Source organism: Sulfurovum sp. (genome assembly GCA_026990595.1).
In the GTDB taxonomy this organism is placed as follows: Bacteria; Campylobacterota; Campylobacteria; order Campylobacterales; family Sulfurovaceae; genus Sulfurovum.
In genome coordinates this window covers 1-90733 of sequence record JALXCZ010000001.1, presented here as the reverse complement: position 1 = coordinate 90733, position 90733 = coordinate 1, and the positions used below count along the sequence as shown (strand labels likewise).

The 90733-nt window shown below is 39.5% G+C and carries 116 protein-coding genes, 1 tRNA gene, 1 pseudogene and 1 riboswitch; of the genes and pseudogenes, 47 read left to right on the top strand and 71 right to left on the bottom strand.

What is annotated here, in order from left to right:
• Together MVE01_RS00590 and MVE01_RS00585 are read left to right on the top strand one after the other, a co-directional pair.
• Positions 1-417: RsmE family RNA methyltransferase (locus MVE01_RS00590; protein WP_472560215.1), on the top strand; the 417-nt coding region annotated here is incomplete at its 5' end.
• Between the two features lie 251 nt (positions 418-668).
• Entirely contained in the window at positions 669-887 is a 219-nt protein-coding gene (locus tag MVE01_RS00585) for a cold-shock protein (RefSeq protein WP_472560214.1), read from the top strand.
• A 63-nt stretch (positions 888-950) separates the two neighbouring features.
• On the opposite strand, the gene MVE01_RS00580 is transcribed toward MVE01_RS00585, so the two are convergent.
• Entirely contained in the window at positions 951-1100 is a 150-nt protein-coding gene (locus MVE01_RS00580; RefSeq protein WP_472560213.1) for a hypothetical protein, read from the bottom strand.
• A gap of 172 nt (positions 1101-1272) precedes the next feature.
• Between MVE01_RS00580 and arfB the strand changes: the two genes are divergently transcribed.
• A complete protein-coding gene (gene arfB / locus MVE01_RS00575) occupies positions 1273-1689 on the top strand; it encodes an alternative ribosome rescue aminoacyl-tRNA hydrolase ArfB (RefSeq protein WP_472560212.1) in 417 nt (138 codons plus the stop codon).
• Positions 1690-1701: 12 nt separating this feature from the next.
• Here arfB and MVE01_RS00570 read toward each other — a convergent pair whose 3' ends face one another.
• Entirely contained in the window at positions 1702-2268 is a 567-nt protein-coding gene (locus MVE01_RS00570; protein ID WP_472560211.1) for a pseudouridine synthase, read from the bottom strand.
• Positions 2269-2346: 78 nt separating this feature from the next.
• Here MVE01_RS00570 and MVE01_RS00565 point away from each other — a divergent pair, with 78 nt between their 5' ends.
• Positions 2347-3273, top strand: a complete 927-nt coding sequence (locus MVE01_RS00565) for a DUF234 domain-containing protein (RefSeq protein WP_472560210.1) — start codon at positions 2347-2349, stop codon at positions 3271-3273.
• A 3-nt stretch (positions 3274-3276) separates the two neighbouring features.
• On the top strand, positions 3277-3852 hold the full coding sequence (locus tag MVE01_RS00560; RefSeq protein WP_472560209.1) for a class I SAM-dependent methyltransferase: 576 nt from the start codon (positions 3277-3279) through the stop codon (positions 3850-3852).
• A gap of 37 nt (positions 3853-3889) precedes the next feature.
• On the opposite strand, the gene MVE01_RS00555 is transcribed toward MVE01_RS00560, so the two are convergent.
• Positions 3890-4237: a NifB/NifX family molybdenum-iron cluster-binding protein gene (locus MVE01_RS00555; protein ID WP_472560208.1), complete on the bottom strand. Its 348-nt coding sequence runs from the start codon at positions 4235-4237 to the stop codon at positions 3890-3892.
• A gap of 209 nt (positions 4238-4446) precedes the next feature.
• On the opposite strand from MVE01_RS00555, the gene MVE01_RS00550 reads away from it, so the two are divergent.
• Positions 4447-4749 carry a hypothetical protein gene (locus tag MVE01_RS00550; protein WP_472560207.1) on the top strand — a complete coding sequence of 101 codons (303 nt, stop codon included), beginning with the start codon at positions 4447-4449 and terminating at the stop codon, positions 4747-4749.
• 21 nt (positions 4750-4770) lie between these two features.
• Here the strand turns inward: MVE01_RS00550 and MVE01_RS00545 are convergent, their stop codons facing one another.
• Complete coding sequence (locus tag MVE01_RS00545) at positions 4771-5085, bottom strand: DUF3144 domain-containing protein (RefSeq protein ID WP_472560206.1); 315 nt, start codon at positions 5083-5085, stop codon at positions 4771-4773.
• 133 nt (positions 5086-5218) lie between these two features.
• Between MVE01_RS00545 and MVE01_RS00540 the strand changes: the two genes are divergently transcribed.
• Entirely contained in the window at positions 5219-5614 is a 396-nt protein-coding gene (locus MVE01_RS00540; protein ID WP_472560205.1) for a rhodanese-like domain-containing protein, read from the top strand.
• Positions 5615-5680: 66 nt separating this feature from the next.
• Here the strand turns inward: MVE01_RS00540 and MVE01_RS00535 are convergent, their stop codons facing one another.
• Positions 5681-6154 carry a DUF2231 domain-containing protein gene (locus MVE01_RS00535; RefSeq protein WP_472560204.1) on the bottom strand — a complete coding sequence of 158 codons (474 nt, stop codon included), beginning with the start codon at positions 6152-6154 and terminating at the stop codon, positions 5681-5683.
• 182 nt (positions 6155-6336) lie between these two features.
• On the opposite strand from MVE01_RS00535, the gene MVE01_RS00530 reads away from it, so the two are divergent.
• The 3 genes from MVE01_RS00530 to MVE01_RS00520 are packed head-to-tail and all read left to right on the top strand — an operon-like array spanning position 6337 to position 7883.
• Positions 6337-6651 (top strand): YbjQ family protein, encoded by a 315-nt coding sequence (locus tag MVE01_RS00530; protein WP_472560203.1) that lies wholly within the window; start codon positions 6337-6339, stop codon positions 6649-6651.
• The gene (locus MVE01_RS00525; RefSeq protein WP_472560202.1) at positions 6652-7089 is read left to right on the top strand and encodes a YbjQ family protein; all 438 of its coding nucleotides are present in this window, start codon (positions 6652-6654) and stop codon (positions 7087-7089) included.
• The gene (locus MVE01_RS00520) at positions 7086-7883 is read left to right on the top strand and encodes a M48 family metallopeptidase (protein ID WP_472560201.1); all 798 of its coding nucleotides are present in this window, start codon (positions 7086-7088) and stop codon (positions 7881-7883) included. The genes MVE01_RS00525 and MVE01_RS00520 overlap by 4 nt, the downstream gene beginning before the upstream one ends.
• Positions 7884-7923: 40 nt before the next feature.
• Here MVE01_RS00520 and MVE01_RS00515 read toward each other — a convergent pair whose 3' ends face one another.
• Positions 7924-9069 carry an RsiV family protein gene (locus MVE01_RS00515; RefSeq protein WP_472560200.1) on the bottom strand — a complete coding sequence of 382 codons (1146 nt, stop codon included), beginning with the start codon at positions 9067-9069 and terminating at the stop codon, positions 7924-7926.
• A gap of 257 nt (positions 9070-9326) precedes the next feature.
• Here MVE01_RS00515 and MVE01_RS00510 point away from each other — a divergent pair, with 257 nt between their 5' ends.
• Positions 9327-9509: a hypothetical protein gene (locus tag MVE01_RS00510; RefSeq protein ID WP_472560199.1), complete on the top strand. Its 183-nt coding sequence runs from the start codon at positions 9327-9329 to the stop codon at positions 9507-9509.
• A 152-nt stretch (positions 9510-9661) separates the two neighbouring features.
• On the top strand, positions 9662-10927 hold the full coding sequence (locus tag MVE01_RS00505; RefSeq protein WP_472560198.1) for a CAP domain-containing protein: 1266 nt from the start codon (positions 9662-9664) through the stop codon (positions 10925-10927).
• A gap of 13 nt (positions 10928-10940) precedes the next feature.
• On the opposite strand, the gene MVE01_RS00500 is transcribed toward MVE01_RS00505, so the two are convergent.
• From MVE01_RS00500 to MVE01_RS00485, 4 genes are all read right to left on the bottom strand, one after another.
• Complete coding sequence (locus MVE01_RS00500; protein ID WP_472560197.1) at positions 10941-12203, bottom strand: arsenic transporter; 1263 nt, start codon at positions 12201-12203, stop codon at positions 10941-10943.
• Positions 12194-12463, bottom strand: a complete 270-nt coding sequence (locus MVE01_RS00495; protein WP_472560196.1) for a hypothetical protein — start codon at positions 12461-12463, stop codon at positions 12194-12196. Before MVE01_RS00495 ends, MVE01_RS00500 begins: the two co-directional genes overlap by 10 nt.
• A gap of 56 nt (positions 12464-12519) precedes the next feature.
• A complete protein-coding gene (locus MVE01_RS00490; RefSeq protein ID WP_472560195.1) occupies positions 12520-12942 on the bottom strand; it encodes an arsenate reductase ArsC in 423 nt (140 codons plus the stop codon).
• A gap of 72 nt (positions 12943-13014) precedes the next feature.
• Entirely contained in the window at positions 13015-13323 is a 309-nt protein-coding gene (locus tag MVE01_RS00485) for an ArsR/SmtB family transcription factor (RefSeq protein WP_472560194.1), read from the bottom strand.
• A 117-nt stretch (positions 13324-13440) separates the two neighbouring features.
• Between MVE01_RS00485 and MVE01_RS00480 the strand changes: the two genes are divergently transcribed.
• Genes MVE01_RS00480 through MVE01_RS00465 form a run of 4 tightly spaced genes read left to right on the top strand, consistent with a single transcriptional unit; the run spans position 13441 to position 15347 of the window.
• A complete protein-coding gene (locus tag MVE01_RS00480; protein WP_472560193.1) occupies positions 13441-13932 on the top strand; it encodes a putative iron-sulfur cluster-binding metallochaperone in 492 nt (163 codons plus the stop codon).
• A complete protein-coding gene (locus MVE01_RS00475) occupies positions 13932-14321 on the top strand; it encodes a hypothetical protein (RefSeq protein ID WP_472560192.1) in 390 nt (129 codons plus the stop codon). The genes MVE01_RS00480 and MVE01_RS00475 overlap by 1 nt, the downstream gene beginning before the upstream one ends.
• A gap of 11 nt (positions 14322-14332) precedes the next feature.
• A complete protein-coding gene (locus tag MVE01_RS00470; protein WP_472560191.1) occupies positions 14333-14644 on the top strand; it encodes a heavy-metal-associated domain-containing protein in 312 nt (103 codons plus the stop codon).
• Positions 14625-15347, top strand: coding sequence for a hypothetical protein (locus MVE01_RS00465; RefSeq protein WP_472560190.1), 723 nt, complete (start codon positions 14625-14627; stop codon positions 15345-15347). The genes MVE01_RS00470 and MVE01_RS00465 overlap by 20 nt, the downstream gene beginning before the upstream one ends.
• Before the next feature lie 104 nt (positions 15348-15451).
• On the opposite strand, the gene MVE01_RS00460 is transcribed toward MVE01_RS00465, so the two are convergent.
• From MVE01_RS00460 to MVE01_RS00445, 4 genes are read right to left on the bottom strand one after another with little or no spacing between them, the layout of a single operon-like run.
• Positions 15452-15634 (bottom strand): hypothetical protein, encoded by a 183-nt coding sequence (locus tag MVE01_RS00460; RefSeq protein ID WP_472560189.1) that lies wholly within the window; start codon positions 15632-15634, stop codon positions 15452-15454.
• 11 nt (positions 15635-15645) lie between these two features.
• Positions 15646-16446 (bottom strand): metal ABC transporter permease, encoded by an 801-nt coding sequence (locus MVE01_RS00455; RefSeq protein ID WP_472560188.1) that lies wholly within the window; start codon positions 16444-16446, stop codon positions 15646-15648.
• On the bottom strand, positions 16443-17291 hold the full coding sequence (locus MVE01_RS00450) for a metal ABC transporter ATP-binding protein (protein ID WP_472560187.1): 849 nt from the start codon (positions 17289-17291) through the stop codon (positions 16443-16445). The genes MVE01_RS00455 and MVE01_RS00450 overlap by 4 nt, the downstream gene beginning before the upstream one ends.
• A 1-nt stretch (position 17292) precedes the next feature.
• The gene (locus tag MVE01_RS00445; protein WP_472560186.1) at positions 17293-18150 is read right to left on the bottom strand and encodes a metal ABC transporter solute-binding protein, Zn/Mn family; all 858 of its coding nucleotides are present in this window, start codon (positions 18148-18150) and stop codon (positions 17293-17295) included.
• A 102-nt stretch (positions 18151-18252) separates the two neighbouring features.
• On the opposite strand from MVE01_RS00445, the gene MVE01_RS00440 reads away from it, so the two are divergent.
• The 6 genes from MVE01_RS00440 (at position 18253) to MVE01_RS00415 (ending at position 22116) form a co-directional block, all read left to right on the top strand.
• Positions 18253-18768, top strand: coding sequence for a hypothetical protein (locus MVE01_RS00440; RefSeq protein ID WP_472560185.1), 516 nt, complete (start codon positions 18253-18255; stop codon positions 18766-18768).
• Between the two features lie 42 nt (positions 18769-18810).
• Positions 18811-19014, top strand: a complete 204-nt coding sequence (locus MVE01_RS00435; RefSeq protein ID WP_472560184.1) for a DUF2905 domain-containing protein — start codon at positions 18811-18813, stop codon at positions 19012-19014.
• Entirely contained in the window at positions 19014-19592 is a 579-nt protein-coding gene (locus MVE01_RS00430; protein WP_472560183.1) for a ComF family protein, read from the top strand. The genes MVE01_RS00435 and MVE01_RS00430 overlap by 1 nt, the downstream gene beginning before the upstream one ends.
• A 12-nt stretch (positions 19593-19604) precedes the next feature.
• A complete protein-coding gene (locus MVE01_RS00425) occupies positions 19605-20309 on the top strand; it encodes an ABC transporter permease (RefSeq protein WP_472560182.1) in 705 nt (234 codons plus the stop codon).
• Between the two features lie 67 nt (positions 20310-20376).
• Positions 20377-21081, top strand: coding sequence for a DUF445 domain-containing protein (locus MVE01_RS00420; protein ID WP_472560181.1), 705 nt, complete (start codon positions 20377-20379; stop codon positions 21079-21081).
• A 102-nt stretch (positions 21082-21183) separates the two neighbouring features.
• On the top strand, positions 21184-22116 hold the full coding sequence (locus MVE01_RS00415) for a L,D-transpeptidase family protein (protein ID WP_472560180.1): 933 nt from the start codon (positions 21184-21186) through the stop codon (positions 22114-22116).
• A 46-nt stretch (positions 22117-22162) separates the two neighbouring features.
• On the opposite strand, the gene MVE01_RS00410 is transcribed toward MVE01_RS00415, so the two are convergent.
• The gene (locus tag MVE01_RS00410) at positions 22163-22720 is read right to left on the bottom strand and encodes a class I SAM-dependent methyltransferase (protein ID WP_472560179.1); all 558 of its coding nucleotides are present in this window, start codon (positions 22718-22720) and stop codon (positions 22163-22165) included.
• A gap of 44 nt (positions 22721-22764) precedes the next feature.
• Here MVE01_RS00410 and MVE01_RS00405 point away from each other — a divergent pair, with 44 nt between their 5' ends.
• On the top strand, positions 22765-23553 hold the full coding sequence (locus tag MVE01_RS00405; protein ID WP_472560178.1) for an exodeoxyribonuclease III: 789 nt from the start codon (positions 22765-22767) through the stop codon (positions 23551-23553).
• Here MVE01_RS00405 and MVE01_RS00400 read toward each other — a convergent pair.
• The 20 genes from MVE01_RS00400 to MVE01_RS00305 form a co-directional block, all read right to left on the bottom strand.
• Positions 23550-24023, bottom strand: coding sequence for a YehS family protein (locus MVE01_RS00400; protein ID WP_472560177.1), 474 nt, complete (start codon positions 24021-24023; stop codon positions 23550-23552). The two genes, MVE01_RS00405 and MVE01_RS00400, sit on opposite strands and share 4 nt — an antisense overlap.
• Positions 24020-24649: a YceI family protein gene (locus tag MVE01_RS00395; protein ID WP_472560176.1), complete on the bottom strand. Its 630-nt coding sequence runs from the start codon at positions 24647-24649 to the stop codon at positions 24020-24022. The genes MVE01_RS00400 and MVE01_RS00395 overlap by 4 nt, the downstream gene beginning before the upstream one ends.
• A gap of 77 nt (positions 24650-24726) precedes the next feature.
• Positions 24727-25188 carry a DUF302 domain-containing protein gene (locus tag MVE01_RS00390; RefSeq protein ID WP_472560175.1) on the bottom strand — a complete coding sequence of 154 codons (462 nt, stop codon included), beginning with the start codon at positions 25186-25188 and terminating at the stop codon, positions 24727-24729.
• Positions 25189-25204: 16 nt separating this feature from the next.
• Positions 25205-26308, bottom strand: a complete 1104-nt coding sequence (gene ychF / locus MVE01_RS00385; protein ID WP_472560174.1) for a redox-regulated ATPase YchF — start codon at positions 26306-26308, stop codon at positions 25205-25207.
• A 76-nt stretch (positions 26309-26384) separates the two neighbouring features.
• A complete protein-coding gene (locus MVE01_RS00380; RefSeq protein ID WP_472560173.1) occupies positions 26385-27029 on the bottom strand; it encodes a hypothetical protein in 645 nt (214 codons plus the stop codon).
• A gap of 3 nt (positions 27030-27032) precedes the next feature.
• Complete coding sequence (locus MVE01_RS00375) at positions 27033-28508, bottom strand: leucyl aminopeptidase (protein ID WP_472560172.1); 1476 nt, start codon at positions 28506-28508, stop codon at positions 27033-27035.
• Positions 28509-28525: 17 nt separating this feature from the next.
• The gene (gene trpB / locus MVE01_RS00370; protein WP_472560171.1) at positions 28526-29752 is read right to left on the bottom strand and encodes a tryptophan synthase subunit beta; all 1227 of its coding nucleotides are present in this window, start codon (positions 29750-29752) and stop codon (positions 28526-28528) included.
• 62 nt (positions 29753-29814) lie between these two features.
• Entirely contained in the window at positions 29815-30345 is a 531-nt protein-coding gene (locus MVE01_RS00365) for a hypothetical protein (RefSeq protein WP_472560170.1), read from the bottom strand.
• A complete protein-coding gene (locus MVE01_RS00360) occupies positions 30346-30810 on the bottom strand; it encodes a DUF302 domain-containing protein (RefSeq protein ID WP_472560169.1) in 465 nt (154 codons plus the stop codon).
• 63 nt (positions 30811-30873) lie between these two features.
• The gene (locus tag MVE01_RS00355) at positions 30874-31434 is read right to left on the bottom strand and encodes an adenine phosphoribosyltransferase (protein ID WP_472560168.1); all 561 of its coding nucleotides are present in this window, start codon (positions 31432-31434) and stop codon (positions 30874-30876) included.
• 243 nt (positions 31435-31677) lie between these two features.
• Complete coding sequence (locus MVE01_RS00350; protein WP_472560167.1) at positions 31678-31926, bottom strand: hypothetical protein; 249 nt, start codon at positions 31924-31926, stop codon at positions 31678-31680.
• The gene (locus MVE01_RS00345; RefSeq protein ID WP_472560166.1) at positions 31923-32447 is read right to left on the bottom strand and encodes a hypothetical protein; all 525 of its coding nucleotides are present in this window, start codon (positions 32445-32447) and stop codon (positions 31923-31925) included. The genes MVE01_RS00350 and MVE01_RS00345 overlap by 4 nt, the downstream gene beginning before the upstream one ends.
• A gap of 68 nt (positions 32448-32515) precedes the next feature.
• Positions 32516-32767: a type II toxin-antitoxin system RelE family toxin gene (locus MVE01_RS00340; protein ID WP_472560165.1), complete on the bottom strand. Its 252-nt coding sequence runs from the start codon at positions 32765-32767 to the stop codon at positions 32516-32518.
• Complete coding sequence (locus tag MVE01_RS00335; RefSeq protein ID WP_472560164.1) at positions 32767-32994, bottom strand: CopG family transcriptional regulator; 228 nt, start codon at positions 32992-32994, stop codon at positions 32767-32769. Before MVE01_RS00335 ends, MVE01_RS00340 begins: the two co-directional genes overlap by 1 nt.
• A gap of 95 nt (positions 32995-33089) precedes the next feature.
• On the bottom strand, positions 33090-33410 hold the full coding sequence (locus MVE01_RS00330) for a type II toxin-antitoxin system RelE/ParE family toxin (protein WP_472560163.1): 321 nt from the start codon (positions 33408-33410) through the stop codon (positions 33090-33092).
• Positions 33395-33583: a hypothetical protein gene (locus tag MVE01_RS00325; RefSeq protein WP_472560162.1), complete on the bottom strand. Its 189-nt coding sequence runs from the start codon at positions 33581-33583 to the stop codon at positions 33395-33397. Before MVE01_RS00325 ends, MVE01_RS00330 begins: the two co-directional genes overlap by 16 nt.
• A 105-nt stretch (positions 33584-33688) precedes the next feature.
• Positions 33689-33934, bottom strand: coding sequence for a type II toxin-antitoxin system BrnA family antitoxin (gene brnA / locus MVE01_RS00320; RefSeq protein WP_472560161.1), 246 nt, complete (start codon positions 33932-33934; stop codon positions 33689-33691).
• Positions 33924-34187 carry a BrnT family toxin gene (locus MVE01_RS00315; RefSeq protein WP_472560160.1) on the bottom strand — a complete coding sequence of 88 codons (264 nt, stop codon included), beginning with the start codon at positions 34185-34187 and terminating at the stop codon, positions 33924-33926. Before MVE01_RS00315 ends, brnA begins: the two co-directional genes overlap by 11 nt.
• Before the next feature lie 129 nt (positions 34188-34316).
• Positions 34317-34739, bottom strand: a complete 423-nt coding sequence (locus MVE01_RS00310; RefSeq protein WP_472560159.1) for a hypothetical protein — start codon at positions 34737-34739, stop codon at positions 34317-34319.
• A gap of 2 nt (positions 34740-34741) precedes the next feature.
• Positions 34742-35983: an AAA family ATPase gene (locus MVE01_RS00305; RefSeq protein WP_472560158.1), complete on the bottom strand. Its 1242-nt coding sequence runs from the start codon at positions 35981-35983 to the stop codon at positions 34742-34744.
• 317 nt (positions 35984-36300) lie between these two features.
• On the opposite strand from MVE01_RS00305, the gene MVE01_RS00300 reads away from it, so the two are divergent.
• Positions 36301-37269: an integron integrase gene (locus MVE01_RS00300; protein WP_472560157.1), complete on the top strand. Its 969-nt coding sequence runs from the start codon at positions 36301-36303 to the stop codon at positions 37267-37269.
• 8 nt (positions 37270-37277) lie between these two features.
• On the opposite strand, the gene rpiB is transcribed toward MVE01_RS00300, so the two are convergent.
• The 4 genes and pseudogenes from rpiB to folD all read right to left on the bottom strand — a co-directional run bounded on the left by rpiB (position 37278) and on the right by folD (position 40244).
• The gene (rpiB, locus tag MVE01_RS00295) at positions 37278-37745 is read right to left on the bottom strand and encodes a ribose 5-phosphate isomerase B (protein ID WP_472560156.1); all 468 of its coding nucleotides are present in this window, start codon (positions 37743-37745) and stop codon (positions 37278-37280) included.
• Positions 37746-37775: 30 nt separating this feature from the next.
• Positions 37776-38420, bottom strand: a complete 645-nt coding sequence (locus MVE01_RS00290) for a site-2 protease family protein (RefSeq protein WP_472560155.1) — start codon at positions 38418-38420, stop codon at positions 37776-37778.
• A 206-nt stretch (positions 38421-38626) separates the two neighbouring features.
• A pseudogene (lepB, locus tag MVE01_RS00285) lies at positions 38627-39397 on the bottom strand (signal peptidase I); the annotation flags it as partial.
• A 1-nt stretch (position 39398) separates the two neighbouring features.
• Positions 39399-40244 (bottom strand): bifunctional methylenetetrahydrofolate dehydrogenase/methenyltetrahydrofolate cyclohydrolase FolD, encoded by an 846-nt coding sequence (gene folD / locus MVE01_RS00280; RefSeq protein WP_472560154.1) that lies wholly within the window; start codon positions 40242-40244, stop codon positions 39399-39401.
• Positions 40245-40308: 64 nt separating this feature from the next.
• Here folD and MVE01_RS00275 point away from each other — a divergent pair, with 64 nt between their 5' ends.
• Both MVE01_RS00275 and MVE01_RS00270 read left to right on the top strand, forming a co-directional pair.
• Positions 40309-40689, top strand: coding sequence for a c-type cytochrome (locus tag MVE01_RS00275; protein WP_472560153.1), 381 nt, complete (start codon positions 40309-40311; stop codon positions 40687-40689).
• 61 nt (positions 40690-40750) lie between these two features.
• On the top strand, positions 40751-42184 hold the full coding sequence (locus MVE01_RS00270; RefSeq protein WP_472560152.1) for a DUF4139 domain-containing protein: 1434 nt from the start codon (positions 40751-40753) through the stop codon (positions 42182-42184).
• 47 nt (positions 42185-42231) lie between these two features.
• Here MVE01_RS00270 and MVE01_RS00265 read toward each other — a convergent pair whose 3' ends face one another.
• The 11 genes from MVE01_RS00265 to MVE01_RS00215 form a co-directional block, all read right to left on the bottom strand.
• Positions 42232-42450 carry a cold-shock protein gene (locus MVE01_RS00265; RefSeq protein ID WP_472560151.1) on the bottom strand — a complete coding sequence of 73 codons (219 nt, stop codon included), beginning with the start codon at positions 42448-42450 and terminating at the stop codon, positions 42232-42234.
• A 169-nt stretch (positions 42451-42619) separates the two neighbouring features.
• On the bottom strand, positions 42620-42766 hold the full coding sequence (locus MVE01_RS00260; protein ID WP_472560150.1) for a hypothetical protein: 147 nt from the start codon (positions 42764-42766) through the stop codon (positions 42620-42622).
• Positions 42767-42857: 91 nt separating this feature from the next.
• On the bottom strand, positions 42858-43454 hold the full coding sequence (locus tag MVE01_RS00255; protein WP_472560149.1) for a porin family protein: 597 nt from the start codon (positions 43452-43454) through the stop codon (positions 42858-42860).
• Between the two features lie 93 nt (positions 43455-43547).
• Positions 43548-44048, bottom strand: a complete 501-nt coding sequence (locus tag MVE01_RS00250; RefSeq protein ID WP_472560148.1) for a hypothetical protein — start codon at positions 44046-44048, stop codon at positions 43548-43550.
• Positions 44049-44097: 49 nt separating this feature from the next.
• On the bottom strand, positions 44098-44703 hold the full coding sequence (locus tag MVE01_RS00245) for a hypothetical protein (protein ID WP_472560147.1): 606 nt from the start codon (positions 44701-44703) through the stop codon (positions 44098-44100).
• Positions 44703-45179, bottom strand: a complete 477-nt coding sequence (locus MVE01_RS00240; protein WP_472560146.1) for a hypothetical protein — start codon at positions 45177-45179, stop codon at positions 44703-44705. The genes MVE01_RS00245 and MVE01_RS00240 overlap by 1 nt, the downstream gene beginning before the upstream one ends.
• A 71-nt stretch (positions 45180-45250) precedes the next feature.
• Complete coding sequence (locus MVE01_RS00235) at positions 45251-45910, bottom strand: DUF502 domain-containing protein (RefSeq protein ID WP_472560145.1); 660 nt, start codon at positions 45908-45910, stop codon at positions 45251-45253.
• A gap of 66 nt (positions 45911-45976) precedes the next feature.
• On the bottom strand, positions 45977-46609 hold the full coding sequence (locus MVE01_RS00230) for a LysR substrate-binding domain-containing protein (protein ID WP_472560144.1): 633 nt from the start codon (positions 46607-46609) through the stop codon (positions 45977-45979).
• A gap of 375 nt (positions 46610-46984) precedes the next feature.
• Positions 46985-47278 (bottom strand): hypothetical protein, encoded by a 294-nt coding sequence (locus tag MVE01_RS00225; protein WP_472560143.1) that lies wholly within the window; start codon positions 47276-47278, stop codon positions 46985-46987.
• Entirely contained in the window at positions 47275-49170 is a 1896-nt protein-coding gene (locus MVE01_RS00220) for an NAD(+) synthase (RefSeq protein ID WP_472560142.1), read from the bottom strand. Before MVE01_RS00220 ends, MVE01_RS00225 begins: the two co-directional genes overlap by 4 nt.
• Positions 49171-49328: 158 nt before the next feature.
• Complete coding sequence (locus MVE01_RS00215; protein ID WP_472560141.1) at positions 49329-49853, bottom strand: peptidylprolyl isomerase; 525 nt, start codon at positions 49851-49853, stop codon at positions 49329-49331.
• Between the two features lie 156 nt (positions 49854-50009).
• On the opposite strand from MVE01_RS00215, the gene pyrF reads away from it, so the two are divergent.
• Entirely contained in the window at positions 50010-50702 is a 693-nt protein-coding gene (gene pyrF / locus MVE01_RS00210; RefSeq protein ID WP_472560140.1) for an orotidine-5'-phosphate decarboxylase, read from the top strand.
• Here pyrF and MVE01_RS00205 read toward each other — a convergent pair.
• Positions 50692-50814 carry a hypothetical protein gene (locus tag MVE01_RS00205; protein ID WP_472560139.1) on the bottom strand — a complete coding sequence of 41 codons (123 nt, stop codon included), beginning with the start codon at positions 50812-50814 and terminating at the stop codon, positions 50692-50694. The two genes, pyrF and MVE01_RS00205, sit on opposite strands and share 11 nt — an antisense overlap.
• 149 nt (positions 50815-50963) lie before the next feature.
• Positions 50964-51050, top strand: a riboswitch (cyclic di-GMP riboswitch).
• 102 nt (positions 51051-51152) lie between these two features.
• Between MVE01_RS00205 and MVE01_RS00200 the strand changes: the two genes are divergently transcribed.
• The 7 genes from MVE01_RS00200 to MVE01_RS00170 all read left to right on the top strand — a co-directional run bounded on the left by MVE01_RS00200 (position 51153) and on the right by MVE01_RS00170 (position 59169).
• Positions 51153-51701 carry a hypothetical protein gene (locus MVE01_RS00200; RefSeq protein ID WP_472560138.1) on the top strand — a complete coding sequence of 183 codons (549 nt, stop codon included), beginning with the start codon at positions 51153-51155 and terminating at the stop codon, positions 51699-51701.
• A gap of 85 nt (positions 51702-51786) precedes the next feature.
• Positions 51787-53619: an OmpA family protein gene (locus MVE01_RS00195; RefSeq protein WP_472560137.1), complete on the top strand. Its 1833-nt coding sequence runs from the start codon at positions 51787-51789 to the stop codon at positions 53617-53619.
• Positions 53612-54091, top strand: a complete 480-nt coding sequence (locus tag MVE01_RS00190) for a Rab family GTPase (RefSeq protein WP_472560136.1) — start codon at positions 53612-53614, stop codon at positions 54089-54091. Before MVE01_RS00195 ends, MVE01_RS00190 begins: the two co-directional genes overlap by 8 nt.
• On the top strand, positions 54084-55304 hold the full coding sequence (locus MVE01_RS00185; protein ID WP_472560135.1) for a GGDEF domain-containing protein: 1221 nt from the start codon (positions 54084-54086) through the stop codon (positions 55302-55304). Before MVE01_RS00190 ends, MVE01_RS00185 begins: the two co-directional genes overlap by 8 nt.
• A 49-nt stretch (positions 55305-55353) precedes the next feature.
• Positions 55354-55444 (top strand) — tRNA-Ser (locus MVE01_RS00180).
• 112 nt (positions 55445-55556) lie between these two features.
• Positions 55557-56825, top strand: coding sequence for a Y-family DNA polymerase (locus MVE01_RS00175; RefSeq protein ID WP_472560134.1), 1269 nt, complete (start codon positions 55557-55559; stop codon positions 56823-56825).
• A gap of 31 nt (positions 56826-56856) precedes the next feature.
• Positions 56857-59169 carry a putative bifunctional diguanylate cyclase/phosphodiesterase gene (locus tag MVE01_RS00170; protein ID WP_472560133.1) on the top strand — a complete coding sequence of 771 codons (2313 nt, stop codon included), beginning with the start codon at positions 56857-56859 and terminating at the stop codon, positions 59167-59169.
• On the opposite strand, the gene MVE01_RS00165 is transcribed toward MVE01_RS00170, so the two are convergent.
• The 3 genes from MVE01_RS00165 to nhaA all read right to left on the bottom strand — a co-directional run bounded on the left by MVE01_RS00165 (position 59166) and on the right by nhaA (position 63704).
• Positions 59166-59750: a tetratricopeptide repeat protein gene (locus MVE01_RS00165; RefSeq protein WP_472560132.1), complete on the bottom strand. Its 585-nt coding sequence runs from the start codon at positions 59748-59750 to the stop codon at positions 59166-59168. The two genes, MVE01_RS00170 and MVE01_RS00165, sit on opposite strands and share 4 nt — an antisense overlap.
• On the bottom strand, positions 59750-62416 hold the full coding sequence (locus MVE01_RS00160) for a valine--tRNA ligase (RefSeq protein ID WP_472560131.1): 2667 nt from the start codon (positions 62414-62416) through the stop codon (positions 59750-59752). The genes MVE01_RS00165 and MVE01_RS00160 overlap by 1 nt, the downstream gene beginning before the upstream one ends.
• A 115-nt stretch (positions 62417-62531) precedes the next feature.
• Complete coding sequence (gene nhaA, locus MVE01_RS00155; protein WP_472560130.1) at positions 62532-63704, bottom strand: Na+/H+ antiporter NhaA; 1173 nt, start codon at positions 63702-63704, stop codon at positions 62532-62534.
• A gap of 63 nt (positions 63705-63767) precedes the next feature.
• Here nhaA and MVE01_RS00150 point away from each other — a divergent pair, with 63 nt between their 5' ends.
• Positions 63768-63962: a hypothetical protein gene (locus tag MVE01_RS00150; RefSeq protein ID WP_472560129.1), complete on the top strand. Its 195-nt coding sequence runs from the start codon at positions 63768-63770 to the stop codon at positions 63960-63962.
• A gap of 4 nt (positions 63963-63966) precedes the next feature.
• Entirely contained in the window at positions 63967-64170 is a 204-nt protein-coding gene (locus MVE01_RS00145; RefSeq protein ID WP_472560128.1) for a hypothetical protein, read from the top strand.
• Positions 64171-64188: 18 nt separating this feature from the next.
• On the opposite strand, the gene MVE01_RS00140 is transcribed toward MVE01_RS00145, so the two are convergent.
• Complete coding sequence (locus MVE01_RS00140) at positions 64189-65076, bottom strand: MBL fold metallo-hydrolase (RefSeq protein ID WP_472560127.1); 888 nt, start codon at positions 65074-65076, stop codon at positions 64189-64191.
• A gap of 80 nt (positions 65077-65156) precedes the next feature.
• Between MVE01_RS00140 and MVE01_RS00135 the strand changes: the two genes are divergently transcribed.
• The 3 genes from MVE01_RS00135 to MVE01_RS00125 are packed head-to-tail and all read left to right on the top strand — an operon-like array spanning position 65157 to position 68055.
• Positions 65157-65597, top strand: a complete 441-nt coding sequence (locus tag MVE01_RS00135; protein ID WP_472560126.1) for a DoxX family protein — start codon at positions 65157-65159, stop codon at positions 65595-65597.
• The gene (locus tag MVE01_RS00130) at positions 65590-67275 is read left to right on the top strand and encodes a glutamate synthase-related protein (protein ID WP_472560125.1); all 1686 of its coding nucleotides are present in this window, start codon (positions 65590-65592) and stop codon (positions 67273-67275) included. Before MVE01_RS00135 ends, MVE01_RS00130 begins: the two co-directional genes overlap by 8 nt.
• Positions 67276-67332: 57 nt before the next feature.
• The gene (locus MVE01_RS00125; RefSeq protein WP_472560124.1) at positions 67333-68055 is read left to right on the top strand and encodes an Hsp20/alpha crystallin family protein; all 723 of its coding nucleotides are present in this window, start codon (positions 67333-67335) and stop codon (positions 68053-68055) included.
• Positions 68056-68068: 13 nt separating this feature from the next.
• On the opposite strand, the gene MVE01_RS00120 is transcribed toward MVE01_RS00125, so the two are convergent.
• The 6 genes from MVE01_RS00120 to MVE01_RS00095 all read right to left on the bottom strand — a co-directional run bounded on the left by MVE01_RS00120 (position 68069) and on the right by MVE01_RS00095 (position 74819).
• A complete protein-coding gene (locus tag MVE01_RS00120; RefSeq protein WP_472560123.1) occupies positions 68069-69208 on the bottom strand; it encodes an SO_0444 family Cu/Zn efflux transporter in 1140 nt (379 codons plus the stop codon).
• Positions 69209-69266: 58 nt separating this feature from the next.
• Entirely contained in the window at positions 69267-70184 is a 918-nt protein-coding gene (locus MVE01_RS00115) for an LOG family protein (RefSeq protein ID WP_472560122.1), read from the bottom strand.
• A 65-nt stretch (positions 70185-70249) separates the two neighbouring features.
• Positions 70250-71566 (bottom strand): dihydrolipoyl dehydrogenase family protein, encoded by a 1317-nt coding sequence (locus MVE01_RS00110; RefSeq protein ID WP_472560121.1) that lies wholly within the window; start codon positions 71564-71566, stop codon positions 70250-70252.
• A complete protein-coding gene (locus tag MVE01_RS00105) occupies positions 71566-72894 on the bottom strand; it encodes a 2-oxo acid dehydrogenase subunit E2 (protein WP_472560120.1) in 1329 nt (442 codons plus the stop codon). Before MVE01_RS00105 ends, MVE01_RS00110 begins: the two co-directional genes overlap by 1 nt.
• Positions 72884-73861 carry an alpha-ketoacid dehydrogenase subunit beta gene (locus MVE01_RS00100; RefSeq protein WP_472560119.1) on the bottom strand — a complete coding sequence of 326 codons (978 nt, stop codon included), beginning with the start codon at positions 73859-73861 and terminating at the stop codon, positions 72884-72886. The genes MVE01_RS00105 and MVE01_RS00100 overlap by 11 nt, the downstream gene beginning before the upstream one ends.
• Positions 73848-74819 (bottom strand): thiamine pyrophosphate-dependent dehydrogenase E1 component subunit alpha, encoded by a 972-nt coding sequence (locus MVE01_RS00095; RefSeq protein WP_472560118.1) that lies wholly within the window; start codon positions 74817-74819, stop codon positions 73848-73850. Before MVE01_RS00095 ends, MVE01_RS00100 begins: the two co-directional genes overlap by 14 nt.
• A gap of 143 nt (positions 74820-74962) precedes the next feature.
• Here MVE01_RS00095 and MVE01_RS00090 point away from each other — a divergent pair, with 143 nt between their 5' ends.
• Entirely contained in the window at positions 74963-75757 is a 795-nt protein-coding gene (locus MVE01_RS00090) for a lipoate--protein ligase family protein (protein WP_472560117.1), read from the top strand.
• On the top strand, positions 75723-76583 hold the full coding sequence (gene lipA / locus MVE01_RS00085; RefSeq protein ID WP_472560116.1) for a lipoyl synthase: 861 nt from the start codon (positions 75723-75725) through the stop codon (positions 76581-76583). The genes MVE01_RS00090 and lipA overlap by 35 nt, the downstream gene beginning before the upstream one ends.
• A 25-nt stretch (positions 76584-76608) precedes the next feature.
• Here lipA and MVE01_RS00080 read toward each other — a convergent pair whose 3' ends face one another.
• Positions 76609-76950 (bottom strand): carboxymuconolactone decarboxylase family protein, encoded by a 342-nt coding sequence (locus MVE01_RS00080; protein WP_472560115.1) that lies wholly within the window; start codon positions 76948-76950, stop codon positions 76609-76611.
• 163 nt (positions 76951-77113) lie between these two features.
• Here MVE01_RS00080 and MVE01_RS00075 point away from each other — a divergent pair, with 163 nt between their 5' ends.
• Both MVE01_RS00075 and MVE01_RS00070 read left to right on the top strand, forming a co-directional pair.
• Entirely contained in the window at positions 77114-78106 is a 993-nt protein-coding gene (locus MVE01_RS00075) for a 6-phosphofructokinase (protein WP_472560114.1), read from the top strand.
• Positions 78103-79053, top strand: coding sequence for an MBL fold metallo-hydrolase (locus tag MVE01_RS00070; protein WP_472560113.1), 951 nt, complete (start codon positions 78103-78105; stop codon positions 79051-79053). The genes MVE01_RS00075 and MVE01_RS00070 overlap by 4 nt, the downstream gene beginning before the upstream one ends.
• Before the next feature lie 17 nt (positions 79054-79070).
• On the opposite strand, the gene MVE01_RS00065 is transcribed toward MVE01_RS00070, so the two are convergent.
• From MVE01_RS00065 to MVE01_RS00025, 9 genes are all read right to left on the bottom strand, one after another.
• Entirely contained in the window at positions 79071-79331 is a 261-nt protein-coding gene (locus MVE01_RS00065; RefSeq protein WP_472560112.1) for a hypothetical protein, read from the bottom strand.
• Positions 79332-79349: 18 nt separating this feature from the next.
• Positions 79350-80060 carry a lysophospholipid acyltransferase family protein gene (locus tag MVE01_RS00060; protein ID WP_472560111.1) on the bottom strand — a complete coding sequence of 237 codons (711 nt, stop codon included), beginning with the start codon at positions 80058-80060 and terminating at the stop codon, positions 79350-79352.
• Complete coding sequence (locus tag MVE01_RS00055; RefSeq protein WP_472560110.1) at positions 80038-81081, bottom strand: hypothetical protein; 1044 nt, start codon at positions 81079-81081, stop codon at positions 80038-80040. The genes MVE01_RS00060 and MVE01_RS00055 overlap by 23 nt, the downstream gene beginning before the upstream one ends.
• Entirely contained in the window at positions 81081-81752 is a 672-nt protein-coding gene (gene purQ / locus MVE01_RS00050; RefSeq protein WP_472560109.1) for a phosphoribosylformylglycinamidine synthase subunit PurQ, read from the bottom strand. The genes MVE01_RS00055 and purQ overlap by 1 nt, the downstream gene beginning before the upstream one ends.
• Before the next feature lies 1 nt (position 81753).
• A complete protein-coding gene (gene purS / locus MVE01_RS00045) occupies positions 81754-81993 on the bottom strand; it encodes a phosphoribosylformylglycinamidine synthase subunit PurS (protein WP_472560108.1) in 240 nt (79 codons plus the stop codon).
• On the bottom strand, positions 81993-82715 hold the full coding sequence (purC, locus tag MVE01_RS00040; protein ID WP_472560107.1) for a phosphoribosylaminoimidazolesuccinocarboxamide synthase: 723 nt from the start codon (positions 82713-82715) through the stop codon (positions 81993-81995). The genes purS and purC overlap by 1 nt, the downstream gene beginning before the upstream one ends.
• Positions 82715-84085, bottom strand: a complete 1371-nt coding sequence (locus MVE01_RS00035; protein WP_472560216.1) for a S41 family peptidase — start codon at positions 84083-84085, stop codon at positions 82715-82717. Before MVE01_RS00035 ends, purC begins: the two co-directional genes overlap by 1 nt.
• A 183-nt stretch (positions 84086-84268) precedes the next feature.
• Positions 84269-85093 (bottom strand): hypothetical protein, encoded by an 825-nt coding sequence (locus tag MVE01_RS00030; RefSeq protein ID WP_472560106.1) that lies wholly within the window; start codon positions 85091-85093, stop codon positions 84269-84271.
• 49 nt (positions 85094-85142) lie between these two features.
• A complete protein-coding gene (locus MVE01_RS00025) occupies positions 85143-85844 on the bottom strand; it encodes a Bax inhibitor-1/YccA family protein (protein WP_472560105.1) in 702 nt (233 codons plus the stop codon).
• A 145-nt stretch (positions 85845-85989) separates the two neighbouring features.
• Here MVE01_RS00025 and MVE01_RS00020 point away from each other — a divergent pair, with 145 nt between their 5' ends.
• The 4 genes from MVE01_RS00020 to MVE01_RS00005 all read left to right on the top strand — a co-directional run.
• Complete coding sequence (locus MVE01_RS00020) at positions 85990-86568, top strand: DedA family protein (RefSeq protein WP_472560104.1); 579 nt, start codon at positions 85990-85992, stop codon at positions 86566-86568.
• 102 nt (positions 86569-86670) lie between these two features.
• On the top strand, positions 86671-89085 hold the full coding sequence (ppsA, locus tag MVE01_RS00015; protein ID WP_472560103.1) for a phosphoenolpyruvate synthase: 2415 nt from the start codon (positions 86671-86673) through the stop codon (positions 89083-89085).
• A 26-nt stretch (positions 89086-89111) separates the two neighbouring features.
• On the top strand, positions 89112-90389 hold the full coding sequence (eno, locus tag MVE01_RS00010; RefSeq protein ID WP_472560102.1) for a phosphopyruvate hydratase: 1278 nt from the start codon (positions 89112-89114) through the stop codon (positions 90387-90389).
• Positions 90390-90404: 15 nt separating this feature from the next.
• The coding region (locus MVE01_RS00005; RefSeq protein ID WP_472560101.1) for a glyceraldehyde 3-phosphate dehydrogenase NAD-binding domain-containing protein at positions 90405-90733 on the top strand (329 nt) is incomplete at its 3' end.

The window sequence follows — 90733 nt, the reverse complement described above, 5'->3', positions numbered from 1 at the left end:
CAAAAAAGTTACTGGCAAAGCCCACTGCTAGAGCGCATAGATGAGTTTGTTTTTGAAGGCTTACAACAAGCCATAGATACAGTGCCACCAGTAATTGAGTTTAAAAAACGTTTTAAGCCATTTGTTGAAGATGAATTTCCTGCTTTATTGGCAGCTAATAAAGGGGATAAAGAGCAAAGTGATGCGGTGATTGCTCATCCGTATGCTTCACAGCCTTGGAAAGCATATATTGATGCTCTAAAGCACGATAAAGAGACTATGCCAAAGATACTATGTGTCGGAGCAGAAGGCGGTTGGATAGACTATGAAGTTGACCTGCTTTGCAAACACGGTTGTACAGCTGTTAGTTTAGGAGAGAGGATCTTACGAACTGAGACTGTGGTTAGCGTGCTACTTGCTCATTGGTTAGAGGTATAACAGTAAAGAAGATACTAAAAATAGGGATGAAAAAGTTGAGTTGTGGGTGTTAGCAACCAAATAAAATAAATACTTTGCTAAAGTTTCATTGTTATGCTATACTACCGCATTGAAAGATGATTTAGAGTTCATCTTCGGCTAGATTTTTATTGGTAACCTTTGTTTGCAGTATTATCCTTTCCAAGAACACTCCACTTTATATTTTGAGCATATCAGCAATGACATGTATATACACAACCAAAGGAATTACAATGGCAGAATTAGTAAACGGATCAGTAAAATGGTTTAACAGTGAAAAAGGTTTCGGTTTTATCGAACAAGAAAATGGTGGAGATGATGTATTTGTACACTACCGTAATATCAATAACAATGGTTACGACCGTGTTTCTCTTAATGATGGACAAAAAGTAACTTTAGAAGTAACAAAAGGTGACAAAGGCTTACAAGCTGAAAACGTTACTGGTCTTTAAGACTCATTGTCTTAAGACAATTTAAGGGTAGAATAATCTGCCCTTTTATAAATTTCTATTCCTCTAATCGTCTTCAGATGATTTAACCTCAGACACTCCCTCTTTTTTATCTTCATTCTTTTTATCAAGTTTTTTTTGACGTTTTTCTTCTTGTTTTTTTTGTTTTTCAATTTCTCGACCGCGTTTTTCATATGAGTAGTTTGTTTTTGCCATGTTCTGTAATCTCCGTAGTATATGTTGATAGTTCTATAGGTATGATACTATAAATTTATGGTCAGGAACTAAAGGGAACCTCTAAATCTAAAATAAGATACTAAAATATTGTAGGTAAAATAGAAGATAATACTGTGTATACTGAAATAGCGAAGAAGATGGAGAAGTAATCATGCTAAAAATATCAAACACTGTCACTCTAGATGAAAATGAAGTAGAGATCTCTGCCATACGGGCAAGTGGTTCTGGTGGGCAGAAGGTCAACAAGGTTTCTGCAGCGATACACCTGCGGTTTGATATAGAGGCTTCTTCTTTACCTGACTACTACAAAGAGAAGCTACTAGACCTCAAAGACAAACGCATTACCAAAGAGGGCATCATAGTCATAAAGTCTCAACAGCACCGAAGTCAAGAACAAAATAGAGATGAAGCACTGGAACGTCTGGTAGAGCTCATCAAAAGTGTGAATGTGGTACAAAAAAAGCGTGTGCCTACCAAGCCAACCAAAGGCTCTGTTAATAGACGATTGAATTCAAAGAAGAAGCAGGGGAGTAAGAAGAAACTACGTGGGAAAGTGGAGAGGGAATAGTCATATACATGACTATTCCAAACCATTAAGCAACATTCTCTCTTCTTCACTTGAAAGAAAACGCCATTTACCATTTTCTATGTCAAGACCAAAACTACCGATGCTCACACGTTTTAACTCCAAGACTTTTAGAGGTGTCCCAAATTTTGGGTCTTTGAGTGCTCCAAAGAGTCGGCGAATGTGACGGTTTTTGCCTTCGTCTATGACTATGCGTAATTTGGTTTTTGCTCCACCCATACCCAGCTTCTCAACAACAAGGGCTTTGAGTAGTCCGTGTTTACTCTCTACACCTCTTTTGGCTTGGGTGATGTGTGCATCTGTGACGTGACCTCTGACCCAGATTTCGTATACTTTTATACAGCCTCCAGGCTTGGTCAACTTGTTGCCTATTTGTCCATCAGTGGTGAAGAGCAGAAGCCCTTTGGACTCTAGGTCAAGGCGTCCTATAGGCATCCATCCGTCATTAAAAGCCCAGTCGGGTAGAAGGTCGTAGACTGTTTTACGTCCACGTTCGTCAGAGCGTGTGACGACATAGCCTTTGGGCTTATGAAGTGCTAGGAGTTTGTGAGAGGTGTACATAGGCAGCAGTATAGCTAAATAGTGATAATGCTATGGCTAAATTTTGCTATAATGACACATCTAAAACAAGGCTAGCTTATGGCAAAACATCCAACCCTTCTGCAACATTTTCGTTCTTTTGCGTATCAGAACAACATAAAAGATTTTGATACAGCTTTGGAGTATTTTACTGTGTTTGGTGGTACCGGATGGGATGTAGATGTCTCTAAGAGTTTTGATGGGCTGATAGAAGAGAAGATACTGGGTAACTATGAGCCGATACACAACAGTATCACACGCTACACGCACGGGAATGCCTTGTACCATATGTTGTTGTCTATCATTGCTTTGGGTGAAGAGTATGAAGACGGGGTCTTTAAAAAGGCGAGAGTAGGCAGGGATAAGGGTGAAGAAGCCATTGACTATCTGGCTATGAAAAGTCTTTTAAAGTTTGACCTCTCGGTAGAAAAACCTTTGCATGAAAGCGATGGGAAATCTGACAGGATTTTGTTTGATTTGCCTTTTATGCGTTTTTGGTTTGCGATGGTTTCACCTAACTATAAGAGCATTTCAAGTGGTGACTTTTCTGAATTTTCGCAAAAGTGGCAGCAACTCAAAGGGAACTTCTCTATCTTGCTTTCCAATCTTTTTGTGCGAGAACTCGTAACACAAAGTTTTGCCCAGAAGTTTGCAGATGACCCCATAGTCTCCATAGGTTCCTACTATGACAAACATACACACATAGAACTGCTGGCTAAAAGGAAGTCTGGTAAGCTGTTGGCAGGTGCATGTAAATACTCCCAAAAACCTGCGAAGCCTAACATGCTGGAAACACTGAAGCAGAAGTGCAAAAAAGCAGAACTTGATATCTCAGACTATGTACTTTTCTCTAAAAATGGATTTGACCCTGAATGTGAGGAGATAAAGGAGGGTAATGTTACACTTTTGTCTGCTACGCATCTCTCTTCTCTCTTGGATGATTTATCTAAAGATGACTTGTTAGCCTATAAAAATAAGAAGTATTAGCCTGTGGCACGTATCAATCAAAAAGCGTTTTATCAAAACAATTATGAGACCTATGGTGTCTCAGCTGAGGGAGTAGCGTGGGATTCTCCGCAGACACAGAAACGTCGTTTTTCTGCCATCATCTCTTGTTTGGGTGATATAAAGAATAATACGCTTGTAGATGCAGGCTGTGGGTTTGGTGATTTTTATCTTTATTTGAAAGAGAAGAACAACTTGCCCAAAACCTACATAGGCTTAGACCTCTGTGACCCCATGGTCAAAGAAGCCAAGATTCGTACGGGCTGTAAAATAGTCCAGCGTAACATTTTAAAACAGACTATCCCTCTGGCAGACTGGTATGTGGCAAGTGGTTCAATGAACCTTTTAACGCGTATGGAAACACGCATCTTCATACAGCGATGTTTTGAAAAAAGTCGTAAGGGTTTTGTCTTTAATCTGCTATGCGGGAAAGAGCAAGAGGGTGAGTTTAGCTATTGGGTGCCTCATGATATCTTGGAGCTTTGTAGACCATTGGGTGTAAAAGTGCAGATAAAAGAGGGCTATATGGAGGGTGATTTTACGGTAGTGTTGCGTGTATGATCACACTGCAGCATTGTGAGATGTTGCAGTGTTGTCTTTAGCGAAACTGTTGAAAATTCTCAGCAGTGATCTGAGGGTATTTACCCTCCTGAAACTCTTTGACTGCTTCTAAAAGCACTTTTCGCTCATCGCCGCAGTAGAACATAGGAATACCGAATTGGGCAGCTCCATTGACTGCTCCTGGCCCTGCATGAGGGGTGAGAAGTACATCTACATGATGTTTTTTCAGTTCTGTAAAAAATGCTGGACCGCCTGTTTCCATATTCTCTATTACTTCAATCTGATTGGTTTCATCATTATAGATACCGAAATATTTGGCTTTCCCAAGCACTTTGGTAATGGCACTGTCCTCTTTATTCATTTTCAAAGGTGAAGCGTATTTCATGATTAATTTTCCTTATGCTTTATATTTAAAGTAATTATAGAGTGATTTTTTTAATAGATGTTTAGTTTTAAAATATTTATGCGTTAAAATATTACCGGACTAAGTAAATACCTTAACTTTTGAAAGAGTGAGAAAAGGTGAGATGTAAGTAGAGAAATGTGAAGGACTACCCGTAGGTAATTCAAGGTTATATGATAAAAGGATAGTAAATGCTCATACGAAGCGGTAAAATACAGTTTTTATTTTGGACAGCTTTCTTTTCTGTCTTTTTATATATCTGGCTGGTTGCCATAGGGCTGCAAACCTTTGTATTTCCCGATGAAAAAATGATGGAAATTCCGCAAAATACCATTGTATTGATGTCTATTCTGTACGGCTTTATGGTCTTAGCTATTCTGGCGGGAACCATTGTCTCTGTGATGATCAATAACCGTTTTTATACGAAATTTTTCAGTGCGGCTCTCATCGTGGCACTTGTGACATTGCTACTGACTAAAGGAATGTTCGGATAAAACAAATAAGGAAAGAGACAGTTACTTCTCTTCCTTAGATATTCCCAGATAAAGGTCATAGTTGTCAATATAATTATCGAGATTCTCTTCAAGCATAGAAGTATACTGCTCTACAAAATAACGAATAAGATCTGCTCGCTTTGCCTTCATCGCTTCAGCATCTTTCAAACCTGCTGCACTGATCCACGCATTGAACCTTGCGGCTGCATATAAAAATGAATTGTTGACCATTTCGGCATTTTCCTGCTGATTCATATACTCATTTGCCAGTTTAATGTGCGCATCGGCTCTTTCAAAAAACTTTTCATCCAGATCTTGTTCTTGTGTATAGGACATGTTTTACTCTCTTTTTGTTGACATTGTACAAATTATAACTTATACAATTGCTTTAAATGCAACTTTAGTTGCATAATGCTATATTGGAATTTAGATAGAGTATATCTACACAATATATAGAAAGGATCAACCAATGGAAAATAAAACAAAAGAAAGAGTCGAGACGATCATTCAGATCAATAAAGAAAAAGAGAATCTGGGTATGGTTAATTTGCATCAGACCAGAGAACTGTTGATGGATGCCGGAGCCATTTTACTGGATGTCAGACCACCGGCGAAAGTGAGTGGTGACAATGCGCAGGAAGCAGATATTGCCAATGCATACTACATGCCCTATACGGATTTCAGTTCCTATTTGGATGAACTGCCTTCGGATCATACCGAACCGATAGTTGTTGCCTGTCTAAAAGGATGGTTTGCCAACCGTGTGATGGGGTATCTTGAAATGTTAGGATATGAAAATGTCTATGTTCTTGATACAAATATTGAAGAACTGATAGAAGTGCATCATGCACATAGCGGAAAATAAGAGAATCAAAGAGTAGTTAAGCATATCACACAATAAGGTGTATGGACGGACATAAAGTCGTCCGTTCTATTTGCCCTTTTCCTCCAAAACTCTGTTCTGAACAATCTTGTTATCAATACCTGCGGCATATTTGTATACAAGAGATCCACCGTGATTTCCCTGGTAGAGAGATGCAGCAATAGAGAGAATGATCAGCAGTATAGAGAGTTTTTCCATACTCATAGAATCTTTGGAAATAGCAAACCATTTTACCAATGTTGTCACAAGCAATATGGCAACTACCACAAAGCCGAATATTTTATGGTTACTTAAAACCAGCAGACCATTTTTAAGAATGGCATGGTTCTTCGTGATCTCCCCTGCATCAATGATCCCGCTGAATACTGCAAAGAATGATACAAGTAATGCAAAAGCGATGATACGAATGGCTGCTTTTGAGTAGGTTTTGTCTCCGGTTGCCACATAAGTGAGTTGAGAAAAGAGGGCTGCAAGCGGCAGAGCTATGACAAAATGTACAAAGGGAGGATGCAAAACATTCATTGTATTTTCCTGATATTATAATTTTAATTCTAATATTTATTATATTATTTTATAAATTAATTTAATGTTAAGTCGAAAAACACAAGATCATCTTTTGAGTGCTTGGAGTGATGGTAAATTATCTTTCTATGTCTGTCGTAAAATAAAGATATCTATCTTATAATATCCTACAAGGAGCAAAAATGATCATTACAAATATAGAATATATTCCAGGTAAAGAGATCGTGGAGCATTACGGTGTGGTCTCCGGTTCTACGGTACGGGCAAAACATGCGGGCAGGGATATTGCCGCTTCCATCAAGAATATCTTCGGAGGAGAGCTAAAAGGCTATACAGAGCTTTTAAGTGAATCAAGAGATGAGGCAATGAAGAGGATGAAAGCACAGGCGGCATCTCTTGGTGCCAATGCCATTCTTAATGTACGTTTTTCCACTTCATCAGTGGCTGCCGGAGCAGCAGAACTCTACGTATACGGGACGGCAGTAAAGGCAGTATAGATGGAAAATCTTATACTTTTTGCTGTACTGATGACAGTTGGGTACATCAGTGGTACTATTCTTGAAAAGCATCATCTCACCTCTATCAGAGAAAGAGAGGAGCAGATGGTGAGTTTACCTACGATCATGCTTAAAAAACCGTTGCATGAAGAGGGGATCAAAGAGGTTAAGCTTGTAGGCGGTTCGGTGGTGATCTCTATTGATTATTTCAAAAAGATCGTTGCCTCTTTGGCAAATCTTTTCGGTGGGAACATAGCCACGTATGAGACGCTGGTCGACCGTGCCAGAAGAGAAGCCATATTGCGTATGAAAGAGGATGCAAAAGATGCCAGTGAGATCATCAATATCCGCATAGAGACCTCTTCCATTTCAAAGAATGCCAACCGAAATGTAGGTGCGGTTGAAGTATTGGCATACGGGACTGCGGTCTGGCGATGAAATATACATCCAAACTGCCTGATGAGAAGGTGAACCGTCCCAAAGAGTACCTTTTTCTTTTTGCATTGAAACTGTTGAGCGGTCTATTGGTTTTTGTAGTGCTCTTCTATCTGATCGTGACCGCCTCGGTCAACATCATCGCAGAAAATCTCTCACCCGAGCATGAAGCAAAGATCATGAAGTATGTACAGATGGATATTGACATGAATCAGACCCAAAAAAGTACACAGCTTCAGCATATGGTGGATAAACTTGCAGTCTGTGCCAAACTTCCCTACAAGGTAGATGCCTATGTCATGGATGACTTCCATGTCAATGCCATGGCAGTGCCGGGAGCAAAAATGCTTGTGACCAAGGGGCTTTTGCATAAAGTTAAGACGGAGAATGAACTGGCCATGGTACTAGGGCATGAACTGGGACATTTTAAACATAAAGACAACATTAAGTCGATGGGCAAAGGGCTCATTTTTGCCGTAGCAGGCATGCTGCTCTCTTCAGACAACTACGGTTCACTCTTCAGCACCACACTTGAAATGACCAATAACCGCTATTCCCAGGAACAGGAAATGGCTGCGGATCTTTTCGGTGTAGATATGTTGAACTGTGCTTATGGAACAGCAAATGGAGCAACGGCACTTTTCGAAAAAATGAAAAAAGAGGGAGAAGGGTGGAAGTATCTGCTTGCCGATCATCCTGATTTTATCAAACGCATCAAGAAGATGAAAGCCTATATCCGTGAGAGAGAATATGATACCTCCAAAAAGCTGATCCCTTTGGGAAGGATATATAAATAGAATCCTCTGAATAATCCAAGCATTTAGAGGCTTTTCTAGATCATATACCTACAAAGACCCTGTAGTTTGTAAAATTCTGTTGCCCCTTCACACCTTCATATTCCTCCGGCAGTGTAATGTTTTTCCCTTCAGCCTTTAATGAACCTCTGATGTCAATGATACATTCACTGCTGTTTGCAGGCAGAGAGATGGTCAGTGTGAGTGTACAGGCATCGTTATAGTGCCATTTTTTCTTTTCGGCCTCTACCAAAAGATAGTTTGCAGGCAGGGCTTTTTTCTGCTTGATATTATAGATACTGCTGCCTTTGGGATAGGCTTGCAGATGTGTAAATCCTTTTTTTTGCATCTTGAGTATGGCTTTTTTATATTGCATCTGTGGAAAGGACAAAGAGAGCCATCCTCGGGCATTACTGTAGGTGAGGTTCGTCATTTTCGCCGTGACGGTAAGTGTTTTGTCTGCATTGACCTTTGCATCGAATATGATGGAGAGCTTTTCTGCTTCATAAAAGGATGCATGGATCTTTCGATTTTTTCCAAGAGCAAAGCCAAGTGCTCCTTTTGGATCTATGAGTGAGCGTATCTTACTGTAGGGGAGCATGAAGGTTGTAATACCGTCTGCATAGGATTTGACCTCATACTGATTGTAAAGAAAATAGAGCCCTCTGTCTGTAACAGCGAAATTCTCCGCCAATTCAAACTTATTATTGAACCATCCGTCATCTAAAAGTGTCTGTGTTGGTTTGAGACCACGTGCTTCTTTGTAATGCGTGAATGCAATATGTTGCAGGGTCTGGTTATAGTCTGGAAGAAGCAGATCATCAAGTGTCAGTTTTTTTTGTGTCCGAGTATCATAATTACTGAAGGTTATACCGTAATAGCCGTGTGCACCACCGGTATAGCCGCTTGAAGTCTCAGAGAGTGTATAGGTGGCAGATGTCTTTGAAAAGAGATCTACAGAGAGTGCATTGTACCATTCTCCACTCACATCTCCTTCAAAGTCTTTGATATTGGAGAGTACGGATCTTTTCATTTTTTGCTTGTTATACTTTGAAAGTATGGGGGTAATATGTTCGCCAACTTTAGCTAAAAATGCAGGAAGATCATCGCTCTTGTAATCCAGAAAACGCAATTTTTTCTTTTCACAAAGCTGTTTTTCTGCTTTAATACTTTTGCAATACTCTTCCATAAACGTTTTGTGTCCTAAATGAAAAGTATGGGGATCTGTAAATAATTCCTCAGCATGTATTGTAAAGCTCAGTATGAATAATAGTGTAATAATATGCCACATCAGCAAACACCTCCCCTGTAATTGTAAATAGAATCCTCTGAATAATCATTATATCAAAAACAGGTAATGATGCAGTAATACTATAAGATTATAATTTGCCTGTTCAGATATCAATGATATTTCGTTCACACACATAATATATTAAAGGATATACAATGAAAAAGTTTTTAATGATGATCGCAGCGTTGGCGATGACTACAATGTTCGTACAGGCAAATGATGAAGCACCGGCACAAGATGCAGCAGTACAGGCAGTTCAGGGAGCAGCAACAGATGCTACACCGGCACCTGAAGATGACAAAAATGCTACAGAAGAAGCAACTCCGGAAGAAAAATAGATCTTCTGACTTCCTCTGTTTGTGTTACCGCAGTGACTGCGGTAACTGATTCTCCCCTCTTTCCCCTTAACTTTTCATACATTTCTTGCTCAGGTTTCCCTTAAGATGAATCATATATAATGGTTATCATAAAATCACTATAAAGAGCCAATATGTTAATGAAATTGTTTGTAGCACTTCTGTTAATATTGGTATTTTTGAAAGTAGTGAATCCTGATCTGAGTATTTTGCCTAAAGAGACCATAGAGAGAAAAGCACTGCCTATGGATGTGAGTTATGAAACGATAGAGGCAGAGTCATATCTTAATATGATCCGTACAGGAGCGGGAATGATGAGGCTTTCTTCCAATACCCAGTTGCAATCAGCTGCTAAAGCCCATGCCTACTACCTGGTATCGAATAATGAATCAGACCATTTTGAGATCAAAGGACATAAAAACTTTACAGGAGAAAAACCTGTAGACAGAACCATGAATGCAGGCTACCTCTCAAGGGTGGTCAGTGAAAATATTTCAACAGACAATCACAATGCACACCAATCGGTAGATGGACTTTTTTCTGCGATCTACCACCGTTTTGCATTTTTGAGTCCTGCCATTAATGAAGTAGGTGTCGGAGTGATGCAGCGTGAATCTGACAGTGATAAAAGTGCATTTGTCTATGTGATGGGGAACAGTGACATGAATGCACTCTGTTCAGGCAAAAGTTTTAATGGTACCGGACGGTATTGGAAAAGCTGTAAAGATCTTTCTCATCGTGTACGGGACAAAGCATATATGAAAGCATTGAACTATAACAAACAGAATAATCCCGATATGATCCTCTTCCCCTATGACGGACAGAAAGAGGTGCCACCTGCATTCTATGCTGAAATACCTGACCCTTTGCCCGATCATGATGTAAGCGGTTTTCCTGTCAGTGTAGCTTTCAATGATTATTATTTCAAGCATGTGACACTGATTTCATTTGATCTTTTTGATCAAAAAGATAATGTGGTCAACACCTATTTGATGGACAGCAATAATGACCCAAATCACCGTTTTTCAGAGAAGCAATTTGCAATATTCCCTTTAAAAAGGCTTGAATATAACAGTCGGTATCGTGTGTTGCTGACATATGGATATAATGACAAGATCAAAAAAATTACCTGGTATTTCAATACGAAATATATTAAAGAGAAATTTTATATCATGGAGAAAAGTTTTGACAAGCTTACTGTAGAAACGAAAAAGAGTTATGTAATTTATTTTCGCCCTCTTGATGCACATGATGTCCTGACCGATATGCAGTTCCCTGCAGATGTAGACGTGCAGTTTCTTGACAATAATACAATAAAACTGACCATAATGTCAGACAAGCATGATGATTTTGAACTCAGCAGTGGTACAAGACATTTGCGTATCATTGTTAAAAATTAAGAAAATAGATCCATTATAAAAGTCCAAGCAGTGCCACTAACAGTACAGGTGGTGTAATAAGCAAGCCTACTTTCATATACTCTCCCCAGCCTATTTTGACACCTTTTTGTGCCAGTACATGAAGCCAAAGAAGGGTAGCAAGTGAACCAATAGGAGTCATTTTCGGTCCTAGATTTGAGCCTAATATGTTTGCATAGACAAGTGCTTCATTGCCCGTATAACCTACTTTGTCTATGGCAATATCCATGATCATAATAGTTGGCATATTATTCATAATAGATGAAATGAATCCTGAAAGAAAACCTGTGCCTATGACAGCTACTGCGTGACTTTGTGTTTGGAGTACTTCTATCCATGAAGCGATGATATCTGTCAGGCCTGCATTTTTTAATCCATACACAACCACATAAAGTCCTATAGAGAACCAGACTACCTGCCAGGGTGCAGCTTTTATAGTCATAATGGGTTTAGTAGCTTTGTAGTAATTTGCAATGAGTAAAAAGAGCAGTGCCCCGCCCAAAGCAAATACAGAGACCGGCAGATGATAGTGATCGCCTATAAAATAACCGAGCATTAAAAAGCCCAGAAACCACCATGAGAGTTTGAACATGGTTTGGTTTTTAATAACAGAAGCAGCTTCCGGAAGCTCACTGACATCTACGCTTAAAGGAATATCTTTTCTAAAGTAGATCCATAAAATGGCAATAGAAGCAGTGATACTAAGCAGATTGGGTAAAAACATATGTTTTAAATATTCTACAAATCCGATATCAAAGTAGCCAGCCGTTACGATGTTGGTAAGATTGGAGATGATCAGGGGGTTGGAAGCGGCATCGCCTATGAAACCGCCTGCCATGAGAAAGGCGAAAATGGCCAGCGGGTTCATTTTGAGGTATTTCATTTTTGCCAAGAGAATAGGGGTGAGGATGAGTGCTGCACCATCGTTGGCAAAAAAGGCAGCGACCAGTGCACCAAGCAGCAGGATGTATACAAACATCTTATTGCCTGATCCACCGCTGAGTTTTGCCATTTTAATGGCTGCCCACTCGAAGAAGCCTATCTCATCGAGTACCATAGAGAGGATGATGATCCCTATGAATGCCAGAGTGGCATCCCAAACGATATCTATAACAGTCAGTACATCCTGAAAGCTTACAACGCCCATCATTAATGTGAGGATCGCACCAATAACTGCAGTCGTACCTATCTGCAGTCCTTTGGGTTGCCAAATAACAAAGAGCAGTGTAACGAGGAAAAGAGTAGAGGCTAACAGCATTTATTCGGGTTGAGTACTTTGGATCTTGCCAGTGCAGCTTCGATCTCTTCTTTGCTTACATCTCCTGAGAGATTCAGATTTACTTCACCGTCTTTTCCATTTACTTCCATGTTGGTGATCTTCTTTTTAGTCTCATCACTCATACATTCACACTGTCCTGTAGCACAGTTCTCTACCATTTTAACGATATATTGTTTTTCTACAGCTCCGGTAAAAGCTATCTTGACGCCTTCACCTGTTTTTAATACGTTTTTATTCATTTTGTTTTCCTTGTAAATTATTATTGGTGTTGTAAGGGTACACCTCCCCTACGGTTTTATTGCTCTTGTATGGTGTTGTCTCCTGACAACACCTTCTTTAATTTAGGTAGCAATCGCTCTTCTATCTCTTTATATGTCTCTTTAAATGCTTCATAGCCTTTCCCGTCCGGGTCTTCAAAACCTACATGTAATTTGGGTGAAGGTTTGGGGAACATTGGACAGGTTTCGTTGGCATGGTCACAGACTGTGACTATGAGGTCATAGCTGTTGTCTAACACCTCGTCTAAGACTTTAGAGTGGTACGTGTTTTTCCAAATGCCTTTTTCTTCTAAAAGCTTTTTGGCATAGGGGTTGACTCTTCCTGATGCCTTGACTCCAGAACTGTCCGCTTCTATACCATCAAGTTTGGCGTTGATGAGTGCTTCGGCAATGATGCTCCGGCATGAGTTTCCGGTACAGAGAATGAGGACTTTTTTCATGGCTTTCCTTTGTTTTAATGAGAAAGTATAGCAGAATAGTTTTAATATATCAAGATATATTGATATAGTTGTTTAGGTAGAACATGTTTTGTTCATTACCGGTATTTCTAACTCCAAATAAGAAATTTCATTCAAAATATCCTGCCTAAATTTGTCAAGAGGCGAGCGAATGGCGTAATATGCCCAGCGTCCTTTTCGTTCAACCTTTAAAAATCCTGCTTCTTTTAGAATCTTTAAATGTCTTGAAATACGTGATTGTATCATTCCGAAGGCTGATTCTATATCACAGACACATACTGCACCGTTGATATCTATAAATCTAAGTATTTTAAGTCTGGTCTCATCGTTGAGTGCGCCGATTGTTTGTAAAAAGTTTTCCATAAAAGAAGTGTAGCGTAAAATAATTTATGTATCAAGAAAGTGTGATATATAAGTGCATATGATTTACACACTATAAAAGGTATAGTGTGTAAAATTTGTAATGCATAGGAGAAAAAAATGTCTATTTTTAAATTTAAAAAAAAGTCAACATGCCAGAGTGGCTGCTGTAGCCCTAAACCAAAAAGTAAAGAAAATTGTCCTAAATGTGGAGAAAAGGCTAAAGGAGTTCTTGTAAAAACACTTGAACATTTGCTTACGACAGAAAGTAAAAAAAAATTAATCTCACTGGAAGGGTTTCATTACTGTAAAACACCCAGTTGTAACATTGTCTATTTTAGAGAAGATGCTCTGCTTAACCAAAAAGATATCACTGTACCCGTAGGGCTAAAAGAAGGAGCCAGTCCAGCTACAGTCTGCTACTGTTTTGACTGGACCAAAGAGAAGATAAAAGCAGAGCTTGAAGCTACAGGGGAAACGGTAGCACTCAAAGACATTAAAGCCAAGATGGAGAATCCCGGGTGTAGCTGTGAAGTGCTAAATCCTAGTGGTGGATGTTGTCTTGGGGATGTGGGTAAAGCCATAAAAGCTTTGAAACAGGAGATGAAGTGATGAAAGATTTTTTAGATAAACCCTACCTGCGCTGGATAACATTCTTTTTAACATCAGGGAGTTTGTTGTGTTGTGCCTTACCTATTTTTCTTGTGACGCTCGGATTTGGCTCAATAGCAGCAGCGATGAGTTACAACATCCCTGGTGTAACATTTTTAGCAGAGCATAAAATGTGGACACTCTCTTTGTCATTTTTATTTTTACTTTTTCTAGCATGGATAATATGGCGACCCAATCAGAGTTGTCCTTTAGACCCTAAACTGGCGCTTGCCTGTGCAGGAGCCAAGAGATGGAATAAACGCATTTTTATTCTCTCTGCCATGATTTGGTTTGTAGGATTTTTTGCCAGTATGTTGCTGTTGCCGTTACGTAATTTACTAAATATATAAAAGGATGTATGATGAAAAAGTTATTGATTATTAGTTTAATATTGGGTGTCTGTGTGCAATGGGGCTTTGCTAGAACGATAGAAGTTGAAGTGCATGGTATGACCTGTTCTTTTTGTGTAGATGCCTTGCAGCGCAAATTTAATAAAGTACCACATGTTACGAAAGTAGAGGTCTCTCTTAAACTTAAAAAACTTCGTCTAGAAACAGATGATAACACTACTCCTACACTAGAAGAGGTGAAACAAACTGTTTTAGACTCTGGTTTCACACCAGTAAAAATAGATGTGTTAAAGGAGATGATAGATGAGAATATTACAAAATAATTGGATAGCTCTTTTTCTATTCTTAAGTATGACATCCAGTCTGTTTGGTATGGGATTACGTTCTTTTGTAGCGTTACCTGTGGAAGAGGGTGGGTCTGTACTTCGTTTTCAAAATATTTATGCATCTAAATCAGAGGTAGACCTTTTTGTAAGTAGTTTTGCCTATGGGATTGATGCAAAGCAGACACTACTCATAGGTATGCCCTACAGACTTAAACCCAGTGGCGATAATAGGCAGGGTGATCTTTCTTTACTTTATAGATATATGCTTATGCAAAATGATAGTTTTGAGGGGACATCCCGCTTGGCACTTTTAGGTGGTGCCATCATCCCTACTGAGTCTGAAATAGACTATGCAGCTCAGGCAGGGCTTGTCTATACCTATTTTAAAAATAGAAATGAGATCGATATAGATATTCTCTATAAAAAAGGTTTTGATAGCAGACTTGATGCTGCAAACTATGATATTTCGTGGCAGTACAGACTATTACCTAGTGTGAGGGATGATTGGGGGATTACGCAGGAATTAAACTCTGTACTAGAACTTAATGGCAGATGGGTAGAAGGTACAAATATTACACACCAAGTAACACTGGGTCTTCAATGGATACATGCCAACTGGGTTTTGGAAGGTGGTTTTGTAAAAGATTTGAACAATGCCAAAGAAGAGAGGTATCTTCTTAGTGCAAGGTTTCATTTCTAATTTTCAAAATGGATAATCCGGGTGCGGCAGTGAAGTACTTAATTCCAGTGCTGGATGTTGTTTAGGGGATGTGGGTAAAGCGATAAAAGAGATGGAAAAAGAGGTTAAAGGTTAATGTCTGTACCCATAGCAACACTGCCCTGCACACCGGTTTGGCTGTCAGCATGAATTTCTGAAGCAGCTACACCGTTACCTGAAGAAGCAAAACCGCCTACACCGATACCTATGCCTGGTGTGCAGGCAGTTAAAAAGAAGAGTGTAAGAAAAAATAGTATAAAACGTTTCATCTGTTATTGTATCATTTCCCTCTGTAGAAAAGCAAGAATACTCCCAATAAAGCAGCAGATACAAGTATGATGGAAGCACCGGAAGTAAGGTTATAAGTATAAGAGAACCACAATCCAATCAGAGTGAAAATAGCAGCAATGAGTCCGGAAAGGAACATCATGCCCAAAAGAGAGTTTGAAAGCTTTTCGGCGATGTAGACAGGAATGGTAAGCATGGCTATGACCAGTATGAGCCCTACAACTTTGATGGCTACTACAACAGTTAGTGCAGAGAGGATGAGAATGAGTGTGTAGAAGAACTTGACATTCACGCCTCTGAGTGCTGCATATTCACTGTCATAGGAGACTGCCAGAATATCTCTGTACCAAAAAGTAATGACAAAAAGGATCACTCCGAGAAGTATACCCATAAAGTAGAGATCAGCACTGCTTACTGCCAAAATGGAACCGAAAAGATAAGACATCATATCAACATTGTATCCCGGGGTAAGATCAACAAATATAACTCCTATTGCCATGCCCACAGCCCAGATAAGCCCGATAAAGGTATCGATACGATGTCTCTTGTACATGGTAAGAAATGCAAGGAGAACCGCAGCTCCAACAGCAAAAATGGAAGCTCCCAGAAAGATAGGCAGACCAAAGAATACAGCAAGACCGATACCTCCGTAAGAAGAGTGTGCAATCCCTCCGGCAAGGAATACCATACGATTGACTACAATGAGTGAACCGATGACCCCTGCAGCAAAGCTGACTAAAATACCTGCCAGAAGTGCATGCTGGATGAATCCAAATTGGAGAGCTTCTATCATTTTGTTTCCCTCCATTTGCTTTTGCCTTCGACAGGCTCAGACAGCGAATTATTATTGGTATTAGTCACTGAGCTTGTCGAAGTGTCCGAGGCATCACAACTGCTGCATTCTACAGCCCCCAGCATTTGAAGCAGTTCGATCTCACAGAAGTGCCCGGTATTATCATGGGTATGAAATGTTTTTTTCTTGTCTGAAATGTCATGAAAAGAGAGTTGTTTGTTAACGTGTGCAGCTTTGTTGGCATATTCCAGTATGACAGAGATATCATGGCTTACGACAATAATAGTAATACTCTGGTTAAGCAGTTTTAAAAGTTCATAGATCTCTTTTTGCCCTTTGATGTCTATGCTTGAAGTTGGTTCGTCAAGTATGAGTACCTTTGGGTGGGCACACAGGGCACGGGCTATCATAACCCTTTGTCTCTGTCCACCTGAAAGGGAACCTATTTTACTTTGAGCGAATGCTTGCATGCCTACTTGTGAAAGTGCCCCCATTGCACAGGCTATTTCATCTTTTCCATAGCCAAAGAGAGGGTTCTTGTTGCCTACATGCCCCATGAGGACAACCTCTATCACCTTGATGGGAAAATCTGTATTGACATTGGTATTCTGAGGTACATAGCCAATGAGTGAGAGATTTTTGGAAGGTGCTTTACCGAAAACTTTGATCGTTCCTTTTTTGCTTTTAAGCAGTCCAAGGATGAGTTTTAGAAGGGTGGATTTTCCTCCTCCGTTGGGACCGATGATCGCCAGAAAGTCACGCTTTTGAACATGCAGGTTGATATTTTCTAAAACAGGATCACTGTCATAAGCGAAAGAGAGATCTTCAATATCTATGACCGACATCTTACTCTTTTCCTGCAATGGCTTGTGCAATTTTTATAAGATTCCCAGACCAGTCTTCAGCAAGAGGAGAAACTTTGATCACTTTGATATGCAGCTCATTTGCCATCACTTTTGCCATGGCATCTGAAAATTCAGGCTGCGTAAAAATAGCAGAAATATGTTCTTTTTTTGCCTCTTTTATAAGTTCGATAAGTTCTTTGGGCTTTGGGCTTTTCCCTTCAATCTCTACGGGGAGCTGTACAAGTCCATAGGCTTTCGCAAAGTATCCCCATGAAGGGTGAAATACCATAAATTTGGTTCCTTTTGGTTTGGCAGAGAGTATGTTTTTGATCTTTCTGTCAGTCTCTTCTACAAGAGAGAGAAATGTTTTATAATGCTGCGTATAATAGCTCTCATTGTCTGGGTCAGCTTTTACAAGTGCTTCATAGATGTGTTCTGCCATGATCTTTACATTCTGTGGAGATGTCCAGATATGCGGGTCATCTTCTTTTGGCTCTTTGGAGTGAATAGCAGGTTTTTGTTCATGATGATCTGCTGCCATAGGAAGTTTTTTAATCCCTGTGGAAAGATCGACAATTTCCATTTTCTTATTGAGGTCTTTGAATTTATGCAACCAAATATTTTCAAACTCTACACCTATGGCAAAATAGAGATCTGCCTGTGCCACTTTTTTCATTTGTGAGGGTTTAGGCTCATAGGTATGCGGAGAATTACCCGGAAGTACCATCACTGAAATGTTGACTTTTTCTCCGCCTATAGCTTCAACAAAAGTTTTTTCGGGAAGAATACTTACAACCGTATTGATGTTGGCAAAAATAAGTGTATTGAACAAAAGAGATAAGAGTATAATTTTTTTCATAATGCAATCATAGCAAAATAGTGATGATAAGTATATTGTCCTGTTTTTGGTTTATGTTATAATTTAGAAGAGAGTTTCCAGTTTTACAAAAAAGGATAGTAGATGGTAACAAATGAAAGAAGACATAATACAGATATTGCTTTTCATGAAGATGAAGTCAAGTTGGCAAAAAGAATGATGGATACACTGAGAACAACAGTGGAGTTCCTCTATTATCTTATGGATCATAGAAACAGAGCCTCTTTTACTATGATATTGATATCTACTGATGGCTTGAAATTGGATACTATGCTTCAAAACTGGAAACGTGAAACAGATATTCTGTTTGAAATAGATAAAACAAATAATGTCTATGTATTGATCTGTCAATCTACCGATCATGAAGGTGCAGAAAAATTTGCTGAGATCCTTTTATCCAATATACATGTCAACGGTGGTACATCTACCTATTGTGTAGCAGCGGAACTCAAATCAACGAACAGTACGATCCAGGAAGTCATTTTTACCATGGTAGAGAAATATATGGCTATAAAAAAAGATCATGATTCTGAACGGATATTTTTCACCAGAGCGGAGAACCGTGATCCTGATTCTACTCAAGATATTATTTATAAATAAATTGCTAGCAGAGAATATTTGAACATATGACGGGGTAATCAAATGGGGAATACACTCATATTTATAGGTATTGGTTTGATTGTAGTAGGTGTAGCATATAAATTTGGTCTTTTGGGATGGTTCGGTCATCTTCCCGGAGATATCAGCTACAAAAGTGAAAATACTTTTATCTTTATTCCTATTACTTCGATGCTGCTTGTCTCAGGTGCTGCATCACTTCTAATGTGGTTCTTCGGCAGGAAATAATGCGTTGCTACTCCTGTTCAAAACTAAGTTTTGATATACTCTGTAAATGCTGTAAATCAGAACTTTTTGTACCTACAATAAGCACAAGAAAAGTAGGTACATTGGATGTGATCAGTTTTTTCAAATATGCAACACTTGAACCACTTCTTCTGACAAAACACAAGCCTGAAGGTCACCGCATTTACAAAGCATTGGCAAACATGACCATGAAACCGTTCATGGAAGAGTTTGCCGAGCATGATGACGGAGATGTTTATATTGTCGCTATAGATGAACATGTAAAAAGCGGTTACTCTCATGTTGCCTTGCTGAGTCATGCGATGAGAAGCAGGCATGTCATACCTCAGTATGGTGCATTAATGGCAAGGAACAGGGTGAACTATTCGGGTAGATCCCTGCAGTTCAGACTTGATAACCCTCGTGACTTTGTATACACAGGGAAAAAAGATGTGGATGTCATACTGGTAGATGACATTGTCACCACCGGTATTACCCTGCAGGAGGCACATAAAGTGTTGATGCAACATGGCGTGAATGTACTTTTTGCACTGACACTTGCTGATGTGGAAGAGTCATAGTATACTAACAGTATGAATACCTCAATTTACCACATCTCACTGTTGGCTTTACTTTGGGCGTGTATCCCAGTGGCTATTATGATAATTATCTATATCCGTTGGACACATGATAAAATTACACTTTTTTATGCACTGGCACGTATGTTGATACAGCTTATTTTGATAGGGTATGTACTGACCTATATCTTTGCTTCCGACTCTCCCTATCTTGTGGTACTCATACTCTCGGTAATGCTTGTGGCGGCAAGTATTATCTCTTTGCGTCCTATGCAACATAAGTATAGAGGTCTCTACTTAAAGGCGTTTGCTGCCATCGCTATAGGTGGGCTTTTTACCTTACTGATGATTATCTTTGGTGTCTTAAACCTTAATCCTTGGTATGAAGCAAAGTTTCTCATCCCTTTGGCAGGCATGATATTTGCCAACTCTATGAATGCAGTGAGTATTGCAGCAGAACGTTATGAGAGTGAAGTGGAGCGGGGCAATCTCTATGAAGAAGCAAGAGCCACAGCCTACAGTGCTTCTTTAATCCCCATAGTCAATGCTCTTTTTGCGGTAGGCTTGGTGTCACTGCCGGGTATGATGACCGGGCAGATACTCTCAGGGGTAGACCCTCTCATTGCTGTACGCTATCAGATAATGGTGATGTTGATGATATTGGGTTCAGCAGGTATCTCTGTAGCGATTTACTTAATACTTTTGAAGAAGGGGGCTTAGGTGGGGTAATAGTTCATCAAATAAACAAAACTATGCTAAAATTCACAAAAAACAAAGAGCACAAAGCATGAATAAATCTTTCATCACCGATACACTTTCCATATTACTTATAGGTGTCTCTTTCATCATCCCTCCACAGTACCAGAATGCTCTGCTTTTTACAGGGCTCTTTGCACTCTCGGGAGCTGTTACCAACCAGCTTGCCATCCACATGCTTTTTGAGAAGGTTCCTTTTCTTTATGGTTCTGGAGTCATAGAGAAGAACTTTGGCACCTTTAAACACTCCATAAAAGAGATGATCATGAAGCAGTTCTTTACCAAGGAGCAGTTAGGGAAGTTCTTTGCCCAGGAAGAGCAGAAGATAGACCTTTCACCTTTGGTAGGACAGGCGGACTTCTCTCCAGCATTTGATGCACTCTCCAAGACGGTCATGGAGTCCAAGTTTGGAGGCGCTATTACTATGTTCGGTGGAGAAGAGGCTTTGGACGGGCTTAAAGAGCCGTTTTCACGCAAGCTGAAATCTGCGGTGAGTTCTATCGTCTCTTCGGATGCCTTTAAAGCACAGCTTGAGCACCACATCCGGAACTCAGCACTCTCACAAGATATGATAGACTCTGTTGAAGGACTCATCAGCAAACGTCTTGAAGAGCTGACACCTAAAATGGTCAAAGATCTGGTACAGGAGCTCATTAAAGAGCATTTGGGATGGCTGGTTGTCTGGGGCGGTGTTTTTGGTGGTCTGATAGGGCTTGCATCATCATTTTTTATATAATTTTGGGAAATGGTTAAAATTTAAGCATGAACTAAGCAGACTTTTATTTTTAATTTATCTTAAACTGCTAAAATATTTGCAATCAAAAAATTTGGGGATGCCATGAAAATTATTAAAACTCTTCTAGCTATAGCTATACTCTCTACACTTGCAACTGCAAAAAGTAATTTCAGATCTTATGACGACATGTGTGAGAAGCTTGACACTCAGGAGTGTACCAATAATGTACAAGAGGTTAAAAACCTACAGATCGCACTTAATGCAGACAAACATTTAAAACTCCATCTTAAAGCAGATGGAAAATGGGGTCAAAAAACCAAATTGGCTGTTGAAAAATTCCAAAAACATTACGGTATTTCTCCTGCATTGGGGTATGTCGGTACAAAAACTAAAATAGCACTCGATAAAGCAGCTAAGCATATTAAACTTGCAAAAGTTACACACAATTCTTCCAAAGCTGCACATGTAAAAAAGAACGAAGTCGCTTCAAGCAGTTGTTATGCCGATTTTGTGAAACATACCAATTTGAGAAAAAGCTACAAAGTATTTAAAGATCATAAACTTTTATGTAAAGCAAACGGTAGAAATACCCTTCTAAAAGTAGATGTAAGCGAACAGAGAGTAAAACTGTTCGTCAATGGCAAGATCGCACTTTCTGCACCTTGTACTACAGGAGCAAAACATAAGCTTGAGCCAAATACAAAAACTTACAGAGATAAACATACACCGATCGGTACATTCAGGATCATGGAAAAGATTGCAGCAAAAAAATCTACTATATTCGGTGAGATGTATAGACACGGTAAAAAAGTCTATCATGGTGACCGAAGAAAATACAGAGGACCAAAAGCGAAATATGTAGGTCATACTATGCATAACTGGATGCGTTTAACAAGTGGTGGTGTTGGGTTGCATGCAAGTAAATATATTAAAAGATATCCGGGTAGCAATGGTTGCGTAAGACTTCCGTTTAAAATTGCAAAAACAATTTTCTCTAAAGTAAGAGCCGGTACCAAAGTGATAGTGGTCAACTAATTACCTTCTCTTTTATCATCCTTCTTCATGGGATGATAGCTGTACATTAAATCTTTTTCCCTACAAAAGAAGCTTTCTTCATTTTAAATCCTTTCATGGTTTCATGCCAATATTCACGACTTTCAATGACTTCAAAATTCTCTTTAAATGCATTTTCAAGTTCATTTTCTTCAAGAAGGAAGGAACGCTCTGAAGGTACCTGTTCATTCTCAGGATGATAGACAAATGTTTCATAGAGCAAAATACCTCCTGATTTAAGTGCCTCTGTGATCTGAGGGAAAAGTTCTCTTTTGAGAAAAAAGGTACAGATGATGAGATCATACTTCTCTTTGGGTAGTCTGTAGGTGTCAAAATCTACCTCTTTGGCATGAATATGTGGAATATTCTGTAGAGACTCTATGGCAAGTGAACTGACATCCAAAGCATCAACCTCAAAACCAAGTTCTGCCAGATACTTACTGTGACGTCCCATGCCACATGCAATGTCAAGCGCCTGTTTCCCCGTAGCAAGTTTGGCATATTTGGTAATAAGTTCTACAAGCGTATCAGGGATAGGGTTGTTTTGATATTTTTTATTCCATTTATGTTTATCTTCCAGTGCCATATTCAAGCCTTTTTCATTGTAGTTTGGTATGATTCTATCAAAAGATGTATCAAGGATCTATTATAGCAACACTTACTTTTATATCGTGGAATGTGAATGGCATCAGGGCTGTAGAAAAAAAAGAAGCCCTCAAGTGGATAGATGAAGAGAATGTAGACTTTTTGGGACTGCAGGAGATCAAAGCAACCGCGGAGCAGATCCCCGAAACTGTTTTTGAAAAAAACTACAAATTCCAAAGTATTAACTCTTCTTCAAAAAAAGGTCAGTCGGGTGTTGCACTCTATACTGACATCAAAGGGGAAGCCTTTTGCTGTGATCAGGTAGATATTTTGGACGAAGGACGCATCAATGAATATCATTTTGGAGATATAGCCTATTTTAATGTTTATTTTCCAAACGGACAGCGTAATGAGGAACGTTTGGCGTATAAAATGGCATTTTATGACCGTTTTCTGAAGCATATCAACCAACTTCGTAAAGAGGGGAAGTCCATTGTGGTCTGCGGTGATGTGAATACGGCACACAGAGAAATAGACCTTGCCCGCCCCAAAGCCAATGAAGATACTTCAGGGTTTCTTCCCATGGAGCGTGAATGGATGGACAAACTCTTGGAACACGGTTATATCGATACCTTCAGACATGTAAAAGGTGATGAACCGGACCGCTACAGCTGGTGGAGTTACAGAGCAGGGGCGCGAGTAAGGAATGTAGGCTGGCGTATCGACTACTTCTTCGTCTCGGAAGATTTGAAAGATAAAATTGTTGATGCAGATATTTTAGATGAGATTATGGGCAGTGACCACTGCCCAGTGAAGTTGGTATTGGAGGTTTAAATCTCTTCCCCCGTATAATAAAACTCATCCAGTCCCTCTAAAAAAGCCATAAGCAGTTCATCCGAACAGGCTTTGAAGTTTTTGTGTCCTTCTTTGCGGAAGAGTGACTTGAGTTCCTGCTTGCTGAGAGTTACATCTGCCAGACCAAAGATGATCTCTGTCTCCGGTTCTTTAAGCTCCATGGTAATGCGAAGCTTTTTAAGTATGAGATTGTTGGTCAGTTCAATAATCTCATCATCATTCTGTTTTTTTGGACTTGGACCTCTTTTTAAAAGTACAAGACCATCGAGGAATACTCCTAACTCTTCATAGGAACAAAGTAAAAAGTCTTTGTCCGAACGGCGTTTTAACAGTCCATCCAAGTGTTCAGCATCCATCGGGTAGTTTGCCAATTCGTAGGCTTTAAGTATCTCTTTGCTGCTTAGGTTTAATGCTTTTTGTATCTTGTATAGAATGTCGTTCGTGTTCAATGTGTTTCCTGTTTTTTTATTTCAACATGACAAAGTGTTGCTTTTACTGTTGTACTAAAGCCAATGCTCACATCTGTCCATGTTTTGCCTTTATGGAGATCATAACAGCTTTTGTTGATGGATGCAAGTGCATAACGTGCATCAAAATCAGAGAGGTCGATCGTTCCTGTAGCCTGAAAATGTCCTTCACTGTAACGATACTTCATAGGGATGGTCAAGGTCTTTGCATTCATGGTGATCTCTACATCTATGGTACCTGTACGAGGTTTTCCTTTCACATGCTTATCGGTTCTTTTGATATCAACGATCTTTGCTTCAATGGTTTCGCCTTTTAGATTGTGAAAAAAGTGCTTTACCAGTGTTTTGTCTCTTGCAGGGTTTCCTGTGTTTATTTTAGAGATATCTATACTGACTTTTGAACCTACAAAAAGTTCTCTGAAGTTCTTGCCTTTGCGTTTATTCGGTGTATATTTAACAGCAGTGAACTGACCGCCCACACCAAGCTTTGCCAGTGTTTTGTATGCTTTCCATGTGACATTTATATCGGTGGGTTGAACCAGTACGCAGCCTGTTGCTGCGTATGAGAAAGAGAAGAGGGTGATGAGTAAGAGTAGTATTTTTTTCATTATGAAACCTTTTTTTATTTTATTACATAAGTAATTATTATAACTATAGCATATTAAGCTTCATCGTATTTAAAAGATCATTTTTTGGCAGCTGCCTGAGCAAGATCTTCCAGAGCCATACTGGCTTTATTGATAATGGTAAGGCACTTTTTATCTTTTATATTGTGTTTGAGTGACCAGTATTCCGGGTTTGTGTAGCTAATGGTTGTTTTTCCTTCGTAAGTGGTACTGAAGAGCATACGAAGCGGAAGGTCAAGTCCCATAGAAGGATTACACTGCATTAGAATGGTTCCCATTTTTGGATTTCCAAATACGACCACGGTTTCTGGTGTTAATCGTATGCCTACATTTTTTGCATTTTTAGAATGGTCTATCGTTTCAAAATAGGTAAGTTTTTGTTCTTTAATTCTGGCAATCAGTTTCTTAACAGCAGTAGGTACATCATTTTGTGTCTCAACTGTTTTAATAAATGCACCTTTTTTATTTTCACAGCCGACAAGCGATAATCCTATCAATCCGATAAGCAGCACTTTTTTCATAGTTATACTCCTACTACTATACATTAAATCTGAAGTGCATGACATCACCGTCCTGTACGATATACTCTTTACCTTCAAGTCTGTTCTTTCCTGCTTCTTTTGCTCCGGCTTCACCACCATACTCTATGAAGTCATCATAGGAGATCACTTCTGCACGTATGAATCCTTTTTCAAAGTCATTATGGATCACTGCAGCAGCTTTCGGAGCAGTCGTCCCTTGGCGAATGGTCCATGCACGTACCTCTTTGACTCCTGCAGTAAAGTAACTTTGTAATCCGAGTTTATCAAAGCCTTTGTGAATGATCTGTTCCAGTCCTGACTCTGTTACGCCAAGATCAGCAAGCATTTCATCTCTTTCGTCATCCTCAAAGTCAACCATATCCTCTTCTACTTTGGCACAGAGCTTGATAACTTCTGAGTCTCGCTCTTGGGCATAGGCTTTAAGTTTTTGTACAAAGGCATTGTCTTCAGCCAGTCCGTCTTCATCGACATTGGCTCCGTAAATGATAGGCTTTGATGTAAGCAGACGCAAGTCTTTGTTGATCGCAAGAAAACCGTCACTTTCAATGTCTTCAAATGTAGAGACAGGAGAGCCGTCTTCTATGTGGCTAAGCAGTGCTTCAGCCACTTCAAGTTGTTCTTTTGCTGATTTGTCATTTCCTTTTGCTTTCTTTTTGAGCATTTCAATACGTTTCAATACAGCATCAATATCTGCAAAAAGAAGCTCCTGCTCAATGATCTCAACATCACGGATAGGGTCAATACTCCCTTCTGTATGTACAATATTGGGATCTTCAAAACATCTGACGATATGCAGGATCACTTCTGTCTCACGGATGTTTCCCAGAAATTTATTTCCAAGACCTTCCCCCTTGCTTGCTCCTGCTACAAGCCCTGCAATATCTACAAAGTCAAGTGTAGAGTGCTGCACACGTTCAGGATTGACTATTTTGGAAAGTGCATCCAGTCTTTTATCCGGTACGGGTACCACAGCCTTGTTTGGCTCGATCGTACAGAAAGGGTAGTTTGCGCTCTCTGCATTTTGTGCTTTTGTCAGTGCGTTAAAAGTGGTGGATTTCCCTACATTCGGTAGTCCTACAAGTCCTATTCCTAGTCCCATGGTGTTATTTCCTTATATGTTTCAATTCTTTTTTGCGATTTTATCTAAATGTTGGTGAAGAGGGGGTTAGCCCGTCTTACCTTGGTGTGATATCTACAATGATACGTCCCGGACTTTTTAGATCGAATACATTCACTTTGGCATTTTGTTTTAGTTCAATGATAAATTTGAAACCACTGTCATCAGCATAGGGTTTCATAGAAAGTTTTTTCACTATGTTATTTGAACCGAAGGTACGTTCTTTTGCTCCATGCAGGGCAGAGAAACCGCGATAACCATCAACAATACCGATAATATGTCTTGTTTTTGGATCATAGGTAAAGGTATAGTAGCCTGTTTCATATGCTCGGACACTAGGTATTTTCGCATTTATATTCCATTTATAGCTGTCAAGTACCAGACGTGTGGTAGCTCCTTCTTTTCCCAGACGAATAGTTCCTATGTCTAAGCCATCTGTCATGATCCCGCCGGAGAATATCTCTTGTTTGCTTTTACTTTGTGTATAGGTTTGAACAACTACAGGTTTTTTTGCTTCTTTTGTAACTTTTGGAGTCTTGACAGCAGGTGTTTTAACTGTATTTATACTCTCAGTGGTTTTGGGTTGTTCTGTTACTATTTCATCTGCCGGTAGTGGCTTGGGAGTAGGGACAGAAAGGGTATTTCTTTCCTCGCACGCAGTCAATGCCAAAAGTAAAAATATTGGAAGTATCGTTCGTTTCATGTGCTATCCTTTTTGATGTATTTCTTTTTCCTGTGCAAGTTTTTCAAGTAGTTTTACCATCATCCTCACTCCTGCACCGGAAGCACCATGAGGATTTTCTCCCCAGGGATGTTCTACAAAAGCAGGCCCGGCAATGTCAATATGTGCCCATCTGTCTATATGCTTTTTGTCTATAAATTCTGAGAGGAACTGACCTGCGGTAATAGCCCCACCATAACGTGTATTTGAAATATTGCAGACATCCGCTATTTCAGACTTAATAGTTTTTTTAAGGTAGTCGTTGAAATCCAATGCTGTGGCTAATTCCCCCGCATTTTGAGCCTCTCTGACCACAAGATTCTGTATCTCTTTGTTGTTCCCCATAATAGAAGATGTATAATGTCCTACAGCCACTACAGAAGCCCCCGTAAGTGTTGCAAAGTCGAAGATATAATCTGCTTTGACCTCTTGTTGTGCATAGCACAATACATCAGCTAGGACCAAACGCCCTTCTGCATCTGTATTGCGTATTTCAATTGTTTTCCCATTTTTAGCCACAAGTACGTCATCTGGCTTATAGGCATCACCACCTATCATATTTTCTACTGCTCCTACAAAACCATGTACTTCTATAGGTAAGTCAAGTTCAGCCACAGCTTTCATAATGCCTAGAACTGCAGAGCCACCACTTTTATCTGATTTCATTGTCACCATGTAGTCCGCAGGTTTGAGGCTTAGCCCACCTGAATCATAGGTAAGACCTTTACCCACAAGTGTAATCTTGTGTTTGGCATTTTTTGGTTTATGTGTAAGGTGGATAACCCTCGGATTATGACGACTTGCACGTGCCACAGCAAGAAGTGTCTCCATCTTCTCACGTCTCAGTTGCTTCGGTTTGAGTACTGTACATTCAAGTCCCACATCTTCAGCCATACCTTCTGCAATACTTGCCATAACATCTGGGTAGCAGTCATCGGGTGTAGTATTGACAATGTCCCGTGTAAAGTTGGTAGCATCAGCGATGATCTGTGCTTTATGTACTTGCTCTGCAGCTTTTTCTATATCTAGTGTGAGTTCAGAATATTCTTCCAAAGAGACAGAAATCTCTTTGATCCTACTTTTATTTTTTTTACTTTTATAGGTTTCAAAGCTATATCCGCCAAGAATAAAACCTTCTATCATTGCTCTAAGTGTATAGGTGCATCCTTTGTTGGTATAAGTTGCTACTTTGATAGACTTATACTTTGTACCTTTAAGTGCTTTGAGTGCATTGGCAGCGGCACGTCTGATGTCTGTACTTTTTAATGAACCTGCACCCACATAGAGTCGGTTTTTTTCTATAAGAAGACAGGTTTCATCCTGTCCGCACGAAAAACCGGCTTTTTTCAATAGTTTTTTGTCTTGCACAAAACGGTGTTTAAGGTTAGTATCTACAACGATAATAACTTCCAACTCACCAGATATATCAGCTACGGGTAATACGGTTAATTCAAAATTCATTTATAATCCTTTGGTTTTTATTTAAACTGCTCAGCCAATATATCCTGGGCCTGTATCATATCTTTATCACCTCGTCCTGAAAGGTTGACCAATATAGTTAATCCTTTTACATCTTCAGGATTCATCTTCTTTAGGTAGGCAACGGCATGTGAACTTTCGAACGCAGGTATGATCCCCTCTGCCTGACTTAGCCATACGAAGGCATCCATCGCTTCATCATCAGTAATGTGATTATAGGTAACGATACCCTCATCTTTAAGAAATGCGTGTTCAGGTCCAATGCCTGGGTAGTCGAGTCCTGCTGAGATGGAGTGGGCTTCCTGTATCTGCCCGTCTTCATCCTGGAGGAGGTAAGAAAGCTGTCCGTGCAGTACACCGGGGCTTCCTTTTTCCAAGGAACATCCGTGTTTACACTCAAGTCCTTCCCCACCAGCCTCAATACCGATACATTCTACACTTTTGTCTTCTAAAAAGTGGCTGAATATACCCATGGCATTGGAGCCACCACCAATGCAGGCAATAACTTTGTCAGGCAGACATCCTTCGACTATATCAAGTTGTGCTTTGGCTTCCCATCCGATGATTGACTGGATGTCACGTACCATCATAGGGTAGGGATGAGGACCGGCAACTGTACCTATGAGGTAGTAGGTATCTCTTGCATGGGTTACCCAGTGGCGTATGGCATCATTCATAGCATCTTTAAGTGTCTTGCTCCCCGACTCTACGGCATGTACTTTTGCACCAAGCAGTTTCATACGGAAAACATTGAGTTCCTGACGTGCCACATCTTTGGCACCCATGAATACTTCACATTCCAGTCCAAACAGCGCAGCAACTGTTGCTGTAGCCACACCGTGCTGTCCGGCACCTGTCTCAGCAATGATCTTCTTCTTCCCCAGTCTTTTGGCAAGAACAGCCTGAGCGACACAGTGGTTGATCTTGTGTGCACCTGTATGATTGAGGTCTTCTCTTTTAAGGTAGATCTTTGCATCCAGTTCTTTGGAAAGGTTTTCTGCAAAATAGAGTGCAGAAGGGCGACCTACATAGTTCTTGTAGTAGTAGTCTACTTCTGACCAAAAATCTTTGTCAAAGCGTACAGATTCATAGTCCACTCTAAGCTGCTCAAGTGCCGGCATGAGAGTTTCGGGTACGAAACGCCCGCCAAATTTACCAAAATGTCCCAGTGTATCAGGGTCAAAAGGGCTTGGTTTTGGGATATATATCTCTTTATGTAGATCCATGGTTTTCTCTTATATGTAAATTGGATAGATTATAGCGAAGAGGAGGTTAGGGAGGGGTAAACCTACAGTGAAATATTGCTTTTAAATGTTGTACTTTTTATTATATCTTTGCTATGTACCTTATAGTTGTATTTTGACTTGGCTTCAGAGATGAGTGCTTTTGGCATTTCATTATACATTGTATTCATACTGGTATTGACAGTACCCAGAAAATAGGTTTTTCCACGTACTACTGTTGCTATGTGTTTGCTTCCTGAACCATAACCGGCTTTGCCTCTGCTACAGCCGTAATGTCCGCTTAAAGAGTACTCTTTGACATAGACATTCGTACTGGGGGCAGGTATTTTTATACCTATGAAGCCTTTGGTTGGTTTTTTGTCGTGAAAATAGATCTCATACCCTTGGCTTGCTTCATTTGACGCGATCTCAATGAACCTGACACCCCGTGTTTGCGTACCGTCAATGGCAACAAGCAAGAGTGCTTCACCTTTATAGAGTGTTTTGGTTCCATCAGTTACGGGGGTAGCGGTATTGGTTGCACATCCCATCAATAATAAAGTAGAGAGTAACAGTAATGACCTTCTGTATATCATCTATTTAAAACCGGCTTTTTTAAGTGCTTTTTTTACTTTTTTCTCAACTTCTGCCAATACTTTTCTTGCTTTTGATCTTTTCGCAAGGGCTGTGGGTAGAACGAAGAGTGCTGTAGTTCTGTCATTTTTTTCCATCAGCATGATCTTGAGAGGACACAGTGCCATCATATCGGGATCAAGATTCAGTACTTCATTTGCATAAAATGGATTACAGAAGATGATGCTTTGCACTTTACTGTAGTTTCGTTTGTTGTACTCTGTACCCAGTTTGTTTTTCATACGCTTGAGAGTACCACTTATATCTGCTTTTGAGATAATGTAAAGGTTTTGTTGTTCCAGTGTTTTTTTGAGTGTATGCAGTGCAGTAGGAAAGTCTTCATTTATAGAGACTTTGTAGATGGCATGACCGGCAAAGAGTGTACCGGTAAAAAGAAATAAAAGTATGAGAATGGTTTTTTTGAACATGATTAGACTCCTTCTTTTGGGAGCATATCATGGTTCTGTGCACTGCTTGTGTATTAGGTGATTTTAATCTATCTCCAACACAGAATAGACAGGGGCATTAAACCCTTCACGACCTTTCAGGAAACCAAGCTCCATAATGAAACAGGCTTCAACACACTTTGCACCTACCTTGTCTATGAGGTTTGCAGCAGCTTTTGCTGTACCGCCTGTAGCAATGAGATCATCTATAAGAAGTACTTTGGAAGGATCGCCTGTCGTGCAGCATCCGTTCTCACCAAAGGCGTCTATGTGTATCTCTACTTCATCAAAGCCATACTCAAGGCTGTATTTCTCAGCGACGGTAGTGTAGGGGAGCTTCCCTTTTTTACGTACAGGCACAAATCCTACACCCAGCCTGTCTGCCAAAATGGAACCAAAGATGAAGCCTCTAGCATCGATACCTGCAATAAAATCAAGGTCATAACCCAAATAACGCTCTGTGAGATGATCCATCAGTGTTGTAAGGGCTTTTGGATTATTGAGCATGGTGGTGATGTCTTTAAAGATGATGCCCGGTTTCGGGAAGTCTGGGATGTCTCGGATACTGTCCAGTATAATGGTTTTATCTTCAGGGGTGAGTGTCATGATGTTTCCTTCGGGTTGATCTGTCTGTTTTGGTTTATTGTAGCATAGGTTGTTTGAAGGTTGTTGGTTTGAATTCCCTCTAATCTACTATAGATTTTTGCAAATTCTTTATGTTTTTTTACAGATGCTTTTGTGTCAAAAATCCAATTTCCTATATGTAGTTTATCTCAAATCTAATCTTTGTCATGAGAAATAAGTTACCCGATAGGGTTACTTATTTCTCTCCATGTAGTTGTTATATCTTCACTTATAATGGTTGGTAAAAGCTATGATTTCTATCTCATTTTCTCCAATGTAGATAAATAATGCTCTATATTTTTTATCCAATCTGAATGAGTAAATCAATCTGTCTTTTGGCTCTAATAATTCAGTATTTAAGGAAGGATAAAAAGGGTCATTTTCAAAAAGTTTTTTTGCTTTTTCATACTTCTTTGAAAGATTGTGCTTTTTGAGATAATCCTCTAAATCATCTCTTATTCTCTTGATTTTCATTTATAAATTGAACTCTTTTTTAACCCTTTTTCTAAATCAGTTAAAAAGTCATCCGAATAATTTTCTTTTTTGAAATCATCTATAATATCTTCAACATTGTCTTTTTTAAACTTTTTAAAATATAACTCTCTTTCAACTAAGCTATTTTTTACTTTTTCAAGTTCATTAAGAGACATTTGTGAAATTAATGAAATAATATCTTTAGTTTTTAAATCTATTGACAATTGCATTTTTTCGACCTTTTTTAATTTATCACCATTATAACAAATTTTTTGATGATTTGAAAATTTAAACGAGCTTTGACTCTCTTTTCTATTTATTGTCTTTACGTGGAAGATAGTATCATTAAATTTACCCATTGATAAAATAGGCATATTCAAATTTTCAAGAAAGTTTGTTCTCTTTTTTCCTGAGTTTTTGCGTCTTTTTTTTAAAAAAGAGACAGGACTGCAAAAAAGAAAAACGAACTTAATGTTATAGTTCAACTCTGCAACGGGTGCGCTCCCGTTCCGCGGGTGCATGCAATGACTGAAGATAGCCGATAAATTGCCGCTAGGTAATTTATTGGCTCCTCTGTTTTGTTAGACTTTCAGTAAACTTCTTTTCTATGTGCAATTCTAATGAGTGTAATCACTAAAATATCATTCTCTTTCAAATATATTATTCTATAATTTCCTGCTCTTTTTCTAAACTTACCTTTGTGTTTGCCTTTAAGAGCTTTGTCTGAAGTAAAAATTCCTGCTTCTAAATCTTTGATTTTTGTAAATATGAGTTGTTGGTTTACAGAGTCTATTTTTTCAAGTTCTTTAAAAGTAGCTTTTGGAACTATAACTCTAAACATTAGTTAAGTCCAAGTTTTTTAGCCACTTCTTCTAGTGAATATACTTCTGTTTTTCCACTTTTAAGTTCATCAATTCTTTTGTCTGAAATCATTTCATCTAATGTATCAAAATATGTACTTACAGCTTTCTCAATAATATATGTACGAGAACGTTCAAGTTCCTGAGCATAAGAGTCTAAATCAGTAAGTAGTGTTTCATCCATACGGATATTTATTGCTTTTTTCATTTGTATCCTTTTGTAGATACATTATACTACATTTTCTGTAATATTTCAATAGTGATCTAACGACTGCAGGTAGCCATAAATTGCCGCTAGGTAATTTATTGGCTACTCTGATTTGTTATACTTTGATGATGATTTTCAAGAAGTCTTTTACCGTGAACTACAGCTACAAATAAAATATCTTGCTGTTCCAGCTTATATATAAGTCTGTAACTGTAAACAAAAATTTCTCGAATTGTTGAGTCATTAAACTCAGGAACTTTTCTACCTAGTTCTGAAAATTCTTGTAAGATTTCTGCTTTTTCAAAAAACTTTGAAACTACTGACTTTGCATAAGTTGGGGAATCTTTTTCTATGTAGGTGGCGATAGATTCTATATCTTCAAGTGCCTCTTCTGACCACGCTAGTTTGAAAGCCATTTAGCCATTCTTGCTTTTGCATCTTGGTGTGATGATACTTCACCATTTTCTGCACGAGTAATGCCATTTTTTATTTTTTCTACAACATAAAGGTGGTACTGAATATCTTCATAAGTACAGTTATCAGGCAGGTTTTGTATCATCTCTTGTGCTTCTTGTTTTACGGCTACCATGAACTTTCCTTTTTTTCTTGTATTATAGCATATTTGATTTTGGGTATAACGGTCAAAGATAACCAATAAGCTACCGCTAGGTAATTTATTGGCTACGCTGTTTTGTTATACAGCTACTTTGTGATGTTCGTTTTGCATAAGTTTATCAGCTAACCAAGTTTTAATTATAGCTTGACGACTTACTCCAATATGTTGTGCCTCTTCATCAAGTTTTTTAACCATCCAAGTTGGAAAGTCAATATTAATTCTTTTTGGTTCTAAGTTTGGTCTTCTTATTGTTGATAAATCAAGATATTCAATTATATCTTCTTCATTATCATCAAATATTTTATCAAATTCTTCAGCTTTCATAAAGTTCAATCTCCTTTTTTCTTGCTCTTCGTGCAGAAATAATTCTAATCTTCTCTTTCTCACGAATAGTTGTCACAACAGTGTAAAACTTGCTACTAATTTTTCCAATATTGATAAATCTTTCTTCATCTTCGTAAGATGTTAAAATTTCAATCATTCTATCATCATCCCAAAGAAGCTTTACTTCTTCAAAATCAATACCATGTTTTTGCTTATTTGATAAGCTTTTGTTACTGTCATATTCATATTTCATATAAGAAGTATATCATTTTTATATTAAATTGTAAAATTTTAAGAAAGTTTGTGTGGCTGTATAACGACTGAATAGAACCATAAATTGCCGCTAGGTAATTTATTGTGTTCCTATGTTTTGTTGTATATTTTATATAGCAATTTCTTTTATTTTGGTATCTATAAAAAGTTGTATTTTATTTTCTCTTTTAAACTTTTTCTTTAATGCTTGAGAGGAAGGACCAGCACTTGGAAATTTGGAAGCAACAATATAACACTGCTTTAACACAGCTGCACTATGAATACTTTTACAGTACGTAATAGTTGTTTTTAATTGTTCTACTGCATGAGTAATATTGCTTCCTTTGAGTTCAACATAAAAAACTTTTTTAACAGTATTATTATTTATTATTTCAAAAAGATAATCACATCTCTCTCCGACTTTAATATAGCAATCATCAACCACAACTTTATTAACATAAAAAGTAGAAGTATTTATTATTTTGAAAATTCTTCTATTTTCACTTACTGAAATTAATTTGTTGTTAGTATATGTATTACAATTATTTATCATGATTAATCTTGTAGTGCGAGAAGTGAATCAAAAGTAGTGCTAAAGTCTTCCGATACAGAGTCAATAACATTCATGCCAATTAATCTTTCTTCTTTATCCATTATACTAGTCAGTTTACCATCAGATATAGTATATGCTTTTATATCTTCATAATTTATGCAAAATTCTTTGTCAATAATATTTTCTATTGCTTGTTCACCTTTTTCATGTTTTACATCATAAGCTAATAATAAATTATTTAATGCCGTTAAGATATAAGGACTATGTGTTGTAATTACATTATTTTGATTGTAGTTGTACATTAAACCGATAAGAGAAATAATATGTTTTTGAGAGGTAGGAAATAAATGGGCTTCAGGCTCTTCAATAAAATACATATTCTGATTTTCTTTATTTAAAAATGGAAAAATAGATAAAATCAATAGCATAGGAAGTGACTCTTGTTGTCCAGAAGAAGCATTTGCCAGATTTATTTCTTCACCTTTAGATTCAATCCAATCTTGTTTATTCTTATATTGATATTTACCATTTAATATATTTTCAACTATATTTTTAATTTTAATATGTGAATCATTTTTTTCAAAAATATTTTCATTAAATCTTGTGTCGGAATAAATCTTTTTTGCAAGTTCATATTTTGAACCAAATTCTTTCATAAAAGGATCAATATCAATATTTTCTGCTAAAAAAGAAAAAATATTTTTTTGCAAATTAGCAAAAAAAGATCTACTTGCTGGAATAAAAACTGATTCAGAAAAATATCTTGACATTTCTTTATTATTATCAATAAATTGATTTTTAAATTCCCAAAAATCATCAAATATATATTCATCTTCTTTTTCTTTCTCTCGCATAAATTTTCTATAATTACTTTTAAGAGATGTAAAAGAAGTAGTAATAAATTTTGATAATTCAATTTTTATTGTTCTTTGAGATGCTGTTTTTATAATTTTTATTTCTATATTATCACGAATATAAGTGATTTCAATATCTTTATCTTTCCATGTATATTTTGGAAAATATTTTTCAAAAGATGTTTCAATACGTTTTACAAAGGCACTTTGTAATTCATTATTTTTGACAGACATTAAAAAAGATTCACTTATAGTTTCTCTGAATAAATACAAAAGCTTGACTAAAAGACTTTTACCATTTGCTTGTGGTCCAATAATAATATTAATTCTTCCAATATCAAATTTAGAATTTTTAATAATTAAAAACTTTTTTACATTTAATTGTTCCATTTGGATTCCAGTGTGTAATTTATTTCGTTATTTTAGCATATTTATTACTCATGAGTATACAACTATTTATTAGAGGAACATAATGTCCCACTATTGTCTTATTTTTCATATTAGTAGTATATCAAAAATGTCTTGCTATCGCTAAAAATATGACAATTTGAAAGATTTTTACTACTTTCTTTTGAAAAAGCCTATAATTATAAAAATTGCTTATGTCCTTTTAGTCAGATACAAGCCGTTATTTGGACAAAGTGTTCCTCTAATTGTTGATTTCTAGCAATAGAGGACATTTGTCCTACTATTACAAGGAGGAAAAGATGCAAATAAAGAAAAAACTACTCGATATCGTTCGTGACAAAATACGAGTGAAGCACTACAGTATAAAAACTGAAAAGTCTTATGTCGGATGGATAAAACACTACATTTTTTACCACAACAAAAAACATCCTATAGAGATGGCAAAACCTGAGATAGAAGCATTCTTAACGCATCTAGCAGTTGAAAGAAAAGTATCTCCATCAACACAGAATCAAGCATTTTCTGCATTACTCTTTTTATATAAAGAGGTGTTAGGGGTAGATATGAGTGAATGGAACATTCAGGCACTTAGAGCACAAGAGAGAAAACACATCCCACAGGTACTGACCAAAGAAGAGGTAAAAAAGGTCATAGATAATCTTATGGGAACCTATCAGCTTATAGTATATCTTATGTACGGTTGCGGACTTCGTATGAGTGAAGCTTTAAGCATACGCATAAAAGATATAGACTTTGGATTTGACAAGGTTTATATATGGGATAGTAAGAGTTTAAAAGACAGAACCGTTCCACTACCACAAGTCATAAAACAACGTCTAAAGGTACAAGCAGGTGTGGTTGAGGAACTTCATAAAAAAGATATAGCAGATGGATATGGAAGTGTCTATATGCCATACGCACTGGAACGCAAATATCCTAATGCAAAATTTGAAACCAAATGGCAGTTCTTGTTCCCTATGAAAAATGTAGCCAAAGACCCTAGAAGTGAAGTGATAAGACGACATCATATTCATGAAAAGACTTTAGGCAGAAACATTAAGCAGGCTGCCATAAAAGCACAAGTACACAAACGTGTGACTTCTCACATATTTAGACACTCCTATGCTACACATCTTTTGCAAAGCGGTATTGATCTTAGAAGCATTCAGGAGTTGTTGGGACACAAATCAGTAGAAACGACTATGATCTATACCCATGTGGTAGCTGAGATGAACAAGGGAAGGGTGGCTAGTCCTTTAGATATGTAGTAAAGTATCTACCCCAAATCCGCACCGAAGGTGCAGCCTGCTTCTATTTTGGCTACACGTCCGGCATGTCTGCCGCCTTCAAATTCTGTGTTTGCGAAGGCTTCTATCATATCTTCTATGACCCCTTTGCCTACGACACGCTCACCGAAGCAAAGAATATTTGCATCGTTGTGTTGACGGGTGAGTTTTGCGGTGTAGTGGTCATGGCAGAGTCCAGCACGAATACCAGATACTTTGTTTGCCGCAATACTCATTCCAATTCCTGTGCCACAAATGAGAATGCCGAAGCTACCTTTGTCGGTAATGACTGCTTCAGTACATTTTTTTGCATAATCCGGGTAGTCCACCCTGTCTGCAGAGTCGGGACCAAGGTCAATGATCTCATGTCCCAGATTTTTGACGATATCTTTTACATAGGCTTTGACTGCATATCCGGCATGATCTGTTGCAATGTAGAACTTTTTTTTATTTGACATTTTCTATTTCCTTTTGTTAAGTTTTAATTTTTAAAGTAACCAATTGATGATCCATGATACAGGCTCAAAAAAGTAATCTGCCAAAGGCGTAAAGAGCACGGCAACAAGAAGTAACATACCATAGGGATATATTTTATCATAAAAGGCTACAAAAGAACGCCAATGCATCCCCTCTGCAAGGTAACGTATGGCATTTGCGCCGTCAAGCGGCGGGATAGGCCAGAGGTTGAATACCCCCAGAAGTACGTTGATCACAATACTCTGATATAAAAAAAGTGCGATGAAAGCCTGCACTGCCGATGTAGGATGTGCAAACAGAGGGAAAATAGCTGCACAGAGAGCTGCCAGTGCAAAATTGTAGGTAATACCTGCAAGAGAGACGGCAACAGCTGCCTTTGTTCCACCGTTACGAATGACAGTGTTGATGTTGATAGGCACAGGTTTTGCCCAGCCGAATATGAAGGGTGCACCCGAAAAAAAGAGCATGGCAGGAACAAGAATGGTACCTACAGGGTCAATATGTACAAGTGGGTTTAGCTTAAGGCGTCCAAGGCTTTTGGCAGTGGTGTCACCATATTTGTAAGCAACCCATCCGTGCATGATCTCATGACCGATAATGGAGATTGCCAGGGCAATGACCATTGTAATGATCTTTGTAATCTCTATTTCATTCATTACTGGATCGGTTTTTCAAGTTCTAAAGAATTAATACGTCTTCCCACACGTCCCCAACGTACAGTAAAGCGTTGTCTGTCCCAGAGTTTTTCACAGGCTTTGGAGTCTATGGCTACATCGCCGCAGACACGTTTGAGTCCTGCATGGTCTCTGCCACTGCCGTATTGATCGCCTTTAAAGACACGATCGTATGAACGGTGTTCTAAACTCATGTAGATGAGCCAGGGTTTACCCACAATGAGTGAATAGGGCACAGAACCCCAAAAACGGCTGTCATTGGAGTTGTCACGGTTGTCTCCCATCATGTAGAAATGGTCTTTTTCCACTTTTGCGTAGAGTGCATTGATTGGTTTTCCGTCTATAGAGTAAACAGGTGCATCCAGTCCGTCAACCATAATAGGTATGACATCTATTTTTTTATTATAAATATAATATTGTAAGAGTACTTCGAAAATGTTGTGTCCTTCAGGAACATACTGAATACCCGGATATTTATTCATATAAGGGTTTTCAACCCAGAGTTTATCTCTTAGTGTAACGATCTTTGCATGAGAGTATTTGGACTTGATGCTCTTTTCGTCAGTAAGATCATGAAAATGGATCAGCAGTTTTTTGTCAGCGTAGAGTAGTTCATCTCCACCCACAGCAACACAACGTTTGACATAGTGCACTTTTGGATTTTTAGGGTAACGGAAAATGACAATGTCTTCTCTTTGCGGTCTTGGACCTTCTATGAGATGACCGTTACCGTTAAAGTCAGGCAGAAGAGGTAACTCAAGCCAAGGTAAATGAGGGATGGGGATACCGTATGAGAATTTTTTGGCGAAAAGGAAATCACCAATGAGCTCTGTTCTTTTCATTGATCCACTTGGAATGACAAAAGACTGTGCGACAAAGAATATGAGAAAAAGTACGATGATGACCGTTCCTGTCCATGAACTGGAAAATCTGTAGAGGTGGTTTGCTATTTTTTTCATATTATGCTCTTGTCTTTGCAGCTTTAAGGGTGTTGCTTAAAAGCATTGCAATGGTCATGGGTCCTACACCACCCGGTACCGGTGTGATGTAAGAACATTTTGGTGATACATGTTTAAAGTCTACATCACCTACCAAAGAACCATTTTCTATACGGTTGATACCTATATCAATGACGATTGCTCCGTCCTTGATCATATCTTCTTTAATGAGTCCTGGGACACCCACACCTACCACTACAATGTCGGCTTTGCTTGTATGGGCTTTAAGGTCTTTGGTGAAAATATGCGTCACAGTTACCGTGGCATTGGCATTGAGCAGTAAAGCAGCCATCGGCTTGCCTACGATGTTACTGGCACCTACTACGCAAACATCTTTTCCCTCAAGATCAATGTTATATTCTTCGAACATTTTCATGACACCAAGCGGGGTACATGCAACGAAGCTGTCAAGTCCCGTGACCAGACGACCTACATTATAAGCGTGAAAGCCATCCACATCTTTTTTAGGATCTATCACTTCAAGTATTTTGTCTGTATCGACATGTTTTGGTAAAGGGAGCTGCACCAAAATACCGTCTATACGAGGATTGGCATTCATCATTTCAATGGTTGCAATGATCTCTTCCTGAGAGATCGTGTCAGGCATATTGTGAGAGATAGAGTAAAATCCTACTTTTTCACAGGCTTTTGCTTTCATTTTGACGTAGGCATGGCTTGCCGGATCATCCCCCACAAGGATGACTGCCAGTCCTGGAACAATATTCTTTTCCTGTTTTAACTGTTCTACTTCATTGGCTACAGATGTATGTACTTTTTGGGCTAAGGTTTTACCATCTATGAGTTGCATAATACTCTCTTTAAATTTTTAAGGGTATTATATCGAAAATAGTTTAGGCAAGGTAAATAGAATCGTGATAAAACAGATATTACTATTATGCTCACTTCTTAGTCCAATATTTATTTATGCAGATGAAGATTTTATTTCACATTATGAATATGGTGAAATGCTGTACCAGAATCCTCGGGGTGTGAGCTGTTTACAATGTCACGGAGATAGTGGTGAGGGTACGACCATTGTTGAATTTCGTGATATTCACGGAAAACAGGCGATCAAAGGTTCAGATATTCGTAAAGAGTCTCTGCAGGCAATGATCCATGCAGTTAATAGCTACCATAAGATCATGCCTCGCTACTACCTTACAGAGGAAGAGGTCAAAGCGATCTATGATTATCTACAGGAAAAAAACAGAGTCTATCTCTCGCAATCGAAAGAAACAAACACTACAGAATAAAAAACAAATCCTACACGATTAATTTGTTATAATTGTCCTAGTTTGGAATAAAGGACAACTTATGATACTTTCAAGATCACTACTATTATTACTTTTGGGAGGAAGTGCAAGTTTTGCTTCTTCTCTTGCTGTTTATCAGGATCAAACCATTTACACCACTATGCCTAAAGAAAATTATATCGGCTTTGCCCAAGGGATAAAAGCAAAATGTGAAGGAAATGCAGTGCCACTTTCTACCCTCTCTAGCTGTCCTGAAGGCAAGAGACTTTGTAAGCTTTTAAGTACAGTAAAAAATTCAGAGCAGGAACTTAGGGTGGTGCAATCAAATATAAAAGTATTAAATCAACTCATTTCACTCCCCAAACCTACCTCTTTTGATGCCGCTAATTTTATAGAAACAGCAAAGCAGGTGGGAGAAGAGCAGGCAAAACTTTCTCAAAAAGAAGCTATGCTCAATAAAGAGGTCATGATAAAGCAGAGGGATTTTCAAAAACAGGCACCTACCAGGCAGGCACTACAGACTGTCAAAACATGTAAAAAAGCATTGGAACTTACTATTCCCAGAGGATATATCTTTTTCTCCACCAATTATGAAGCAGATATAGAAGAGAAAGAGATTACGGTAATACAAAATCTTAGTATTGTTAATAGAAGCGGGATCGACATAGAAACAGACAGAGCAATGTTCTATTATCGTTCGGCACATCAATATGTCAATCCTCTACATTTTAATCCATGGATCGTAAGCAAGTATGTTCCTGTGCCAAAAAGAGTATATAAATCAAAAAAAATGATGAATGGCAAAGAAGTCATGCTTGATATGGCAATGATGGCTGAGGAGAGTGTAGCAGGAAGTCAGCAGCCCACTGCACCTGTAGCTTCCTATGAAGATGCAAGAGAGTATAAGATAAAGAATCTTACACTGCCTTCTACGGGTGTACCTTTGGATGTGCAGGTACTTCAATGGAAAGTACCTTTAGAGTGTGAAGTTCGTGCCTATCCCTATGCAAACAGCAAAGCCTTCCATGTCTGCTCTTTCAAACCGAAATTTCAGATAGATTCCAACAAATGGAAAATAAAAGAGGGTGAGAAAGTGATCAATGAGAATGCGACAGGGGAGTATTATCATGGGAAATATTATCTCTATACCACAGTGGAAGAAGATATAAAGATCCTGCGTAAACCGATCGTACAAAAAGAACGTGAAACAGGGATATTTGGAGGAACAGCCCGTAAAAAAGATGGTTTTGTACTTACTCTTACCAATAAGTCTGACAGATCTAAAACTCTGACACTGGTCGATCGTATACCGGCTTCAACTACAGATGAGATAAAAGTAAAACTTTTAAGTATAAATTCTGATAAAAAAATAGACTACAAGATGTTAAAAAATGGAAAGATAGAGATGAAAATAATATTAGGTGCGAATGAGACTAAAAAAATAGAAGTCTTGTTTGAGATAAGTTATGATAAAGAGTTGAAAATAAATTATTAAGAGGGGAAATATGGTTTGCAGGCGGGATGCCTGCAAAAGACTCACTACTAAAGTGGAGTCACGTTTTCAGCTTGAGGACCTTTTTGACCTTCACCGATCTCGAATGTTACAGCTTGACCTTCTGCAAGTGTTACACGACCACCATTGTCATTGTTTACTTGACGGAAATGTACGAATACATCGCTTCCACCATCGTTCTGTTGGATAAATCCGTAACCTTTTTCATCGTTGAACCATTTTACTGTTCCATTTACTAATTCTGCCATTGTTATACCTTTGGTAATTTAAATTTGTGAAAATTTAAGAAGAGAGTCTTTCGGGGTCTTGCAGAGTTTTACACACACACATAACACACGAGAGATGAACTCGAACCTCATCTTTCATCAAGACAATTGTACCTTCTTTTTTTCGAGTTAAGCTTATTTGATAAAAAAATTAATTATTTTTTAACATCCAGAAGAAGATAGTATTTTCATTTCCTGTGCTTATCAGTGCTTTTTCATTAGTGAACATGATCTTGTTCTGTATAGCAAAATGTCCCACAAGACGGTATGTAAAAAAGAAAAGTAGTGGCTTATGCATAGTTACCCAGTGATGAATTTTAGGGATTATAGCATGATATTCCCATTCATGCCAGAATGGGAATATCAGTAAAGAAAGGAGGAGGAAGACCTTAAAAGTTGTAGTTCACGCCCACATTGACTGCATCAACAGTTATGTTTTTATTTGCTAAACCGTCAAAACCGTCATCGTCATACAGTCTGGTGTAATCCACATAGACATCAATGTTGTCTGTAGCCATAATACCTACACCTGCACCATATTGGAAACCGTTTTCCGAATAGTCGGTTGTACCGTTGTCATAGGTTACCTGACCGTATCCGAGAAGTCCGTAAAGCTTAAATCTGTTTATAGTGTACTGGGGTTTTAAGTAGAGTGCTATATTTGAAAGATCCCCGGCATCTGCACCGTTATCTACACTCAAATCACCCAACGTTGTTGAATATCTTCCTTCAACAGCAAGATATTTATGGAAGTTGTATCCGCCAAGCAGTGTAATGCCGTTTCCATTGACATCACCTGCGGCACCTGCATTGTCCATTTTCATATAGGTGTATCCTAAACCTGCATAAAATCCTGTTAATGCAGGGGTTGTCACTGCTACCTCAGGTGTTGTAATTTCCGGCTCGACCGGTGCAATGTCACCACCTGCTACAGCGAGTGTAGACATAAGCAGCAATGCAGCGGCTGAAGTTTTTATTATTTTCATCGTTATCTCCTTGTTTTATGGAACGCTCAAGAGCATTCTTTTGTGAATCATCACAAGAATAGTATAAAACAATAGTGTGAGTTGAATGTTACTTCAGGGAGTTTTCAAGATACTTTTTAAAAAGTTTTCTCTTTTTTGAATACCCAGAAGTTTTTTCTGTGTCAGGTCAGGGTAAGATCCGTTCAACCCTTTACCGTCATCACCGTGGCATCCGGCACAGATACTGGAGTAGAACATGGCTGCATCATTTGGATAGGACTTCTTACACTTTTTCCCTGAGAATGTCATCACATAACAGGCGATCTTTGGGGCATCTTTGGCAGAGGCAAACCCACCTTCCATCTCTCCTCCTGGAAAATTAAACTGGTTGGAACCATGATTAATAACACCGATAATATAGTTTTTGAGATATTGGGGAGTCTGTATTCTCGCAAGTTCCTCTTGCGTATGGCTTACATGTCCATGCTCTTTGATGTGCTTGCTATAATTGATATTTATTTTTGGTAGGATTTTTTGTACACTGTGGAATTTGGCATTGTAGAGTGCATAAAGCAGAACAATGGCGATGGCTAGATAAGGCAGGTTTTTTTGCATAAGAGGATTTTATAGTAATTATAGTTAAATAGCACTTCTCAAAGAAGTACTATATCGCTCCCAACTTTGGAAGCGGTGAGACAAGAGGATAAAAATGTACTTTCTGTACATTCCACTTACTCAATATGGCACTGTCTGCTTTATGCAGGGTGATCACATTTCTATAGTAGGCATGACGTGCATTCGGATCTAAAGCTTTGAGTATTTTATCAAGTTGTGCAGAGCTCATGCCATAAAGTATTCTAAGACGCTGTGAGTAATCCTGTTGGGCGATGACATTAAGTACTCTGCCATTTTGTAACAGAAGTTGATAAGCAAAAAGATGGTTTTTGGCATAAATAATAGCAGTACGTCTGGAATCAAAGATAACCTTTATACTTCTTGTAATACCTGGTTCAAACTCATAGAGTGAATCGGTCTGTGCATCTTCATAAACAACAATGTTCCCCTCTGCCAAACGCAGTACTTTCTGTGTAAGGTAGAGGCTGCCAAAACCCTCACTGTGTACTCTGATGAGTCTACCGTCAAGTTGTACAAATTTTTTGTCTGTTTGCAATGTTACATAACGGTTATTGTAACTCAGGTTCGATGTAGCACAACCGCTAAACGCAAACAGGATCAAACTGATAAAAAGCCATTTAGACAGGTAATACATTATACGATCTCTGTCAGTTTGAGGAAAATATCATTAATCTCCTGACCGGCTTTTTTGGCCAGTCTTTCTACATCCACTTTAGACTGGGCATACTTGTGAGAGAGCTCTTTTTTTGTCTCTTCCCACTTGTCTTCAGTTTCCATTTTTGCTAAATGTGCTTTAAGTGCTGCAATGTCAAGAGTGTCTTTGGTCTTGTTAGAGGCTTTCAGTGCGAAGTTCTCTGCTGTATGTTTGACTTTTTCCAATTTCTCACGTGCTTCCATCATACTGAGATTGGCTTGGAGTTCGGATTCATCATCAAACTCATGATAGGCATCTTTAAGTTTTTCGTTAACTTGCGTAAAACGCTCTTTCAGATCACCCCAGAAGGCTTTGGCATCGTCTGTAAGATCTTCACTCAGTCCTTCTATTTTTTCTTCAGCTTTTTCAAGTGACTTCTTAGACTCTTCAATGATCTCTTTTAATTCTTTTTTCATAAGTGCTCCTTTGTATTATCTTTAGAGTTATTGGAGATACCCTTTATTTTATTATAGCACTTTTTGATTGCCTATTTTTGGTGTTTGGTTAACCACTGGGTTAACAGTACCAATTCTTCCAAAGGTTTAGGCTCCATCTGTACGATCTGGGCAAAACTCTTTACACCCATAGAGAGCAGGTATTGGAGGTTATCATCAAAAGTGGCTGTGTCTATGACATAGATGTTGTCCTTATGTACCTCAAACATATATCCGCCGTTGGGTATAGGGGACATGGAGAGTGTGACCGTGTAGTGGTCTTTGATGATGCTCTCCTTTTGTGAGTACATAAGTCCTATATTGTACCCTTCCGCGGCAAAGCCCCGTATGGCAACGACAAGTACCTGGTTTTCCCCCTCTTTGGATGAGTTGAAGATACCTATAATGTCCTTAATGGTGGAGTAGCCGGGTATCTTCTCAAGCAGGGATTCCAAAAATCCTGCAAGTCTGGTTTTCATCAGGTGACCAATAATGTAAAGCAGGAATATAAAAACAATAATAACCAGAAGGAACCATAGAAACTCATGCTTCTGCGGTGCGAATCCTACGAGCCTGAATGCCCAGTTTACCAAAAGGTCTATTTTCCCGTAAAGCCAGAGTATCAGTACAACGATGATCACTACCGGAAGAAGCCCGAAGAGTCCCTGAAGTGCGGTTTGTGTGAAGTGTTTTAGCGGTGCATTCTGTTTCATGGATGTGATCCCTTATCTGTCAATAGCATTTTTATCTATGTATATCTTACACTATCTTGGCTTGGATTACTGTTCCTCCTGAAGATAGGTGATAATATCTTCCACATAAGGAGGGGTTCCCTCTGATCTGTCATAGATAAGATAGAACTTTCGTTTCATTGGTTTACCTTTGATGCGAGAACGATGCAGTGTATCTTTCTTTAGTTCTTCTTCTATAGCAAGTTCGGAGACAATGGCTACTGTGGGGTGCTCTTTATTTGGCTTTGACCATTTAATGCCCTGTATGGCTGCTGAGGCATTGTCTATTTCTGATAAGGAATAGAATGTTTCATAAGAGAGGTTTACTTTATTGAAAAAATCATTGATAAATACGCGGGTAGGAGAGTTTGTATTTCGGCAAAGCAGTGTACAGTGACTAAGATCCTCTTCATCCAAATTTTCAGGCAGTGGTTTAAGTGAACAGACTACCATCTCATCTTCCATCCACTCTTTATACACCAGTTCATCATCAAAAATAGGAGACTCTATCAGTCCCAGCTCATAGGTTTTGTTCTTCACACCAGCGATGATCTTGTCACAAGGCTCAATGGTCAGTTTAATGGTAGCATCCAGCCGTTCACCTATTTTGATGAGTGGTTCACCGGGAAGTATGAGTGTACCTATGGTTGGAGATGTACCCAGCCTGAACATTTTACGCATTCATTTGCCTTATGATTTTTATAAGCTAATGATAGATCAATAGTGCTTATTAGTCTCTTTAATTTGGATGAATTTTTTAGATATGTACAGAATTTATCTGTAAATACCCGCAAGGTAGGTTTTCAAACGTTATAATGGTGAAATATTATTGTATGGTATGCTCTCGTTCCCACGCTGTGCGTGGGAATGCATACAGCAATATATTCACTAAAATAAGTTATTGTTTTTTATTAAAATTGAAATATGGGTTACCACGTACAACGTGGGAACCAGAAAAAGAAAACATTATGGTATGGTATTTGAAGTTTTGGTGTTGTAAGGGTACAATACCCTACGGTTTATTCATTATTAATTGTGAAGCAGGAAAAATAAATACTATTTTATATAGCCTTCATATAAAAGTTTAAAACCAACAACAATACAAAGTGAACCTAGTAAAAATGGCACCCAGTATGGAGTCATGGATAAATCCATTTTATATAGTGCATTTCCAGCAATTTTCTTATTAACAATAAGATGAAACCCATAATATAGAAGAATAAGCGAAACTGCAAGAGGTAATGGTTTTAAAAGCTTATCTGTTGAATCTCCATTTGCAACAGAAATAGGAACCAATAGTAAAAGTAAAATTAGATAGATACCTATTGCATATTGCAAATATATAATCACTCTAAGCCTTCCAACCACGTCTCAAAGTCCACATCACTAGCCATCTTCCAATCTGCTCTAGGACTCAAAGAAATTGTACCTACCTTAGGGCCATCCGGCATACATGAACGTTTGAACTGTTGGGTGAAGAAACGCTTTAAAAACACTTTCAGCCATTTGTTTATAATCTCTTCATCGTATTTAGTATCAAACGCTATGGTCGCTAAGTGTAGGATTTTACTTGGCTTGGCTCCGTACTTGATGAAGTGGTACAAAAAGAAGTCGTGCAACTCATAGGGACCTACGATGCTTTCTGTCTCCTGGGCTATTTCATCATCATTTGCAGGAAGTAATTCCGGGCTGATAGGGGTAGCCAGGATATCATCTATAATATCGGCTATTTTCTCATTACTTTTATAGTACTCTATGACGTACTGTATGAGTGTCTTTGGTATGCCAGAGTTTAGGGCGTACATACTCATATGGTCACCGTTGTAGGTGCTCCAGCCAAGAGCTATCTCGCTCAAATCACCTGTACCGATGACAAGCCCACCTTCCTTATTGGACATATTCATTAATATTGAAGTTCTTGCTCTAGCTTGCACATTCTCATAGGTTAAACTGTGCTCGTCTCTGTCATGCTCTATGGCTTCAAACTCTTTTAGAGAGATGTCCGTGATGTCTACAGTCTTTAATGTTACTCCTAACGCTTCGCAAAGTTGTACAGCATTAGACCTGGTGCGGGTAGTTGTTCCAAAACCTGGCATTGTTACAGCGATGATCTCTTTAACATCCCACCCCATCATCTCAAAGGCTCTATGTGTAGAGAGCAGGGCAAGGGTGGAGTCAAGTCCTCCGCTAATGCCGATAACAGCTTTTTTGATGTGTGCATGACGCATACGCTTGATGAGTCCGTGGGCTTGGATATGGACTATCTCGTCACAGCGGTCCTTTTTGTCTGCATAGCGTGAAGGTACGAATGGCACAGGGTTGATGTCACGTTCTATTTTGGAGATGCTTGGAAGAGTATCTACCTTAACTGTGCGTACCTTTTTGCGTCTACCATCACAGTAACTAGACTCATTCAGGCGAAGCCAACGAAGTCTCTCTAAGTCTACATCTGCTGTAATGAGATGACTATCCATACGAAAACGCTCATTTTGAACCAACGTAGAACCATACTCAGAGATGATAGCATGCCCACCAAAGACAGTATCGGTCGTACTCTCTCCTACACCTGCAGAGCTATAGACATATGACGCCATACATCGGGCACTCTGTGTGCGTACCAACTCTTCACGGTACTCATGCTTTCCTATGAGTTCATTGCTGGCAGAGAGATTAAAAAGTAGGTTGGCTCCGTTGCTTGCCATGTGGTTGCTAGGAGGTGTCACTGCCCAGAGGTCTTCACATAGCTCTACACCAAAGGTCATGTCGGCTTTGTCTGTAAAGAGCAGGTCTACCCCAAACGGTACTTCTTCTTCAAGCAGTTGGATTGTCGATCTTACAATGTCACGACCAGAGGTGAACTGACGTTTTTCATAGAACTCTTTTTTGTTGGGCAGGTAGGATTTGGGTACGACACCCAGCACTTTTCCGTTCTGAATGACAGCAGCACAGTTGTAGAGTCTATCTGCTTCAAATACTGCTAGCCCAAGAATAGCAATGGTATTGATAGTTTCCATATTTTTTAATATATATTCAAAAGAGTTATTTTGAGAAGTAATGAGTGTCTGATTCATAAGAAGATCACTGGCAGTGTATCCTGTAAGCGTCAGCTCTGGAAATACAATGACAGAAACCTCTTTAGTATGTGCTTCTTTGATAAGTGTGAGTATTTCTTCAGCATTTTTGGCAGGATTGCCTACGGTGGTTTTGTTTACTGCTGATGCAACTCTATAATATCCAAACATCAATACTCCTATTAATTAATAATGTCGACCCGAACGCCCTTGAAAGCAAAGCGATTCGAGAGGGTCGACGCTTTTTTGCTTCGTTTTTTCTAAAAAAATGAAGAGAGAAACAACGCCTCAATCAAAATAAATAGGAAATTAAGCAAATAAAACGTAACTTATTTGGAAGCTACAATCTCAATAGACTCAATATCATCATTTTGTTCAATCTGATCTAATACCATAAAAGAATCTGTATCATCTTCCTCTATAGCACCAAATACTGTGTGCACACCATCTAGGTGCGGAGTCGGTACAAAGGTGATGAAGAACTGGCTTCCACCTGTGTTCGGTCCGGCATGTGCCATAGAGAGTGTACCACGTCTGTGCGGCTGTGTACTGGTGTCTGTTTCGCAGTCTATCTGCCAGTCCGGCCCGCCTGTTCCCGCCATAGCAGGGTTGCCGCCAGGTCCTGAATGCGGGCATCCGCCCTGAGCCATGAAGCCGGGGATCACTCTGTGAAATTTGAGGTTGTTGTAAAACCCTTCATTTGCCAGGTGTGCAAAATTCGCTACGGTGTTAGGTGCATCATCTGGGTAAAGCTTTGCCCAGATCGTTCCTTTATTTGTATTAAATTTAGCATATTGGTATGTTTCCATTACATCTTGAGGGATGTCGTATCTTTTTGATTGTTTACCGAACATATTCGTTTAGTCCTTTTGTAGTTTATTTAAAGTATAATTATACCAATATTTATTTAACACAAACTCGTTCCTATTTATCTTGATGGGAATGCCTGTAGATTTACATAAGGTTCGTTTCCATAGGGGACGATGGGAACGAGAGGAAAAAGGAATTTTATGGAATTGTGTGTTGCACTTGATCTGCCTTCAGAAGCAGAGAATCTGGCTCTTGCCGAGTCACTCAAAAACTATAATATTTGGATGAAGGTAGGCTTTAGAGCCTACATTCGTGATGGTAAATCTTTTATAGAAGCACTGAAAGCCATTAACCCTGATTTTAAGATATTCCTTGATCTGAAACTCTACGATATTCCCCACACCATGGCAGATGCAGCAGAAGAGATAACCAAATTGGGTATTGATATGTTCAATATCCATGCAAGTGCAGGTTCAGTAGCTATGAAAACAGTAATGGAAAGACTTGATAGTTACAAAAACCGTCCATTGGTACTGGCTGTAACTGCTCTTACTTCTTTTGATGAAGCAGGCTTCCAGAGAGTGTATGAAAAAAGCATTAATGAAAAAGCAGAACAGTTTGCAAAAATGTCCTACGAAAACGGTTTGGACGGTGTGGTCTGTTCTACCTTTGAAAGCAGGGCGATCAAAAATGCTACCTCAAAACAGTTTTTGACACTCTGCCCGGGCATTCGTCCATTCGGGGAGGATGCAGGTGACCAACAGCGTGTGGCTACACTTGAACTGGCAGCCAAAGAGGGGGTGGACTATCCAGTGGTTGGCAGACCTATTTATAAAGATGCCGCCCCACAGGCAAAAGTAGAGAAGATACTAAAAGTGATCTCTACTTTTTGACTTCATTTTTATTTTGAGTCATATTGGTAAGATTGTGCATACTTTTCACCATAAAGTATGCACCTATAGCAAACATGACCAGAATGAGTAGCGGTGCCAGTTTTTGAAACATGTGATTTCCTTAAATCTGGATTATGCAATTCTATTGCATAATCTAGGTTAAATATTTTTTAAAATCATACAATAAAAAAGCATGAGTTAGCATTAGTCGGGATATTACCGCACTAAGCCAATACTGTATAAAATAATTATATAATAATCTATTGTAAATGCTAAACTTATCGTGAGGTAAGGACAGAAAGTTATGGGACTTGATGAAATCATCATTAAGTCTGCCAGACTGCCAATAGAGAATGAAGTGAAAGCTTCCTAAAATCATCTATATGTTCCCCCTCCCTTCTTACTTTCGATAGTGTTGTTAGCTGCTAAAATTTTAAAAAAAGAGGCACTATGTCAGAAAAAAATGCAAACAATGTAGATCAGATAAGAGATCTTATTTTCGGTTCTCAGATCAAAGAATTTGAAGAGAAATTCAATCAGCTTAATACGACACTGCAGGCAGTAGAAGAAAAGATCACGAAAGCATTCAGTGCGTCCTATGACAAACTGCAAAAAGAGACTGAACGTTCTCTGGAAGCACTTGAAAAGAAAATCGATAATCTGGCAGCATCTACACAGAAAGAGAGAAGTAAACTCAAAGAGCTCATCGATACAACAGATGAGACGCTGCATGATCAACTTACTAATCAAAAAGATGAGTTTGCAACAAAGCTCAAGATAATGAAAGAAAATACTGCAGATGAAAACCGCAAGATGGTTGAAAATATACAGGCGATGAAAGCAGAGATCCAAACTGCTGTAGAATCAGGACTTGTAAAACTCGCTGATGACAAACTCTCCCGTGATGCTATGGCTCAGATGCTTTTGGATGTTGCTATGAAGATCCAGGGTACGGATATGTCAGCCCTGCTTACAGAGGAAAAGACGTCTGGAAAATAATACTTCAGAGTTACATCAGCTAAAGACACTTCTTCTTAGTGATGAACTTGAACAGTTAAAAAAACTAGAATCAAAACTTAAAAGTTTGGAGTTTGAAGCCTATGATGAGGCAACGATCTCCCAAAAGCTCTTGCCGCTTTTTGATGATATACTGTTGCAAAAATTACAGGAAAAAGAGAGCAGAACCATTGAACTGCTCTCCAGACATCTTGCACAGATCATTCTTCAAAGTTCCCAAAAAGATCTTCCTGCACTTAGCCGATCACTGCAAAGTGTTATTTCTCCGGCTATCTCCAAAGAGATAGAGCAGAACAAAGATAAAATGGTTGATGCTCTCTATCCGATCATGGGTGGAATGATCTCAAAGTATGTGACACAAGCTATTAAAGAGATGATGGATAATATCAATGAAAAGATAGAAGACGGTCTCTCTTTTGACAGATACAAACGTAAATTTAAATCCAAAGTGAGTGGAGTTAGTGAAACTGAACTCTTACTTGAAGAGAGCAGTAATGCAGTGATCTCTTCCCTTTTTGTTATTCATAAAGAGAGTGGGCTTCTCATCGCAGAGGCACATTTGGAAGATCAGGAGATCGATGATCCTCATATGGTTGCTTCCATGGCAAGTGCCATCAAGGATTTTGTGAATGACTGGATCAAGAACAATGAGGATGCAAAGTCATCCGAAGTACAGATAGTAAGTTACGGGAACGAGACCCTTTACATTGAGAGTGCAGGTTCTGTCTATATTATTGCATTTTTGGATTCTGAACCTGATCATGAACAACGATTATGCATTAATGAGTTTTTTGCAAAGCTGGTAAAGAAATACAGTAGATTCTTTCAACACTTTGATGGAGACGACAGCACTGAAGAGGTCAAAGATATCTCTCAAAAGATGCATACTTTTTTACATACGCAGCCAAAGAACAAAAAAATTAAGCGTTTGGGATCTAGTAAAAATGGTCAAGGAAAGAACCCCGCAAAAATGCTATTGATCGTGGTGGGTATACTTTTTTTGGGATATCTTTTGTATTTGGGAGATCAGTATTATTCCTTATATTGTTTAGAGAAGCGTGTTTTTGAAAAGACAGACCAAAATGTACATATAAAACGTATAAATGATAAATTACATGTTTTTGGAAATATCTCATCGATGAATGATTTTTATACGATTAAAAATATTATTTTTAAAGAGACAGGTGAGCATCTTATAAATGAGTTACATATGCCTTTGGAAGAAGTAGACAAGAGACTTTCACGTCAGCAAGATAAAGCAATAACAAGATTTGAAAGTGAGCTCTCTGATAAGGTAGCAGTATTTCAAAAAAAGATTGATCTGTTGGAAAAAAAACTGAACAGATTTACATCCCGATATGACAAATTGCAAAAGCAATTGGATCATATAGAAAATACTACTGGGATAAAAGTGTATATTTTGAAAAAATTAGCACAAGTGTTTAAGAACAGTGATGTTTTTCATAAAGAAGACGGCTCTTTAGATTTTAAAAACAGAAAACTGTTTAAAGTAGGAGAGACGCTTCCAAGGAAAGAATCATTGCAACTGCTTAAAGAGAATTTCAAACAATACATTGAGATATTAATGGGCAATGAGAAGATCGCTCCTTTTATAAAAGAGATCGTGATAGAAGGCTACACCGATAGTAGCGGGAATTACACTTTCAATAAAAAACTCTCAGAGCAGAGAGCATGGAGAATTAAAGAGTATTTGTCCGGGTTAGGTGTTTCGAAAAGATTTCATCTTTATAAGATACTGAAAGCAAAAGGTTTTGCCAATGAAAACCCCATTATTGTAAATGCAGTAGAAGACCAAGAAGCTTCAAGACGAATCAAAATAAGATTCAAGATTGATCAGAAAAAGATAATAAATACTATAAAGAAAACAATCAATGATTAGAAAAAAAATATTACTCATCGGTGACTTCAATGTCGGCAAGACTAGTCTTATCAGAAGATATGTGGATAATACTTTTGATGACAGATATCTTACTACTATAGGAGTCAAGATATCCAAGAAAAAGATTCTCTTGAATGATGAAGAGTGTGAACTTCTTATTTGGGATCTTGAAGGTGCAACACCCCAGAAATCTATTCCGAAAACCTATTACGGCGGTGCATCAGGAGCTATCTTGGTTGGAGATGTAAGCCGTTTTGAAACTATAAAGAATCTGGATGAACATATGGAAGTATTTAAACAGATCAATCCGAATGGATCCTATGTGATAGCCTATAACAAATCAGACCTGCTTAAATTGGATCAGATAAAATCTTTGCAGAATATAGAGAATGTTTTTCTTACTTCCGCTAAAAACGATATCAATGTAGAGAAAATGTTCATTGCACTTGCGAAGGAGATATTCAATGACTAATATACAGATAATACTCAATACGATACTTTCCAAGAATATTTTTGAGTATCTGCTGATCGACAGAGATCTTAAGGTGGTAAATACTTCTGTGGGGGTACTTAAATATATGGAAAATGTGCCTTATGAAGGGGATGATGTTTTAATGCATATGCCGGAATTTTTAGGTTTTGAGGAGAAATTAAAGGAAGTATTTGAAAAAAAAGATTTCACATATACATTTAAGACCATTCAGAAAAACGGTTATTATATGAATATTTCTCTTGACCATTATAATCATGACATTGCATTGGTCTTACTTCAGAATATTACAAAAATGACACAGGCACAACAGCAGCTTTTGCAGTACAGTAACGAGACTACACTGCTTTATCATGCGTTGCAGAAGATCATTGATGCACAGAATTCACTGCTTTTTGTTACAAATTCAGATGATAGAATTGAATTTGCAAATCAGACTTTTCTTCATTACTTTCATGCAGAGAATCTGGATGAGATCAAAGCAAAAGCATTGAAACTCTACCCCTATGTCAATAAAAACATTAAAAGTTATAATGAACTGCATAAACATATCAGAGGCAGTGAGATCAATCTTAATATCGGCAATGATACTTTTATTATGCAGTCAACAGCAATAGAAGAGACTCATAGACTTTTTACGCTCTCCAGAGTTACTGATATTTATGAAAAGAAAAAAAGTTTGGAAGCAGAAGTAGAAGTGGATGCTCTGACCAGTGTATACAGGAAGAAATATTTTGATCTAAGATTGGAACAGTTATTGAAAGAAGAAAATAATTTTGCATTGATTGTAGTGGATATTGATGATTTTAAAGCGGTCAATGATAATTACGGACATACAGTAGGAGATGATGTACTCAAAGAGTTCGCCTTTTTGCTCAAAAAAAATATTCGTCAGGATGATCTTATTGCCAGATGGGGAGGGGAAGAGTTTCTTCTGGTCCTAAAGATGGATGATCTGCAAAGAGCCATGGATCGTACAGAAACATTACGCAAAATGCTAGATGAACATACATTTAAACATATTGGACATTTAACAGCAAGTTTTGGGCTTGCATGGAGAGGGCAGTGTGATTGCGATGATGCCAACAGCCTGCTTCAGAGAGCAGACAAAGCACTCTATAAGGCAAAAAATAACGGGAAAAACAGGGTAATATTGAAAAAGCTGGAAAAGCGTGGAGAAAACTGTATCGTTTAAGCTTTCATTTAAGCCAAATGCATTATAATCTCACCCACAAAACAACAATGGACAAGTGGGAGAGCTGGCTGAATCCGCGCCCCTGCTAAGGGCGTGTAGGTGCAAACTTACCGAGGGTTCGAATCCCTCCTTGTCCGCCACTTTAATATACATATTTTAATAAATAACCTCCAAATTGCTACCAACTTACCGATAGTATGACAATATGACACATTTTTTACATGTTCCTCTTTATTACACTATACTTCTACTATGTTCCTTCATATAGATATAGACAGTTTTTTTGCCTCAGCCGAACGCAGTGTGGATCATTCTTTAAAAAGTATCCCTATGGCAGTGGGTTCCCGGAGTAATCTGGAGATATTTAACAGAAAAAGAACCAATATCAAGCTGATCAATGATAACAGTGGAGCATTTGTAACGCCTGTCTTTTACAGTGAACGAAAAAAAACATTTGAATCCTATTTTGTAGATAACTTGGATGGGCGCAAGAAGATACTAGGCATTATTACCACTGCCAGTTATGAAGCAAGAGCCTGTGGTGTAAAGACGGCAATGCCGATTGCACTGGCATTGCAGCTTTGTCCTGAAATGGTGGTAGTACCGTCAAATTATCCGCTTTATCATACACTTTCACATAGAATGCATGCTTTTATGAGGGCACACATACCTTTGGTAGAGCAGTACAGTATAGATGAGTTCTTTGCAGATGTAAGCGGATGGATCAAGGATGAAGAGGTATATGATTTTGCCAAGATGTTACAGGCAAAAATACTGCAACATTTTGACATCCCCGTCTCCATAGGCATCTCTAAAGCAAAGTGGATAGCAAAACTCGCTACAGAATCAGCTAAACCATACGGAGTCTATGAGGTAAAAGATATAAATGCCTATATTGAAGAGATACCTATTAAAGCATTTCCGGGCATAGGCAAAGGGTTCCAAAAAAGACTGGAAGAACATTATATTTCTACATTGGGCGATGTGAAACGATACAAGTCTCTTCTTTACTCCTGGAAAAAACCCGGTATACAGATATATAACAGGGTAACAGGCAGTGACAATGAGGGAATAGAGGAACGGAGAGAGCGTAAATCTATCGGTATCAGCCGGACATTCGATGCCATCTATGATGCCGATGAGATCAAACGCCGTATAATGATCATGGCAAGGCATATTACCTATATGGTTATGACGATCGAGGCAAATCCTACCACCTATTATCTGAAGATCAATTATGAGTATGGCGTGAAAGTAAAACAGAGTATTACGGTTGACCGTCTTTTCAGTGAAATGGTATTTAAAGAGATAGTCACACAGATGTACAAGGAAATAGCATGTTCTTGTAAAGGTGCTGTTAAATTGACACTCAATGTTTCAAATTTTATCTCCAACCATAGAAAAACACTTTCTCTGATAGAGTTTGAAAGTGATATGATCCATCAAAAATTAAGCAAAGAGATACAAAATTTAAGGGAACGTTTTGGGCTGGATATCCTTAAAACAGGAGATGAACTATGAAATAATCAGAGAATACACAGTATAATGTATTATGAGTATTTTGGAGAAGATCACACAATTAAAAACATTGTTGCCAATAGACTATAAAATGGTTTCAAACCTTTATGCCATGTCTGAAAAAAGTCTATTGGTGGTGATCGTCTTAAGTATTGTTATCTCCTATTTTATTTATCCAGTACTTGGTTTAGAGATCATTGTATGGAATCTTCTCCTTCTAATGCTGGTTACATATAGACTTTTTTCTGCTGTTTCGTTCAGAAAAAACCCTAAAAAACATTCCCTTAAAACATGGTATGCAAATTTTGCAGTACCGACATTTTTGACTGGTGCCTTTTTTGCTGCATTGGCACTTATGGTCATTCCTTATGATGACAGTGTGCAGCATCAGCTTTTTATTGTTATTGTCTTGCTTGGGCTCTCCGGAGGTTCAGGTACAGCATTGGCTCCTGATTATCGTATAGCTATAGGATACGTCTTAACTATTATGCTTCCTCTTCTTCTCATTGTATTGATGCAAGGTACGGAACTTTATCTGATCATAGCATTTCTGATCATTATCTATATTGTTACTAAAATAATCGTGGTTGTACAAGGAGTAAAACAGCATCGTAAGATCATCCGGCAGGAAGCACAGATATTTACTGTAAAAAAAGCACTGCAGGAGAAACAGAACCTGCTTTATCATTTTGTTGAAGAAGCACCGCTGGCCATATTCTCCTATGATTTTAATTTGCATATCATAGATGGGAATGACGCATTGCTTAAACTTCTTCAGACAACAAAAGATCAGATCATAGGACTTGATCTGACTACTTTACCTGATTCAAGGGTACTGGATACTATGAAAAAAGCATTGCATCACGGTTCTCAGGTCTATACAGGTCCCTACCATTCCATACAGGGACTTGATCTCTGGGCAGAGATCATCTGTTTTGCATTCAATGATGATCAGGGGAATGTCCTGGGTGGTATAGGGATCATTGATGACAAGACTAGAGAGCATACTGCTATAGAAGAATTGGAATTTCTTGCCAAACATGATCTTCTTACGTCACTTTTGAACAGAAGAGGACTGACAGAGTATATAAGCGCTTTTATGCAAAAAAAGCAGCATAAAAGTTTTTACTCCCTGCTTTTTTATCTTGACCTTAATAAATTTAAACATATCAACGATTCTCTGGGTCATAAAGCCGGGGATGAACTGCTTATTGCCATAGCGAACAGATTAACGAAATTTGTAAAAAAAGAGTGTATTGCAAGCAGGTTCGGTGGTGATGAATTTATTTTGGTTTCTCCTTTTATTGCAGAGAATTTGATAGAGACACACTATGCAGCACAAGCGTGTATTGAACGGATACAAAAAGTATTTTCCATGCCTTTTCTTGTGAATGATATGAATTTGTCCATTCATACAAGTATCGGGATCGTAGCGATTGAACCTGATACTTTTGATATTGAAGAGATCATACGTCATGCAGATATTGCAATGTATCAGGCAAAAAAAACAGGGAATGACCATACTTCCTATTATGATACACAATTGGATAAAGAACGAAAAAAACTTTTTTTACTACAGCATGATCTTGCATCTGCACCCAAAATGAATCAGCTTCAACTCTATTTACAACCATTGGTTACTATGGAGGATGATGAGAATAAAAGTGTGGTCGCAGCTGAATGTCTTTTACGTTGGGAACACCCGGAACAAGGGTTGTTACTACCAAATGAATTTATTCCAATAGCCATTGAAACAGGTCTTATTTCTGATATGACATGGTGGCTTATCGAAGAGATATGCAAATATATATCACGATTGAAAAAAGAGGATATCTGGAAATTAAATTATATCTCTATCAATATAGATGCTAAACAGTTACTGGTCAATCATTTTGTTATTGAATTCCTTGTTAAACTTAGAAAGTATGGTTTGGAAACCAGTGACATTATGATAGAGATTACAGAAAGATCGATCATTGATAATTTTGAAGATACGCAAGATGTGATAGACGCTTTACGCAAAGAGGGGATCAAATGTGCGATCGATGATTTTGGTATAGGATATTCTTCTCTCTCCTATCTGAAAAAACTCTCTTTCGATACATTGAAAATAGATAGAGAATTTGTCAAAGACATTCAATACAGACCAGATGATATTACTTTGATCAAAACAATACTTGCGATCGGAAGACAGTTTCATTATCATATTGTAGTAGAAGGTATAGAGGAGGAGAAACAAAAGGAGCTGCTTGAGGAGATAGATAAAGATCTTATCTATCAGGGATTTCTTTTTGGAAAACCTATAGAAGCAGACAGCTTTGCTAAAAAGTATTTACGGAAACGTTAAAAGACCACCTGTCCGTCATTCTGCATCCGCATCATGATCTCTTTGGCCTTTTGGTGTCCTTGGAAAGATGCTTTTCTACACCACTCTATGGCTTTCTCTTTGTCTTCTTCGCAACCTAAGCCCATATCATAGAGTGCTCCAAGGTTGAACTGTGCAGAGGCATTTCCCTCTATGGCGGCTTTTTTAAAGAGTACATAGGCTTTTTTATAGTCCTGCTCTACACCGCGTCCCTCTTTGAACATAGCTGCAAGGTTATTGAATGCATCAATATTTCCGCGTTTTGCAGCTTCTTCGTACCAGAATGCAGCTTCTGAAAAATTCTGTTCGCACCCTTCGCCGTTTTCAAGCATAAGTGCCACTTCAAACTGTGCGACAGGGACTTCTCTGGTGGCTGCTTCGAGATAGTAGCTAAAGGCTTTTTTAGAGTCCTGTGGCACACCAAAACCTCTAAAATGGAGAAAGCCAAGATAGTAAAAACTTGTCGGCTCTTTCTCTTCTACCAGTTGGCTATAAAGTGTAAATGCTTGGTCATATTTTTTGGTAATAAGGGCGTCGTATGCCTCTTTTATAGTGCGTTGCATCAGGCACCGAACCCTTCAAGCTCTGTGCTTACTTTTGCCATTTTGTTCTGTGCATCTTCGAGTGCCTGTCTGTTTTCGGCAATGACAGCTTCAGGGGCATTGGCTACGAAACGTTCATTGTTCAGCATACCGTTAAGTTTGACTATCTCTTTTTCAAGTTTCTCTTTTTGGCGTGTAAGCTTGTTGATAATAGGGGTCATATCTATCTCTCCGGTAGGCAGATAGACTTCCAAATTATCAGACACATCAGTAATACTGTCAGATACTTTTGCATCGACAAATTCTATCTCATCTACTTTTGCAAGCTTTTGAATGAACGGTTTGGCCATAGCAGTATCAATGTTCACACCATCATCCAGTTTGATGTACGCTTTGTCTATTTTGGAGTTCCCCATGTCGATGATGACTTTTGCACGGCGCAGGGCAGTAATGGATTCTTCAATGATGGCAAACATCTTTTCAGCCTCTTCATCTGTGCTTATCTCTTTAGGAAAGTGCATCACCATGAGTGACTCTCCTTCTTCAAGGATAGTACCGCTTAGTTTGTGGTAAAGATGGTCAGAGATGAACGGCATGAATGGAGAAACCATTTTTAACGTCTCTTTAAAAATAGCGCCCAACTCTGCCACACTCTCTCTATCTGCTTTGGAGTACTCGATCCCCCAGTCACAGAATTCATTCCAGACAAAGTTGTAAAGAATTCTTGCAGATTCATTGAATTTGTAAGTCTCCAAGCTCTCACGTACTTCTTTAACAGCTAAAGCAAGTCTGCTTTGCATATAGCGGCCCAGTGGTGTTTTTACCTCAATCTCTTTTAAGTCTTTAAACGTATCCACATTAAGCTGTAGGTAATTTGTTGCATTGTAAAGCTTGTTCGTGAAGTTTCTGAACTGTTCAAGGTTCTTAGCCCCAAGTTTAATATCACGCCCCTGTACCGCCAAATAGGCAAGGGTAAAGCGGATAATGTCCGCAGAGTGCTCTTCAACCATATCAAGCGGATCGATGACATTCCCTTTGGACTTGGACATCTTCGCTCCATGTTCATCACGCACAAGTGCATGCATGTAAATGTCTTTGAACGGCAGTTCACCGGTAAAATGTTCACTCATCATCATCATACGTGCTACCCAGAAGAACATAATATCAAAGCCGGTAATAAGCAGAGAGTTCGGATAGAAATCTTCCATATCGGTATCATTATAGAGTGCATGTAATTTACCGTTGTTCCCCCAGCCAAGGGGTGACATTGCCCATAAGGCAGAAGAGAACCATGTATCGAGTACATCAGGGTCTTGTGTTATATGCCCGGAGTCACATTGTGGACAAGCTTCGGGATGGTCTGCTTTGTCTGCCCACTGGTGTCCGCAGTCATCACAGGTAAAGACCGGAATACGATGTCCCCACCACAACTGACGGGAGATACACCATGGACGCAGTTCATCCATCCATGCTGTGTAGGAGTTTATCCAGTGTGCAGGGTGAAAGAGGCTTCCTCCATGTGCAGCACGTTCTTTGGTCTCTTCTTTGGTCTTTCTAATAGATGCTTGTGCCACTTCAGAATCTAAGAACCACTGCTTGGAAATAAAAGGCTCCACAATATTTTTACAGCGGTAGCAGTGACCTACCTGATGCACATGGTCTTCTATTTTGACGATATGTCCGGCATTTTCAAGTGCTTTGACGATGGCAGGACGTGCCTCAAGACGCTCAAGTCCGGCAAATTCCCCACAATACTCATTTAAAATACCTTTTTCATCGAATACCTTCACAATTTCGAGGTTGTGTCTTTTCCCTACTTCGTAGTCATTTTGGTCATGTGCAGGTGTGACTTTTACCACACCTGTACCAAATTCCCTGTCTACATACTCATCAGTGATGACTTTGATCTTTCTGTCGGTAAGCGGAAGCAGAATCTCTTTACCGACAATATCTTTATAGCGCGGATCATCAGGATGTACCATGATGGCAGTATCTCCGAAGTATGTTTCCGGTCTGGTTGTTGCTACCTCTACCTCTCCGCTTCCGTCAGCAAATTTATAGATCATATGATAGAATTTGCCGTTGACCTCTTCATGCTCTACTTCAATGTCAGAAAGTGCGCCGTCATGGGTACACCAGTTCACCATGTAGGTATTTTGTGTGATATGCCCTTCATTGTAAAGTGAAACAAAAGCTTCTTTAACTGCTTCTTTCAGTCCTTCATCCATAGTGAAGCGTTCACGTTTCCAGGCAGGTGTTACACCCAGTTTTCGCATCTGGTGAACGATATTCCCGCCTGAAGTCTCCTTCTGAAGCCAGGCGCGCTCTAAAAACTTTTCTCGTCCTATTTCCTCTTTGGTCGTACCCTCTGCCAGAAGTTGTTTTTCAACAATGTTCTGTGTCGCTATACCTGCATGGTCAGTACCGGGCTGCCAAAGTGTCTTAAACCCATCCATACGCTTGTAACGAGTAATAATGTCCTGTAGTGTAAAAGTAAGGGCATGTCCGATGTGTAGGCTTCCTGTGACGTTGGGCGGAGGCATCATGATGGAGAAGTTCTTCCCCTCTTCCTGAATACTCTTGTTTCCGTCTATCTCAAAATACCCACGTGCTTCACAAAGTTTGTAGTACCTGTCTTCCACTTCTTTTGGGTTATAGCCTGCTTTTTTCTCTACTGTTTCGCTCATTTCTATCCTTATAAAGTAAGGTATGTGATTTTTTTACAAAAACAAAACACTTTACCCCTATATATTGTCGCGATTATAGCGTAATGGTGCTTTTTGTTTTATGGAAAGAGAAAAACTATACTTTCTTTGTAGCTATCTTTAAAACAGAGTATCCGGCTAATCCGGAAAAGAGTGAACCAAGCAGGATAGCCAGCTTGTCGGCAAAATGAAATATTTTTGTATCATCATAGGCAAGTGTGTCTACAAAAAGACTCATCGTAAAACCTATACCGGTAAGCACAGCTACACCGTAAAGGGTTATCCATGTTGCTTCTTTTGGCAAAGAGGCGATACCGAGTTTTATAGCTACCCATGAGAAGCCAAAGACGCCTACCTGCTTTCCTATGAAAAGCCCAGCCATAATACCCAGTGGTACAGAACCACCCATTTCTTCAAAAGAAATGCCTCTAAGGTCGACACCTGCATTCACAAAAGCAAAAAGCGGGAGAATGAAAAAGGCCACCCAGTAGTGTAGATTGTGTTCCATATTGTATGCTATGGAGAAGGGTTTTCCATTTTCGTCTTTAGAGTGCATAGGGATCATAAAAGCAAGAGCCACACCTGCAAGCGTAGCGTGTACACCGGATTTCAGTACAGAGACCCAGAGTACAATGCCCACTAAAATATAGGCAGCTTGTCTGGCAACCTGCATACGGTTCATAATAAAAAGGATTACCAGTGCTCCAAGAGCAATAGCGATGGACATTGTAGAGAGTTCGGAAGTGTAGAATATGGCAATGATGACAATGGCACCAAGGTCATCTATGATCGCCAGTGCCATGAGAAATATTTTCAGAGAAACAGGGACACGGTTTCCAAGCAGTGATAAGATACCCAAAGCAAAAGCAATATCGGTAGCCGTTGGTATGGCCCAACCGTTCATGGCAAACTCTGCACCATTATTGAAAGCTACAAAAACAAGGGCAGGAACTATCATACCTCCTAAAGCAGCGATACCTGGCAGTGTAACTTGTGAGAGGGAAGAGAGATGCCCCTCCATTACTTCACGTTTTACTTCCAGTCCGATAACAAAGAAGAAGATAGCCATTAATCCGTCATTGACCCAGAGGAGGAGAGGTTTGGCAATATGCAGCTGACCAAAACGTATTTCGACAGGAGTATGTAAAAAACTCATATAAAATGTAGAAAGGGGACTGTTTTGCAAAAACAGTGCAAAAATTGTTACTATGATCAATAAAATACCTGGTGTTGAATCGTTCTTAATAAAACCTTTTAGCAATTTGTTCATCAATATGCCCTTTTTATGGTATGATTTATACTAACAAAATTAGACTAACAAAAGGATATAGAGATGAAACAAAAAATAGAAAAAGCCATAGAACATATTAAAAAATCAGATAAGATCGCTGAAGAGCATAAACCGCTTATTATAGAGAAGATCAAAGAGTGGAAAGAAGAAGAGAATGCTGTAAGTGATGTGATCTTGAAACTTGAGAATTGGTGGATGGAAGTAGAGCCTATTTTTGCAGAATTGGGACTTGTATGAACCCATGACAATGGTGACACAATATATCTATGAAAAAAAGTGGACAAAAACTACCACCAAAGAGGCGTTAAAAATAATAGAGGAAGAGATGCCTGAAACAGATGCTGAAGGGACACTGCGCTATATTCTAAATGAAATAAAAAGGGGTAAAACTGTTACATTGGGATCGTGTCGGTTTAAAATGGAGAACAGCGATAAAAAGGTATAATACTATTTAATATTATAATTATTTTATCCTGTATAAACTTTTGTCATTGGCAAACTTGACTGAACCTTTATAGTATTTATGTATTTCGTGGAGTGTTACTTTTTCTCTCCCAAGTGTTCTTAACATTCTATGTGAGAGTACCACTCTTTTTGGGTGTGCTTTTTGTGCTATCTTCCCTATGATGCCAGGTGTCATATGAAGGTTGGCTGCCACCCCTGTGGCTCCTTTGGGTACGGCGTTGTGTGCGACTAAAATATCTGTATCTTTTGCCAAAGTCTCTAAGGTATGGTAGTCTCCATTCATATCTCCGGAGAATGTAATACTTTTGCTGCCTATATTGACTCTGTATGCCAAAGCAGGGATAGATCCGTGGTGTACGGAGACTGCAAATATATGGATATCACCTTCTCTATAGATCTCTTTTACTTTACGAGAATCATCGATATCATATGCTTTGATCTGAAGTCTTGCAGAGCCATCTAAATGGTCACCTAAATACTGCCATGCACCTTTACCATCTTCAAAGAGTCTCCGTATAAAGTCTTCTGTACTTGGCATATAGTTGTTTTCTTTTGGTCCATATAAGAGTAAATTTCCTGAGGCTCTGGTAAAAAATGCAGATTTAAGCAGTGCAGGGAGGTCTGCTGTGTGGTCTACATGCAAGTGTGTCAATAATATGACATCAAGGTTAGGTATTTTGGCATTCACCTCTTCAAAACGAAGTGATGCTCCACCGCCAAAGTCAACAAGAATACGACTTTTTCCGTTTATCCATACAATATAACCGGTAGAAGCACGTTTGTCTCCACTTTCAGGACCCCCTGATCCCAAAATTTGCAGCCATACTTTTGCCTGTCCGAAGAGTAAAGTAGAAGAAAATATAAATACTAAAATAACGCTTTTCATAGGATGTTCCTTATTACATAATCATTACACACTGAAAATTCTATAATAAGTCTATGTAATGATCGTGCAAAGGATGTGTGATGAAGAATTTTTTAGGTGAGTGCCGTATACTGTTCTCTTATCCGAAGAATATTGTACTGTTATTGAGCCGGTTGGTTATTGCGTATGGTTTTGCCGTACCTGCACTTGTCAAGATAAATGATCTTGAAGGTACAGCAAAATGGTTTGGAAGTATTTCTATTCCTTTTCCTACGCTCACTGCCTATCTGGTTTCAGGTATTGAGACCATGGGGATCATTTTGCTTATTTTGGGGCTTTTTACACGCTATATTTCCATTTTACTTGGTTTTGTGATGCTTGGTGCTATACTTTTTGTGCATGCAGGACATGGTTTTTCTGTTGCACAAAACGGTATAGAGATACCGCTTTATTATTTTATTTTCCTTATGCTCTTTGCCAGTTTTGGCGCAGGGAAGTACAGTATGGACAGACTTTTATTTGGGGAGGGAAAAGATGAATAAAGAAAATCTACTGGCTTATTTCTCTGTACTCTCCTCTGACTGGAGCATACTGATAAAACTTTTTATTGTGACCATAGGAGTGATCATGATCGCTGTTGCGATCTATGATCGGTTTGTGCAAAGAAAAAACCAGCTTCTCATAAACTACCCACTTGTAGGGCGTATGCGATACCTTTTCTATATGCTTCGTAACCCTATGCGTCAGTATTTTGGAGATGAGACATTCTATAATTCTTTTGAAAAACTGGACTGGATCAATAAAGTAGCTGCAAAGAAAAGTCCTTATCTCTCCTTTTCTCCCACTAAACCCTACGGCAATCAAAAAACCCTTTTTAAACATGCCAATTTTGTGAAAGAGGAAGATGAAGTACAGAGTAATTTTTCAGTCACATTCGGGAGAGAAAGAAGAGAGCCGTATGTCAGTAAAAGTATTATAGGACGCTCAGCTATGAGTGATGGAGCGATCTCTCCCGAGGGGACACGTGCTTTTGCCAAAGGTGCGTTTAAAGGGAAATTTCCCATTAATACAGGGGAGGGAGGGCTTACTTCAAATTTTCTGACAACATTGCATTGTACGGATTGTAATTCAGCATATTTGGAAATGAAAGAGGGAACACAATTTGCAAAAAGCATTTACCGAATTATGAAATTTTTTACCAATAAAGAGGTGGCAGGACGGATCTATAGAAAAATGGTAGTACGTCAGAAAGACAGAGGGTCCTTCATATTTGACCGAAGTAAACTGGTCTATTTCAGGATCGATTGGAGCAAACCCCTGGAACTTTACCCTACAGATGTTCCTGCCGGATTGCCGGATATTACTTTTCAAATGGGAAGCGGACTTTATGGAGTAAGAGATAATAAGGGAGTATTTGATGCACAACGCTATCAAAAGGTAATGCGCTTTTGTCGTATGACGGAGATCAAACTGGCACAGGGAGCAAAGCAGACAGGAGGTAAACTTCTTGCAGCCAAAGTAAGTGATGATATCGCCTATTATAGAGGTATCCCTGCACATAAAGACCTTATCAGTCCAAACCGTTTTCCCTATGCAACCGATATGGATACATTTTTTGACTTTATCTCCGAGTTGCAGGAACTTTCCGGAAAACCGGTAGGCTTTAAGATCGTTATCTCCGATAAGGAAGATTTTGAACTCTATGCCAAAGCATTTAAAGAGAGGAGAGAGAAAGGAGAGAGTATAGCGGATTTTATCACCATTGATGGTGGTGACGGCGGTTCGGCAACAGCACCTCTTGAGATGATGAGCAAAATAGGATTACCTATTCGTGAGTCACTGAAACTTGTCACTGAAATTTTGGATACGTATGGGCTTAAAGGAAAGATCAAAGTCATTGCAGCAGAAAAGGTGTTAACTCCCGATGATGTGGTGGAACTGCTCTGTTACGGTGCGGACTTCGTGAACATTGCCAGAGGATTCATGATCTCAGCGGGATGCATACGGGCCAGAGAGTGCAGTGGAGCAGGGGGAAGAAACTGTCCTGTAGGGCTTGCTACCATGGATGAAGCCAAACGGAGCAAGTATCTTGTAGAGCAAAAATCCAAGCATGTAGCCAACTACCACCATGAACTTCTGCACGGTGTACGCTCACTTTTAGCTGTAATGGGCAAGAAGAGTGTATCAGAGCTTGATATGGATGATTTGATCATACGTTAAAAAATGGTTAAACTAGTTGCCTTATAATTTGAGTATCTAAAATATAAGGAGCACAAAATGTTCACAAAAAGATTTTCACTTTTACTGTTGCCCTTAGTCGCAACACTTTCACTGCATGCAAACGATCCTTTTAACGATCCATTCTTCAATGATCCGTTCGGAGATGATATTTTTAAAGAGATGATGCAAATGCAGCAAAATATGGACAAAATGTTCAATCGTATGAATCATCGTATACAGCAGCGTTCTTCCGGTTTGGTAAGTCCTTTGGGTACATATAAAATGGCTGTACAGAATCAACTTTCAGATAAAGGAGACCATTACGAGCTTGTAACGAATATTCCGGAGAGTAAAGAGAATCATATCGATATTAATACACAAAACGGTGTGATGTCCATTACCGCGAAGGTTGTAGAAGAGCAAAAAAACAAAACGGGCAATATGGTAAGCCAATCCCGCTCTGTTCGAATGTATCAACAAAGTATGACACTTCCGCAGGATGCAGATGAAAGTACGATCAAAACAGAATATAAAAACGGAAAGCTTGTGGTGAGTATTGCTAAGAATCTTTTGACAGGCTCAGGAGCCAAGGCTGTGAAGCCTAAGAAAGATATTCCTAAGATCATGAAAAATCCTTCAACAGTTTCAGGAAGTGAAAAGAAAAAAACTCAGGAGAGTAAAGAGACAAAAGATCCTTCGACAAACTCAGGAAGCAAGCAAGAAAATAACAGTACCATTAAAAAAATGACACTGCATACCGATGTGCATGAAATGAGTTAACACAAATAAAGGATTAGGAGCAGCAATTTCCACTGCTGCATTCATCTTTCTTTTTGAAATAGGGCTTTACCATAAACCACAATACCAATCCCCATAATATTATGGAGGAGAGTGTGTCTATTATACCTGCTTCTTCGTTCATATGAATGAGTGAAGTGGGGTCAATATTTGTACTGTCAAAAATGTAGTCCAGTCCCAATCCAAAGAGCATACTTCCAAGAATAATACTTCCTAAATAGATGAAGAGTGATTTTGAGCCCAACATTTTTTTCACAACTCCGATAGTGACGGTATTGGTTGCAGGTCCTGCAGAGAGAAATACAAAAGCAGCACCGGCACTGACCCCGGAGAGCATAAGCCCCGCAGCTATGGGAAGTGAAGCCGTAGCACAGACATACATCGGTACAGCAATGGCAATGACAATAAGGTAACTCAGCCAAGTATTCTCTTTTAGAAGTTCTGCCAGATTTTCAGGGATAGCCACGGTGATGAGCGCACCTAAAAGTAGCCCCCAAAAAAGAGGTTTGGCAATGTCGCCAAGCAGTGTGATAAAAGCATACTTCAACGCAGTAAGAAATGAAAATTTTTTTGAACTCTTGTCATTGTCTTTTGCTTGTGTGTTTAGAGCAGATATAGAAGATGTTCCTACAGGTTTAAATGTAGAAAATCCCACTGTAGAGGTAGATCCTGTATCAACTCTCAATGTTTGATTGGTTACTGAGCCTGCTGAAGTAGGTGAGGTATCTTTATCAAAAATATTTGTCAGAATACCTGCAAGCATAGCAATGATCATGGATGTTACAACACGATACAGTGTGAATATCCATCCGAATATTCCGTAAGTTGCCAGTATTGAGTCAACACCTGTAATAGGTGTAGAGATAAGAAAGGAGAGTGTTGCACCTTTGCTTGCACCTGATTTTTTAATAGAAGTAGCCAAAGGAATGACCCCGCAGGAACAGACTGGTAGGGGAATACCAAAGAGTGTGGACTTTACCACGGAAGAGACATTGTCTTTCCCTAAATGTTTGGTAACGATACTGTCGGGTACCAACTCATGCAAAATACCGGCAAATAGAAGACCAAAAAGAATGTAGGGAGCCATGGCAATACTCAACTGCCAGAGTGCTTCAAAAAAGTGTGTTACTTCCAAAATGGGACCTTTTTACTCTTATTTAACCTAATCTATCATAACTTTTCTTTAGAATAGCTCAAAGAAGTGCATGTATTTCGTTGTCTTTGTACCATTCTCTAATTTTTCCCCATGCTTCGTGTGCGCTCTCTGCAAACATAAAGATATTAAGATCGCCTGGAGCGATCACCCCTTCGTCAGCCAAAAAATTGAAATCAATGACTTTATTCCAATAATTTCCTGATACCAGTACGACCGGAATAGGAGGTGTTTTGTGTGTCTGTATCAAAGTAAGGATATCGGTCAGTTCATCTAATGTACCAAATCCTCCCGGGAAAACTACCAGTGCCTTTGCACGTTGCAGAAAATGCAGTTTGCGTATGGCAAAGTAATGGAACTGAAAACAAAGATCCGGTGTAATGTACGGATTGGGGAACTGCTCATGTGGGAGTTCGATGTTCAGTCCTATACTTTTTGCTCCTACATCAAAAGCACCACGATTGGCTGCTTCCATAATACCTGGACCTCCTCCGGTCATAAGTGTGACGCGGCTGTCATTTGGTCCCTTTCCGCTTAACCCTACAAGCTTTCCAAATTCCCTTGCTTCATTGTAATAAGTACTTTTTTCAAGCATACGCTCTGCAATACGGAATTGAGAAAGGAGTGTTTCTGATTGTACTGATTTTTCTAAATCTTTTTCCAATTCTTTTACATGTTTCAATGCAGTGTCATGCTCAATTATCCTAGCGCTTCCAAAAACAACGATAGTATGGTCTATATGCTCTTCACGTAATTTTGCTTCCGCTCTGAGGTAATCAAGCTGAAGCCTTATACCTCGTGCTTCATTGGAATTGATAAAAGAGATATTCTCTTCAAGAAGCTGATAGCTTGGGTTTTTCATGATCTCTTTTATGAGTTTTTCTGCATTGGGATCTTCCAGTGTAGATTTTGGTTGTTGCCAGGGGAATTGATACTGTTTTTCTGATTTTTTTTTCATAAATTTTCCTTTATATTTAGTAAATTAATTGAATCCGGAACTATAATATAATTATACCTCTAAGTTTATAATTGAAACCAGCTTCTTTCAAGTGCCTCACTGAAAGTAGGATGTGCCATAATGGTACGCTGTGCTAGTGGAGCATCCATTTCTCCGGCAAGTGCTATTGCTACAGGAGCAATGAGCTCTTCAGCATTGGGTGCAAGTATTTCCGCACCCAGAATGAAGCCTTCCCCGTCGGCATAGGTGATCATCATGCCGTGTACAGCATCATGAAAAAGCGAGGCGGTAAAACGGTTTAGAGGCATCACGCTCTCTTTGAAATCAGCATTGCGTTTTTTAAGTGTGTGCCGTGTCTCACCGACCCACGCATAGCTCATCGGAAGAGTATGCATGAATTTTACGACATGCGAAAGATTCAGCCTGTGCGGTGTTCTGCCCAGAATTTTCTGTGTGACATAAAGTGCTTCGGCACGCGCTGCATGGGCAAGCTGCAGCTTGCCGTTGCAGTCTCCGATGGCATAGTGCCCGGAAAGTGTCGTTTCAAAATCATCATCTGTCACAATGCCTTTTCCCACTTTGACCGCGTCTGTCCCGATGACACCGGTATTGGGTGTGCGTCCTGTAGCAACGAGTAGTTTTTCAAAGTATCTGCTGCTGCCGTCTTCGAAGGTGATGTGCACACCTCTCTGGGTACTCTTGGCTTTAATAACAGGGTGGTTTCTAAGGTGCTCCATGCCAAGTGTTTCCAACTGTTTTCTCATACTGTTCACAATAAGCGGGTGTGCCCCTTTGAGTAAGCCTTCATGCCTAGATATAAGTGTCACCCTTACACCGGCAGAGAGAAAAAAACTTGCCATTTCCCGTCCGATGGCACCGTCACCGTAAATAGCGATCGTTTTGGGAAGATGCTTCATTTCAAGTACTTCATCACTGGTAATGATCTCCTCGGCATCATACGCTATCCCCTTAGGTATGAATGCAGAAGAACCGGTACCTATGATGATATGCTTTGCTTCATAGATTTTCCCTTTCACTTCTACTTTGTGCGGGGCAATAAGTTTTCCCTCCCCCTCAATAAGATCGATATCTCTGCATTGATCTATGACTGCTTTGTTGGCACTTTTGCATAGTTCGTTTTTTTTTCTCACAAGTGTTTCCATATTGAATGTCAGTGTACCTCTAAAATACGCGTTTTGGCTCTCTCGAAGTATATTGGCATAATGCAGAAACATCTTGGAAGGAATGCAGCCTTTATGCAGACAGGTTCCACCAAGATGAGCCATCTCTTTTTCAATGAGTGCCACTTTAAAGCCGTTTTTTGCCGCAATGACAGCTCCGGCATAGTTGAGCCCTCCACCGATATAAAGCAGGTCATACATTATTGCTCCTTAAAACTCTTGGGATCTATAGCAAGATCTTTCAATGTTTGCATAAACAATGCCGCCTGATATCCGTTGACAATGCGATGATCGATTGTCAGTGTTATGGCTAAGTTCCCGTTACTTTCACTTCCTATCGCAGCGATACCACAGTCATTCCTGTTGATCATGGCATCAAACTGTCTAATGCCTGTCATTCCCAAATTGGAGATGCCGAAGGTTGAGCCGGTAAGATCTTCTTTTGTCAGTTTTCGTGCTTTGATCTTTGTCTTGAAGGTCTTAAGTTCTTCTGCGATCTGTGTAACTTCTTTTTTGTTTAGCTCTTTAAAGACGAGCATATAGAGTAATTCTCCATCAGCCATGGCAAGAGAAATGTTGGCATTGGGCCAGAGTTGTATCGTATTTGTTCCCCATGTCATACGAAAATTATCATGCTGCATCATAGCTTCCGATATAAGTTTCAGCAGCCAGACTGTGACAGTAAGTTCTTTTGTTGCATATTGGTTCAGTAATGCGGTATCGAGATAATCTGTCATGTGATAGACCGGTTTTTTTACAGATTCACTAAGCATAGCGATTATGGATTTTTGGGAGATAGTAAGTGGCTTTTCCAATGGGATATCATGGGATTCAATGTAAGCTTTTATATCAGCTTCATTATGTTTTTTCCCCGCTTCAAACATATCTATTGATAAATGATAAAGGCTTATGAGTTTCAATGCTTTTGGTGTAAAATAACGCTGCATATAATAACGTTTAATATCGGATACATGTACTGGGAGTGGAAGTTTTTTTTCTTTTTGAAGCTGTTTGATATTGAGTCCATATTTTTTCGCCTCTACACGTGCACGAGGAGATGACTCTCCTCCAGTAAAGGAAGAAGGTTCTGTATCGGTGGTACCCAGCAGTATATCAATAGGATTGAGATCTGCTGTAGAAACTGATGGAGAAGCAGTCTTATCTGTTTCCCCGAGCTGAGGGCTGTTCTGTACTTGAGGCTTTGGTATGGATACCTCTGTGTGTCTCTCTGTCTGCTCTTTTGCTGGTACTCCCTGTTTTTTATTCTCAGGTACTTCTCCTGTTGAAGTGCTATCTGTATCTATCAGAGCTATTGTTGTTCCTACAGATACGGTTGTTCCCTCTTTGACCAGAATTTTTTTGACCACACCACTTTTAAATGACTGTATCTCAATGACCGCCTTGTCACTCTCGACTTCGGCAATGACATCACCGTTTTTAACTGTATCTCCGGGTTTGATCTTCCATTCAACAAGTTCTCCCTCATCCATTGAGTCGGAGAGACGGGGCATGACTACTTTATAATCCATTCTTATTCCCCCATGCCATGATCTTTTCTGCAATCTTTTCCGGTGTGGGAATAGAAGCAAGCTCAAGTGTACGGTTATAAGGAATAGGTACATCTTCTCCGGCAAGACGCAGCGGTGGTGCGTCGAGGCTGTAGAACATTTCTTCCGCGGCCCAGCTTACGATCTGTGAACCGAAACCGCCTGTTTTGTGGTCTTCTTCCACCACGACAATGGCACCGGTCTTTTTCAGGGAAGTTTCCAGCGTCTCGTAATCGATCGGATTGAGCGAACAGAGGTCGATCACTTCACAGCTTTTGCCAAGCTGCTTTTCTATTTCGGGAACCGCTTCCATCACATCGTCAAGCATTTTGAGATAGCTGACGATCGTCATATCCTGACCCTCTTTGACAACACGTGCCTTGAGAGGATCGATAGCGGTTTCAAAGTCAATATCGCCTTTTTTATTGTAGAGTAGCTCATGCTCGATAAAAATAATAGGATCATCACTCATAATGGCAAACTGCAATGCATGATAGGCATAGTTGACGTCACTCGCTGCCAGTACGGTCAGACCGGGTACAGCACTGAGCATCTGTTCATAACTTTCCGAGTGCTGTGCCGCAAGCTGCCGGCTGACACCCTGGGGAAAGCGTACTACCATAGGCAGGGTGATCTTCCCTGCGCTCATATAACGGTATTTCGCCATATGGTTGATGATCTGATCGAAGGCAAGCAGACCGAAATTGGCTGTCATGATCTCCGCAACCGGACGCAGACCGCCGATAGCCATGCCTACCGCATTTCCGACAATGGAAAGTTCGGCAATAGGGGTGTCAATAAGACGTCTTTCGCCGTATTTGGCGACCAGTCCTTCCGTGACCCGGTAACTGCCGCCGTAGAGTCCCACATCTTCACCCAGTACCACAACGGTTTCATCCATTTCCATGGTTTTGTCGATAGCTTTGTTCAGTGCCTCACGATACAGCATGGTTTTTCCTTTCAGCAAAAATATCTTCATAGAGTTCGGCAAGCTCCGGTTCTACTGCCGATGCAGCGAAAGCGACCGCTTCGTCCACACAGTTCTGTGCGCGTTTCTGTATGGTCTTTATGGCATCAGGTGTGATACCGTATTGGGAAAGAAGTAGCTGTTCCATTCTGTCAATGCTGTCTTTTCCTTTGCATATCTGCATCTCTTCCTTGCTGCGATAGGTATTGGCATCGGCAACAGAGTGTCCTTCATAGCGGCAGGTCATCGCTTCGAGGAACACCGGTCCGTGTCCATCCTGTATGAGTGACTGTGCCTCTCGGACTGATTCATAGACCGCAAGGGCATCCATACCGTCCACCTCTCTGGTGATCATGTAGGGTTCCGCCTTTTTGGCCTGTTTTTCAAACGGTGCGACTCTGGTGATCTTCGTGCCTATGGCATACCCGTTGTTCTCACACAGAAACAGCAGCGGAAGTTTCTGGGTACTTGCATTGTTGATCGATTCAAAAAAGGCACCGCCATTGGTGGCTCCGTCGCCAAAGACCACCATGACGCCGTCTTCACGGCCCTGGTATTTGCGTGCATAGGCGCAGCCAACCGCATTGGGTATCTGTCCGCCTACAATAGCATCGCCGCCGTAAAAGAAATGGGAAGGGTCGAAGAGGTGCATCGACCCGCCTCTGCCGCGGCTTATACCGGCAGCTTTTCCGAAAAGTTCCGCCATGACATCTTTGGGATCCATACCCCGTGCGATGGCCATGACATGTTCACGGTACGTCGTAAAGACATCACCTTTGTCAAATGCTTTCATTGCTGCAACACTGAAGCCTTCCTGTCCGATATCGAGATGCAGGAAACCGGCAATATCACCGCCCATATAGTGTTCTTTTGCCGCCAGTTCAAAAGTACGCCCCAGTACCATGTCATAATAGATCTCTTCCGCGAGCAGTTTGTTCATTTTTACTTCTCCTTCTTATCGTATTGTCCTATTTGAGAATATTTATTGACTTTGGTAAAACCATCTCATCCCATTTATCTTTTCACAGTATAATCCAAAATGGTTAATATGGCGTAAAGCAAAGAGAAAAGAGCAGATATAAAATGGTAAAATGGCGTTATATCGGAAATGGACCGGGTTCAGCAGAATGGAATATGGCTGTAGATGAAGCACTGCTGCGTTCTTTCAAAAAAGGGGATGCTCCTATTCTGCGTCTTTATGGATGGGAAGTACCTTCGCTCAGTTTCGGACGTTTTTCCCGTCCTGAAGAAGTGCTGCATCTGGAAAAGGTTAAATCGTTGAAAATACCGTATGCACGGCGTATGACCGGAGGCGGTATTCTTGTGCACGGCAGTGATATCTCCTATACGCTGATCGTTCCGGGAGCATGGGTGAAAGAGAAGGGTGTCAAAGAAAACTACCGCTATCTCTGCCGTTTTCTTCTGACACTTTACCGTCAGGCAGGATTGGATGCAAATTTTGCACAGCAGAAAAAGTGTACACTGGAGCATACCGATGTCTGTCTTGCCGGAACGGAAGCATATGATATTGTCATTGACGGCAAAAAGATCGGAGGGAATGCCCAGCGGCATACCCGCAATGCGCTGCTGCAGCACGGGAGTGTCCCGCTGAGTATCGATGCAGAACGGTTTGAAACACTGTTTAGGCAGGAAACAGGCTTTGAAAGGAGTGTGACCTTTGAAAAACTGGGTATCGGTATGGATGCGGAAACATTGACAGAATCGCTTAAACAGGCTTTTTGCGAAACATATGAGACTGTATTGTATGACGAACCACTGCGCAAAGACGAATATGCGCTTGCCGTCAAACTTTTTAATGACAAATATACGAAGGAGGCATGGAATGTCCACGCAGAAGATAACATTCTCCAAACCTGAATGGCTGAGAAAGAAGATCACCCTGAGCAGTTTGCGCGAGGTTGAAGCGATTATTGCAAAAGGCAGGCTGCATACCGTTTGCCAGGAGGCGATGTGCCCCAATATCGGTGAATGTTTTTCAAAGAAACAGGCTACTTTTCTGATCTTGGGGAAGCAGTGTACCCGGCAGTGTACTTTCTGCAGTGTCTCCAAAGAGATACCGCTGCCGCCGGACCCGGAAGAACCCGGACATGTTGCCCAGTCCGTTGAAGCGATGGGGCTGCGTCATGTCGTGATCACCAGTCCGACACGGGATGACCTGCCTGACGGCGGTGCTGCGCATTTCGCCCAAACTGTGCAGGCTATTAAACAGATGGATGATACGATCGTGGTAGAACTGCTGATCCCAGATATGCAGGAGAAAGAGGCGGCTTTGAAGACCATTGCACACAGCGGTGCCGAGCTCATCGGTCACAATCTTGAAACTGTGCCCCGGCTTTACCACATTCGCAAAGGTGCCAAATACGAACGCTCTTTGCGTGTCCTTAAAAAGCTTTCCCTGCTCAATCCGGATATTATGACAAAAAGCGGCATTATGCTTGGTCTCGGAGAAAAAGAAGAAGAAGTCACAGCACTGCTGCACGATCTGCTGGAGCATGACTGCAAACTGCTGAGTATCGGTCAGTATCTTGCGCCTTCCAAAGAGTATACCGAAGTGGTCGAATTTGTGCCGCCGGAGCGTTTTGACTATTTTCGGGACAAAGGAATGGCAATGGGCTTCCGCTATATCAAAAGCTCACCCTATACCCGAAGCAGCTATATGGCAGATGAATATCTAAAGGCCTAAGCCAAAAACGTATTTTAGCGGTATATTATGTGTTTGAAAATTCATCCAATGCTTTTTCAACAGGGATCATATACATCAGTGCCGGTCCGCCATGCATCAGCACTGCCTGCATCGCTGCATCGATCACTTCTTCTCGGCTGGCACCATGGGAAAGTGCACCTTTGATATGTAGTGCAATACACCATTCACATTGAGCAGCAATGGCAAGTGCCACATTGATAAGATCTTTATCTTTGCTACCCAGTGCTCCCGGTTTTTCAACACTCATCATAAACTGGTTAAATGCTGCTGTTTGTTTTGGGGATTCTTTTTGCAATTTTTCTATGAGTGTTTTGATCTCATCAAGTTTTTCTGTATAAGTGCCCATATTTTCTCCTTTAAAGGTTATATTATCAATCATATACTATTTTGTTTAGTGAAGTCAAGCTACTATAGGATATCTTTTATCAGACCTTACTTGTTTTTGAACGTGTGTAGTGTTATAATTATTCATAGTAAGAAAATTGAAATCATATTAAGAAAGGTATAGAATGAGGAATATAGCCATTTTGTGTTCCGGCGGTGATGTTTCAGGAATGAATGCGGCATTGAAACGTTTTGTTGAATACAGTTTTGATAAAGGACTCACCCCTTATTTTGTTGAGCATGGCTTTGAAGGATTGATAGACAATAAGATATATAGAGCTAGCTACAGTGATGTTGCAGGTATTATTTCACGTGGTGGTACAAAGATATACACAGCACGGTCAAAACGTTTTTTAGAGCAGAAATACCGTGAACTGGCACTGAATAATCTAAGATCACACGGCATAGAGTATCTGATCGTACTGGGTGGTGACGGTTCATTTAAAGGGATGCAGAAACTCAGTGATGAGAGTGAAGATATAGGATTTAGCGGCATACCTTCTACCATAGACAATGATATTGCAGGAACGGAGTATTGTCTTGGAGTCGATACGGCACTGAATATTATTAGAACTGCCATAGATGCTATACGGGATACAGCGTCTTCATTTGGTCGGGCTTTTGTGATTGAGACTATGGGGAGGGAGTGTGGGTATCTAGCACTGGTCTCGGCACTGACATGCGGTGCTGAGATGTGCCTTATACCGGAGATCCCTTATGATCTTAACAGGTATAAAAAGCATTTTAAAAAACAAAAGGAAGAAGGTAGGGCATATTTCATTGCTATTGTTTCCGAATCTTTACAAGACTCAGAACAGACAGCAAAGTGGTTTGAAGATGAAGTAGGTATTGAATCACGTGTCACGGTACTTGGGCATATCCAGAGAGGAGGAAACCCGACAGTGTATGATCGTCTCATGGCATTTAAGTTCGTGACACATGCCATAGACGGATTACTTGAGGGAGAGAAAAGTTCTGTAGTCTGCTATAACGCTGGGGGCTTCAGTCGTCAAAAAATAGAAAATGTTGCTTTTAAGAAATATCAGATAAACAGTGAACTCTTAAAATTTGGCAAAGAGTTCAATGCTCTAGAAAAGTATAAAGTACAAAAAGTTTGAAACTAATATTTTTGGGAACAAGTGCAGGAAAACCTACAAAAGAGAGAAATGTCTCTGCACTCGGAATGGAATTTGAGCAGGATAGCAAGTGGTATCTTTTTGACTGTGGGGAAGCGACACAGCATCAAATCATGCGGAGCAGACTCTCCATTGGCAAACTTGATTCCATTTTCATCACCCATCTTCATGGTGACCACTATTACGGATTGCCGGGGCTACTGTCCACCAAGATGCTGGATAAAGCATTCAGACCTTTGCGTATTTACGGTCCAAAAGGGATCAAAAAATTTATTGAGTGTGTGCTTGATATTTCGTTCGAACATCTGGGATATGTACTTGAAGTCATTGAATATGAAGTAGAGGAAACTTTGACATTTGATAAATTTTCATTAAAAGTACTACCTCTAGTACACTCCGTAGAAAGTTTTGCTTTTTATATGAAGGAGAATGACATAAGCAACAAACTCAATGAAGAGAAACTAAGAGCCATAGGACTGAAACCGTCACCCCTTTACGCTGAATTGAAAAAGGGAAGGGGCATTATGTTTCAGGGAAAGCAGCTTGATCCCAAAGAGTTTATGCTTGAACCTATATTGGGAAGATCTATTATCATTGCCGGAGACAACAGTAAACCGGCTGTTCTTGGAAAATACCTAGAATATCTCGATCTCCTGGTGCATGAATGTACCTATACACAAGAAGTATATGACAATCTTCCGGTAAAAGTATTGCATACGACTGCAAAAAAACTTGCCCAGACAATAGAGAAAAAACATGTCAGAAACCTAATTGCTACGCATATAGCTCCCCGATATAACAAGCATAGCCGTTTTAATGTAGAGATGATATATGAGGAGCTCAAACAGTATTATACGGGGCGACTGTTCATTGCCAATGATTTTGATGTGTATCTGCTTGGCAGGAATAGGATCCTTGAAAAACTATGATCTGTCTTTTTAGAAGACTAAATACAGAGTACCTGTTTGATCTTCTCCTGATTCAGTTTTTTGATCAGTTTGGCAGAAAGTTTTCCATAACGCTCTTCATCCAGAGAAAGTGTTGTCTGTATCTCATTGGTAGGTATCATTTCTGCCCAGGCCTTGAGAAGTTTTAACTCTTTTTTTGTAAGTTTTGTTTTAAGTACCTCTCTAAGTTCATGCTCATCTTTGAGTGGATGTACCAGTTTTTTGATATGTTTTTCTATCTCTTGATTCAGTGTTGACATGCTTGTTCCTCTATTAAATTAACGATCACAATGATGCTTAATATGTGCCTCATCTATCACTTTTTGCATAGTAGTATGCAAATCCTCAAACCAGTTTTCAGGACTGTTTTTTACATCGATCGTAGGTAAAAACTTAAAATGTACTGTTCCGCTGTGAGCCGTTCTTTCATGTTCATTCAGTATCCATTTGCTACCTGTGATAACAACTGGTTGGACTTTAAGTCCTAATTTATTTGCAATGATTTTCGTTCCTTGTTTAAACGGAAGAAGCCTTTGATCTTTGGCTCTTGTCCCTTCAGGAAAAATTGCTACAGCCCGATGCAGTTTTTCTTTAGAGATATTGACATCCTTTACCAACTTCACGAGTGCCGCCTTATTTCCTCTGTTTAATGAGATCATCTCCCCGTAACGTAGAAGATAGCCAAACCACGGGGTATCAAAAAGTTCTTTTTTTGCTACCCATCGAAGATGGTTATTTTGCAGAGCCTCCATGGCAACAATATCAACGATACCCTGATGATTCATCACATACATATCGGCATCCGGATCCATTTCACCTTCCTGCACGACTTTCCCTCCCATCATAAAAAGGGTAAGTTTATTGATATAGTGTATTATCAGACCTTTTTTCTCTTTAAAGAGCATCATCGTTGGAATCATAAGTATAGCTGTATTCAATGAAATAACAGCTGCACCCCAGTAAAATCTAATTTTTGCAAAGATCTTCATTTTTGATCCATCCTATTATTCCTTTTTTATACTCTACTTTTTTAAATTCACCCCGCTCAGCCAGCAGCATGGTTTCTATTTTATTCTCAATTCTTGTACTTATGGTACTGGTCTGTGTAGGTAAAATGTAGAGTGGGGCACCTTGTTTTACACATATTTTTTTATGGGGAATATAAAAAGTCATTAACGTAATGAGCGAGACTACCCCTAAAACGAGATAGAAAAAATCTCTTTTCCATAAGAACATAACCAAAAAGAAAAGTGCAAAGAAAATGAGTGCATATCGTTTAAGTCTTTCAAATGCATCTACTTTTGGATTAAGATCAGATTGTGTTGTGACAGAAGCATTTGGTAATGCAACAGGGATATTAAGTGTAATAAAACGCTTTTTTATCGTATTGAAATAGTTAAATGCCAACTCTTTTTGTGTTCTTGGGAGTATGACATAAAATTCTGCGGTTACTTTAGCATACTCTCTTTTTATGTTTTCAACACCACTCTCCTCTACATTTGCTAACGTAATATCCTCAAGATTGGCTTCATAGGCTTCCAGTAAAAGTGTGACCATATGGTTTTTTATATCATAATTTGAGACTTGATAATTTTTTATTTTCATATTGGTAGCAAGTACATTACAAAAAGCTTTGGGTCTTTTTTTTAAAAAGGTAAGGGGTATTTGTTTCGGATCAAGAGAACTATCTGTCGTATCAGAAGTAATAAAAAGTCTGGGAATACGTATATCGACTTTAGCGGCTTTAAAATAGAAGGTATAAAAAGTATCATTTCCGTTTCTAACAGTAAGAGGTGTTTTAAAAAGAGGTTTTACGGAACTTGAAGCATCAAACTGAAACTGTGGATGATCATTGTGTTCTGAAGTATCAACAAGTGTTACAGGAAAAACCTGATACTTATAGACTTTTTTAGGCATGTAACTGTATTTATACTCATTTTGCGCAAACAGGAGGGTAGTCGTTAGAAAAAATATCCCCCATACTATCCAAAAAGAGACAGATCGTGGCATCAGGCTTCAAAACCCTTAAGCATACGAATACCGTCTTCACTTCCCAAAATAGCTTCTAAAGCACGCTCAGGGTGAGGCATGAGACCAAAGACATTTTTTGCTTCATTGCATACGCCGGCAATAGAGGTAACAGAACCGTTAATTACGACCGGATTCCCTTTTTCATCAGAATAACGAAGCAGTATCTGTCCATTGTCTTCAAGTTTCTTAAAACCTTCCTCATCGATATAGTAGTTACCGTCTGCATGTGCAATAGGAATATTGAGTACTTCCCCTTTAGTACATTGATTCAAAAATGCATTGTTATTATTGATGACACAAAGGTTTTGGTGTTTAGAGATGAAGTGTAGGTTATTGTTACGTTTTAAAGCACCCGGAAGCAATCCTGCTTCTGTAAGGATCTGAAAACCATTACAGATACCAAGCACTTTCCCACCGTTGTCTGCATATATCTTTACCGCTTTCATTACAGGTGAAAAACGTGCAATAGAGCCTGAACGCAGGTAGTCACCATAGGAAAACCCTCCGGGTATTACAACCAGATCAATGTCTTCAGGCAGTTTTGCTTCTTCATGCCATATAAGTTCAGTTGTGTGTCCCAATTTTTCAAATGCATATTCGGTATCAAACTCACAGTTGGTACCTGGAAATCTTAATACAGCTACTTTCATATTAGTTGATCTCTATCGTGTAATCTTCAATTACTGTATTGGCAAGCAGTGTCTCGCACATCTCTTTGACTTCTGCCTCAGCTTTTACTTTATCATCAGTATCGAGCTGAAGAATGATCTGTTTGCCAATACGTACATCTTTTACATCATCAAATCCTAAAGAATCAAGTGCATGGTGTGCTGCTTTTCCTTGAGGGTCAAGTACACCTTCTTTTAAAAATACGTTTACTGTTGCTGTCATTATTTATTTCCCCCTAAAATTCTGTTCAATACTTCTTCATAAGCCACTTTAAGACCACCTAAACCTTGTCTGAATCTGTCTTTATCCATTTTTTCACCACTCTCGCTGTCCCAGAGTCTAAAGTTGTCTGGACTTAGTTCATCGATCAGGATAATATTCCCATCTATATCTCTGCCGAATTCCAGTTTGAAGTCTACCAGTGTGAGATTGCGCTGAGCATAGAAATCTTTCAGCAGATCATTGATCCTTCTTGCCATATAGCGGATGTAGTCAAGTTCAGAAGTGTCTTTTACCAATTCCAAAATGAGACAATGCTGATCATTGAGCTTAGGATCACCAAGTTCATCATTTTTATAGTCAAATTCTACCAATGTAAAGGGAAGTACTTTTCCGTCTTCAATGCCAAGGTTTCTACTCAAAGATCCTGTAGCAATATTTCTTACGATTACTTCAATGAGTATGACTTCGGCTTTTTTGTGCAGCATATGGTTATCATCAAGCATCTTTACAAAATGTGAAGGTATACCTTTTTTGTTCAGGTATTTAAAAAGTTCTGTAGATATCTTGTTATTGAGTGCACCTTTTCCCTCTTCACTTGATCTCTTTTCACCGTTAAAAGCAGTCAGGTCATCCTTGAACTCCGAAATATAGAGTCCTTCATCTTCGGTAGACCAGATCTTTTTTGCTTTCCCTTCATAGACCAACGCCTTTTTCTCTGCCATTATTGTTTTCCTTTGTTTGTAATGATAAGTGCTTTTAAAATATCTGTAGCACTTTTGAGTTGCGTATCTTTTATAAGCTGATCTTTTGTAATGATCGTAGTGTCAACCTTGGTAGTATTATTCTCTTTTGTTGTGTTATTTCCTGTGATATTGCTATCAATTTTAATTGTACTGTTCGCATCGATCTTTTTCAACTCTATTTCTAAATGCTTTTTAAGATCTCTTTCTTTAAGTAGAATAGGGTCTTCCTGTACCTCTATTTTATTCAGGTGTGCCACAATATCCGGTTTAACACCTACATTCTGGATGGTTCTGCCACTTGGAAGATAGTATCTTGCTACAGTAAGCTTCAGTGCTTCAGACTGACCTACCGGCATAACGATCTGTACAGAACCCTTTCCAAATGTATTTTCTCCCACTGTTACGGATCGGTTGAAATCCTGAAGTGCCCCGGAGACGATCTCACTGGCACTGGCACTTCCGCCGTTGACAAGAGTCACGATTGGTGTATTTGTATCGGTATTCTCTTTGGTTGCTTTGTATGCAACATTTTCAGTAGCTACCCGACCTTTTTGACTGACGATCACACCATGATCTACAAAAAGATCTACCAGACCGACTGCCTGATCAAGCAATCCACCGGGATTGTTTCTTAAATCAAGGAGGATACCTTTGGTCTTAGGATGTTTGGCAATAGCTTCTTTGACACTTTTAACGACTTTTTGGTCAAAAGAGGTAATATGCAGATAGAGTATTGTATCATCGATGGTCTTTGCATAGACAGATTGGATTTTGATGATATCTCTGGTGATCTTTATTTTAAGCGGCTTAGGCTCATTTTTTCTAATGATCGTTAAAGTGATATCTGTTTTAGGTTTACCACGCATCAATTTCACAGAATCATCAATGTTCATACCTATGGTTGCTTTGTCGTCTATCTTTAAAATAATATCTCCTGCTTTGATACCGGCTCTAAAGGCAGGAGTGCCGTCAAGCGGTGCAATCACAGTTAATGCACCGTCCTTCATACCGATAGAGATACCCAATCCTCCAAATTCACCTTTTGTCTGAACAGAAAGGTCTTTGTAGGACTTGGTATCCATGAAAGTAGAGTGTGCATCAAGATTTGTCATGAGACCTTTAAGGGCTTTATCTACCAGGGTTGTTGTATTGACATCATCTACATACTCTTTTTCAATGACATTGAGAATTTGAGTGAACTTGATATAGGCTTCAAGTTTTTCCTTAGCTGATGAGGGAGCGGGGGTACTCTTTGCCTGAGCAAAGGTTCCAAAGAGGTAAGCGGCTGTTACTGTAGAAACCAGTCCTGCTACAATAACTTTTTTACTTTTTTTGATCATGAATGATATCTCTCCTGAGAATAAGTTTTTTATTTTATTAAAATATGACTAAGAGGTTGCTTTTTGGCAGTATATATTAGAAGGGTAAATCCAAGTTAAACATCTATCAGTCTCAATAAAATATTTTAGCAAAAAGAGATATCAGCACTGAAAAATCTTCTAGCAACAAAAAGAGAATGTGATTTTGTATGGCTAGAAAATAAATAGATCAGTGTGTACTGAGGAAAGCAGTTTCTTTGACAACGTGTCATCAAAAAGGAAATTTTCATTCTCAGAATGTAGTATAAGCAGATCAGCGTTCCGTGTATTTATATAATCTACAAGATCTGTATCAAATTCATCAACAAGTTCTCCACTTAGACCCGTCTCTTTTTTAAGTGTTTCAAATTCTTTTTTTTGCTCCTCCAACATTTCCTGCTCCAGCTCAATATCTGCTCCGGAATCTAGAGGTATGACAGTTAGATCGGTATCGAAAATATAATTTTCTGTTATATAGTAGGGTTCATAAAGCAATGTGATAGTTGCTGAAGGGAAAAGTGTTTTGATGTAGTGTATGAACGCAGCATTGTTCTCGTTGAGATCCACAGGAAATAGAATGTGCGTATAGGTTTTGGCTTCAGACTTCATTACTAAAAGAGGTGAAGAGACTTTTTTTGCCAGTTTAACTGTTGTCTTATCATGATAAAAAGAGATAATACAGGTTTTTTCTTCTTCTTTGTTCAGCGTAAGCACATGGTCTACAGTGTCTGATTCTTCAACAAAAATGACATAAGAAGATCTATTATCCAAAGTTGAAAGTGTTTTTTCTATTTCTGCTTTAACACATTTTTTATCGAGCTTTTGCGTTCCATCATCTTTAAAATAATCGGGTAATGCAAAAAGAGAATCTTCATGTACAAAAAGTATTTCTAACACTGCAGAATTTGATTTTGAAATAGTAATAGCTTTTTTTAAAAGAATTTCTATTTCATCTTTTTTTTGAATCAGAACCAGTACTTTTTCTATTTTTTTCAACATATTCTCTCCTTCATGTCTTGTTTAAATTTCTTTTCCATTTATTGTAGCACTAATTTCTTCTGTTTCCAAAAAATTCCAGCATCATAACAAAGAGGTTGATAAAATCAAGATACAAGGCAAGTGCTCCAACAATAGCTACACGGCTTAAACTTTGCTGATCATCTCCTGCCATTGCTTCTCCCATTGCTTTGATTTTCTGGGTATCATAAGCAGTAAGACCTACAAAGATGATTACACCAATCACACTGATCCACCATTCAAATATTGGACTTTGAAGAAAAAAGTTTACAATAATGGCGATAATGATACCAAGAAGCCCTACAAAAAGAAGGTTTCCCCATGAACTCAGATCAGTATCTGTGAAATAACCATAAAGACTCATAACACCAAAAGTCATGGCTGCTATAAAAAATGTTGTGACGATAGATGCTTCAGTGTAGATTAAAAAAATACTTGCCAGTGTCATGCCGTCTATGATGGAAAACAAAATAAACAATACTCTTGCTGTGGAGACATCCATCTTGTTGATCCCGGCAGAGATGGCAATGACCAATCCCAGTTCTACAAGAAAAAGAACCCATATCATATAAGGATTACCGAACAGAAGATGGAGTAAGGTGGCACTGTGTGTGACCATAAAAGCACTCAGACCTGATATAAGTAGACCTATCATCATCCAATGATAGACTGAATTTAACAATATATTGGTATCAGATTTACTTAAATGTGTTGTATAACTATTGTTTTGCATTATATTTTCCTTTACATATTAAATTTTTGTTTGATTATAACAGAAGTGAAAAAAGAAAAATGTTAGCTAGCTAGCAGAAATAAAAAAAATATTCTTTTAGAATAGTTTGTACGAAATGACCGATAGAAATGAATGGAGTGTAAAAATGGATCATATGATACAGGAAATAAGTCCTTTTGTCTCACATTATGGTTTATGGATCGTCTTTTTCGGGATGATGATTGAAGGGACTACCATGATTCTTATTTCCGGTATTTTGTGCTATTTGGGTTTCTTGTCCGTTACTGAGACAATGCCTGTTGCCATATTTGGTGCCATTGTGGGAGATCAGTTTTGGTATTTTCTTGGTAAAACCTATACACGTAAAGTACTGGAACGTTTTCCTTCCTTCAGACAGAGCATTGAAAAGCTTTCTAATGATGTAAAGAAAAAAGGTAATTTGATGGCATTTGGCAGCCGTTTTGTCTACAGTGGTGCGATCATTTTCCCTCTGGCACTGGGAGTATATGGCTATCCTCATAAAAAGTTCACACTTTTTGATGTAATAGGCGTAACCCTTTGGGCTGCTGTAGGTGTGAGCATAGGATATTTTCTCGGTACAGGAGCCGAACAGCTTTTTGGAGAGATCAAAAAGATCGAATATTTATTGCTGTTTATTGCTTTTGTAGCCATTTCGGTTTGGGGTGCACAACGTTATATGAAGTTTAAAAAAGAGAATAGATGAAAGATATACTTATGATATTTATAAGTATAACATATGGTAAACAGATAAAAGTATATACTATATAATAAGAAAGTAATTTTCTAAGAAAATAAAGGATCTATGATGCGTAAAAATATTAAATGGTTCAGAGAGATCGGCATCGAGGATGTCGCAGAGGTTGGGGGCAAAAATGCTTCACTTGGTGAGATGTATCAAAATCTGATACAAGAGGGAGTACGCGTTCCCAATGGTTTTGCAGTGACTTCCTCAGCATATAAATATATACTCGATTATAATGGTCTATGGGAAAAACTACATGCGGAGCTCGATGATCTCGATCCTGACAATGTACAACAGCTCCAAGAGCGTGGTGCAGCCTGTCGAGATCTTGTGTATCAGGCTAAGATCCCTGAAGATCTCAAAAATGAGATAGTTCAAAATTTTGCCAAACTTAAAAAAGAGTATGGTGAGTCGCTTTCCGTTGCTGTGCGCTCTTCAGCTACTGCAGAAGATTCCCCCGAAGCCTCTTTTGCCGGACAGAATGAAACCTATTTGAATATACACAATGAAGAAGAACTGCTTGATGCCTACATGCGCTGTCTTGCCTCCAATTTTACCGACCGTTCCCTGCACTATAAGTACGATAACGGATTTGATTATTATAAGGTCTATCTCTCTGTCGTGGTTATGAAAATGGTACGCAGTGATATCGGTGCGAGTGGTGTAATGTTTAGCCTTGACACAGAAACGGGTTTTAGAGATGTTGTGTTCATCAACGCTTCCTGGGGATTGGGAGAGAATGTCGTATTGGGCAGTGTTGATCCTGACAGTTTCTATGTGCATAAACCAACTTTTGTGAAAGGACACCGTGCCGTACTCAAACGACGGCTTGGAAGTAAAGCGATCAAAATGATCTTTACCAAAGAGGCAAATATAAGTAATATGGCAGTTGAGTACACCAAAAATATTGATACTACCAAAGATGAGCGTAAGCAATTCTGCATCACAGACGAAGATGTGATGGTGCTGGCTGACTATGCTATTAAAGTGGAAAACCATTATTCGCAGAAAGCAGGTTTCCATAAGCCAATGGATATGGAATGGGCCAAAGACGGCAGTGACGGACACCTTTACATGGTACAGGCGCGTCCCGAAACCGTCGAGTCACAGCAGAGCGGCTCTATTTTGAAGCTCTATCATCTTAAGGAGCATGGCGATGTCCTTACAACCGGCCGTGCCGTCGGTACCAAGATCGGTGCGGGAAAAGTACATATCATCAATGATGTTAAAGAAATGGATACCTTCAAAGCGGGTGAAGTCCTTGTTGCCGATATTACGACTCCGGACTGGGAACCGGTCATGAAGATCGCTTCGGCCATCGTGACGAACAAAGGCGGACGTACCTGTCATGCAGCGATCGTCAGCCGTGAGCTTGGACTGCCTGCCGTGGTAGGTTCTGTCAATGCCACCGAAGTACTCAAGAACGGCCAGGAAGTGACCGTGAGCTGTGCAGAAGGTGAAACAGGCTATGTCTATGAGGGCAAACTGGCATTTGAGATCCAGAAGACAGATCTCAGTGCTCTGCCGAAAACCAAAACGGAGATCATGATGAACCTCGGCGACCCGGATATCGCATTCTCACTGGCTTCTCTGCCGGTGGACGGGATCGGCCTGGCGCGTATGGAATTCATTATCAACAACGATATCAAAGCACACCCTATGGCGTTGAAACATCCGGAAAAGACTGATGATGCCACAAGAAAAGCACTGGAAGAACTGACAGACGGATATGACAATTTTGAAAGCTTTTTTGTCAAACGTCTCTCCGAAGGTGTTGCCACCATTGCAGCCACCGTGTACCCTAAACCCTGCGTGGTGCGCATGAGTGACTTCAAATCGAACGAATACGCTTCTCTGCTCGGCGGGAAATTTTTCGAGCCGACAGAAGACAACCCGATGATCGGTTTCCGGGGTGCGGCACGCTATGCAAACCCGGCCTATGAAGAGGGATTTGCCCTTGAATGTGCAGCGATGAAGCGGGTACGTGACGAGATGGGCTTTGACAATGTCATCCTGATGATCCCCTTCTGCCGCCGGGTGGAAGAGGGGCAGCGCGTCATCAATACGATGGCAAAATACGGTTTGAAACAGGGTGAGAACGGACTGAAGATCTATGTCATGTGCGAAATTCCGAACAATGTCATTTCCATCGATGAATTCAGCCAGATCTTTGACGGTTTCAGTATCGGTTCGAACGACCTGACACAGTTGACACTCGGAGTGGACAGGGACAGCGAGATCGTTGCCTTTGACTATGACGAGCGCGACCCGGGGGTACTGAAGATGATAGAGATGGCCGTACATGGTGCCCAGCGTAACAAACGCCACAGCGGCATTTGCGGACAGGCACCGTCTGACTACCCCGAAGTGGCTGAATACCTCGTCAAACTCGGCATCGACTCCATCAGCCTCAATCCGGACAGTGTGTTGAGTACACTGCCCAAGATCGTTGAACTTGAAAAGAAACTGGGCGAATAGCAAAATACGGAACAGAAGGATAAAAGATGTCAAAGAGCAGTATAAAATCTATAGATGCAGTGGAGATCCTCGATTCACGGGGCAATCCGACAGTACGGGTTCTGATGGGTCTTGAAGACGGTACGGAAGTGAGTGCTTCTGTACCTTCGGGTGCCAGTACGGGAGAATACGAAGCGCATGAACTGCGTGACGGAGACCCCGAACGCTACAGAGGCAAAGGGGTAAGAAAAGCTTGTGAAAATGTTATCAAAAACATCGCTCCGGCTCTCATTGGTATGGATGCGTCGGAACAGGCAAAAATAGACCGTACCATGATAGCACTCGACGGTACGGACGACAAAAGCCGTTTGGGTGCCAATGCAATTCTTGGGGTTTCCATGGCAGCAGCAAAAGCAGCGGCACAAAGCCATCATATGCCGCTTTACCGCTATCTTGGCGGTGCGGAAGCGTTGCGTTTGCCGGTACCGTGCATGAATATCCTCAACGGAGGAGAACATGCGGACAACAGTGTGGATTTTCAGGAGTTTATGGCGGTACCACATGGCGCGCCTAGCTTCTCTGAAGGACTGCGCTATGTAGCGGAAACCTTTCATACACTGAAAAAACTCCTGCATAAGAAAGGCTATGCTACTTCTGTAGGAGATGAAGGAGGCTTTGCCCCGAATCTTGGCAGCAATGAAGAGGCTATTGAACTCATCGTTGAAGCGATAGAAAAAAGCGGCTACCGCCCGGGAGATGATATTTCCATTGCTATTGACAGTGCGGCTACTTCATTTTCTACGGACAAAGCGGGGCATTACGACTTAAAATGGTCCGGTGCAGGCAAAATGGACAGTGCCGAACTGATCGCGCTTGCAAAAATATGGGTTGACAAATATCCTATTATCCTCTGGGAAGATCCGCTTGCTGAAGAAGATTGGGACGGATTTGCCCAATTTACAGCGGCACTCGGCAATAAGATCGAAGTCGTCGGAGACGACATCTTTGTTACCAATACCAAATTCATTTCGCGTGGTATCAAAGAACACACGGCAAATGCCTCTCTGATCAAACTCAACCAGATAGGTACGGTCAGCGAAACTGTAGATGCGGTCAGACTCTGCGAAGAGAACGGCTGGAGGGCGTTTCTCTCCCACCGTTCGGGAGAAACGGCCGACACGTTCCTTGCCGATTTCTCTGTCGCGATGCAGAGCGGCCACCTCAAAAGCGGTTCGGCTTCGCGCAGCGAACGCCTTGCCAAATACAACCGTCTCATAGAAATCGAACATGCACTTGGCACCGATGCCAAATATTACTGGAAATAGAAAGGAAAAAAACCCATGAAAAAACGTATTGCTATCAACGGACTCGGACGTATAGGAAACCAAGTACTCAGGCACTATATACACGCACTGCCGAAACATTGCGAAATTGTCGCTGCCAATACTTCAAGTGTAGAAGATGCAGCCTACCTGCTCAAATACGACTCAGTCCACGGACGGGCGGATTTTGACATTAGCACCGAAGAGAACAAGCTCGTCATTGACGGACATGAGATCGCGATCGTCAGCAGCCATGATCCGCGCGAACTGCCCTGGAAAGAGATGAATATCGATATCGTGCTTGAGTGTACCGGGCATTTCACGGAAGGCAGCCTTGCGGCACAGCA

Excerpts from the sequence above, each read along its gene's own strand:
- MVE01_RS00585 (WP_472560214.1), top strand. The coding sequence starts at position 669 with ATGGCAGAATTAGTAAACGGATCAGTAAAATGGTTTAACAGTGAAAAA.
- MVE01_RS00580 (WP_472560213.1), bottom strand. The coding sequence starts at position 1,100 with ATGGCAAAAACAAACTACTCATATGAAAAACGCGGTCGAGAAATTGAA.
- arfB (WP_472560212.1), top strand. The coding sequence starts at position 1,273 with ATGCTAAAAATATCAAACACTGTCACTCTAGATGAAAATGAAGTAGAG.
- MVE01_RS00570 (WP_472560211.1), bottom strand. The coding sequence starts at position 2,268 with ATGTACACCTCTCACAAACTCCTAGCACTTCATAAGCCCAAAGGCTAT.
- MVE01_RS00565 (WP_472560210.1), top strand. The coding sequence starts at position 2,347 with ATGGCAAAACATCCAACCCTTCTGCAACATTTTCGTTCTTTTGCGTAT.
- MVE01_RS00555 (WP_472560208.1), bottom strand. The coding sequence starts at position 4,237 with ATGAAATACGCTTCACCTTTGAAAATGAATAAAGAGGACAGTGCCATT.
- MVE01_RS00550 (WP_472560207.1), top strand. The coding sequence starts at position 4,447 with ATGCTCATACGAAGCGGTAAAATACAGTTTTTATTTTGGACAGCTTTC.
- MVE01_RS00545 (WP_472560206.1), bottom strand. The coding sequence starts at position 5,085 with ATGTCCTATACACAAGAACAAGATCTGGATGAAAAGTTTTTTGAAAGA.
- MVE01_RS00540 (WP_472560205.1), top strand. The coding sequence starts at position 5,219 with ATGGAAAATAAAACAAAAGAAAGAGTCGAGACGATCATTCAGATCAAT.
- MVE01_RS00535 (WP_472560204.1), bottom strand. The coding sequence starts at position 6,154 with ATGAATGTTTTGCATCCTCCCTTTGTACATTTTGTCATAGCTCTGCCG.
- MVE01_RS00530 (WP_472560203.1), top strand. The coding sequence starts at position 6,337 with ATGATCATTACAAATATAGAATATATTCCAGGTAAAGAGATCGTGGAG.
- MVE01_RS00525 (WP_472560202.1), top strand. The coding sequence starts at position 6,652 with ATGGAAAATCTTATACTTTTTGCTGTACTGATGACAGTTGGGTACATC.
- MVE01_RS00520 (WP_472560201.1), top strand. The coding sequence starts at position 7,086 with ATGAAATATACATCCAAACTGCCTGATGAGAAGGTGAACCGTCCCAAA.
- MVE01_RS00515 (WP_472560200.1), bottom strand. The coding sequence starts at position 9,069 with ATGGAAGAGTATTGCAAAAGTATTAAAGCAGAAAAACAGCTTTGTGAA.
- MVE01_RS00510 (WP_472560199.1), top strand. The coding sequence starts at position 9,327 with ATGAAAAAGTTTTTAATGATGATCGCAGCGTTGGCGATGACTACAATG.
- MVE01_RS00505 (WP_472560198.1), top strand. The coding sequence starts at position 9,662 with ATGTTAATGAAATTGTTTGTAGCACTTCTGTTAATATTGGTATTTTTG.
- MVE01_RS00500 (WP_472560197.1), bottom strand. The coding sequence starts at position 12,203 with ATGCTGTTAGCCTCTACTCTTTTCCTCGTTACACTGCTCTTTGTTATT.
- MVE01_RS00495 (WP_472560196.1), bottom strand. The coding sequence starts at position 12,463 with ATGAATAAAAACGTATTAAAAACAGGTGAAGGCGTCAAGATAGCTTTT.
- MVE01_RS00490 (WP_472560195.1), bottom strand. The coding sequence starts at position 12,942 with ATGAAAAAAGTCCTCATTCTCTGTACCGGAAACTCATGCCGGAGCATC.
- MVE01_RS00485 (WP_472560194.1), bottom strand. The coding sequence starts at position 13,323 with ATGGAAAACTTTTTACAAACAATCGGCGCACTCAACGATGAGACCAGA.
- MVE01_RS00480 (WP_472560193.1), top strand. The coding sequence starts at position 13,441 with ATGTCTATTTTTAAATTTAAAAAAAAGTCAACATGCCAGAGTGGCTGC.
- MVE01_RS00475 (WP_472560192.1), top strand. The coding sequence starts at position 13,932 with ATGAAAGATTTTTTAGATAAACCCTACCTGCGCTGGATAACATTCTTT.
- MVE01_RS00470 (WP_472560191.1), top strand. The coding sequence starts at position 14,333 with ATGAAAAAGTTATTGATTATTAGTTTAATATTGGGTGTCTGTGTGCAA.
- MVE01_RS00465 (WP_472560190.1), top strand. The coding sequence starts at position 14,625 with ATGAGAATATTACAAAATAATTGGATAGCTCTTTTTCTATTCTTAAGT.
- MVE01_RS00460 (WP_472560189.1), bottom strand. The coding sequence starts at position 15,634 with ATGAAACGTTTTATACTATTTTTTCTTACACTCTTCTTTTTAACTGCC.
- MVE01_RS00455 (WP_472560188.1), bottom strand. The coding sequence starts at position 16,446 with ATGATAGAAGCTCTCCAATTTGGATTCATCCAGCATGCACTTCTGGCA.
- MVE01_RS00450 (WP_472560187.1), bottom strand. The coding sequence starts at position 17,291 with ATGTCGGTCATAGATATTGAAGATCTCTCTTTCGCTTATGACAGTGAT.
- MVE01_RS00445 (WP_472560186.1), bottom strand. The coding sequence starts at position 18,150 with ATGAAAAAAATTATACTCTTATCTCTTTTGTTCAATACACTTATTTTT.
- MVE01_RS00440 (WP_472560185.1), top strand. The coding sequence starts at position 18,253 with ATGGTAACAAATGAAAGAAGACATAATACAGATATTGCTTTTCATGAA.
- MVE01_RS00435 (WP_472560184.1), top strand. The coding sequence starts at position 18,811 with ATGGGGAATACACTCATATTTATAGGTATTGGTTTGATTGTAGTAGGT.
- MVE01_RS00430 (WP_472560183.1), top strand. The coding sequence starts at position 19,014 with ATGCGTTGCTACTCCTGTTCAAAACTAAGTTTTGATATACTCTGTAAA.
- MVE01_RS00425 (WP_472560182.1), top strand. The coding sequence starts at position 19,605 with ATGAATACCTCAATTTACCACATCTCACTGTTGGCTTTACTTTGGGCG.
- MVE01_RS00420 (WP_472560181.1), top strand. The coding sequence starts at position 20,377 with ATGAATAAATCTTTCATCACCGATACACTTTCCATATTACTTATAGGT.
- MVE01_RS00415 (WP_472560180.1), top strand. The coding sequence starts at position 21,184 with ATGAAAATTATTAAAACTCTTCTAGCTATAGCTATACTCTCTACACTT.
- MVE01_RS00410 (WP_472560179.1), bottom strand. The coding sequence starts at position 22,720 with ATGGCACTGGAAGATAAACATAAATGGAATAAAAAATATCAAAACAAC.
- MVE01_RS00405 (WP_472560178.1), top strand. The coding sequence starts at position 22,765 with ATGTATCAAGGATCTATTATAGCAACACTTACTTTTATATCGTGGAAT.
- MVE01_RS00395 (WP_472560176.1), bottom strand. The coding sequence starts at position 24,649 with ATGAAAAAAATACTACTCTTACTCATCACCCTCTTCTCTTTCTCATAC.
- MVE01_RS00390 (WP_472560175.1), bottom strand. The coding sequence starts at position 25,188 with ATGAAAAAAGTGCTGCTTATCGGATTGATAGGATTATCGCTTGTCGGC.
- ychF (WP_472560174.1), bottom strand. The coding sequence starts at position 26,308 with ATGGGACTAGGAATAGGACTTGTAGGACTACCGAATGTAGGGAAATCC.
- MVE01_RS00380 (WP_472560173.1), bottom strand. The coding sequence starts at position 27,029 with ATGAAACGAACGATACTTCCAATATTTTTACTTTTGGCATTGACTGCG.
- MVE01_RS00375 (WP_472560172.1), bottom strand. The coding sequence starts at position 28,508 with ATGAATTTTGAATTAACCGTATTACCCGTAGCTGATATATCTGGTGAG.
- trpB (WP_472560171.1), bottom strand. The coding sequence starts at position 29,752 with ATGGATCTACATAAAGAGATATATATCCCAAAACCAAGCCCTTTTGAC.
- MVE01_RS00365 (WP_472560170.1), bottom strand. The coding sequence starts at position 30,345 with ATGATATACAGAAGGTCATTACTGTTACTCTCTACTTTATTATTGATG.
- MVE01_RS00360 (WP_472560169.1), bottom strand. The coding sequence starts at position 30,810 with ATGTTCAAAAAAACCATTCTCATACTTTTATTTCTTTTTACCGGTACA.
- MVE01_RS00355 (WP_472560168.1), bottom strand. The coding sequence starts at position 31,434 with ATGACACTCACCCCTGAAGATAAAACCATTATACTGGACAGTATCCGA.
- MVE01_RS00350 (WP_472560167.1), bottom strand. The coding sequence starts at position 31,926 with ATGAAAATCAAGAGAATAAGAGATGATTTAGAGGATTATCTCAAAAAG.
- MVE01_RS00345 (WP_472560166.1), bottom strand. The coding sequence starts at position 32,447 with ATGCACCCGCGGAACGGGAGCGCACCCGTTGCAGAGTTGAACTATAAC.
- MVE01_RS00340 (WP_472560165.1), bottom strand. The coding sequence starts at position 32,767 with ATGTTTAGAGTTATAGTTCCAAAAGCTACTTTTAAAGAACTTGAAAAA.
- MVE01_RS00335 (WP_472560164.1), bottom strand. The coding sequence starts at position 32,994 with ATGAAAAAAGCAATAAATATCCGTATGGATGAAACACTACTTACTGAT.
- MVE01_RS00330 (WP_472560163.1), bottom strand. The coding sequence starts at position 33,410 with ATGGCTTTCAAACTAGCGTGGTCAGAAGAGGCACTTGAAGATATAGAA.
- MVE01_RS00325 (WP_472560162.1), bottom strand. The coding sequence starts at position 33,583 with ATGGTAGCCGTAAAACAAGAAGCACAAGAGATGATACAAAACCTGCCT.
- brnA (WP_472560161.1), bottom strand. The coding sequence starts at position 33,934 with ATGAAAGCTGAAGAATTTGATAAAATATTTGATGATAATGAAGAAGAT.
- MVE01_RS00315 (WP_472560160.1), bottom strand. The coding sequence starts at position 34,187 with ATGAAATATGAATATGACAGTAACAAAAGCTTATCAAATAAGCAAAAA.
- MVE01_RS00310 (WP_472560159.1), bottom strand. The coding sequence starts at position 34,739 with ATGATAAATAATTGTAATACATATACTAACAACAAATTAATTTCAGTA.
- MVE01_RS00305 (WP_472560158.1), bottom strand. The coding sequence starts at position 35,983 with ATGGAACAATTAAATGTAAAAAAGTTTTTAATTATTAAAAATTCTAAA.
- MVE01_RS00300 (WP_472560157.1), top strand. The coding sequence starts at position 36,301 with ATGCAAATAAAGAAAAAACTACTCGATATCGTTCGTGACAAAATACGA.
- rpiB (WP_472560156.1), bottom strand. The coding sequence starts at position 37,745 with ATGTCAAATAAAAAAAAGTTCTACATTGCAACAGATCATGCCGGATAT.
- MVE01_RS00290 (WP_472560155.1), bottom strand. The coding sequence starts at position 38,420 with ATGAATGAAATAGAGATTACAAAGATCATTACAATGGTCATTGCCCTG.
- folD (WP_472560154.1), bottom strand. The coding sequence starts at position 40,244 with ATGCAACTCATAGATGGTAAAACCTTAGCCCAAAAAGTACATACATCT.
- MVE01_RS00270 (WP_472560152.1), top strand. The coding sequence starts at position 40,751 with ATGATACTTTCAAGATCACTACTATTATTACTTTTGGGAGGAAGTGCA.
- MVE01_RS00265 (WP_472560151.1), bottom strand. The coding sequence starts at position 42,450 with ATGGCAGAATTAGTAAATGGAACAGTAAAATGGTTCAACGATGAAAAA.
- MVE01_RS00260 (WP_472560150.1), bottom strand. The coding sequence starts at position 42,766 with ATGCATAAGCCACTACTTTTCTTTTTTACATACCGTCTTGTGGGACAT.
- MVE01_RS00255 (WP_472560149.1), bottom strand. The coding sequence starts at position 43,454 with ATGAAAATAATAAAAACTTCAGCCGCTGCATTGCTGCTTATGTCTACA.
- MVE01_RS00250 (WP_472560148.1), bottom strand. The coding sequence starts at position 44,048 with ATGCAAAAAAACCTGCCTTATCTAGCCATCGCCATTGTTCTGCTTTAT.
- MVE01_RS00245 (WP_472560147.1), bottom strand. The coding sequence starts at position 44,703 with ATGTATTACCTGTCTAAATGGCTTTTTATCAGTTTGATCCTGTTTGCG.
- MVE01_RS00240 (WP_472560146.1), bottom strand. The coding sequence starts at position 45,179 with ATGAAAAAAGAATTAAAAGAGATCATTGAAGAGTCTAAGAAGTCACTT.
- MVE01_RS00235 (WP_472560145.1), bottom strand. The coding sequence starts at position 45,910 with ATGAAACAGAATGCACCGCTAAAACACTTCACACAAACCGCACTTCAG.
- MVE01_RS00230 (WP_472560144.1), bottom strand. The coding sequence starts at position 46,609 with ATGCGTAAAATGTTCAGGCTGGGTACATCTCCAACCATAGGTACACTC.
- MVE01_RS00220 (WP_472560142.1), bottom strand. The coding sequence starts at position 49,170 with ATGTTTGGATATTATAGAGTTGCATCAGCAGTAAACAAAACCACCGTA.
- MVE01_RS00215 (WP_472560141.1), bottom strand. The coding sequence starts at position 49,853 with ATGTTCGGTAAACAATCAAAAAGATACGACATCCCTCAAGATGTAATG.
- pyrF (WP_472560140.1), top strand. The coding sequence starts at position 50,010 with ATGGAATTGTGTGTTGCACTTGATCTGCCTTCAGAAGCAGAGAATCTG.
- MVE01_RS00205 (WP_472560139.1), bottom strand. The coding sequence starts at position 50,814 with ATGTTTCAAAAACTGGCACCGCTACTCATTCTGGTCATGTTTGCTATA.
- MVE01_RS00200 (WP_472560138.1), top strand. The coding sequence starts at position 51,153 with ATGTCAGAAAAAAATGCAAACAATGTAGATCAGATAAGAGATCTTATT.
- MVE01_RS00190 (WP_472560136.1), top strand. The coding sequence starts at position 53,612 with ATGATTAGAAAAAAAATATTACTCATCGGTGACTTCAATGTCGGCAAG.
- MVE01_RS00185 (WP_472560135.1), top strand. The coding sequence starts at position 54,084 with ATGACTAATATACAGATAATACTCAATACGATACTTTCCAAGAATATT.
- MVE01_RS00175 (WP_472560134.1), top strand. The coding sequence starts at position 55,557 with ATGTTCCTTCATATAGATATAGACAGTTTTTTTGCCTCAGCCGAACGC.
- MVE01_RS00170 (WP_472560133.1), top strand. The coding sequence starts at position 56,857 with ATGAGTATTTTGGAGAAGATCACACAATTAAAAACATTGTTGCCAATA.
- MVE01_RS00165 (WP_472560132.1), bottom strand. The coding sequence starts at position 59,750 with ATGCAACGCACTATAAAAGAGGCATACGACGCCCTTATTACCAAAAAA.
- MVE01_RS00160 (WP_472560131.1), bottom strand. The coding sequence starts at position 62,416 with ATGAGCGAAACAGTAGAGAAAAAAGCAGGCTATAACCCAAAAGAAGTG.
- nhaA (WP_472560130.1), bottom strand. The coding sequence starts at position 63,704 with ATGAACAAATTGCTAAAAGGTTTTATTAAGAACGATTCAACACCAGGT.
- MVE01_RS00150 (WP_472560129.1), top strand. The coding sequence starts at position 63,768 with ATGAAACAAAAAATAGAAAAAGCCATAGAACATATTAAAAAATCAGAT.
- MVE01_RS00145 (WP_472560128.1), top strand. The coding sequence starts at position 63,967 with ATGACAATGGTGACACAATATATCTATGAAAAAAAGTGGACAAAAACT.
- MVE01_RS00140 (WP_472560127.1), bottom strand. The coding sequence starts at position 65,076 with ATGAAAAGCGTTATTTTAGTATTTATATTTTCTTCTACTTTACTCTTC.
- MVE01_RS00135 (WP_472560126.1), top strand. The coding sequence starts at position 65,157 with ATGAAGAATTTTTTAGGTGAGTGCCGTATACTGTTCTCTTATCCGAAG.
- MVE01_RS00130 (WP_472560125.1), top strand. The coding sequence starts at position 65,590 with ATGAATAAAGAAAATCTACTGGCTTATTTCTCTGTACTCTCCTCTGAC.
- MVE01_RS00125 (WP_472560124.1), top strand. The coding sequence starts at position 67,333 with ATGTTCACAAAAAGATTTTCACTTTTACTGTTGCCCTTAGTCGCAACA.
- MVE01_RS00115 (WP_472560122.1), bottom strand. The coding sequence starts at position 70,184 with ATGAAAAAAAAATCAGAAAAACAGTATCAATTCCCCTGGCAACAACCA.
- MVE01_RS00110 (WP_472560121.1), bottom strand. The coding sequence starts at position 71,566 with ATGTATGACCTGCTTTATATCGGTGGAGGGCTCAACTATGCCGGAGCT.
- MVE01_RS00105 (WP_472560120.1), bottom strand. The coding sequence starts at position 72,894 with ATGGATTATAAAGTAGTCATGCCCCGTCTCTCCGACTCAATGGATGAG.
- MVE01_RS00100 (WP_472560119.1), bottom strand. The coding sequence starts at position 73,861 with ATGCTGTATCGTGAGGCACTGAACAAAGCTATCGACAAAACCATGGAA.
- MVE01_RS00095 (WP_472560118.1), bottom strand. The coding sequence starts at position 74,819 with ATGAACAAACTGCTCGCGGAAGAGATCTATTATGACATGGTACTGGGG.
- MVE01_RS00090 (WP_472560117.1), top strand. The coding sequence starts at position 74,963 with ATGGTAAAATGGCGTTATATCGGAAATGGACCGGGTTCAGCAGAATGG.
- lipA (WP_472560116.1), top strand. The coding sequence starts at position 75,723 with ATGTCCACGCAGAAGATAACATTCTCCAAACCTGAATGGCTGAGAAAG.
- MVE01_RS00080 (WP_472560115.1), bottom strand. The coding sequence starts at position 76,950 with ATGGGCACTTATACAGAAAAACTTGATGAGATCAAAACACTCATAGAA.
- MVE01_RS00075 (WP_472560114.1), top strand. The coding sequence starts at position 77,114 with ATGAGGAATATAGCCATTTTGTGTTCCGGCGGTGATGTTTCAGGAATG.
- MVE01_RS00065 (WP_472560112.1), bottom strand. The coding sequence starts at position 79,331 with ATGTCAACACTGAATCAAGAGATAGAAAAACATATCAAAAAACTGGTA.
- MVE01_RS00060 (WP_472560111.1), bottom strand. The coding sequence starts at position 80,060 with ATGAAGATCTTTGCAAAAATTAGATTTTACTGGGGTGCAGCTGTTATT.
- MVE01_RS00055 (WP_472560110.1), bottom strand. The coding sequence starts at position 81,081 with ATGCCACGATCTGTCTCTTTTTGGATAGTATGGGGGATATTTTTTCTA.
- purQ (WP_472560109.1), bottom strand. The coding sequence starts at position 81,752 with ATGAAAGTAGCTGTATTAAGATTTCCAGGTACCAACTGTGAGTTTGAT.
- purS (WP_472560108.1), bottom strand. The coding sequence starts at position 81,993 with ATGACAGCAACAGTAAACGTATTTTTAAAAGAAGGTGTACTTGACCCT.
- purC (WP_472560107.1), bottom strand. The coding sequence starts at position 82,715 with ATGGCAGAGAAAAAGGCGTTGGTCTATGAAGGGAAAGCAAAAAAGATC.
- MVE01_RS00030 (WP_472560106.1), bottom strand. The coding sequence starts at position 85,093 with ATGTTGAAAAAAATAGAAAAAGTACTGGTTCTGATTCAAAAAAAAGAT.
- MVE01_RS00025 (WP_472560105.1), bottom strand. The coding sequence starts at position 85,844 with ATGCAAAACAATAGTTATACAACACATTTAAGTAAATCTGATACCAAT.
- MVE01_RS00020 (WP_472560104.1), top strand. The coding sequence starts at position 85,990 with ATGGATCATATGATACAGGAAATAAGTCCTTTTGTCTCACATTATGGT.
- ppsA (WP_472560103.1), top strand. The coding sequence starts at position 86,671 with ATGCGTAAAAATATTAAATGGTTCAGAGAGATCGGCATCGAGGATGTC.
- eno (WP_472560102.1), top strand. The coding sequence starts at position 89,112 with ATGTCAAAGAGCAGTATAAAATCTATAGATGCAGTGGAGATCCTCGAT.